At 61.9% G+C, this 93,308-nt stretch carries 98 protein-coding genes and 1 pseudogene; 45 read left to right on the forward strand and 54 right to left on the reverse strand.

Going from position 1 to position 93,308, the window contains the following annotated elements:
* The 10 genes and pseudogenes from IB241_RS24240 to IB241_RS24285 form a co-directional block, all read left to right on the forward strand.
* A partial coding sequence (locus tag IB241_RS24240; protein WP_192300709.1) for an RHS repeat-associated core domain-containing protein occupies window positions 1-1,867 on the forward strand: 1,867 nt, incomplete at its 5' end.
* Complete coding sequence (locus IB241_RS24245) at window positions 1,864-2,298, forward strand: hypothetical protein (RefSeq protein ID WP_192300710.1); 435 nt, start codon at window positions 1,864-1,866, stop codon at window positions 2,296-2,298. The genes IB241_RS24240 and IB241_RS24245, both read left to right, overlap by 4 nt.
* A gap of 435 nt (window positions 2,299-2,733) precedes the next feature.
* A pseudogene (locus IB241_RS28030) lies at window positions 2,734-3,042 on the forward strand (RHS repeat-associated core domain-containing protein); the annotation flags it as partial.
* Between the two features lie 65 nt (window positions 3,043-3,107).
* Window positions 3,108-3,452 (forward strand): hypothetical protein, encoded by a 345-nt coding sequence (locus tag IB241_RS28035; RefSeq protein ID WP_192300799.1) that lies wholly within the window; start codon window positions 3,108-3,110, stop codon window positions 3,450-3,452.
* Between the two features lies 1 nt (window position 3,453).
* Window positions 3,454-3,867: a hypothetical protein gene (locus IB241_RS24260; RefSeq protein ID WP_192300711.1), complete on the forward strand. Its 414-nt coding sequence runs from the start codon at window positions 3,454-3,456 to the stop codon at window positions 3,865-3,867.
* Between the two features lie 274 nt (window positions 3,868-4,141).
* On the forward strand, window positions 4,142-4,330 hold the full coding sequence (locus IB241_RS24265; protein WP_192300712.1) for a hypothetical protein: 189 nt from the start codon (window positions 4,142-4,144) through the stop codon (window positions 4,328-4,330).
* Window positions 4,331-4,659: 329 nt separating this feature from the next.
* Entirely contained in the window at window positions 4,660-4,974 is a 315-nt protein-coding gene (locus IB241_RS24270) for a hypothetical protein (protein ID WP_192300713.1), read from the forward strand.
* Between the two features lie 242 nt (window positions 4,975-5,216).
* Window positions 5,217-5,639: a hypothetical protein gene (locus IB241_RS24275; protein WP_192300714.1), complete on the forward strand. Its 423-nt coding sequence runs from the start codon at window positions 5,217-5,219 to the stop codon at window positions 5,637-5,639.
* 110 nt (window positions 5,640-5,749) lie between these two features.
* The gene (locus IB241_RS24280; protein WP_192300715.1) at window positions 5,750-6,136 is read left to right on the forward strand and encodes a hypothetical protein; all 387 of its coding nucleotides are present in this window, start codon (window positions 5,750-5,752) and stop codon (window positions 6,134-6,136) included.
* A gap of 7 nt (window positions 6,137-6,143) precedes the next feature.
* On the forward strand, window positions 6,144-6,560 hold the full coding sequence (locus IB241_RS24285) for a hypothetical protein (protein WP_192300716.1): 417 nt from the start codon (window positions 6,144-6,146) through the stop codon (window positions 6,558-6,560).
* Window positions 6,561-7,292: 732 nt separating this feature from the next.
* Here the strand turns inward: IB241_RS24285 and IB241_RS24290 are convergent.
* A complete protein-coding gene (locus IB241_RS24290; protein ID WP_192300717.1) occupies window positions 7,293-7,880 on the reverse strand; it encodes an NUDIX domain-containing protein in 588 nt (195 codons plus the stop codon).
* 172 nt (window positions 7,881-8,052) lie between these two features.
* Here IB241_RS24290 and IB241_RS24295 point away from each other — a divergent pair, with 172 nt between their 5' ends.
* A complete protein-coding gene (locus IB241_RS24295; RefSeq protein WP_192300718.1) occupies window positions 8,053-8,979 on the forward strand; it encodes an alpha/beta hydrolase in 927 nt (308 codons plus the stop codon).
* Between the two features lie 177 nt (window positions 8,980-9,156).
* Here IB241_RS24295 and IB241_RS24300 read toward each other — a convergent pair whose 3' ends face one another.
* Complete coding sequence (locus IB241_RS24300) at window positions 9,157-10,332, reverse strand: alpha-hydroxy acid oxidase (RefSeq protein WP_192300719.1); 1,176 nt, start codon at window positions 10,330-10,332, stop codon at window positions 9,157-9,159.
* Between the two features lie 121 nt (window positions 10,333-10,453).
* Between IB241_RS24300 and IB241_RS24305 the strand changes: the two genes are divergently transcribed.
* Window positions 10,454-11,239, forward strand: coding sequence for a DeoR/GlpR family DNA-binding transcription regulator (locus IB241_RS24305; RefSeq protein ID WP_192300720.1), 786 nt, complete (start codon window positions 10,454-10,456; stop codon window positions 11,237-11,239).
* Window positions 11,240-11,290: 51 nt separating this feature from the next.
* Here the strand turns inward: IB241_RS24305 and IB241_RS24310 are convergent, their stop codons facing one another.
* Window positions 11,291-11,497 carry a PLDc N-terminal domain-containing protein gene (locus tag IB241_RS24310; protein WP_192300721.1) on the reverse strand — a complete coding sequence of 69 codons (207 nt, stop codon included), beginning with the start codon at window positions 11,495-11,497 and terminating at the stop codon, window positions 11,291-11,293.
* 266 nt (window positions 11,498-11,763) lie between these two features.
* On the opposite strand from IB241_RS24310, the gene IB241_RS24315 reads away from it, so the two are divergent.
* Window positions 11,764-12,240 (forward strand): hemerythrin domain-containing protein, encoded by a 477-nt coding sequence (locus IB241_RS24315; RefSeq protein WP_192300800.1) that lies wholly within the window; start codon window positions 11,764-11,766, stop codon window positions 12,238-12,240.
* A 14-nt stretch (window positions 12,241-12,254) separates the two neighbouring features.
* Here the strand turns inward: IB241_RS24315 and IB241_RS24320 are convergent, their stop codons facing one another.
* The gene (locus IB241_RS24320; RefSeq protein ID WP_192300801.1) at window positions 12,255-12,464 is read right to left on the reverse strand and encodes a DUF3079 domain-containing protein; all 210 of its coding nucleotides are present in this window, start codon (window positions 12,462-12,464) and stop codon (window positions 12,255-12,257) included.
* A 179-nt stretch (window positions 12,465-12,643) separates the two neighbouring features.
* Here IB241_RS24320 and IB241_RS24325 point away from each other — a divergent pair, with 179 nt between their 5' ends.
* Genes IB241_RS24325 through IB241_RS24340 form a run of 4 tightly spaced genes read left to right on the forward strand, consistent with a single transcriptional unit; the run spans window position 12,644 to window position 15,689 of the window.
* The gene (locus IB241_RS24325; protein ID WP_192300722.1) at window positions 12,644-13,174 is read left to right on the forward strand and encodes an iron transporter; all 531 of its coding nucleotides are present in this window, start codon (window positions 12,644-12,646) and stop codon (window positions 13,172-13,174) included.
* On the forward strand, window positions 13,174-13,497 hold the full coding sequence (locus tag IB241_RS24330) for a cupredoxin domain-containing protein (RefSeq protein WP_192300723.1): 324 nt from the start codon (window positions 13,174-13,176) through the stop codon (window positions 13,495-13,497). Before IB241_RS24325 ends, IB241_RS24330 begins: the two co-directional genes overlap by 1 nt.
* Before the next feature lie 9 nt (window positions 13,498-13,506).
* Window positions 13,507-14,346 carry an FTR1 family iron permease gene (locus IB241_RS24335; RefSeq protein WP_192300724.1) on the forward strand — a complete coding sequence of 280 codons (840 nt, stop codon included), beginning with the start codon at window positions 13,507-13,509 and terminating at the stop codon, window positions 14,344-14,346.
* Entirely contained in the window at window positions 14,343-15,689 is a 1,347-nt protein-coding gene (locus IB241_RS24340) for a 4Fe-4S binding protein (protein ID WP_192300725.1), read from the forward strand. The genes IB241_RS24335 and IB241_RS24340 overlap by 4 nt, the downstream gene beginning before the upstream one ends.
* Window positions 15,690-15,748: 59 nt before the next feature.
* Here IB241_RS24340 and IB241_RS24345 read toward each other — a convergent pair whose 3' ends face one another.
* The 12 genes from IB241_RS24345 to IB241_RS24400 all read right to left on the reverse strand — a co-directional run bounded on the left by IB241_RS24345 (window position 15,749) and on the right by IB241_RS24400 (window position 32,252).
* On the reverse strand, window positions 15,749-17,368 hold the full coding sequence (locus IB241_RS24345) for a methyl-accepting chemotaxis protein (RefSeq protein WP_192300726.1): 1,620 nt from the start codon (window positions 17,366-17,368) through the stop codon (window positions 15,749-15,751).
* 70 nt (window positions 17,369-17,438) lie between these two features.
* Window positions 17,439-18,134, reverse strand: a complete 696-nt coding sequence (locus tag IB241_RS24350) for an anaerobic ribonucleoside-triphosphate reductase activating protein (RefSeq protein WP_192300727.1) — start codon at window positions 18,132-18,134, stop codon at window positions 17,439-17,441.
* Window positions 18,131-18,286: an anaerobic ribonucleoside-triphosphate reductase gene (gene nrdD / locus IB241_RS27720; RefSeq protein WP_192300728.1), complete on the reverse strand. Its 156-nt coding sequence runs from the start codon at window positions 18,284-18,286 to the stop codon at window positions 18,131-18,133. The genes IB241_RS24350 and nrdD overlap by 4 nt, the downstream gene beginning before the upstream one ends.
* 28 nt (window positions 18,287-18,314) lie before the next feature.
* Window positions 18,315-20,309 (reverse strand): ribonucleoside triphosphate reductase, encoded by a 1,995-nt coding sequence (locus IB241_RS24360; protein ID WP_192300729.1) that lies wholly within the window; start codon window positions 20,307-20,309, stop codon window positions 18,315-18,317.
* A 600-nt stretch (window positions 20,310-20,909) separates the two neighbouring features.
* Complete coding sequence (gene moaA / locus IB241_RS24365; protein WP_192300730.1) at window positions 20,910-21,896, reverse strand: GTP 3',8-cyclase MoaA; 987 nt, start codon at window positions 21,894-21,896, stop codon at window positions 20,910-20,912.
* 1 nt (window position 21,897) lies between these two features.
* On the reverse strand, window positions 21,898-22,788 hold the full coding sequence (locus IB241_RS24370; RefSeq protein WP_192300731.1) for a peptidylprolyl isomerase: 891 nt from the start codon (window positions 22,786-22,788) through the stop codon (window positions 21,898-21,900).
* Between the two features lie 10 nt (window positions 22,789-22,798).
* A complete protein-coding gene (gene narI, locus IB241_RS24375) occupies window positions 22,799-23,479 on the reverse strand; it encodes a respiratory nitrate reductase subunit gamma (protein WP_192300732.1) in 681 nt (226 codons plus the stop codon).
* Window positions 23,472-24,227 (reverse strand): nitrate reductase molybdenum cofactor assembly chaperone, encoded by a 756-nt coding sequence (gene narJ / locus IB241_RS24380; protein ID WP_192300733.1) that lies wholly within the window; start codon window positions 24,225-24,227, stop codon window positions 23,472-23,474. Before narJ ends, narI begins: the two co-directional genes overlap by 8 nt.
* Before the next feature lie 3 nt (window positions 24,228-24,230).
* Window positions 24,231-25,769 carry a nitrate reductase subunit beta gene (narH, locus tag IB241_RS24385; RefSeq protein WP_192300734.1) on the reverse strand — a complete coding sequence of 513 codons (1,539 nt, stop codon included), beginning with the start codon at window positions 25,767-25,769 and terminating at the stop codon, window positions 24,231-24,233.
* A gap of 1 nt (window position 25,770) precedes the next feature.
* Complete coding sequence (locus IB241_RS24390; protein WP_192300735.1) at window positions 25,771-29,544, reverse strand: nitrate reductase subunit alpha; 3,774 nt, start codon at window positions 29,542-29,544, stop codon at window positions 25,771-25,773.
* 57 nt (window positions 29,545-29,601) lie between these two features.
* The gene (locus IB241_RS24395) at window positions 29,602-30,999 is read right to left on the reverse strand and encodes a NarK family nitrate/nitrite MFS transporter (protein WP_192300736.1); all 1,398 of its coding nucleotides are present in this window, start codon (window positions 30,997-30,999) and stop codon (window positions 29,602-29,604) included.
* A gap of 2 nt (window positions 31,000-31,001) precedes the next feature.
* The gene (locus IB241_RS24400) at window positions 31,002-32,252 is read right to left on the reverse strand and encodes an MFS transporter (RefSeq protein WP_192300737.1); all 1,251 of its coding nucleotides are present in this window, start codon (window positions 32,250-32,252) and stop codon (window positions 31,002-31,004) included.
* Window positions 32,253-32,562: 310 nt separating this feature from the next.
* Here IB241_RS24400 and IB241_RS24405 point away from each other — a divergent pair, with 310 nt between their 5' ends.
* The 3 genes from IB241_RS24405 to IB241_RS24415 all read left to right on the forward strand — a co-directional run bounded on the left by IB241_RS24405 (window position 32,563) and on the right by IB241_RS24415 (window position 36,859).
* Window positions 32,563-34,365: a HAMP domain-containing protein gene (locus tag IB241_RS24405; RefSeq protein WP_192300738.1), complete on the forward strand. Its 1,803-nt coding sequence runs from the start codon at window positions 32,563-32,565 to the stop codon at window positions 34,363-34,365.
* Window positions 34,362-35,009 carry a two-component system response regulator NarL gene (gene narL, locus IB241_RS24410; protein WP_192300739.1) on the forward strand — a complete coding sequence of 216 codons (648 nt, stop codon included), beginning with the start codon at window positions 34,362-34,364 and terminating at the stop codon, window positions 35,007-35,009. The genes IB241_RS24405 and narL overlap by 4 nt, the downstream gene beginning before the upstream one ends.
* A gap of 1,169 nt (window positions 35,010-36,178) precedes the next feature.
* On the forward strand, window positions 36,179-36,859 hold the full coding sequence (locus IB241_RS24415; protein WP_192300740.1) for a Crp/Fnr family transcriptional regulator: 681 nt from the start codon (window positions 36,179-36,181) through the stop codon (window positions 36,857-36,859).
* Window position 36,860: 1 nt separating this feature from the next.
* On the opposite strand, the gene IB241_RS24420 is transcribed toward IB241_RS24415, so the two are convergent.
* The 14 genes from IB241_RS24420 to IB241_RS24485 form a co-directional block, all read right to left on the reverse strand.
* Window positions 36,861-37,376 (reverse strand): nitrous oxide reductase accessory protein NosL, encoded by a 516-nt coding sequence (locus IB241_RS24420; RefSeq protein ID WP_192300741.1) that lies wholly within the window; start codon window positions 37,374-37,376, stop codon window positions 36,861-36,863.
* A 30-nt stretch (window positions 37,377-37,406) separates the two neighbouring features.
* A complete protein-coding gene (locus tag IB241_RS24425; protein ID WP_192300742.1) occupies window positions 37,407-38,237 on the reverse strand; it encodes an ABC transporter permease in 831 nt (276 codons plus the stop codon).
* Window positions 38,234-39,142, reverse strand: coding sequence for an ABC transporter ATP-binding protein (locus IB241_RS24430; RefSeq protein WP_192300802.1), 909 nt, complete (start codon window positions 39,140-39,142; stop codon window positions 38,234-38,236). The genes IB241_RS24425 and IB241_RS24430 overlap by 4 nt, the downstream gene beginning before the upstream one ends.
* Entirely contained in the window at window positions 39,142-40,407 is a 1,266-nt protein-coding gene (locus tag IB241_RS24435; RefSeq protein ID WP_226457829.1) for a nitrous oxide reductase family maturation protein NosD, read from the reverse strand. Before IB241_RS24435 ends, IB241_RS24430 begins: the two co-directional genes overlap by 1 nt.
* A 108-nt stretch (window positions 40,408-40,515) precedes the next feature.
* Window positions 40,516-42,417: a TAT-dependent nitrous-oxide reductase gene (nosZ, locus tag IB241_RS24440; RefSeq protein WP_192300743.1), complete on the reverse strand. Its 1,902-nt coding sequence runs from the start codon at window positions 42,415-42,417 to the stop codon at window positions 40,516-40,518.
* Window positions 42,418-42,428: 11 nt separating this feature from the next.
* A complete protein-coding gene (gene nosR, locus IB241_RS24445) occupies window positions 42,429-44,504 on the reverse strand; it encodes a transcriptional regulator NosR (RefSeq protein WP_225595706.1) in 2,076 nt (691 codons plus the stop codon).
* A 715-nt stretch (window positions 44,505-45,219) separates the two neighbouring features.
* Window positions 45,220-45,687, reverse strand: a complete 468-nt coding sequence (gene ubiT, locus IB241_RS24450; RefSeq protein WP_192300745.1) for a ubiquinone anaerobic biosynthesis accessory factor UbiT — start codon at window positions 45,685-45,687, stop codon at window positions 45,220-45,222.
* Window positions 45,681-46,571, reverse strand: coding sequence for a U32 family peptidase (locus IB241_RS24455; protein ID WP_192300746.1), 891 nt, complete (start codon window positions 46,569-46,571; stop codon window positions 45,681-45,683). Before IB241_RS24455 ends, ubiT begins: the two co-directional genes overlap by 7 nt.
* 10 nt (window positions 46,572-46,581) lie before the next feature.
* Complete coding sequence (gene ubiU, locus IB241_RS24460; RefSeq protein WP_192300747.1) at window positions 46,582-47,577, reverse strand: ubiquinone anaerobic biosynthesis protein UbiU; 996 nt, start codon at window positions 47,575-47,577, stop codon at window positions 46,582-46,584.
* Between the two features lie 9 nt (window positions 47,578-47,586).
* On the reverse strand, window positions 47,587-48,813 hold the full coding sequence (gene glp, locus IB241_RS24465) for a gephyrin-like molybdotransferase Glp (RefSeq protein ID WP_192300748.1): 1,227 nt from the start codon (window positions 48,811-48,813) through the stop codon (window positions 47,587-47,589).
* The gene (moaB, locus tag IB241_RS24470; protein WP_192300749.1) at window positions 48,810-49,364 is read right to left on the reverse strand and encodes a molybdenum cofactor biosynthesis protein B; all 555 of its coding nucleotides are present in this window, start codon (window positions 49,362-49,364) and stop codon (window positions 48,810-48,812) included. The genes glp and moaB overlap by 4 nt, the downstream gene beginning before the upstream one ends.
* 83 nt (window positions 49,365-49,447) lie before the next feature.
* On the reverse strand, window positions 49,448-50,095 hold the full coding sequence (gene pdxH / locus IB241_RS24475; RefSeq protein WP_192300750.1) for a pyridoxamine 5'-phosphate oxidase: 648 nt from the start codon (window positions 50,093-50,095) through the stop codon (window positions 49,448-49,450).
* Window positions 50,096-50,390: 295 nt separating this feature from the next.
* Complete coding sequence (locus IB241_RS24480; protein WP_192300751.1) at window positions 50,391-50,807, reverse strand: hypothetical protein; 417 nt, start codon at window positions 50,805-50,807, stop codon at window positions 50,391-50,393.
* 9 nt (window positions 50,808-50,816) lie between these two features.
* Window positions 50,817-51,992, reverse strand: a complete 1,176-nt coding sequence (locus IB241_RS24485) for an NnrS family protein (protein ID WP_192300752.1) — start codon at window positions 51,990-51,992, stop codon at window positions 50,817-50,819.
* A gap of 137 nt (window positions 51,993-52,129) precedes the next feature.
* Between IB241_RS24485 and IB241_RS24490 the strand changes: the two genes are divergently transcribed.
* Both IB241_RS24490 and IB241_RS24495 read left to right on the forward strand, forming a co-directional pair.
* The gene (locus tag IB241_RS24490; protein WP_192300753.1) at window positions 52,130-52,813 is read left to right on the forward strand and encodes a Crp/Fnr family transcriptional regulator; all 684 of its coding nucleotides are present in this window, start codon (window positions 52,130-52,132) and stop codon (window positions 52,811-52,813) included.
* The gene (locus tag IB241_RS24495) at window positions 52,810-53,001 is read left to right on the forward strand and encodes a protein DnrP (RefSeq protein WP_192300754.1); all 192 of its coding nucleotides are present in this window, start codon (window positions 52,810-52,812) and stop codon (window positions 52,999-53,001) included. Before IB241_RS24490 ends, IB241_RS24495 begins: the two co-directional genes overlap by 4 nt.
* Here IB241_RS24495 and IB241_RS24500 read toward each other — a convergent pair.
* The 8 genes from IB241_RS24500 to IB241_RS24535 form a co-directional block, all read right to left on the reverse strand.
* Window positions 52,995-54,836, reverse strand: a complete 1,842-nt coding sequence (locus IB241_RS24500) for a nitric oxide reductase activation protein NorD (RefSeq protein WP_192300755.1) — start codon at window positions 54,834-54,836, stop codon at window positions 52,995-52,997. The genes IB241_RS24495 and IB241_RS24500 overlap by 7 nt on opposite strands.
* Before the next feature lie 65 nt (window positions 54,837-54,901).
* On the reverse strand, window positions 54,902-56,323 hold the full coding sequence (locus IB241_RS24505) for a cbb3-type cytochrome c oxidase subunit I (RefSeq protein WP_192300756.1): 1,422 nt from the start codon (window positions 56,321-56,323) through the stop codon (window positions 54,902-54,904).
* Window positions 56,324-56,326: 3 nt separating this feature from the next.
* Entirely contained in the window at window positions 56,327-56,767 is a 441-nt protein-coding gene (locus tag IB241_RS24510) for a c-type cytochrome (protein ID WP_192300757.1), read from the reverse strand.
* A 110-nt stretch (window positions 56,768-56,877) separates the two neighbouring features.
* Window positions 56,878-57,234 carry a hypothetical protein gene (locus tag IB241_RS24515; RefSeq protein ID WP_192300758.1) on the reverse strand — a complete coding sequence of 119 codons (357 nt, stop codon included), beginning with the start codon at window positions 57,232-57,234 and terminating at the stop codon, window positions 56,878-56,880.
* An 808-nt stretch (window positions 57,235-58,042) separates the two neighbouring features.
* A complete protein-coding gene (locus tag IB241_RS24520) occupies window positions 58,043-58,402 on the reverse strand; it encodes a hypothetical protein (protein ID WP_192300759.1) in 360 nt (119 codons plus the stop codon).
* Window positions 58,403-58,723: 321 nt separating this feature from the next.
* A complete protein-coding gene (locus IB241_RS24525; protein WP_192300760.1) occupies window positions 58,724-58,957 on the reverse strand; it encodes a cytochrome C oxidase subunit IV family protein in 234 nt (77 codons plus the stop codon).
* 7 nt (window positions 58,958-58,964) lie between these two features.
* Window positions 58,965-59,483 (reverse strand): cytochrome c oxidase subunit 3, encoded by a 519-nt coding sequence (locus IB241_RS24530; protein WP_192300804.1) that lies wholly within the window; start codon window positions 59,481-59,483, stop codon window positions 58,965-58,967.
* Window positions 59,484-59,511: 28 nt separating this feature from the next.
* Window positions 59,512-60,288, reverse strand: a complete 777-nt coding sequence (locus IB241_RS24535; RefSeq protein ID WP_192300761.1) for a CbbQ/NirQ/NorQ/GpvN family protein — start codon at window positions 60,286-60,288, stop codon at window positions 59,512-59,514.
* Between the two features lie 325 nt (window positions 60,289-60,613).
* On the opposite strand from IB241_RS24535, the gene nirS reads away from it, so the two are divergent.
* The 11 genes from nirS to IB241_RS24590 are packed head-to-tail and all read left to right on the forward strand — an operon-like array spanning window position 60,614 to window position 69,387.
* The gene (nirS, locus tag IB241_RS24540; protein WP_225595709.1) at window positions 60,614-62,155 is read left to right on the forward strand and encodes a nitrite reductase; all 1,542 of its coding nucleotides are present in this window, start codon (window positions 60,614-60,616) and stop codon (window positions 62,153-62,155) included.
* Between the two features lie 24 nt (window positions 62,156-62,179).
* A complete protein-coding gene (locus IB241_RS24545) occupies window positions 62,180-62,494 on the forward strand; it encodes a c-type cytochrome (protein WP_192300763.1) in 315 nt (104 codons plus the stop codon).
* Between the two features lie 15 nt (window positions 62,495-62,509).
* On the forward strand, window positions 62,510-62,827 hold the full coding sequence (locus IB241_RS24550; protein WP_192300764.1) for a c-type cytochrome: 318 nt from the start codon (window positions 62,510-62,512) through the stop codon (window positions 62,825-62,827).
* Window positions 62,824-63,993: a cytochrome D1 domain-containing protein gene (locus IB241_RS24555; protein ID WP_192300765.1), complete on the forward strand. Its 1,170-nt coding sequence runs from the start codon at window positions 62,824-62,826 to the stop codon at window positions 63,991-63,993. The genes IB241_RS24550 and IB241_RS24555 overlap by 4 nt, the downstream gene beginning before the upstream one ends.
* A 1-nt stretch (window position 63,994) precedes the next feature.
* Complete coding sequence (locus IB241_RS24560) at window positions 63,995-64,453, forward strand: Lrp/AsnC family transcriptional regulator (protein ID WP_192300766.1); 459 nt, start codon at window positions 63,995-63,997, stop codon at window positions 64,451-64,453.
* A gap of 23 nt (window positions 64,454-64,476) precedes the next feature.
* On the forward strand, window positions 64,477-64,965 hold the full coding sequence (locus IB241_RS24565) for an AsnC family protein (protein ID WP_225595712.1): 489 nt from the start codon (window positions 64,477-64,479) through the stop codon (window positions 64,963-64,965).
* Complete coding sequence (locus IB241_RS24570; RefSeq protein ID WP_192300768.1) at window positions 64,958-65,401, forward strand: Lrp/AsnC family transcriptional regulator; 444 nt, start codon at window positions 64,958-64,960, stop codon at window positions 65,399-65,401. The genes IB241_RS24565 and IB241_RS24570 overlap by 8 nt, the downstream gene beginning before the upstream one ends.
* Window positions 65,376-65,876, forward strand: a complete 501-nt coding sequence (locus tag IB241_RS24575; protein ID WP_192300769.1) for a nitrite reductase — start codon at window positions 65,376-65,378, stop codon at window positions 65,874-65,876. The genes IB241_RS24570 and IB241_RS24575 overlap by 26 nt, the downstream gene beginning before the upstream one ends.
* 13 nt (window positions 65,877-65,889) lie before the next feature.
* Window positions 65,890-67,068 (forward strand): heme d1 biosynthesis radical SAM protein NirJ, encoded by a 1,179-nt coding sequence (gene nirJ, locus IB241_RS24580; RefSeq protein WP_192300770.1) that lies wholly within the window; start codon window positions 65,890-65,892, stop codon window positions 67,066-67,068.
* 43 nt (window positions 67,069-67,111) lie between these two features.
* On the forward strand, window positions 67,112-67,936 hold the full coding sequence (gene cobA, locus IB241_RS24585; protein ID WP_192300771.1) for a uroporphyrinogen-III C-methyltransferase: 825 nt from the start codon (window positions 67,112-67,114) through the stop codon (window positions 67,934-67,936).
* A complete protein-coding gene (locus IB241_RS24590; RefSeq protein ID WP_192300772.1) occupies window positions 67,933-69,387 on the forward strand; it encodes a cytochrome D1 domain-containing protein in 1,455 nt (484 codons plus the stop codon). Before cobA ends, IB241_RS24590 begins: the two co-directional genes overlap by 4 nt.
* Window positions 69,388-69,546: 159 nt before the next feature.
* Here the strand turns inward: IB241_RS24590 and IB241_RS24595 are convergent, their stop codons facing one another.
* From IB241_RS24595 to IB241_RS24615, 5 genes are all read right to left on the reverse strand, one after another.
* Window positions 69,547-70,371, reverse strand: a complete 825-nt coding sequence (locus tag IB241_RS24595; RefSeq protein ID WP_225595703.1) for a hypothetical protein — start codon at window positions 70,369-70,371, stop codon at window positions 69,547-69,549.
* Window positions 70,372-70,448: 77 nt separating this feature from the next.
* The gene (locus tag IB241_RS24600; protein WP_192300773.1) at window positions 70,449-70,892 is read right to left on the reverse strand and encodes a CopD family copper resistance protein; all 444 of its coding nucleotides are present in this window, start codon (window positions 70,890-70,892) and stop codon (window positions 70,449-70,451) included.
* Window positions 70,893-70,967: 75 nt separating this feature from the next.
* Window positions 70,968-72,284: an OprD family porin gene (locus tag IB241_RS24605; protein ID WP_192300774.1), complete on the reverse strand. Its 1,317-nt coding sequence runs from the start codon at window positions 72,282-72,284 to the stop codon at window positions 70,968-70,970.
* Window positions 72,285-72,446: 162 nt separating this feature from the next.
* Window positions 72,447-72,992 carry a putative natural product biosynthesis protein gene (locus tag IB241_RS24610; RefSeq protein WP_192300775.1) on the reverse strand — a complete coding sequence of 182 codons (546 nt, stop codon included), beginning with the start codon at window positions 72,990-72,992 and terminating at the stop codon, window positions 72,447-72,449.
* Between the two features lie 62 nt (window positions 72,993-73,054).
* On the reverse strand, window positions 73,055-73,435 hold the full coding sequence (locus IB241_RS24615; protein WP_192300776.1) for a DUF2946 domain-containing protein: 381 nt from the start codon (window positions 73,433-73,435) through the stop codon (window positions 73,055-73,057).
* A 180-nt stretch (window positions 73,436-73,615) separates the two neighbouring features.
* Here IB241_RS24615 and IB241_RS24620 point away from each other — a divergent pair, with 180 nt between their 5' ends.
* Together IB241_RS24620 and IB241_RS24625 are read left to right on the forward strand one after the other, a co-directional pair.
* On the forward strand, window positions 73,616-74,224 hold the full coding sequence (locus IB241_RS24620; protein ID WP_016976099.1) for an SCO family protein: 609 nt from the start codon (window positions 73,616-73,618) through the stop codon (window positions 74,222-74,224).
* Window positions 74,224-74,691: a copper chaperone PCu(A)C gene (locus tag IB241_RS24625; RefSeq protein ID WP_192300777.1), complete on the forward strand. Its 468-nt coding sequence runs from the start codon at window positions 74,224-74,226 to the stop codon at window positions 74,689-74,691. The genes IB241_RS24620 and IB241_RS24625 overlap by 1 nt, the downstream gene beginning before the upstream one ends.
* A gap of 3 nt (window positions 74,692-74,694) precedes the next feature.
* On the opposite strand, the gene IB241_RS24630 is transcribed toward IB241_RS24625, so the two are convergent.
* Window positions 74,695-75,024: a DHCW motif cupin fold protein gene (locus tag IB241_RS24630; protein WP_192300778.1), complete on the reverse strand. Its 330-nt coding sequence runs from the start codon at window positions 75,022-75,024 to the stop codon at window positions 74,695-74,697.
* A gap of 146 nt (window positions 75,025-75,170) precedes the next feature.
* Window positions 75,171-75,641, reverse strand: coding sequence for a GNAT family N-acetyltransferase (locus IB241_RS24635; RefSeq protein WP_192300779.1), 471 nt, complete (start codon window positions 75,639-75,641; stop codon window positions 75,171-75,173).
* A 119-nt stretch (window positions 75,642-75,760) separates the two neighbouring features.
* Between IB241_RS24635 and IB241_RS24640 the strand changes: the two genes are divergently transcribed.
* The 4 genes from IB241_RS24640 (at window position 75,761) to IB241_RS24655 (ending at window position 78,381) form a co-directional block, all read left to right on the forward strand.
* Window positions 75,761-76,141 (forward strand): hypothetical protein, encoded by a 381-nt coding sequence (locus IB241_RS24640; protein ID WP_192300780.1) that lies wholly within the window; start codon window positions 75,761-75,763, stop codon window positions 76,139-76,141.
* A gap of 84 nt (window positions 76,142-76,225) precedes the next feature.
* On the forward strand, window positions 76,226-76,717 hold the full coding sequence (locus IB241_RS24645) for a GNAT family N-acetyltransferase (protein WP_192300781.1): 492 nt from the start codon (window positions 76,226-76,228) through the stop codon (window positions 76,715-76,717).
* A gap of 63 nt (window positions 76,718-76,780) precedes the next feature.
* Complete coding sequence (locus IB241_RS24650) at window positions 76,781-77,959, forward strand: hypothetical protein (protein ID WP_192300782.1); 1,179 nt, start codon at window positions 76,781-76,783, stop codon at window positions 77,957-77,959.
* Window positions 77,956-78,381 carry a GNAT family N-acetyltransferase gene (locus IB241_RS24655; RefSeq protein ID WP_192300783.1) on the forward strand — a complete coding sequence of 142 codons (426 nt, stop codon included), beginning with the start codon at window positions 77,956-77,958 and terminating at the stop codon, window positions 78,379-78,381. Before IB241_RS24650 ends, IB241_RS24655 begins: the two co-directional genes overlap by 4 nt.
* A gap of 9 nt (window positions 78,382-78,390) precedes the next feature.
* Here IB241_RS24655 and IB241_RS24660 read toward each other — a convergent pair whose 3' ends face one another.
* Window positions 78,391-79,590, reverse strand: coding sequence for a TPM domain-containing protein (locus IB241_RS24660; RefSeq protein WP_192300784.1), 1,200 nt, complete (start codon window positions 79,588-79,590; stop codon window positions 78,391-78,393).
* Window positions 79,591-79,715: 125 nt separating this feature from the next.
* Between IB241_RS24660 and IB241_RS24665 the strand changes: the two genes are divergently transcribed.
* The gene (locus tag IB241_RS24665; protein WP_192300785.1) at window positions 79,716-80,531 is read left to right on the forward strand and encodes an alpha/beta fold hydrolase; all 816 of its coding nucleotides are present in this window, start codon (window positions 79,716-79,718) and stop codon (window positions 80,529-80,531) included.
* Entirely contained in the window at window positions 80,521-81,666 is a 1,146-nt protein-coding gene (locus IB241_RS24670) for a PAS domain-containing sensor histidine kinase (protein WP_192300786.1), read from the forward strand. Before IB241_RS24665 ends, IB241_RS24670 begins: the two co-directional genes overlap by 11 nt.
* Window positions 81,667-81,699: 33 nt before the next feature.
* Here IB241_RS24670 and dapF read toward each other — a convergent pair whose 3' ends face one another.
* Together dapF and IB241_RS24680 are read right to left on the reverse strand one after the other, a co-directional pair.
* Window positions 81,700-82,506, reverse strand: a complete 807-nt coding sequence (dapF, locus tag IB241_RS24675; protein ID WP_192300787.1) for a diaminopimelate epimerase — start codon at window positions 82,504-82,506, stop codon at window positions 81,700-81,702.
* 40 nt (window positions 82,507-82,546) lie between these two features.
* Entirely contained in the window at window positions 82,547-84,124 is a 1,578-nt protein-coding gene (locus IB241_RS24680; RefSeq protein WP_192300788.1) for a L,D-transpeptidase family protein, read from the reverse strand.
* A gap of 40 nt (window positions 84,125-84,164) precedes the next feature.
* Between IB241_RS24680 and IB241_RS24685 the strand changes: the two genes are divergently transcribed.
* A complete protein-coding gene (locus tag IB241_RS24685; protein ID WP_192300789.1) occupies window positions 84,165-84,878 on the forward strand; it encodes a murein L,D-transpeptidase catalytic domain family protein in 714 nt (237 codons plus the stop codon).
* 30 nt (window positions 84,879-84,908) lie between these two features.
* The gene (locus IB241_RS24690; protein ID WP_192300790.1) at window positions 84,909-85,655 is read left to right on the forward strand and encodes a creatininase family protein; all 747 of its coding nucleotides are present in this window, start codon (window positions 84,909-84,911) and stop codon (window positions 85,653-85,655) included.
* 138 nt (window positions 85,656-85,793) lie between these two features.
* Here IB241_RS24690 and IB241_RS24695 read toward each other — a convergent pair whose 3' ends face one another.
* Together IB241_RS24695 and IB241_RS24700 are read right to left on the reverse strand one after the other, a co-directional pair.
* Entirely contained in the window at window positions 85,794-86,135 is a 342-nt protein-coding gene (locus tag IB241_RS24695) for a hypothetical protein (RefSeq protein WP_192300791.1), read from the reverse strand.
* Window positions 86,136-86,169: 34 nt separating this feature from the next.
* Window positions 86,170-86,814 carry an ATPase gene (locus tag IB241_RS24700; protein ID WP_192300792.1) on the reverse strand — a complete coding sequence of 215 codons (645 nt, stop codon included), beginning with the start codon at window positions 86,812-86,814 and terminating at the stop codon, window positions 86,170-86,172.
* Window positions 86,815-86,946: 132 nt separating this feature from the next.
* Between IB241_RS24700 and IB241_RS24705 the strand changes: the two genes are divergently transcribed.
* A complete protein-coding gene (locus IB241_RS24705) occupies window positions 86,947-87,192 on the forward strand; it encodes a hypothetical protein (protein ID WP_192300793.1) in 246 nt (81 codons plus the stop codon).
* A gap of 4 nt (window positions 87,193-87,196) precedes the next feature.
* On the opposite strand, the gene yfcF is transcribed toward IB241_RS24705, so the two are convergent.
* Both yfcF and IB241_RS24715 read right to left on the reverse strand, forming a co-directional pair.
* Window positions 87,197-87,829, reverse strand: coding sequence for a glutathione transferase (yfcF, locus tag IB241_RS24710; protein ID WP_192300794.1), 633 nt, complete (start codon window positions 87,827-87,829; stop codon window positions 87,197-87,199).
* A 98-nt stretch (window positions 87,830-87,927) separates the two neighbouring features.
* The gene (locus IB241_RS24715) at window positions 87,928-88,464 is read right to left on the reverse strand and encodes a DUF924 family protein (protein WP_192300795.1); all 537 of its coding nucleotides are present in this window, start codon (window positions 88,462-88,464) and stop codon (window positions 87,928-87,930) included.
* Between the two features lie 147 nt (window positions 88,465-88,611).
* Between IB241_RS24715 and IB241_RS24720 the strand changes: the two genes are divergently transcribed.
* Complete coding sequence (locus tag IB241_RS24720; RefSeq protein ID WP_192300796.1) at window positions 88,612-89,766, forward strand: DUF1624 domain-containing protein; 1,155 nt, start codon at window positions 88,612-88,614, stop codon at window positions 89,764-89,766.
* A gap of 132 nt (window positions 89,767-89,898) precedes the next feature.
* Here the strand turns inward: IB241_RS24720 and metE are convergent, their stop codons facing one another.
* The gene (gene metE, locus IB241_RS24725) at window positions 89,899-92,187 is read right to left on the reverse strand and encodes a 5-methyltetrahydropteroyltriglutamate--homocysteine S-methyltransferase (protein ID WP_192300797.1); all 2,289 of its coding nucleotides are present in this window, start codon (window positions 92,185-92,187) and stop codon (window positions 89,899-89,901) included.
* A 97-nt stretch (window positions 92,188-92,284) separates the two neighbouring features.
* Window positions 92,285-92,893, reverse strand: a complete 609-nt coding sequence (locus IB241_RS24730; RefSeq protein ID WP_192300798.1) for a LysE family translocator — start codon at window positions 92,891-92,893, stop codon at window positions 92,285-92,287.
* Window positions 92,894-93,308 lie beyond the last annotated feature (415 nt).

Raw genomic sequence — 93,308 nt, forward strand, 5'->3', positions numbered from 1 at the left:
GTATGCCTACGACCTCAACGGCAACCTGCAAGAAAAGACCGAACACGGCGATGACGGTAGTCAGCTGATCACCCGTTACGAGCGCGACTTCGCCGGGCGCCTCGTACGAAAAACCCTGCCCGACGGCAGTGTTGTGGATTACGCCTACGACCCCCAAGGCAACCTGCTTAGCGTCGACGACGGGCACTGGGCGCTGGCCTACGAATACGACGCACAAAACCGACTCACTGCCGAACACCAAGGCTGGGGCACCTTGCGCTATGCCTACGATGCCTGCGGCCACTTGCACCACCTGCGCCTGCCGGACAACAACCGGGTGGTGTTCAACCGTGCCAAGGGGGGACACCTCGCCACCGTCGAGTTGAATGGTGAAACGCTGACCTCACACCTGTTCAAATCCGGCCAGGAACGTCAACGCCAGCAAGGCCAACTGCTAAGTCACTACCACTACGACGACCAGCAACGGCTACATGCCCACACCGTCACTCAACAGCAGAACCACCTCTACCGGCGGCAGTACGACTACGACAAATCCGGCAACCTGAACCGCGTTCTCGACACCCGCAAAGGCGAACACCACTACAGCTACGACCCTCTCAATCGCCTCACCCGCGCCGACCATTCCCAGGACCACCAGGAACGTTTCGTACACGACCCGGCCGGCAACCTGCTCATGCAAAACCGCACCGGCCCGGACGTGGTGGCGGGCAATCGGTTGATGATCCAGGGGGATCGGCACTACGACTATGACGCGTTTGGCAATTTGATCCGTGAGCGTCGCGGCAAGGGGCAGCAGCTTGTCACCGAGTATCGCTACGACTGTCAGCATCGATTAATCAGCGTCACCACCGCCAACGGGAAAAGCGCCAGCTACCGCTACGACCCGTTTGGCCGACGCATCAGCAAAACCGTTGAAGGCGTGACAACGGAGTTCTTCTGGCAAGGCGACAAACTGATCGCCGAACACCATGCGGAGCGGCATCGCAGCTACCTCTACGAACCGGACAGTTTTCGCCCGCTGGCCCTGCTGGAAGGTTTCGGTCCTACAAAAACCAAGCCTTACCACTACCAACTGGACCACCTTGGAACACCCCAAGAACTGACAAGCGCCGACGGCGAAATCGTCTGGTCTGCGCACTACCGTGCCTACGGGGAAATAGCCCGTCTCGATGTGGGAATAATCGATAATCCGCTGCGTTTCCAAGGCCAATATTTCGACGCGGAAAGCGGGCTGCACTACAACCGGCATCGCTACTACAATCCGGATATTGGGCGTTATCTGACGCCAGACCCGGTGAAGCTGGCGGGTGGGATCAATGGGTATCGGTATGTGCCCAATCCTACGGGGTGGGTGGATCCGTTAGGGTTGAGTAAGTGTCCGGGCGGCGATGGATGTAAACCCAAAGCTGAAGCAGTAGCCCCCACGGAAGCATCAACAGTAAACAAGGGGGAGCCTGGACAACCTACAAATAGCACCGAATATCTATATCGTGGAGACGACAAACAACCTGAACATGTTTTTCAATATGGGTTCAAGAGCAAGGGCGATAGCAATGACTTGTATTTACACGCCTTGGATAGCAACAACCCCCCAAGCAACTTCATAAGCACGTCTCCATCTAAAATGATCGGAATCGATTTTGCGACTAGATACGGAACTCAAAAGGGGTTTCTCTACGCACTGAAAAAAATTCCCGGAAGAGACGTAAATAAAGAGCTAGGAAAACTCGCGCCTTTTGACGCGGAAGCAGAGATTGCTATACAAAGCAAAATCGACACAAAGGACATCTTGGGTGCAACCCCCATTAAGCGTGACGGCAGCTACGTGGGCTATTCGATTCCGAACCCAAATAGGAGCACAAAATGAAAACACAAAAAGTCAAAGCCATAATAAACGGAATGGAAACATACGTAACCTTCAAATATGACTCTGGTCATGGGAAGCTGAAATTTTCTGAAGCAGATAACTTCTCCAAGATTTACGAAGCGGCAGATATATACATTTGCCTGGCAAAAGTCAGGGCCGACTTCCCTCACATACAATTCCTATGCAAAGGAGCAAAAATAAACGTTAAACCGTCGAGCATGGCCTCACAAATGAGTGGTGGAATGGTCGCATACGAATTAACCCTAGGAAAACGCACAACGCGAAAAGACTTAGTTAATATATTCGACTATGAGGTTGACAACCTCACGAATGATCCAAACGAGCAGGATAAATTCTATAAAAAATGGATAACTTCGATAGGTGCCGATAGAGTTGACCCTCCAGAACAGAGTGTCAACGAAAAAAACTAACTACAACCCTTCTCAGTTTACAAACTCGCTATTGAAGCGATGGCGAGAAGACCTGCCAAAAACCAGCCAAGAAGACCCATCAACCTGGTAACACCACCAAACCTGTAGTGAGCGAGCTTGCTCGCGCTGGGCCGCGCAGCGGCCCCCACCCCAGGCAACGCGTTTTTCAATCAGGTCCGAGTCGTGCTTGTTGGGGCTGCTGCGCACAGCGCGAGCAAGTTCGCTCACTCGAATAAGGTTTGAAAGCCATCCAGGAGATAAAGGCCCCTATGCGCCAAGACATCATGGAGAGCACTACCACACAGAACTCATTGAGCTTGACGAGGCGCCCCCTAGAAAAACAGGATTTGTTGAGATAAGGACAACCAGAGCACTCCTGTATCCAACAAATATTTGAACATTACAGCCGCTCCCAGTAGGCCTCTCCCACAGATCTACGGCGAAATCACCCGTCTCGATGTGGGAATAATCGACAACCCGCTGCATTTTCAAGGCTAATATTTCGACGCGGAAAGCGGGCTGCACTACAACCGGCATCGCTACTACAATCCGGATATTGGGCGTTATCTGACGCCGGACCCGGTGAAGCTGGCGGGTGGGATCAATGGGTATCGGTATGTGCCCAATCCTACGGGGTGGGTGGATCCGTTAGGGTTGAGTAAGTGTCCGGGCGGCGATGGATGTAAACCTTCATCTGTCGCTGAAGAACCCTCAGCACAAGCGACAATAAAAAAAGCTGAGCCCGACGACCTACACCGAGTGAAAATGAAAAATATCTCTATCACGGAGATAAAAGACGTCCCGATGATATATTCGAAAACGGATTTAAAAGCAAAGGTGAAAGTGAGGACCTGTTTTTACATGCAGTGGACAGTGACGACCCTCCAAGCAATTTTATTAGCACATCTCCGCAACGCTCAGTCGCTATAAATTTTGCAACCAGTTACGGAACCAAAAAAGGCTACTTGTACATTTTAAAAAGCATTGAAGGACACGATATAAACCTGGAGCTTGGATCTCAGGCACCTTACCCAAAGGAAACAGAATCTGCCATTCACAAAAAAATAAACACTGAAGATATAATAGGCGCAACCCCATTAAAGTCCGATGGAAGCTATATAGGCTATTCAATTCCAAATCCGAATAGGCGATAAAATGAAAACACAAAAAATATGGACATTAATCGACGACGAGAAAACAGAGGTCACCGTAAAGTATAATATTGAAAAACTTACAATGACATTTTCAGAAGCTGACAACTTCAAAAAAACCTACACAGGTAAGGACATTTACGACTGCCTAGCTAATATCAGAGCAGAGTTTCCGAATATAACTTTTCTATGCAAGGGCGCAAAAATAAATGTCAAACCATCCAGAATGGCATCTCAAATGAGCGCAGGGTTGGTCGCATATGAAATGACTTTAGGCAAACAAGCATTCAATGAAAATATTGTTCACTTATTTGACTACGAAGAAGAGAACCTTACGAATGATCCTCGAGAACAAGCTGAATTTTTTAAAAAATGGTTGGCTTCGTTAGGCGCACAAGACTATGAAAAATTTAACTAAATGATAAACACGCCCCCCTGACACTACATCTTTTGTAGTGAGCGAGCTTGCTCGCGCCGGGCCGCGCAGCGGCCCCACCCCAGGCAACGCGTTTACTCAACCCGGTCCGGACTGTCCTTGTTGGGGCTGCTTCGCAGCCCAGCGCGAGCAAGCTCGCTCACTACCATTACCCGTTAGCCGGTCCCGAGTGGGTGTTCCTCAATGAGATATTTAGAAACAGAAACTGATGCAGCCCCAAAACAGTAATACGACTAACTAAAAGTTTTGAGAAAAAATGAGCTATTTAGACGACGAGCTGATTGCAGACCTAAAAAGACTCAATATCAACTTCAGCATTCTCTCTGAAGCCGAACATGCTGCAATCGTCAGGCGAATCAATGAGCGTATCCTTTTTGCTGGAAGTCAAATTCCAAAAAGCCAGCCAAGAAGACCCATCAACCTGGTAACACCGCCAAACCTGTAGTGAGCGAGCTTGCTCGCGCTGGGCCGCGCAGCGGCCCCCACCCCAGGCAACGCGTTTTTCAATCAGGTCCGAGTCGTGCTTGTTGGGGCTGCTGCGCACAGCGCGAGCAAGTTCGCTCACTCGAATAAGGTTTGAAAGCCATCCAGGAGATAAAGGCCCCTATGCGCCAAGACATCATGGAGAGCACTACCACATAGTACTCAAACCGAATAATTTGAGTTGGAAGCAGGCTGAAAAACAAAAACTGTTATTGAAGGTAAAACCCGAAAATTATGACCCCGAACAAGGGACAGGCTTCTTGCCGGGCGAACGACACCCAGGAATCTGACATGACAAAATTCCCCGTCTCTGATGGAACAATTGAAAAAATAACCTGCAACCGAAATACCCTCTTGTTGGAGTTCACAGACTGGCAAGAAAAATCATGGCTGGTAACTTTTGAAGGTCTCATCGCATTTCAAGGTGTGAGCGCTGTTGGCGCAGAAATATGCGATATGTACGAAGAGAAAACTTCGTTTCTTTCCAAAGAGGCAGAACGGCTGGAGCTAGGTGAGACAGGAATCAGCTACTGCTTCACATCAAGCAACGGTGGAGAGGTGATATTTATAGTGGTTGCTGGCGGCTACAGTGCTGTGGAGATTTAAACCTTCCTAGTACCCAAAAACCTGTGGCGAGCGAGCTGGGTCGCGCAGCGGCCCCACCCCAGGCAACACGTTTATTCAACCCGGTCCGGACTGGCTGCTTCGCAGCCCAGCGCGAGCAAGCTCGCTCACTACCACTACCCGTTAGCCGGTCCCGAGTGGGTGTTCCTCAATGAGGTATTTAGAAACAGAAACTGATGCAGCCCCAAAACAGCAATACGACTAACTAAAAGGTTTGAGAAAAAATGAGCTATTTAGACGACGAGCTGATTGCAGACCTAAAAAGACTCAATATCAACTTCAGCATTCTCTCTGAAGCCGAACATGCTGCAATCGTCAGGCGAATCAATGAGCTTATCCTTTTTGCTGGAAGTCAAATTGCTTGGAGCGCCTTGGAGAACAGCATCAACTTCGGATCAGCCTCATCAAACCTGGCGATTTTTATACTTGCCAAAAAAATCAGTGCAATGGCTGACGGTGAATTTATATTTATCGGCGACTCGGCCTGTGACGATGCCTACTCTGTAAAGGTCGAACACCTAGAGCAGGCGCTGAGAATCTTTTCTGAATTACCACAACATACTTACATTTTGCAGAAGTCAGTGGCTTGGATTGCCTGCATCTCGTTTGAAGGCCACCTAGATTTCGCAAATATTTCCTGTGGTTAAAGAGAAGAGTATCGGGGCGGCTATGCAGCCCAGCGGGTGTAGAACCGTAGACATCCTTTACATCTGAAACCGGGTACATCGTTTACACATTTTAGGCTTGGACGCGGCTCATGCCTCGTCCAAGCCTCCCTAGGGTCGCCAAACACGGTAAAGAGATACCGAGTACATCAATGAAAAAACGGTCGATAGATGGAACGAACCCAGCCACTGGAAAAAAAGGGAAAATCAGTTCCAGCTCTCAGTTCAAGAGTTGGAAAATACAACTCCACACACTCAACAAAGCCATTAATAGAATGCAAGGTAGCAACCCTTCATATACAGGATATGACTCTTTCGGCAATCCGACGATAAGAATGGAAGCACCAGACGCAGGACACGGATATAAGCCAAACAAGAAAGACAAATACAACCCCAAATACATCGAACACATGGATCACGTCGAAGTAAGATTTGATAAAGATGATATAACTCGCCCATTCACTGCTTTCCCATATTGAGTCTAACATGTTGAAATCGCCATTCAGAGATACACCTTTTACGCCAAAGCTCTCTTACATCCTAGCTGCACTATCAATATATGACCTTGAAGAAACCAAAGGTGAAGCACTATGGAAACATGACCCAAACAACACTGAAGACAGGGAAAAAATAATAACCGACTTTATTCTCAAGGAGCTTATGTACCTGTCGTACAGACACCGCCATGTATTAATTTCGATGTTAAAAAGCGCCTTAACCACTCAAGACTTCGACTTCGCCAAAGAATTCGAAAGTGATCACGACAAGTACGAAATAATGGCCTGGGACGAAACCGAAATAGACGACCCCCGAGGCTTCTTCGCCGACATCTACCGAATCGCCAACGAAGTCTGGAAAGACGACCTCCAAAAAGCCAGCCAAGAAGACCCATCAACCTGGTAACACCGCCAAACCTGTAGTGAGCGAGCTTGCTCGCGCCGGGCCGCGCAGCGGCCCCCACCCAGGCAACGCGTTTATTCAATCCGGTCCGGACTGTCCTTGTTGGGGCTGCTTCGCAGCCCAGCGCGAGCAAGCTCGCTCACTACCATTACCCGTTAACCGGTCCCGAGTGGGTGTTCCTCAATGAGGTATTTAGAAACAGAAACTGATGCAGCCTTAGAAAACTTATCCATTGAGAAAAAAGCTCAACACCAGTGAGTTGAAGGTGCTGACTTCCGCCCTTTGCTAAGTTTTCTACTACTGACCGGATACCCAATAGTTCAATGAATAAGCCACCGACAGAACTCCAGCAATTTCTGGGGGCGCACTTCAACCAAGACTGGGCAGAGGAACACTCCTCGGCCGACGAAGTCGGTTAACGCATTCCTGCACGACTCACCTAGGGAAACAATCATTACCGTAAAAGGAGAATTTTAGAGCTGATAAACTCACATGCAAATGAATTAGACCTTCAAAAAAACCTGTTGCATGAGCAGTACTGCTACTACCACTATGCATCTCAGTGGAAGTCAGGGAGGTTATGGCTTGAGCACATAATCGAGATCTTCAACGAATATTTAAAACACAAAAATATTCGTCAAGAATAAAGTAGGAATTCCTTCCTCGAGAACAAACTAACTCCCACCGATTGAACTACTTAAACAAAACAATCCGTGGGAGCCAAAACTCACCGCTTCACCACCCCTCCTTCAACATCCGCAACTCCAAGCACTGCAACAACATAATCGTCTTCCCATCCACAATCTCCCCACTCTGCACCATCCCCAGCGCCTGCTCAAACCCCAACTCCAGCACCTCAATATCCTCGCCCTCCTCCTCCAATCCACCGCCTGCCCCCACTTGATCGGACGGTTGATACTCACCGAAAAAGAAGTGAATCCGCTCCGTCACAGACCCCGGGCTCATGAACGCCGCATAGATCTTCTCTACATGGCCGACTCGATACCCCGTCTCTTCCTCCGCCTCCAGGCGAATACGCTCTTCCGGGCTGGCGTTGTCCAGTAAACCGGCGGCGGCTTCGATCAGGTAGCCGTGGTAATCATTGACGAAGGTGGGCATGCGGAACTGGCGGGTCAGCAGCACCGTGCGTTGCTCGCGGTTGTACAGAAGGATGGTCGCGCCATTGCCGCGGTCGTAGACCTCGCGGTTCTGGGTTTGCCAGCTGCCGTCGCGGCGGCGCAGGTCGAAGGTGTATTTTTTAAGCAGGTACCAGTTTTTCGAAAGGGTCTCTTCGGCGGTGATGCGAACGGGGCTGTTGTCCATGGTCGGTCCTTTGCTCAGGGGGAGGTGAGCATGTCGCGGGGCCGAGGCCAGCGTCAAGCGCGTGATTGACGTAACACTTTGCAAGCAATCCCCGTGAACGACCGTCGAATTAATTCCTTCACCACCAGACCTTCTGTTAAAACCCCTGCTTCACCTTCGCCCTGGAACCTTCATGTCGTCACGTTTTCTGTCGCGCCCACGCCTGCGTCGCTTCTCCCTGTTGTGCATGGCGCTGTTGATCATCGGCCTGCCGGTGGGTTGCAGCGTGCTGCAACACAAAGAGCGCGAGCTGGTGTTTCGCATCGAACCGGGTACCGCCGGTTGGTACACCGGCTTGCCCAAGGCGGTGCAGGAATTCGAGCTCAAGCCCGCCAGCTTCAAGTCGGGACAGAACATCCACGCCTGGTGGTACCCGGCAGCCAAGAAGGACGCCCCCGCCATCCTTTACCTGCACGGCGTGCGCTGGAACCTCACCGGGCAGTTGTTTCGCATCGAGCAATTGCACGCGCTGGGCTATTCGGTGCTGGCCATCGACTATCGCGGTTTCGGCCAGAGCCACGGCGAGCTGCCGTCGGAAACCACGGTGTACGAAGATGCGCGCATCGCCTGGGAACGTTTCCAGACCCTGCAACCCGACCCGAGCAAACGCCTGATCTACGGGCACTCCCTCGGTGGCGCGGTGGCGATCGACCTGGCGGCGGAGTTGGGCAAGCAGCTGCCGTTGCCGGTACGGGGACTGGTGATCGAGTCCACGTTCACTTCGTTGGCAGATGTGGCCACGGCGGTGGCGAACACGTCGTTGCCGGTGCGCTGGTTGCTGTCGCAGAAATTCGATTCCATCGACAAGATTGCCGACATCCGCATGCCGCTGCTGGTGGTGCATGGCCTCGATGATCGCTACGTGCCGCCGCGTTTCAGCGAGCAGTTATTCAAGGCCGCCCAGGAACCCAAGCGCTTGATGCTGGTGCCCGGCGCCAGCCATAACAACAGCATGAGCCTGGCCGGTCGCAGTTACGGCCAGGCGTTGGACAAATTGATGCAAGCGAAGATGCCAGCCCAGATGGTGACACACTCCACAGGCCGCAACGGCGACTCATAAAACCGCTTTTCGGCACTGGGTTCGCGCTTGCGTGTCAAGCGCCAACCCTGGCCATACTGGCCCGCGCCGGCAGTTGATCAAATATTAACCTTTGGTTAAATCGCCATACCCGCCGGGGTCTTGCAAAGTTATCCACAGAGATACCCACGGTTTTCGTGGACAACTCTTTTTACTTTTTTACGATTTTTTTGCTGAGCAAAGGCTTTCGGGAAATGTACCCGGCAGCAAAATCTCGCGATTCACATCGCGTATATCGTTATAGCCACACAGCGCCATCGACACGTCCAGTTCACGGGCGATGATCTCAAGCGCCTTGGTCACGCCCGCCTCGCCCAACGCCCCCAAACCGTACAAATGCGGGCGACCGATCATGGTGCCTTTTGCGCCCAGCGCCATCGCCTTGAGCACGTCCTGGCCGGAACGGATACCACCATCGAGCCACACTTCGATGCGCTCACCCACCGCGTCGACAATCGCCGGCAATTGGCTGATGCTCGACGGCGCGCCATCCAGCTGGCGGCCACCGTGATTGCTCACCACCAGCGCGTCCGCACCGGCGTTGGCCGCCAGCCGCGCGTCTTCCACATCAAGGATGCCCTTGATGATCAACTTGCCGCCCCAGCACTTCTTGATCCACTCCACATCGTCCCAGCTCAGGCGCGGGTCGAATTGCTGGGCGGTCCACGACGACAACGAACTCATGTCCGCCACGCCTTTGACATGCCCGACGATATTGCCGAAGCCCCGGCGTTTTGTGCCGAGCATGCCCATCACCCAACGCGGCTTGGTGGCCATGTTGAGGATATTCGCCAGGGTCAGCTTGGGCGGCGCCGACAGGCCGTTGATCAAATCCTTGTGGCGCTGCCCGAGGATCTGCAGGTCGAGGGTCAACACCAGGGCGTCCACTCCGGCAGCCTTGGCGCGTTCGATCAATTGCTCGATAAAACTGCGGTCACGCATCACGTACAGCTGGAACCAGAACGGCTGGCCGACGTGTTCAGCGATGTCTTCCAGGGAGCAGATGCTCATGGTCGACAACGTATAGCGCAGGCCAAACGCAGCGGCCGCACGGGCCGTGAGGATCTCGCCATCGGCATGTTGCATGCCCGCCAGGCCGGTCGGCGCCAAGGCGACGGGCATTGCCATGTCCTGGCCGATCATGGTCGCGCGGATCGAACGTTCATCGATGTTGCGCGCCACCCGTTGGCGGAATTTGATGTGGGCAAAATCGCTTTCGTTGGCGCGATAAGTACTTTCAGTCCAGGAGCCGGAATCGGCGTAATCGTAGAACATCCTTGGGACCCGTTTTTGCGCCAGCTTGCGTAAATCTTCGATGGTGGTGATCAACGACATCTGAGTGACCTCTCCCTGAACTGAGCACAGAGAGTAACCGCCCATCGGCTATGCAACCAGCCATTGCGTTTGCAACGGCGGGCGACTAATCTCGCATAAACCCGCAAAAAAGCGCACAAACATGCACAACACCCATGAAGCCATCGACCTGCCTTCCCTGCGCAAACAGAAGATCCTGTTACTGCTGGAGCGCGACGGCAAGGTCACCGCGTCGGAATTGGTAGAGCACTTTGCCGTGTCCCAGGACACCATCCGCCGCGACCTCGGCGAACTCGCCGCCGCCGGTTTGCTGCAACGGGTGCACGGCGGCGCCCTGCCCCGGCCCAAGGACACCGGCAAGGACTTTTTCACCCGTGTCGGCGAGACCAATCAGGCCAAGCGCCGGCTCGCGCAACTGGCCGCAGAACAGGTGGAAGACGGCCAGATCGTGCTGTTCGACTCCGGTTCCACCACATTGCAGATTGCGCAGTCGCTGCCGCGCTCGATCCGCCTGACCGTCGTGACCCCGTCGCCGATGATCGCCATCGCGCTGGCGGACCATCCGCAGGTCAACGTGATCCTCGCGGGTGGCCAGCTCAACCCGGCGACCTTGTCCACCAGCGGCCAGGAAGCCGTGCGCCTGATTCAGAGCGTCAAGGCTGACGTGCTGTTTACCGGCGTCTGCGCCTTGCACCCGCAGGTCGGGATCAGCTCGCTGCATTTCGATGAAGTGGCGGTCAAACAGGCCCTGCTCGATAGCGCCTCCCATGTGGTGGCGGTGACCATGGCCGACAAGCTCGGTGCGGTGGAGCCCTTTGTGGTGGCGCCGTGCAGCCGTATTCACACACTGATCACCGAGTGGCATGTGCCGAGTGTGGAGGCGTATGAACAGTTGGGGTTGCAAGTGCTGCGAGTGGAAGTCGAATAGCACAACGAAAACAGGCGCCGCAATGGCGCCTGTTTTCTATACGGTCCTGGTTCAATTTTTACCCTGTTGTGGCATCTCGCGTTTCGGCCCGAACATCGCCCAGGCGATCAGCCCAAACAGCGGCACAAAAATCAGAATCACCAACCATAATCCTTTCGACTCCCAGCCCCCTGTGCTGCGCAAAACGATATTGATTGCCCACAATTCCAACAGCAGCAGAATCACTGCCAAACCGATCCAGATGTATTGAATTTCCATGCTTCACCTCCTAGGTCGTGTGCGTTAGGTCAAGCAACGGCCGCCAGGGTTCATAAAACTTTGCACAAAAAACCGGGGGTTGTGGAATGCAACGTGCCACGCGGCCAACCATGCAACCTGCACGATAGCCTGGCTTTCACAGAACCCGTATCCAATTGAATTACCTGACTATTTTAAAACCGCTCAGGTTGGTACGACTGATGCACTCCAGTACGGGACGAGGCGTGCATTTCGACACGCCCTGGTTCTCCTGTGAGGTATCACCCATGAATGCCATTGATCTGCTCAAAGCCGACCACGAACGCGTAAAGGCCCTGTTGACTCAATTGAGTGAGTCCACTGAACGCGGGGTAAAAAAACGCACTGAACTGTTGGCCAAGCTGGAGGCGGAAATCAGTTTGCATACCAAACTTGAGGAAGAAATCCTCTACCCCGCTTTCAGGAAAGCCGGTGGCAAGGAACAGGACATCATGTATCACGAGGCCAAGGAAGAGCACCGCACCGTCGACTCCCTGGTATTGCCCGACCTTAAACAGACCGAACCTTCAACCACAGAATTCTCCGGACGCGTCAAAGTGGTCAAGGAACTGTTGGAGCACCACATCGAGGAAGAAGAAACCGAGATGTTCCCGCAGGCGAAAAAGCTGCTGGGCAAGGCGCGCCTTGAAGAGTTGGGCGCCGAAATGGAAGCGATGAAAGCGGCGCACAAGAAATTGCAGTCCAGCAAGCCAATGGCGGCTTAACCACGCAAACCTGCTCAGGCAGCTGACGGCTCATCGGTGACTGGCGGCTCGGGCACAACGCCCCAGTCGCCATGTTCATACCAGTCATCACCCAGCATCTCCCCCGGGTGCATTGTACGATCGGCCCCGTTGCCGCAGGCCAGGTCGGTCGCGGCGCAGTAGCGGTCACAGCCCCAGCAGATACGCTCGGGGTGCTTGGGGTGCAGTGGGAAAGGCTTGGCCATGATCGGGTTCCCTGGCGGCTGGCTATGCCTGCAACGTACCTGGATGGCACTCACCTGGCCTTGACCGGCATCAAGCCCGGCAATCATGAAATATCCTCGAAACTTGACAAGAATCATTATTATTCACGCCAGACCTTCCTAGACTCGGGCTCCCTCTCCCCACCCGTCAGGAAGCCTCCATGCGTACCTCTTCTTTGCTGCCCATCGCCCTGCTGCTGAGCACCTCGGCGGCACTCGCCAAGGAATACCCGATCGGCGAACCGCAACACTGCCCGGGGCTGGAAATCGGCGCGGTGTACCTGCAACCGATCGAGATGGCACCCGCCGGCATGATGCGCGCCACCGCCGATTCCGATGTGCACCTGGAAGCAGATGTGCGCGCCACCGCGGACAATGCCCAAGGCTTTCAGGAAGGCAGTTTCGTCCCCTATTTGAACCTGTCGTTCACCCTGAAAAAACACGGCAGCGAAACGCCCATCAACGGCGATTTCCACGCCATGGTCGCCAACGACGGGCCGCACTACGGCGACAACGTCAAGCTGCAAGGCCCCGGTAAATACACCCTCACCTTCACCGTACTGCCGCCCTCCGGCCACCACTCCCTGGGCCTGCACACCGACAAGGAAACCGGGGTCGCCCCGTGGTTCGAACGCTGCGAAGTGCACTACGAATTCGTCTATGCCGGCATCGCCAAAAAAGGCGGCTATTGATGCGCCGTGCCCTGTGGCTGGGCGGCGTTCTGCTGAATGGCACGGCGTTGGCGGCGCCATTGCCGGTGTATGAACTGAGCCTGCAGGACGGTCACTTCAACCCGCCACAACTGGCCGTCAAGGCTGGCGAGCGCTTCAAGATCGTGCTCAAGAATATCGGCCAGGGCCCGGCGGAATTTGAAAGCACGCCCTTGCGGGTGGAGAAGGTGTTGTCGCCCGGCGTGACCACCTTCGTGGTGATCCACCCGCTCCAGCCCGGCGTGTATCCGTTCTTCGACGAGTTCAATCCCCATCTGCCTGAAGGCAGCATCCGCGCCGACTAGGAGCCGTTGATGAATCAATCGATGTTCATTGTGTGGCGCGAAAGCGTCGAGGCGCTGTTGGTGATCGGCATCCTGCAAGCCTGGATCAGCCGTCAGGCCGGTCATTCGCGCCTGGCGCGTTTCCTGTGGGCCGGGGTGCTGCTGGGGCTGCTCGGCTCCGCCGGTTTGGCCGGGTTGATGCTGTGGGCTGGCGAAACCATGAGCGGTGCCGAGGGCGAATGGCTGCAAGCGGCGCTCACACTGATCGCCAGCGGCTTGATGGTGCAGATGGTGTTCTGGATGCATCGCCACGCGCCCACCCTCAAACACCGCCTGGTGAGTGAAGCCGACCAGCGCCTGGCCAGTCACGGCGGCTGGGGGGTGCTGCTGTTGGCGCTGTTGGCGGTCAGCCGCGAAGGCAGTGAGACCGTGGTGTTTTTGTATGGTGCCGGTGCGCGCCTGCACGACGAGGCGCTGGGGTTGTTCGCCATAGGCGGCGTGCTCGGCCTGGTGCTGGCCGGGCTCACGGTGCTGCTGTTGCGCGGCAGCCGACGGTTCATCTCCTGGTCGGGATTTTTCGCCCTCAGCGAAGCGTTGCTGTTGCTGCTCGGCGGTGCCTTGCTGGTGGCAGCGGTGGACCGTATCAGCGGGCAACTGCTGGCCATGGACATGCCCGACTGGGTCTATGCGGCCTTTGGCGACAGCCGCTGGGACAGCAGCGCCTTGCTCAGTGACAGCCACGGCCTGGGCGCCTTGCTCGCCGACTTCGCCGGCTACCGCGCAGCGCCGAGCCTGATCAGCGTATTGGTGCTACTCGGCTACTGGCTGCTGGTGGGCGGCGGCCTGCGCCGGGCGCGGCGCGTAGCATGAGCCGCCTGCAACAGTTGGGCGATGGCATGCGCCGTCACGCACGGTTGATCCGTGCCGTGCAATGGGCCGTGGTGCTGGTGTACGCCGCCCTGCTGGTGGTGCCGGCGCTGCTGCCACTGCCGGACAGCCAGGCGCGTGTGCTGGGCAACCTGACGCTGCTCGCGCAGTTCGTGTTCTGGGGGATCTGGTGGCCGTTCGTGTTGCTGTCGATGGCGCTGTTCGGGCGCCTGTGGTGCGGCGTGCTGTGCCCGGAAGGTTCGCTGAGCGAATGGGCCAGCACCCACGGGCGCGGCCTCGGCATTCCGCGCTGGCTGCGCTGGGGCGGCTGGCCCACCGTGGGGTTTTGCCTGACCACCGTCTACGGCCAACTCATCAGCGTGTATGACTACGCCCAGGCCGCGCTGCTGATCCTCGGCGGCTCGACCCTGGCCGCCGTGGTGGTCGGCTTGCTGTTCGTGCGCGGCAAGCGCGTGTGGTGCCGCTACCTGTGCCCGGTCAGCGGCGTGTTCGCCCTGCTCGCGCGCCTGGCGCCGGTGCACTTCGCGGTGGATGAACAACGCTGGAAAGCCAACACCGCACCGCGCCTGCCACTGCCCAACTGTGCGCCGCTCCTGGACATTCGCCGCCTGCAAGGCGCCAGCGATTGCCACGCTTGCGGGCGTTGCAGCGGCCAACGCGGCGCCGTGCAACTGATCGCCCGCTCGTGCAACCAGGAAATCCTCCAGACCCCACGCCAACCGGCCAACCCCTGGGACGCACGCCTGCTGTTGTTCGGCGTGATCGGCCTGGCCATGGGCGCCTTCCAATGGACCGTCAGCCCCTGGTTCATCGCTCTCAAGCAATACCTCGCCGAATGGTTGATCAGCCGCGACTGGCTATGGCTGCTGCAAGACAACGCACCCTGGTGGCTGCTCACCCACTACCCGCAACTCAACGACAGCTTCAGTTGGCTGGATGGTCTGTGCATCCTGCTGTACCTGGCGGGCAGTTCACTGCTATTCGGTGGCGGCGGCTGGCTGCTGTTGCGCCTGGCCGCGTATTTGGCGGGCGATCGCGCACTGTTTCGGCCCCTGGCCCTGACCCTCACGCCCTTGGGTGGTGCGGGATTGTTTTTGGGATTGTCGGCGACCACGGTGAAATTGCTGCGCTACGAAGGATGGCTGCTGGCGTGGGTGCAACCATTGCGGGCGGGGATATTGCTGGCGGCGATAGGCTGGTGCCTGTGGTTGGCGTGGCAACAACTCAAGGGCCTGCCTCGCGGGCGGGCGTGGCTGTGTGTGCTGATGAGTACCGGGTTGATCGGTTATGGCTGGTGGCTGCAGTTCTGGGGCTGGGCCAGTTGAGTTAGGCAAACCCAATGCGGGGAGGAGGCACGCCCCCTCCCACCTTTTCCAAACCCACTCTAGACCTTGAAGCGCGCCACCGTCTGGTGCAGCGCACTCGCCATCCCCGCCAGGTCATGGCCTGCCGTCTCGGTGTGCAACGCCCCTTGCAGCACCTGCTGCGACAAGCTGCGAATACCCACCAGATTGCGATCCACCTCCCGCGCCACCAACGCCTGTTCCTCGGTGGCACTGGCGATCATCAGGTTGCGCTCGTTGATCTGCGAGATCGACCGGGTGATTTCCTCCAGCGCCTCGCCCGAGCGTTGTGCCACGCCAAGCGTCGCCTGTACCCGTTCGCTGCTGCTGTGCATCGCCGCCACCGCATGTTCAGTGTCTTCGCGGATGTTACCGATCATCTGCTCGATCTCCTGGGTCGAGGCCTGAGTGCGATGGGCCAGCGCGCGTACTTCATCGGCCACCACCGCAAAGCCACGTCCGGCATCGCCGGCGCGGGCGGCTTCGATGGCGGCGTTGAGGGCCAGCAGGTTGGTCTGGTCGGCAATGCTGCGGATCACTTCGAGCACGCCGCTGATGTCTTGCACACGCCCGGCCAGTTGCTGGATGCGCTCGGAGGTTTCCACCACGCCGGTGGCCAGGGTGTTGATCGACGCCACGGTCTCCTGGACCTGCGCCCGCCCACGCTGGGCAGTCTGCTCCGACAGGCGCGAAGCCTCGCTGGTGCTCACCGCATTGCGCGCCACGTCGTCCACCGCTGCCGTCATCTCGTTGACCGCCGTGGCCGCCTGTTCGATCTCCTGGCCCTGGGACTGCAAGCTGCTGCTGGTCTGGCTGCTCACCGCGCTCAACTCTTCGGAGGAACTGGCCACACCGTCCACCGACGCTGCAATGTGCCGCACCATCTGGTTAAGGTTCTGCTGCATCTGGTGCAGGTTGCGCATCACACTGCCCTCGGCACTATTGCCCACCGGCACGACGATGGTCAGGTCGCCCTGGGCAATATGGCTCAACACCCGCGCCGCCTCATCCGGCTCGCCGCCCAATGGGCGAATAACGCTGCGGGTGACGATCACGGCCGCCGCGACCACCAGCGCCAGGCACAGCAGGAACAGGCCGAGCATGTTGCGCCGCGCCTCGTCATACAGGGTCTGCGCCGCCTGCTCGCGCTCGGCGAACAACCGCCCCTGCATCGCCATCAGCGCGTCCAGGCTCTTGAATACCTGCGCTTCGGCCGGCATCACCTGTTGCTTGAGCTGGGCCAGGCCCTGCTCGCGAGCGCCCTGCTTGATCAGCGCCTGCACCTGGGTGAAGGCGGCCACGTAAGTCTCGCGATGGGTTTTCAAGGTGGCGTAGGCAGCCTTGCCTTCGGCGCTGTCGAGCAGCGGTTCAAGGGTGGCAAACGCCTGGGTGATGCGCTGGCGCGTGGCGCCAATGGCCTCCTGGGCCTGCGGGTTGTCCTGGTCGATCAGCAAGTCGCGGGTGTTGCGCCCGTTATCGCGCACACCCGTGGCGATCACCATGATCGGTGCGATCCGCGGCCAGTCCTGCTGCACGATCTGCTCGGACTGCTGTTTGAGGGTTGCCAGGTCGTGCAAGGCGTAAAACACCAAGCCCACCAGGGCCAGCGGCGCAATCGCGAAGCCGATGACAATGCGTTGTGCCGTGGTTAACTGCGTCATTCTGAACATTCCTTGATGAACACCTGCCCACCATGGGCAGCATCTGTAAAAAGCCGGTTGAGGGTGCTGGTCACCCTCGCAATACAAAAGCGGGAAACAACTCGCGGATACGCCCCCACAACTCCGGTAACCGCACCTGCAGCGGCGAACTCGGCAGCTGCGTATCGAGCATGCTGGCGGTCCGTACCATCTGCACGGCAAAGCGCTGCACACCTGCGGCTTGCAAGCGCTGGGCCAGCAGCAGCAGGCGTGCGGGATCGATCAAGTGCCAATGCACGGTGGTGCGGCACTCGTAATCCACGCCACTGGCGAGCAAGGTGTCGAGGCTGCGCCAATTGGCGGCGCCGCTGCCCTTGACCTGGGTCACCGACTGGCAGTCCTCGGCCAGCGCCTTGACGTCAAACCCGACCCAATCGGCATGCCGCAACGCATTGGCAAAGCCTGCCGGCTTGATCCCCGCGCTGTGCAAACCAATGCGAAAACCCAGCGCGCGCACTTCATCCATGGCCGCCGGCAAGCCTTCCTGCAAGGTCGGTTCGCCGCCGCTGAATACCACCGCGTCGAGCAGGTCCTGGCGGCGCTGCAGAAACAGCAACACCCGGCGCCAATCAATCTCCGTGCTGGCGCGCGGCGGGATCAGGTCCGGGTTGTGGCAGTAACGACAACGCCAGGCGCAGCCCTGGCAGAACAGCACGCAGGCGAGCATGCCGGGGTAGTCGAGGGTGGTCAGGGGCACCAGGCCCCCGACCCGTAGCGCTCGACTCATTGGCGCCCGGCCGCAGCGGCCGTTTCGGTAAAGTGCACACGCTCCTGGTGCTCGGATTGCTTGCCGGGGTTGAACGCCGAGACTGGCCGGTGATAACCCATCACCCGGGTCCAGACTTCGCAGCGCTGACGTTGTGGCTGGGTTGCTTGCATAGTGACTCTCCTTGGGGTTGAAAAAAGCTTATCGGGCCGCGGCCAGGACCTCGTCGCACTTGGGGCAGAACTCATGTTCGCCCGCCAGGTAGCCGTGCACCGGGCAGATCGAAAACGTCGGCGTGACCGTCAGGTACGGCAGGCGGAAACGCCCCAGCGCCTTGCGCACCAACTGCTTGCAGGCCTGGGTCGAGGAAATCTGCTCGGCCATGTACAGGTGCAACACGGTGCCGCCGGTGTATTTGCATTGCAGTTCGTCTTGCAGCTCCAGGGCTTCGAACGGGTCCTGGGTGAAGCCCACCGGCAATTGCGAGGAGTTGGTGTAGTACGGCGCGACCGCGCTGCCCGCTTGCAGGATCTGCGGATAGCGCTTGCGGTCTTCCTTGGCGAAACGGTAGGTGGTGCCTTCCGCCGGGGTCGCTTCGAGGTTGTAGAGGTGGCCGGTTTCTTCCTGGAACCGCAGCAAGGTGGCGCGCACGTGGTCAAGCAGCTTGAGCGCGAATTCGCGGCCCTGGGCGGTGTGCATGCCCTGCTCGTCGTCGCTGAAATTGCGCAGCATCTCGTGCATGCCGTTGAGGCCGATGGTCGAGAAGTGATTGCGCAGCGTGCCCAGGTAACGCTTGGTGTACGGGTAGAGCCCGGCGTCCATATGGTGCTGGATCACCTTGCGCTTGACCTCCAGACTTTCCATCGCCAGTTCCATCAGGTTGTCCAGGCGTTGCAACAAGCCCGAGGTATTGCCCTTGAACAGATAGCCCAGGCGCGCGCAGTTGATCGTCACCACGCCGAGGCTGCCGGTCTGCTCCGCCGAACCGAACAGGCCGCCGCCGCGCTTGAGCAATTCGCGCACATCCAGTTGCAGGCGGCAGCACATCGAGCGCACCTGATTGGGTTGCATGTCGGAGTTGAGGAAGTTCTGGAAATACGGCAAGCCATAGCGCGCCGTCATCTCGAACAGGCGGTCGGCGTTGGGGCTGTCCCAGGGGAAATCGTGGGTGATGTTGTAGGTCGGAATCGGGAAGGTGAACACCCGGCCCTTGGCGTCCCCGGCCTGCATCACTTCGATGTAGGCACGGTTGATCAACTCCATTTCGGCTTGCAGGTCGCCATAGGCGAACGGCATTTCCTCACCGCCGATCACCGGAACTTGCTCGCGCAGGTCTTCAGGGCACACCCAGTCGAAGGTCAGGTTGGTAAATGGCGTCTGGGTGCCCCAGCGCGACGGCACGTTGAGGTTGTAGATGAACTCTTGCAACGCCTGGCGTACTTCGGGGTAGCTCAACTGATCCTTGCGCACATAGGGCGCCAGGTAAGTATCGAACGAGCTGAACGCCTGGGCCCCGGCCCACTCGTTTTGCAGGGTGCCGAGGAAGTTGACCATCTGCCCCAGGGCGCTGCTCAAGTGCTTCGGCGGCCCCGCCTCGACCCGGCCCGGCACGCCGTTGAGGCCTTCATGCAACAACGAGCGCAGCGACCAGCCAGCGCAATAACCGGCGAGCATGTCCAAGTCATGGATATGCAGGTCGGCCTCGCGATGCGCACGGCCGATCGCCTCACTGTAGACCTCATCCAGCCAGTAATTGGCGGTGACCTTGCCCGCCACATTCAGCACCAGCCCACCGAGGGAATAGCCCTGGTTGGCATTCGCCTGCACGCGCCAGTCTTCACGGTCGAGGTATTCGTTCATCGACGTGGCGACTTCCACCAGAGTCTTGCGATCGCGGCGCAAGCGGCCGTGCTGCTCGCGGTAGACGATGTAGGCGCGCATCGACAGGAAGTAACCGGCGTCCATCAATACACGTTCGACGCTGTCCTGGATTTGTTCCACGTCCAGCCGTTCGATCCCCCGCAGCCGAGCCAGCACCGCGCCCAGCAACACGTCGACTTCGGCGGCCTGGTACTCAGCGGTGGCGTTGCCGGCGGCGATCAGGGCTTGGCGGATTTTTTCGGCGTCGAAGGGGGCCAGGGTGCCGTCGCGCTTGTAGAGATGGGTGCTGGCCAGCGGGGTGAGAGCGGTTTGCATTGGGAGGCTCCAGACACTACATATAGATGGTTTTGATTCTTTTGACACAATATGCAGTGATGTTACGGAGGTTGGTTTGGGCGACCATTGATCGGGGTCAAGTTTTTTCAGATCGTGCCCATAACCATTGCTTCGGTAACGGCGGCCATTGGTTCCGCCCTTACGGCGGGTCACTTTTGGAAAAGCCCCAAAGTAACCAAAAGGCCTTCGCCCCAACACTCGGCGCCTCGCTTAGGCTCGGTATGCCCGTAATCCAACATGGAGTTGGGGGGCCGCCTAAGATCAAAAGCCAGAGCCAGAGCCAGAGCAAACCGCAGTTCCATCTGAATACATGGAGATCCAAATGTGGGAGCGGGCTTGCTCGCGAATGCGGTGTGTCAGTCCACTCATTCATCGGCTGATCCACTGCATTCGCGAGCAAGCCCGCTCCCACAGTTTTGAACCCGTTCACCCCGCCCACGCCGGTCGGCTTTAAGGCCGCCGCGCTCTGGCTTTTGATCTTACTTGCCCCGTCAAACACGCTGGCCGGAAAGTGACCCGCTGTAAGAGCGGAACCATCGGTGGCCGTTACCGAAAAAACGGCTATGTACACAAGGCCAATCACCCCCCACTCATATTCATAAACCGCACCACCTGCACCTCCCCCGCCCCGGTGAAATCATGGCGCAACGGCTTACCCCGCAACGCCTTGTGCAACGCCTCGATCAGCGGTTGATCGTCCAGTGGATAGCGCCTGAGCAACCCACGCAGATCCAACGCATCCTCCTGCCCCAGGCACAACAACAAACGCCCCTCCACCGTCATGCGTACCCGGTTGCAGCTGCCGCAAAAGTTGTGCGAGTTCGGCGAGATAAACCCGATGCGCGTGCCCGGATGCCGTGCCAGACGCACATAGCGCGCCGGGCCGCCGCTGCTCTCGGCGCTGTCGAGCAGCTCATATTCCCGGGCGATCACGGCGCGCACCTCGTCACTGGGGCAAAACGTCTCGCCCCGCGAACGGCCCACATCGCCCAGGGGCATTTCCTCGATAAAGCTGATGTCGATGCCCTGCTCGATCGCATAACGCACCAACGCCGGCACCTCGTCGAAGTTGCGCCCCTTCATTACCACGCAGTTGAGCTTGACCCGCTCGAACCCCGCCACGCTGGCCGCCTCGATGCCGCCCAGCACCTGGTGCAAATCACCGTTGCGCGTGATCGCGCGAAACCGCTCGGGATCAAGGCTGTCGAGGCTGATATTCATGCGCTTGACCCCCGCCGCCGCCAACGGCCGCGCCAACCGCACCAGCTGCGAGCCGTTGCTGGTCATCACCAGCTCGCGCAAACCGGGCAGCGCAGCGATGTTGCGACACAGCTCGACAATGCCCGGCCGGATCAGCGGCTCACCGCCGGTGAGGCGGATCTTGCGCACGCCCTGCCCCACAAACAGCGCGGCCAGGCGTTGCAGTTCTTCCAGGCTCAGCACCTGCTGGCGTGGCAGAAAGGTCATGGTTTTCGCCATGCAGTACACACAGCGAAAATCACAACGGTCGGTCACCGACAGGCGCAGGTAGTCAATCGAACGGCCGAGCCCATCCACCAGGCTCATATCACTGCACCAACGGCGAGTCGGCGCCCTGCAAGGCGAGGCCACGGATGTCCGCCGCACCAATCAGGGTTTGCAGGTACTGCACCAGCGCCTTCTGCCACACGCCCTGCTGCAACTGGGTGCGGATCGCGCCGGCCACCGCTTCATAGGGCAACGGCTGGCCTTCGACGCGCTGGTCGATGCTGATCACGTGCCAGCCGTAGCGGCTTTCCAGGGGTTTGTCGGCCAGCCCCGGGGCCAGCGTGAACAGTTGCCGCTCCAGTTCCGGCACGGTCTGGCCCTTGCTAATCTGGCCCAACGAACCACCCTGAGCCTTGGACGGGCACGCCGAGTACTTGAGGGCCAACTCGGCAAAACTGCCAGGCTCCTGGGTCAGGCTCAGCAGCAGGATTTCGGCCTGTACATGGGCCATCTGCCGCGCTTCGGCATCGTCCGGCGCGCATTCGAGCAGGATGTGCCGCACCGCCAGCAACGGCGCGCTGTGGAAGCGCCCGCGATTGCTTTCGAAGTAATGCAGGCAGGTCGCCTCATCACACTGCGGCACGCTGATTTCACGCTCCAGCAGCAAACGCGTAGCCGCTTCCTCTTCGTTCTCGCCGGGGCCGATGTCCATGGCCAGGCCGAGTTCGGCAATGCGCTGCTGCAACAGCTCGCGGATCACCAACGCCCGGGCGGCCAGGTACACCGCCGATTCACGGCTCTCGGCCGGGTGGTATTGCAACTCCAGGGCCATCGCCTCGGGCGCGATGGGCACACCGTTGACGCTGATGATCGGCCATTCCTGTTCACTGCTGGCGATCAATTCAGGTGCCGCTGGCACCACCTCCACTTGAGGTTCCGGCGCTGGCGCCGACGACCCACAACCCCCGCCACATCCGCATCCTGTTGTCATGACCGTCTCCTCACGCCTTCTGCCGTACGATTTGATAACGCCGTCCCAGGTACCAAATCGGTGCGCTGACCACGTGCACCAAGCGGGTAAACGGGAACAGCACGAACAAGGTCAGGCCCAGTGCCACGTGGGCCTTGTAGATCAGCGATACCGGCGCAATCGACGCCGCCGCTTCCACCGGCCGCAGCAGCACCACGTTCTGCGCCCAGTCGGCGAGCATCACCATCACCGAGCCGTCCATATGGCCAGTGGAGGCGACGATGGTCAGCAAGCCCAGCAGCAACTGCGCGAGCAGCACCAGCAGGATCAGGATGTCCGACGCACTCGACGTCGCCCGCACCCGTGGATCACCCAGGCGCCGCTTGACCAGCATCAACAGGCCCACCAGGCACAACAGGCCGAAAAACCCACCGGAGACCATCGCCAGCAGTTGCTTGTGCTCGGTACTGATCACGTGGTGATACACCGACGCTGGGGTGAGCAAACCGACAAAATGCCCGGCCAGCACAAACAGCACGCCGACATGGAACAAGTTGCTCGCCACACGCATGCCACGGTTGCTCAGCATCTGGCTGGAACCGGCCTTCCAGGTGTACTGCGACAGGTCGAACCGCGCCCAACTGCCCAACAGGCAGATCGCCAGGGCGACATAGGGATAGATCCCGAATACCAGCAAATTCCACTTAGACATTACCCACCTCCCCGGCCGGCACGGCGGCCGGCCCTTGCTGCTGAAAATCCACCCAGTGCAACGGCACCGCACTTTCCTCGCGGGCCTTGCCCGGTGCGCTCGGCATCGCACTGCAACGGTCCTGCTGTTCGGCCTGCATAAAGTCCACCGCCTCCTCTTCCCACACCTTATCGAGGGCCTCGAGGGAGTCGTCACGCGGCTCGGCGGCGACCTGGGCACGCACCTCGGCCACGGCCTGGTGCGGCTCGGCGCCGGCGATCTGCAACAACGCGCGAAAGCAACTGGCATAGGCGCTTTCGCGCTCCTCCAGACGTGCGCCGAGCAAGGCCAACAGATGCGCCACATCCGCCAGGCCCTCGCGGGCCTCGATGTCTTCGCGGGTCGACAAGAACTCCAGGTACAGCGGGATGTAGTCCGGCAGCTCCTTGACGCCGATGGCAAACCCGGCGGCCTCGTACTGGGCCATCATGTCGACCATGGCTTGGCCACGGTCGCGGGACTCGCCATGCACGTGCTCGAACAACAGCAGCGACAACGAACGCCCACGGCCAAACAGCGCGCCGTAGTGTTCCTGGCCATCCATCAGGTCGTTGGCGCAGATCAGTTCCAGCAGCTCGAACAGCGCACCGCGTTGCTTGGGGCTGATTTCCCGCGACTCGATGATCGCCTGCTCCAATTCATCGCGGCCGCTCACCAGGCGCTCGGTGGGATAGTCCAGCAGCAGCGAAATCACTTTAAGAATGCGCATGGCTCAGTCCTCCCAGATCTGGACGGTTTTCAACACGTCGCGGCGGTTGGCCTTCTTGGCGCCGAACATATTGGTGTCGGAACTGCCGCTGCAGCCGCTGCCAAAGCTGAAACCACAACCGGAACGCTCGGCGAACGCGTCGCTCATGGCGTCTTCGCGGTGCGCACTCGGCACCACAAACCGGTCCTCGTAGTTGGCGATGGCCAGGTAGCGATACATCTCCTCCACCTGAGGCACCGTCAGGCCGACGTCTTCGAGCACTTGCAGATCCTGCACGCCGTCGACTTGCTGGGAACGCTTGAACGCACGCATCGCCAGCAAGCGTTTCAGCGCGCGCTTGACCGGTTTTTCATCGCCCGCCGTGAGCATGTTGGCCAGGTAGCGCAGGGGGATGCGCAGGCTGTCGACATCCGGGATCACCCCGTTCATGCCCACGGTGCCAGCGGCCGCTGCGTTCTGGATGGGCGAAAGTGGCGGCACGTACCAGACCATCGGCAAGGTGCGGTATTCGGGGTGCAGCGGCAGCGCGAGTTTCCAGTCCACGGCCATTTTGTACACCGGCGAGCGCTGCGCCGAGTCGATCACCGACTGTGGCACGCCATCGGCCAGGGCCTGGCGGATCACCGCCGGGTCGTTGGGGTCGAGGAAAATTTCCAGCTGTTTCTCGTACAGATCCTGCTCGCTGGCGGTGCTCGCCACTTCGCTGATGCGGTCGGCGTCATACAGCAACACGCCGAGGTAGCGAATGCGACCGACGCAGGTTTCGGCGCACACCGTCGGCATGCCGGCCTCGATGCGCGGGTAGCAGAAGATGCACTTCTCGGACTTGCCGCTCTTCCAGTTGAAGTAGATTTTCTTGTACGGACAGCCGCTGATGCACATGCGCCAGCCACGGCATTTTTCCTGGTCGATCAGCACGATGCCGTCTTCTTCGCGCTTGTAGATCGCGCCGCTGGGGCACGACGCCGCGCACGCCGGGTTGAGGCAGTGCTCGCACAGGCGCGGCAGGTACATCATGAAGGTGTTTTCGTACTCACCGTAGATGTCGGCCTGGATCTGGTCGAAGTTCTTGTCCTTGCGACGCTTGGCGAATTCGGTGCCGAGGATCTCCTCCCAGTTCGGGCCCCACTCGATTTTCTGCATGCGCTTGCCCGACACCACCGAACGTGGGCGTGCAGTGGGTTGGTGTTCGCCCAGCGGTGCAGTGTGCAGGTGCTGGTAGTCAAAATCGAACGGCTCGTAGTAGTCGTCCAGGCCCGGCAGGTCAGGGTTGGCGAAGATGTTCGCGAGCACGCGGAACTTGCCGCCGATGCGCGGGTTGATCGTGCCATTGGCGTTGCGCTGCCAGCCGCCCTTCCACTTGTCCTGGTTTTCCCACTCCTTGGGGTAGCCGATGCCGGGCTTGGATTCGACGTTGTTGAACCACGCGTATTCCATGCCTTCGCGGCTGGTCCAGACGTTTTTGCAGGTGATCGAGCAGGTGTGGCAGCCGATGCATTTGTCCAGGTTGAGGACCATGCCGATTTGTGAGCGGATTTTCATCTCAGTTCTCCTCGATGTCAGTCGGCAATGGGCGTGGCAGGTCATCGCCATGGGAGCCATCGAGCCAGTCGACCTTGGCCATCTTGCGCACCACGACAAACTCGTCGCGGTTGCAACCGACCGTGCCGTAATAGTTGAAACCGTAGGCCTGCTGGGCATAGCCGCCGATCATGTGGGTCGGCTTGAGCACCACGCGGGTCACCGAGTTGTGGTGGCCGCCACGGGTCTTGGTGGTTTCCGAGCCCGGCACGTTCACGATGCGTTCCTGGGCGTGGTACATCATCACCATGCCCTCCTTGACGCGCTGGCTGACCACCGCGCGGGCGGTCAGTGCGCCATTGACGTTGAAGCATTCGATCCAGTCGTTGTCCTCGATGCCGGCGCGTTTCGCGTCGATCTCCGAGAGCCACACAATCGGCCCGCCACGGCTCAGGGTGAGCATCAGCAGGTTGTCGCTGTAGGTGCTATGGATGCCCCACTTCTGGTGCGGGGTGATCCAGTTCAGCACGATCTCCGGCTCGCCATTGCTGCGCTTGCCCTTCACCCCTTCGATGGTGCGGGTGTTGACCGGCGGCCGGTAGCTCATCAGTTGTTCGCCGAAGGCCTGCATCCACGGGTGGTCCTGGTAGAACTGCTGGCGGCCGGTGATGGTGCGCCATGGGATGTTTTCATGGACGTTGGTGTAACCGGCGTTGTAGCTCACGTGATCGTCTTCCAGGCCCGACCAGGTGGGGCTGGAAATGATCTTGCGCGGCTGCGCCTGGATGTCGCGGAAGCGGATCGCCTCGTGGGCCTTGGGCAATGCCAGGTGGCTGTGGTCGATGCCGGTGAATTCCGACAGCGCTGCCCACGCCTTGACTGCCACGTGACCATTGGTTTCCGGGGCCAGGGACAGGATGACCTCGGCCGCATCAATGGCCGTGTCGATCTTCGGCCGCCCCTGGCTGATGCCCGCCTCGCCTTCGTGATGATTCAGCTCACCAAGGAACTCGACCTCGTCATCGGTATTCCAGTTGATGCCCTTGCCGCCGTTGCCGAGTTTTTCCAGCAGCGGGCCGAGGGAGGTGAATTTCTTGTAGATGTTCGGGTAGTCACGCTCCACCACCGCCATGTTCGGCGCGTTCTTGCCGGGCTCGGGCGCCACACCGGCGCTTTTCCAGTCGGTGCCACCGAATGGCTGGGCCAGTTCGCCAACGCTGTCATGCATCAGCGGCACGGTGACCAGGTCCTGCTCGACACCCAGGTGCCCGACCGCCATGGCCGAGAACGTCTTGGCGATGCCCTTGTAGATTTCCCAGTCGGAGCGCGACTCCCACGCCGGGTCGATCGCCGCCGACAAGGGGTGGATAAACGGGTGCATGTCCGAGGTGTTCATGTCGTCTTTTTCGTACCAGGTGGCGGTCGGCAGGACGATGTCGGAATACACGCAGGTGGACGACATGCGGAAGTCCAGGGTGGTCACCAGATCCAGCTTGCCAATGGCGCCGTCGTCGACCCATTCGGCTTCGGTGGGCTTGCTCTCGCCGCCAAAACCGATGTCTTCGTTCATCACGCCGTTCTTGGTGCCCAGCAGGTACTTGAGCATGTACTCGTGGCCCTTGCCCGACGAACCGAGCAGGTTGGAACGCCAGATGAACATGTTGCGCGGGAAGTTCACCGGGCTGTCCGGTTGTTCGCAGGCGAAGCGCAAGGTGCCGTCCTGCCAGGCCTTGACCACGTAGTCCTTGGGCGCCATGCCCGCCGCCGCCGCATCACGGCAGATGTGCAGTGGGTTGGTATTGAGTTGCGGCGCGCTGGGCAGCCAGCCGGCGCGTTCGGCGCGGATGTTGTAATCCAGGGCGTGGGTGGGGAACTGCGCCTTGTCTGCCAGGGGCGAGAGCACGTCGTGCATGTTCATTTTTTCGTGGCGCCACTGCGAGCTGTGGCCGTAGAAGAAACTGGTGCCGTTCATCTGGCGTGGCGGACGGTTCCAGTCCAGGCCAAAGGCAAGGGGCAGCCAGCCGCATTGCGGGCGCAGTTTTTCCTGGCCGACGTAGTGCGCCCAGCCGCCACCGCTCTGACCGACGCACCCGCAGAGCATGAGCATGTTGATCAGGCCACGGTAGTTCATGTCCATGTGGTACCAGTGGTTCATCGCCGCGCCGACGATGATCATCGAGCGTCCACGGGTCTTGTCGGCGTTGTCGGCGAACTCGCGGGCGATCTGGATCGCCTTCTCGCGGCTGACGCCGGTGATCGCTTCCTGCCAGGCCGGGGTGCCGGGCACGCTGGCGTCGTCGTAGTCCCTGGCCACGTTGCTGCCGCCCAGGCCACGGTCGATGGCCAGGTTGGCGGCGGACAGGTCGAACACACTGGCAACCTTGGCCACGCTGCCATCGGCCAGCACCACGCTGTGCACCGGCACGCGGCGGAACTGCACGGCCTCACCGGCCACGTGCTGGAAGTGCTCATGGGCTTCACCGGCAAAATACGGGAAGGCCACTTCGGCGACGTCGCCACCGATCAGGCTGAGTTTCAGGTCAATCGCGCGGCCTTCACCGCCCTCTTTGGCGAGGATGTTCCACTTACCCTTCTCGCCCCAGCGGTAGCCGATAGAGCCTTGTGGCGATACCAGCGCGCCGCTGTCGTCGAGGGCGATGGTTTTCCATTCCGGGTTGTTGTCCTGGCCGAGGTTGTCGATCAGGTCCGAGGCGCGCAGGAAGCGGTCCGGCTGGAAACCTGCGCCGGGGGCGAAGCCGCTCATGGGTTTGAGCATCACCAGCACCGGCAAGTCGGTGTAGCGCTTGGCGTAGTCGGTGAAATAGGCGCTCGGGTGGTCCAGGTGAAATTCCTTGAAGATCACATGGTTGAAGGCCTGGGCCAACGCGGCGTCGGTGCCCTGCTTGGGGTTGAGCCACAGGTCGGTGAGCTTGGCCACTTCCGAATAGTCGGGGGTGATGGCCACGGTCTTGGTGCCCTTGTAACGCACCTCGGTGAAGAAATGCGCGTCGGGGGTACGGGTCTGCGGGACGTTGGAACCCCAGGCGATGATGTAGTTGGAGTTGTACCAGTCGGCCGACTCCGGCACGTCGGTCTGCTCGCCCCACACCATCGGCGAGGCGGGCGGCAGGTCGCAGTACCAGTCGTAGAAACTCAGGCACACGCCGCCCAGCAGCGACAGGTAACGGGAGCCCGCCGCGTAGCTGACCATGGACATGGCCGGGATCGGCGAGAACCCGACGATGCGGTCCGGCCCATATTGCTTGATGGTGTAGACGTTGGAGGCGGCGATGATCTCGTTCACCTCCTCCCAGTTGGAGCGGATAAACCCGCCCATGCCGCGCTTGCTCTTGTACGACTCGGCCTTGGCCTTGTCCTCGACAATGCTTGCCCAGGCTTCCACTGGCGCCATGGTCAGGCGCGCTTCACGCCACAGCTTGAGCAGCGGCTTGCGGATCTTCGGGTACTTGAGGCGGTTGGCGCTGTAGATGTACCAGCTGTAGCTCGCGCCGCGCGGGCAACCACGGGGCTCGTGGTTGGGCAGGTCGTTGCGGGTACGCGGGTAGTCGGTCTGCTGGGTTTCCCAGGTGATCAGGCCGTTCTTCACGTAGATCTTCCACGAGCAGGAACCGGTGCAGTTCACCCCGTGGGTGGAACGCACGATCTTGTCGTACTGCCAGCGCGAACGGTAGACGTTTTCCCAGTCGCGGGACTCTTTGCGGGTCTCGCCGTGGCCGTTGGAGAACTCGTCTTGCTTGCGGTTGAAGAACCGCAATTGATCCAGTAAGTGACTCATGATGCTTTCCTCATCAGGCGTGCCGTGGGGTGCGTTGCCCCGCGAATTCGTGGTCGATCAGCAGGGTGTGGCGCAGCCTTTGCGGGCGTACCACCACCAGGTCACGACGATGCAGCTCAGGTAGAAACCGACAAACATGTAGAAGGCCATCGCCGGGCTGCCGGTGGCGGCCATGGACGAGCCGAAGGATTTGGGGATGAAGAACGCGCCGAACGCGCCCATGGCCGAGCTGAACCCCAGCACCGCAGCAGACTCCTTGCCGGCATCCTTCAGGGCCTGTTCACGCACCGCAGCGGGTTTGCCGGCGCTGGCCTTCTCGTGAACGGTGCGGAAGATCACCGGGATCATGCGGAAGGTGGAGCCGTTGCCGATGCCGGTGGTGATGAACAGCAGCATGAACATGCCGAGGAAGCCGTAGAAGCTGCCCGCCTCACCGTTCTGCGGCAGGAAGTGCAGCACGCCGAACACCATCACGATCATCAGCACGAAGTTCCACAGGGTCACCCGCGCCCCGCCCAACTTGTCTGCCAGCCAGCCGCCCAATGGGCGTACCAGCGCGCCCACCAGCGGGCCGAGAAAGGCGAACTTGAGGGCGACCACGTCCGGGAAGGAGGTCTTGATCAGCAGCGGGAATGCCGCCGAGAAGCCGATGAACGAACCAAAGGTCGCCAGGTACAACCAGCACATCAGCCAGTTGTGCTTGCGCTTGAAGATCACCGCCTGGTCACTGAACGAGGCACGGGCGCTGGACAGGTCATTCATGCCGAACCACGCCGCCACGGTGACGGTGAGGATAAACGGCACCCAGATGAAACCGGCATTCTGCAACCATAGTTGGCTGCCATCGGCCAGGGTCTGCGGCTGGCCGCCGAGTGCCCCGAATGCGGCGAAGGTGATCACCAGCGGCACGCAGAACTGCATCACCGACACCCCCAGGTTACCCAGGCCAGCATTCAAGCCGAGGGCGGTGCCCTGCTGGGCCTTGGGGTAGAAAAAACTGATGTTGGACATGCTGGAGGCGAAGTTGCCGCCGCCAAAACCACAGAGCAAGGCGATCAGCACAAACACGCTGTAGGGCGTGCCCGGGTCTTGCACCGCAAAGCCCATCCACAGCGACGGCAGCAGCAAGGACGCGGTGCTCAGGGCGGTCCAGCGGCGCCCACCGAAGATCGGCACCATGAACGAATAGAACACGCGCAAGGTGGCACCGGACAGGCCCGGCAATGCCGCCAACCAGAACAACTGGTCGGTGGTGAAACTGAACCCGATGGCGTTGAGGCGCACGATCACCGTGCTCCACACCATCCACACCGCAAACGCCAGCAACAGCGCGGGGATCGAGATCCACAGGTTGCGGGTCGCGGTTTTCTTGCCGCTGGCGCCCCAGAACGCCGGGTCTTCGGGGCGCCAGTCGTGGATCACCGGGCCCGATTCGGGCTTTTGCGCGATGGACATGATCATTCTCCTTGGAGCGCTTGTTTGCCGAGCAACGGCTGTTGGCGAATTTCGCTGAGGTACATCCAGGTCAGGGATACCCAGACCACGCCGTACATCAACATGAAGCAGGACGAGCGCACGCCGGTGAGGTCCACCAGGGCGCCAAACATGATCGGCAGCACAAACCCGCCCAGGCCACCGGCCAGGCCGACGATGCCGGACACCGCGCCCATGTTTTGCGGGTAGTCATTGGCGATGTACTTGAAGACCGAGGCCTTGCCGAATGCGAAGGCGATGCCCATCACAAACAGCAGCACGGTGAACAAGGTGGGGCTGAGGCCGATATGGAAATCCAGGGGGCCATTGACGGTCATCACTTGCAGTTGGGTCTGCGGGTAGCTGAGCAGGAACAGGCAGATCCAGCTCACCCACAGCACCCACCAGGTCACGCTTTGCGCGCCCCAGCGATCAGACATCCAGCCGCCCACTGCGCGCAGCACACCGCCGGGCAGGGAGAAACACGCGGCCAGCAGCGCCGCGCTTTGCAGGCTGAAGCCGTATTCCTGCACGTAGTACTTGGTCACCCACAGCGCCAGCGCGACGTAACCACCGAACACAATCGAGTAGTACTGGCAGTAGCGCCACACGGCCGGGTCTTTCAGGCACAGCAACTGCTGGCGCAGGGTCGCGCCACCGGCGCTGCGGTGGGTCTTGTTTTCGCTGGTGAGGAACCAGAACAACAGTGCGGTGATAAACAGGATTGCACTGAACACCCTGGGCACCAGGTGCCAGGTGCCGAGGGCGATCAGCGCCGGGGCGAGAAACTTGGTCACCGCCGCTCCCGCGTTGCCGGCACCGAACACGCCCATGGCAAAGCCCTGGTTGTCTTTATCGAACCACTTGGCGACGTACGCAATGCCCACCGAAAACGAGCCGCCGGCCAGGCCGACAAACAGGCCAAGCACCAGGAACTGCCAGTAGGCGGTGGCGTAGGTGATCAGGTACAGCGGCAGCACGCAGGCGAGCATCAGCAGGAAGAACACGATGCGACCGCCGAAGCGGTCGGTGAGCAGCCCCAGCGGCAAGCGCACCAGGGAACCGGTCAACACCGGCGTGGCGGCCAGCAGGCCGAACTGGGTTTCGTTGAGTTGCAGCAGCTCCTTGATGGGCACGCCGAGCACGGCGAACATCATCCACACCATAAAGCAGACGGTGAAGGCCAGGGTGCTCATGCCCAGCACCAGGCCTTGTCTTATACGGGGTTGAGTCACGGTATGCGCTCCAGAAAGTGATTCCATGAGCGCAGGTTAGGGGCGACACCCCCGCAGAACTTGACCCAGATCAACGTGGGCCGGGTGGGTATGGGGCTATGCTGACCCCGTCTACCTCCAAGGAGGTAGTCAGCAAAACAAGAGAAAGCCTTTATTTATCAATGGATTGCTCTCTTGTGCCGGCTTTTATCCGTGGGAGGGTTCGCCGGCAATTCTTTAGAGGTAGTGCGCCAGGGAAGGCCACATTCGACCCCCTTTCCCGTTCCAGGTGCGCCCATGTCCCGTTCCCGCCCCCTCCAGATCCGCCGTCATGCTTGACTGGCTGCGCAGCTCCCTGCCCGCCCGGGCCGGGCTGGCGGTGATCCTGATTGCGATCCTGGCCCTTGCCAGTTCCCTCAGCGCCGGGCTGATCGCCTGGTTCAGCCAGGGCGATGCGGCGGCGGTCAACACCGCCGGCTCAGTGCGCATGGAGACCTACCACCTCAGCTGGAAACTCGCCGCTGGGGCGCGGCCGGACGAAATCGCCGAGGTCAGCCAGAGCCTGCAACGGCGCCTCGAAAGCCAATCGCTCAAGGCGGTGCTCGAAGACGGCCCCAACAGCGCACTGCAGCAGAGTTACCAGCAGATCCAGCAACGCTGGAACGAGGAACTGCGCCCGGCGGTGATGGGCGGTGATGCGGCGCTGTTCCAGGCGCGTGCGCCGGCGTTTGTCGAGCAACTGAACCACTTCGTCGCGCTGTTGCAGCAACAGAGCGAGCACAAGCAAGGCTGGCAACAGGCGATCCAGGGGCTGGCGCTGTTCAGCACCTTGATCATCCTGCTGCTGGGCTTGTACGAATTGCAGTACGGCGTGGTCACGCCCTTGCAAGAGCTGGTGCACGCGACCCGGCGCTTTCGCGATGGCGACTACAAGACCCGGGTCAACCACCGCTCCGAAGACGAACTCGGCCAACTGGCCCTGAGCTTCAACGCCATGGCCGAAACCATCGAAGCCTCCCACCGCACCCTGGAAAGCCAGGTGCAGCGCAAGACCCTCAACCTGCAACAAGCCAACGCCGCCCTCGAACTGCTGTACCAGAGCAGCCGCAGCCTGGCCACGCGGCTGGCCAACGCCGAGGGCCTGGACGAACTGATCCGGCGCTTCCAGAAACGCCTGCCGGGCCTGCGCCTGTCGCTGTGCCTGCAAGGCCACTTCCTCGCCCCGGCGCAGCAGATGCTCGCCCTGCACGGCGAACAGAGCCGCAACATCTGCGCGATCGGCGATTGCGCCACCTGCGAACGCCACCACGTCGCGCCGCCGCAGGTGTTCAGCATCAGCAACCAGGGCGCCGAACTCGGCGAACTCAAGGCACACTTCCTCGACGGCCATGCGCCCCAGGATTGGGAGAAACAACTGATCCAGGCCCTGGCCAACCTGATCGGCACCTCGTTGTCCCTCAAGCGCCAGCGCGAGCAGGACCACCGCCTGTTGCTACTGGATGAGCGCACCATCATCGCCCGCGAACTGCACGACTCCCTGGCCCAGGCGCTGTCCTACATGAAGCTGCAAGTCAGCCGCATGCAGACCCTGATCCGCCGTGGCGAATCGGTCGAGACCCTGGCCAACGTCACCGCCGAACTGCGCGACGGGCTCAACAACGCCTATCGCCAGTTGCGCGAATTGCTCACCACGTTCCGCCTGCAAATCCACGACGCCGGGCTGGTACAAGAGCTGCAAGACACCGCCGAGGAGTTCTCCCGACGCGGCGAGTTCCAGGTGCACCTGCATGTGGACGCGCTGGCCTTCCAGCTTTCAGCCAGCGAACAGATCCACATGTTGCAGATCACCCGCGAAGCCCTGTCCAACTGCCTGCGGCACGCCCATGCGCAGAACGCCTGGCTGCAACTGCGCCAGGTCGGCGAGACCGTCAGCCTGAGCATCGAAGACGATGGCCGGGGTTTCTGCGGCGCCGTCGACACCCGTGAACACCACGGCCTGACCATCATGGACGAACGCGCCCGCAGCCTGCACGGCCACCTCGACATCCAGCCCCGCGAGCCCCAGGGCACACGGGTGCAACTGCGTTTCCAGCCGGAATTTCTCGGCCACTCTCTACAAGGCACCGCCCCATGAACACGTCCACTCGCCACCGTATCCTGCTGGTCGACGACCACCCGATGATGCGCCACGGCATGCGCCAGATCCTCGAACTGGAAGACGACCTGCACGTCGTCGGTGAAGCCGGCAACGGCCAGGAAGCCCTCGACCAGATCGACGCCCTGCAACCGGACCTGGTGCTGCTGGACAACAACATGCCGCACATGAACGGCCTGGAAACCCTGCGCCGCCTGCGCGCCATGGACTACGCGGGCAAGGTGCTGCTGTTTACCGTGTCCGACGCCGAAGACGACATCCGCGATGCCCTGCGCCTGGATGCCAATGGCTATCTGCTCAAAGACATGGAACCGGAGCTGGTGGTGGAATTCATCCGCGACGCCCTGCATGGCGCCCTGGTGATCAGCCCCGGCTTGACCCGCGTACTGGCCCAGGCACTGCGCTCGCCGCAGCCGCACGCGGCGGTGGAATTGACTGATCGCGAGCGGCAGGTGCTGAGGACGATTGCCAGTGGCTACAGCAACAAAGTGATCGGACATAAGTTGGGGATTACCGAGGGGACGGTGAAGGTGCATGTGAAGAATCTGCTGCACAAGCTGGGGTTGAGGTCACGGGTGGAGGCGGCGGTTTGGGCGATGGAGCATTTGCGCCAGGTGGGGTGAACCCAGGCACTGCCAATCCCCTGTGGGAGCTGTCGAGCTTTAGCGAGGCTGCGAAGGCGGTGGCACTGCTGGTGGAGATGTTGGCTGAACCACCGCTTTCGCGGGCAAGCCCGCTCCCACATTTGAGCTGTGTTGCTGGGATGTCAGTGTTCGGCTGGAGATCCCTCTCACACCGCCAGTCCCCTGTGGGAGCTGTCGAGCTTTAGCGAGGCTGCGAAGGCGGTGGCACTGCTGGTGGAGATGTTGGCTGAACCGCCGCTTTCGCGGGCAAGCCCGCTCCCACATTTGATTGGGGTTGCTGGTCTGTCAGTGTTTGGCTGGAGATCGCCCAGGCACTGCCAATCCCCTGTGGGAGCTGTCGAGCTTTAGCGAGGCTGCGAAGGCGGTGGCACTGCTGGTGGAGATGTTGGCTGAACCGCCGCTTTCGCGGGCAAGCCCGCTCCCACAGGTGATCGGTGTTGGCGGGCTGTCAGTGCTCGGCTGGAGATAGCCCAGACGCTGCCAATCCCCTGTGGGAGCTGTCGAGCCCTAGCGAGGCTGCGAAGGCGGCGGCACTGTTGGTAGAGGTGTTGGCTGAACCACCGCTTTCGCGGGCAAGCCCGCTCCCACATTTGAGCTGTGTTGCTGGGATGTCAGTGTTCGGCTGGAGATCCCTCTCACACCGCCAATCCCCTGTGGGAGCTGTCGAGCTTTAGCGAGGCTGCGAAGGCGGTGGCACTGCTGGTGGAGATGTTGGCTGAGCCACCGCTTTCGCGGGCAAGCCCGCTCCCACAGGTGATCGGTGTGGGCGGGCTGTCAGTGCTCGGCTGGAGATCGCCCAGGCACTGCCAATCCCCTGTGGGAGCTGTCGAGCCCTAGCGAGGCTGCGAAGGCGGTGGCACTGCTGGTGGAGATGTTGGCTGAACCACCGCTTTCGCGGGCAAGCCCGCTCCCACAGGTGATTGGTGTTGCTGGGTTGTCAGTGCTTGGCTGGAGATCCCTCTCACACCGCCAATCCCCGTGGGAGCTGTCGAGCTTTAGCGAGGCTGCGAAGGCGGCGGCACTGTTGGTAGAGGTGATGGGTGACCGCAGCAACGGATATGGACTCAAGCTCCAGAGGTACTCCTTCAGAGGCATAGCCGCATTCCCCCAAGGCGCCCTACCCTGACCACCCGCGGAGGCCCCAACCCATGCTCACCCACCCCCAAATCGTACTGACCCTGCGCCGACACCACCTGTTCAGCCGGCTGCCGGAAAAAACCTTCCAGGACGTCTGCACCCTGGCCAACCTCAAGCGCCTGCCCGGCCACGCGCCGCTCGTGCATCAGGGCGACCCCGCCGAGCGTTTCTTCCTGCTGGTCAGCGGCCAGATCAAGCTGCACCGCGTCACGGGCGAAGGCCAGGAGCACCTGGTGGAAGTCATCCAACCCGGCCAGACCTTTGCCGAGGCGCTGCTGTTCACCCAAGCCAAGGCCTACCCGGTCAGCGCCACGGCGCTTAAAGACAGCGTGTTGGTCAGTATCGAAGGCCAGCACTACCGCCGAGCCCTGGAGGACCAGCCGCAGATCTGCCTGGCGATCCTCGGCAGCATGAGCATCCACCTGCACCAGCGCTTGCAAGACATCGACACCCTGACCCTGGCCAACGCCAGTCGCCGAGTGATCAATTTCCTGTTCCAGGAGCGCAATGCCGTCAGCGGCGAGGTGGTGCTGCAAGTGCCCAAGCGCCTGGTGGCGTCGAAGCTGGGGATCCAGCCGGAGACCTTTTCAAGAATCCTGCACCGGCTGGTCGAAAGTGGCTTGATCGAGGTGCAGCGGCGCACCATCCGGATCCTGTGCGAAGAACAGCTGATGGGCTACCAGGCAGGCTGACTCAGTGCCCGCTGTGGGCCATGCCTGCCGGTTGCTGCAACAGCGCCAGGTCAATTTCGGCAAACCGCAGCACGCGCCCACCCGTATCCGCCGCGACCTTTTGCGCCTTGGCCTCATCGGCGAACGACGCCAGCACCACCCCCATCGCGCCCTTGAGCCCGGTGCCGATCACATAAAACGCCGTGCGCGCATCGATCAGCTGCGTGTCGTCCGGTGCATCCCAATGGCTGCGCCCCATGTCATGCACATACAGCTTGGCCGTGTCGTGATGGTTTTCCGGCTGCAACCACCAGCCGAGCATTTCGGCGGTGGAGCAGAACTTCTTCACCCCGTCGCGCTCCACCACCTGGCCCTTGGGCCCGGGGAATTCGCTGATGACCATGCCGCACACATGACACTCATCATTGGGATGAAACGCTACCGGCGCATCGGTGAAGCTCGACTCTGGCGCCTTGTCGCACGCCGCCAGCAAAAGGCCGGCCAACAGCGCCACCATTACCCGTGTTTTTACACCCATAAACGTGACTCCAGCAGTCATAAGAATTCTTCAGGCCACGCGCCGTTTGAACAAGCCATAGGCCAGCGCCAGGGGTATGCCGACCCACGCCAGCAGGCATGCCCATAACACTGGCGCCGGCACATCGAGGTCGCTGCCCAGGGCCATGACCCCGACCGCTGCAGTCCCCGTGTCGAAGCCCGCGAGGTTGATCAGCCGATATACATCGGTGGGGTTGAACAGCAGCAACCACGGCAAGCCCTGAGGGTTGAATTGACCTTTGCTCAGCACCAGCAAGGCGAGCAAACCGAGGTCGAACACCAGCACAAAGAAGAACCACACGCCCAGCGCCAGGCCGGCGGCGGTGGATTTTTCTGCGCAGAGGCTGCTCAGCGCGTAGGCCAGGCCGAGAAAACCCCAGCCCAGCAATGTCGAGGTCAGCATGAAGCGGCCGAACGCCCAGAGCAGCAGGCCCAGTTCAACGTCATCCACCAACAGCGCAATGGCGAACATCGCGCAACCAAAGCCGATCACGGTGGCCAGGGCCAGGATCAGCCCATGCCCGACAAACTTGCCCAACAGGATCTGCCCGCGTCCCAGCGGGTAAGTGAGCAGCAGCAACAAGGTGCCGCTTTCGTCTTCGCCGACAATGGCGTCGTAGGCCAGCAACAACGCGATCAGCGGCATCAGGAAAGTCGCCAGGCTGGCCAGGCTGGCGATGGTCGCCGGGATCGACGTGAAGCCCAATTGCCCGGCGGCGGCCGCGCCAAGCCAGGCGATACCGATGGCCAATACTGCGAACAACAGGCTGATCGCCAACAACCAGCGGTTGCGCAGGCCGTCGCCAAACTCTTTGCGGGCCAGGTTCCAGACTGCGTTCATAAGGCGACCTCCCCGCTGTTGAGGTAGTGGCGATAGATGTCCTCCAGGGACGGCGGCAAAAGCTCCACGTCGCTGGGGCTGTCCAGCACCAGCAACTGGCGCAGCAGGTCCATCTTGTCGTTCGCGTGCGCCGCCACTTGCAGGCCGCCTGGGCCCCAGGTCTGGGTGACATGCCCGGCGGCGCTCCAGCGCTGTTGCAACATGTCCGGGCGTTGCAGACCACGGCTGCGGATCAGCGTCGGCAACCCGGCCTCGGCACGCAGTTGCGCGAGACTGCCCAGTGCGAGCAGACGGCCTTGGGTGAGGATCGCGGCGCGGTTGATATGCGCCTCCACGCCCGGCAACACGTGGGAACACAGGATGATGCTGGTACCGCCCTCGCGCAGGCGGTCGAGCAAACCGTACAGGTCCTGGGTGGCGACCGGATCAAGGCCGACGGTGGGTTCGTCGAGCAGCAACAGGCGGGGTTCACCCAGCAGCGCCTGGGCCAGCCCAAGGCGCTGGCGCATGCCTTTGGAATAGGTCTTGACCCGCCGCTCGGCCGCTGCGCCCAGACCGACGTCGTGCAGCAGGCGGTCGACCTGATGCAGCGGCGCGCCCTTGAGCCGCGCGAAATGACGCAAGGTTTCGAGGCCGCTCAACTGCGCATAGAAGGTCACGTTTTCCGGCAGATAGCCGAGCATGCGCCGCACCCGGGGATCGCTCGGCGCACGGCCGAAGACCCGCACCTGCCCCGCGCCGGGCTGCAATAAGCCCAGCACCAGTTTCATCGCCGTGGTCTTGCCCGCACCGTTATGCCCGAACAGGCCCAGCACTTCGCCGGGAGCCAGGCTCAGGTTCAAATCGTGCAGCACCGTCGTGCGCCCATAACGCTGGGTGACGCCTTCGATCTCGACGACGTTCATCATGCAGGTTCCTTGTGGTTGGGGGCTTGCATCAAGGGGTGGCTGTCCATCACCCCGGGCGACTTCATCACCGGAAACGCACGTTGCACCCAACGCAGCAGCTCGATGCCAGGACTGTTCATCAACAGGCGCACCTGGGGGTACAACCACAGCAGGCGGTCGACGTTGTCGTTGGGCTCGTAGACCACATCGCCGAGGCCATCGCCGTTGCGGTCCCAGCCCAGGTAGTCGCTCCAGAAATTGCCACGGCCGTCGGCCGACCACTCCTGCAAGCGTGTGGCCACGTATTTGACCTGGCGGCGGTTGCCGATAAAGGCGTTGCCGGCGATGCGGTTGTCTTCCGAGCCAGCCGTGAGGTGAATGCCCACGGCGCTGCGCTCGAAGCGGTTGTGTTCGATGCGGTTGAACAGCGAGTTGTAGATAAACAGCGCCTTGCCTTCGCCGCCGGTGATCATGCTGTCGCCGGTGGAACCGTCGCGCACGTCGCTGACGAGGTTGTCCTGTAAGGTGGAATAGGTGATGTAGTTCATCAGGATCCCGTAGTTCTGGTCCTGCTCGGAGCGGTTGCCGATCACCGTGAGCTTGCGGCTTTGCATCAGCGCATAGCCGGTGCGGGTGCGGCGGGTGGTATTGCCAAGTACCTGGTTGTCGTTGGCGAACATGTAGTGGATGCCATAACGCAGGTCTTCGAGGGTGTTGCCTTGCAGCAGGTTGCCGTTGGAGGTGTCGATGTAAATACCGTCGCGGGCCTCGCGCACCTGGTTGCCAATGACCCGAGCACCGTGCACCGCGTACAAGTGGATGCCGTTGCCTCGGTCCTGGGAACGCAGCAGCGGGTCGCCCTGGATGCGGTTGTCGATCAGGCTCACGTCGGCGGTGCCGTCGACCCAGATGCCAAAGCCTGGACCTTGCAGGTAGTTGCCGCGCAGTTGTGTGCGCTGGGCCTGGGGCTGGATGAAGACCGCGGCGTTCATCGCGGTGAGGTCGCGGCCCCAGTCGAGGAAAGTGCAGCCCTGCACGCTGACGTCTGGGGCGCTGATGATCAGGCCGTTGCCCTGTCCTTCGGCCTGGAAGATGGCGTCGGGGGCGCAGGTGAGTTGCATCGGCTGGTCGATGCTGAACGAGCCACGGTATTCGCCGGCGGGCAGGCGCCAGTGCTGTTCGCCGTCGGGTTGCAGCGGCAAATCGGTGAGTGGCCGCACAGCGGCGGCCGCCTGGGCCGAAAACAATCCCAGCGCCAGCAAGACGAGAAGTGATCGAGCCACGGCGATACCCCATGAATGAAAGACGACCCGGTGCAAGGCTTGTGTGGGAGCAAGCCCGCTCCCACACAAACCACGCGCCTGGATTGGCCCAGTGGTGGTGCTCTGCGTTCAGGCAGGCTCGACTTTCATGCGCCCCACCATCTCCATATGCAGTGCATGGCAGAACCAGCTGCAGTAGTACCAATGCAGCCCCGGCTTGTCGGCGATAAAGGTGATCGACGAAGTCTGCTGCGGGCTGATCTCCATGCTCACGCCGTGGTTGACCATCACAAAACCGTGGGTCACGTCCTCGATCATGTCGATATTGGTGATGGTCACCGTGACTTCATTGCCCTGCTTGACCGTGAACTCCGAGAGCCCATAGGCCGGGGCCATGGAGGTCATGTACACGCGCACCTTGTTGCCGTCGCGGATCACCTTGCTGTCGGTTTCCAGGTTGATGCCGTCCTTTTTGGCCAGTGCCACGGTCTCGGCGAAAAACGGGTCGTTGCGTTCCCAGATTTTTTTCGGGTTGATCTGGTCACGCCGCGCCATCACGCAGTCGTGGGGTTCGGCAAAGGCCGGGCCGTCGTGGACCAGTTTCATCTCCTCGCCGGAGATGTCGATCAACTGGTCGTTCTCCGGGTGCAGTGGGCCGGTGGGCAGGAAGCGGTCCTTGGAGAACTTGCTCAGCACCATCAGCCACTGGCCATCGGCGTCGCGGGTTTCGGTGAGCGAGGCGTGGTTGTGACCGGGCTGGTAGTGCACGTCGAGTTTCTGCTTGATGTAGTCGACCTTCTCGCCACCGTAGGCGCGGATCGCCTTGGCGATGTCCCACTTGACCACCTGGCTGTCGATAAACAACGTGGTGTAGGCGTTGCCGCGCCCGTCGTAGGTGGTGTGCAACGGGCCCAGGCCCAGTTCCGGCTCACCCACCACCACGCCGCGCGGGTCGCTGATCTTGCCGTTGAACAGGTCGTCGAGCTTGTCGATGGCGATGATGGTGCAGGTGGGCGACAGCTTGCCGTTGGCGATGAAGTACTTGCCGTCCGGCGAGGTGTTGCAGCCATGGGGGTTTTTCGGCACCGGGATATAGCGGGTGAATTCGCTGTCCTTACCGTCCAGCGATTTGCGCCCATCCACCACCGGCACCTTGGCGCCGTCGACGCTGATGAACTTGCCGGCCTTGATCGCCGCCTCGATGCGCGGGATGTTGAACACCACCACCCAGTCGCGCTCGTTGCGCATCATGCCGGCCAGGTCAGTGGCCTTTTCCGAGTTGTAGCAGGTAGCAGCGGCGTATTTGCCGGTGTAGTCCATGTCGGCGTTGTCGAGGTTGCCGTCGACGATGACCTGGAAGGCCATCTCCATTTTCTCGGCGTCGATGGCGTTGAACATGGTGAAGCTGTTGCGATCCTGCAGGTCGAAATTCTTGCCGTCATTGGGGTGCGGAATGATGAACTCGGCGTTGCAGAACACGTACTTGGTGTACGGCACCTTTTGCAGGCGCAGGCCGTGGATGGCCTGGGCGTTGGGCACGGTGAGGATCTTGTCGCACTTCATGATGTCCAGGCGGATGCGCGCGACCCGGGTGTTGGCCTTGTCGTTGATAAACAGGTATTTGCCGTCGTACTTGCCGTCGGTGGTGGACAGGTGCGGGTGATGGCAATCGCCGTTCGGGTACTTGGCGCCCTCCCCCAGGATGCGCTTGCTTTCGTTGGTCAGCCCCCAGCCGGTGGCTGCGTCGATATTGAACACCGGGATACGCATCAGCTCGCGCATCGACGGGATGCCGAGCACGCGCACTTCGCCCTGGTGGCCGCCGCTCCAGAAGCCGTAATAGTCGTCGAGCTGGCCCGGTTCCACATGGATTTTCGCCTTGGCGTCCTTGGCCGCCGCCGCAAAGGATTCACGGGTAAACACCGTGCCGCCAAGGGCCGAAGCCCCGGCCAAGACTGCGCCGGTCACCGCACCGCTGCCGAGGAAACCGCGCCGGGTCAGGCCGTCGTGCTTTTCGTCTGTGTCGTTCATGGGTTGCTCCTTCAAGCGTTGGGATTTATCTGCACCACGGGAATCTGCTGCGCCGCCTTGTTGCGTTTCTTGCGCTTGTTGATCAGCGGCGGGCACTTGTGGTCGTTGTGCCAGGTCATCTGGCAATCGAGGCAGTAGTGGCATTCGTTGGGGTTGATATGGCCGTCGGGATGGATCGCCTGGATCTCGCATTCCTTGGCGCACAGCTGGCACGGGTTGCCGCATTCGGCGCGACGCTTGAGCCAGTCGAACAGGCGGAACTTGCTCGGGATCGCCAGCGCCGCTCCCAGTGGGCAGACGTAGCGGCAGTAGACTTTGCGGGTGAACAGATTGATCACCAGCAGCGCCACGGCGTAGAGCACGAACCACCACTGGCGGTCGAAATGCAGGGTGATGGCGGTCTTGAACGGTTCGACTTCGGCGAAGCGCTCGGCGGTGGCCATGGACTCCAGGGAAATGCCGAACAGCACCAGCAGGATCAGGTACTTGATCGCCCACAACCGCTCATGCACGGCGAACGGCAATTCGAACTGGCGGATCTTGAGCAAACGCGCGGCTTCATTGAGCAATTCCTGCAACGCGCCGAACGGGCACAGCCAGCCGCAGAACACGCCACGTCCCCACAGCAGAATGCTTGCAGCGGTGAACACCCAGAGCATGAAGATCAGCGGGTCGGTGAGGAACAGCTCCCAGCGAAACCCTTCGAACAGCGCATGCACAAAGGTCAGCACATTCACTACCGACAACTGCCCCAACGCATACCAACCGATAAAAACCACGGTAAACACCAGGTAGCCCCGGCGCAGCCAATGCAACAGGCGTGGGCGGCGGGCCAGGCTGTCTTGCAGGAACAGAATCGCCGTGAGCAGCACCAGCGCGGCGCCGAGTACCAGCACCTGGGTTTGCTTCTGATACCAGATGCTCAGCCACAGCGGGCGGTTGGCTTCGTCGATCGCCGCCTGTTCCTCGGCGCTGGGCGCCGGGCGTTCCAGGTACTGTTCGGGCATCTGGTAAGGCAATTCGAAACTGCTGAAGGTGCCGCTGACCGGGCCGGTCTGGCGGCGTACCAAGAGTTCCAGGGTCCACGGCGAACCGGGGTCGAAGGCCGCTTGCGGGCGCACGATAAACACCGACATCTCGTCAAACGCCGGCATGCCATCGGCGTAGGCGTCATCGATGCGCTGGTGGTCGAGGTCGCGAAAGCTGATGACATTGCCGAATTGGCGCAACTGCACCCGGTCGAAAATCCCGCCGCGCACATAGCCCGAGCCCTTGAACGAAAACAGCCCGCGCCCGAGCACGGCAATCGCCTGCTCACCGGGCTTGAGGCGCTGCATCAGGTCTGTGTAGTGCGCCTCGCCCAGCAGGTTGCGGCCGATGCTCGGCGGGTTGATGTCGGCCACGTAGAGATCGATGAAGGTGTCGTCGGCGGCACCGCTGGCTTCGGCAGCGGTGTCCTTGAAGGCCGCATCGACCTGGCCACGGGTCAGGTGCAGGCGGCGGATCGCACCGTTGCCGGTCAACTGCGCCCAGCTCGCCGGGGTGAACTCATCAGTGCGGATCAGCGCGGCTTTCTGCTTGGCGGCGGCCTTGCCGTCGATCAGCTTGAGGGCCACCGCGACTTCATGGGCAGCGCGCATCACCACCTCATTGACCACCATGGCCGTCACCGTCGCACCGGCAATCGCGTCCACGGTGACCGCCTTGGGGTCACTGGAGCGGCCAACCACCACCCGTTGGCGCACGTCCACACCCGCATAGTGGCCGGTGAACTCATGCAGCTTGGCCTCGGGGATGCCGATCAGCAGGATCGGTTCGTGGTGCTCCAACACATAGGCATCGCGGATGATCCCGGCGGTGTCGAGGATCACCTGGGTGTTGATCGGTTTGCCCGAGTAGGCCGGGATATTCAGCACATCCAGGGTCTGGAACACATAGCCGACGGGCTGGCCGCCCTGGCTGATGGTACGCACCTTGAACGGACCTTCGGCGGCCGAGACTGCGTCGTGTTGGGGGAAGGTGTGATCGATGCGTTGCTGCGCGGGCTCGGCTTGGGCGTTGGGCAAAAACATCAGCAACACCGCCATGATCAGCCAGTGAAGCGTCAGGTGCGTGGAACGGATCATGGGGTCCCTTACGGCGGCGTGCTGAAGATGGGACCGATGGTAGAGGCGAGGATGGCCAGTGGCCCTTGACCAGAATCAAGCCGGTTTTTTCCGAGGTGTGGCGTATCACCGCAACCCGAAACCAATGGAAGAAACCGAAACTCCCTGTGTCGAGCTTTAGCGAGGCTGCGAAGGCGGTGGCACTGTTGATGGAGATGTTGGCTGATCCACCGCTTTCGCGAGCAAGCCCGCTCCCACAGGGGATTGGTGTTGATGGATAGTGAGTGTTCGGCTGAAGATCGCCCAGGCACTGCTAGTCCCCTGTGGGAGCTGTCGAGCCCTAGCGAGGCTGCGAAGGCGGCGGCACTGCTGGTGGAGATGTTGGCTGAACCACCGCTTTCGCGGGCAAGCCCGCTCCCACATTTGAGCTGTGTTGCTGGGTTGTCAGTGTTTGGCTGGAGATCGCCCAGGCACTGCCAATCCCCTGTGGGAGCTGTCGAGCCCTAGCGAGGCTGCGAAGGCGGTGGCACTGCTGGTGGAGGTGTTGGCTGAACCGCCGCTTTCGCGGGCAAGCCCGCTCCCACAGGTGATTGGTGTTGATGGGCAATAGGCGCTCGACTGGAGATCCCCGAGGGAGCAAGCTCCCTCGCCACAGGTCCGGTGTTCCAAGCAACGTTATGTAGGAACCCAAGACACGTCAGGCTGCCAGGCCGCGTCCCGCACGTTCCAAATTGCGCCATAGCCACGGCGGCAACACATCCGGGTCCAGGCTATCGATCAGGTTCTTCAACCCCAACCCCAACTCCGTATCCCCCTCAATCACCAACCGCCGGCGAAAAAACAGCGTATCCGGATCTTCCTGCCGACTGGCCAACAACAAAAACTCACGCCAGTTGCCGCTGATGGTCACCTGGGCCTGGGCCTTGTCAGCAATGCGCAACCCATCCCGCGCCAGGGTCAAGTACCAGCACAACCCCAGGTCGGGGATGCGCAGGCACATCCAGCGCCCGCGCAGCAGGTCGAAGCCCCCGTCGCGCAAGGGCTCGGCCAGGCAGCGGTTGAGGCCTTGCTGCAACGCCAGGCGCTGGACCCGGAACGGCACACGGCGCAGCAGTGGCAACAGACGGTCGGCGCCCTTGAGCAGCCATTGTTTGCGATTCAACACAGCCCCACCTCCTCGACCCGCAACATGCCGGCCTGGCCATGCCAGTAGCCGTTGCAACCGTCGACAAACAACGGCGGCGTGGCGCCCTGGCGCACCTGGTCGTAGGCACGCACCACATCGGCCATGCCTTCGGCCCTGGGGCTCAGACGCAGCAGGTCGGCACCGCAGGCGACCAGCCCCGGGTAGTCGGCGAGCAGGTTGGTGACGTCGGCGGACATCGTCTGAATGCCGTTCAAGGTAAACAACGCCTGGCCTTCCTGGCTGGTCAAGGCCATGCCGTCCGGGTAGTTGATGCAGCAGAACTGGCAGTCGTCCTTGGGCCGGTTTTCCGCACGGGCAGTGAAGCAGCGCGCCGAGTAGGCCAGGGGCAGATGACCGTAGGCGAAGATCTCGACCTGGGGCAACGGCCGCCCCAGTTCACGTACTTGCTCCAGCACATCGGCGATCAAACCGCGGGAGCATTCCACCGGCGGCACCCAGCGTTGCATGCCGGCATCGAGCAATTGCACCAGGGCGTGGCCGTTGTAGAGGTTGAGCGCCGGGCCGCCGACGAAGGGCAGCTTGCGCTCCATCAGCAACTGCACCGCGCCCATGTCGTTGGCTTCCACCAGCAACTGACCGTTGTCGCACAGGCGACGCAGGCTGGACAGTTCCGAGGCGGCTTCAATCAAGGTGAGGCTCGACAATACGATCTGCGCCGAACTGCACGCCTGCAATTCACGCCCCAGGCCCAGCCATTGATCGAGGTTCAGGGCGCGCCGTTTGGAGCACACGGTCTCGCCCAGGTAAATCACGTCCAGAGGCAAGTCGGCCATGTCCGCATAGAAGCGCCCGAGGTGCTCCTTGTCCCAATAAAACAGCACCGGTCCGAGGCTGAGTTTCATCTGTGGTTCCTCACTGCCATGCACGATGGTAAGCACCCAGGGTGGTCTGGCTGCCTTCGGAAAGCCCGGCCAACACCTGCCGCCATTGGTCCTTGACCACAAAGTGGGCCGGGCTGGCGCGGTGGGCGTCGAGGGCGGCGCGCCAGACGCGGGTGACTTGCTCGACATACGCCGGGCTGCGTTGGCGGCCTTCGATCTTCACTGCTTCCACGCCGATGGCCGTGAGCTCTGGCAGCAGGTCGAGGGTGTCGAGGCTGGTGGGTTCTTCCAGCGCATGGAAACGCTTGCCGTCCACCAGGAAACGGCCTTTGCACAGGGTCGGATAGCCGGCTGGTTCGTCCGGGGTGTAGCGGTCGATCAGCACCTCGCTGAGGCGCGCGCTGAGGCCGTCGGCGTCATCGCTCCAGCGCACGGCCTTGGCCGGTGAGCACACACCGCACAGGTTGGGCGATTCGCCGGTGATGTAGGACGACAAGTGGCAGCGCCCTTCAGCCATGATGCACAGGCTGCCAAAGCCGAACACTTCGATGGGCACCGTGGCGCTGGCCGCCACCTGTTTGACCTGGGCCAGGGACAGTACACGCGGCAGCACCGCACGGCGGATACCGTAGCGTTCGACGTAGAACTTCAGCGCCGCCGCATGGGTGGCCGAGCCCTGCACCGACAAGTGCAAGGCCAGGTGCGGATGACGCTGGGCGGCGTAGCCGAGCACACCGGGGTCGGCGGCGATCAGCGCGTCGATGCCGTGATCGGCGGCGCGGTCCACCGCCCGTTGCCAGCGCGGCCAGATCTTGGGTTGCGGGTAGGTGTTGACCGCCACGTAGAGCTTGCGCTGGTGCTGGCGGATATGGGCGACGGCGGCGTCGAACTGTTTGTCGTCCATGTTCAGCCCGGCGAAATGCCGGGCATTGGTGTCATCGCGAAACCCCACGTACACCGCATCGGCGCCTTGGCGCACAGCGGCTTTCAGCGCAGGCAAGTTGCCTGCCGGGCAGACCAGTTGCATGGTGGCTCCTTATTGAAAATCGGCAAAGGACAGGAACGGCACCGCCGCGCCCTTGGGCACTTGCTGTCCGCGTTCGACAATCACCAGGCCGTCGGCCCAACACGCGGGCGCGAGCATCGCCGAGCTTTGCTGCGGGTGCAGGATGGCGCGCAATTGCCCATCGATGCCGGGGCTCAAGCGCGCACGCAGGTATTGGCGGCGCTTGTTCGGCTTGGCCCAGTCAAACCCGGCCACCACGTTGATCGGCACCGGCAACACCCGCTCGGCACCCTGGGCGCGCAGCAGGAACGGGCGCACCACCACCAACGCGGTGATCAGCGCGGCGGTCGGGTTGCCCGGCAGGCCGATCCACGGTTTGCCCGCGACCTGGCCGAACGCCAAGGGCTTGCCGGGCTGGATCGCCAGGCGCCAGAACTCGACCTTGCCGAGCGCCTGGATCGCCTGCTTGAGGTGGTCCTCCTCGCCCACCGACACACCGCCGGTGGTCAGCAGCAGGTCGCATTCGGAAGACGCCAGCACCAGCGCATCGCGGCTGGCCGCCAGGGCGTCGGCCATCACACCGTAGTCGTGCACGTCCACGCCCCAACCGCGCAGCAACGCCGCGAGGAGGTGGCGGTTGCTGTTGTAGATCTGCCCGGGTGCGAGCGACTCACCCGGCTCGCGCAATTCATCACCGCTGCTGAGCAGGCACACCCGCAGCGGCCGATAGACCTTGACCCGCGGGATGCCCGCCGCCGCCAGCAGGCCGATCTCCTGGGCACGCAGGCGCTTGCCGGCGCTCAACACCCGTTGCCCGCGTTGCAGCTCTTCGCCGCGCTTGCGCACGTGTTCGCCCAAGCGCACGGGTGGGCACCAGATGCGCTGGCCATACACCCGGCAACGTTCCTGCGGCACCACGCTGTCGGCGCCCACCGGCAACGGCGCACCCGTAAAGATGCGCACCGCCTGCCCGGCCTGCAACGGCACGTCGCTGCTGTGCCCGGCGGCGATGCGCCCGGCCACTTCGAGGTAACCACCCTGCTCCGGCACGTCAAACGCGCGCAGGGCGTAGCCGTCCATGGCGCTGTTGTCCCAGCTTGGCAGGTCGAGGGGTGAAAACACTTCGTCGGCGACGACCCGCCCAAGGGCCTGGGCCAAGGCAATCACTTCAGTGGAAGGCGGCGGCGGCGCCTGTGCCAACAACTGTTCGATGGCCTCCTCTACCGGCAGCAGGTCGCCGCTGTCACACACGTTCATGAGCGTGCCTCACAGGCCGCGAGCGCCTGGTCGAGTTGTGGCTTGAGGTGCGGCGCGAAATTGCACGGGCCGGTGCGGCTGTCCAGTTGACCGACAAGAATCTGGTCCCAGGCGGTGCGGCACGCGCCCGGCGAACCGGGCATGCAGCACACCAGCACACCGTTGCTGAAACCGGCCAGGGCACGCGATTGCAGGGTCGACATGCCGATTTCGGCAAGGGACACCTGGCGAAACAGCTCGCCAAAACCGTCGACCTGTTTGTCCAGCAACGGCAGCACGGCCTGGGGCGTGTTATCTCGAGCGGTGAAGCCGGTGCCGCCGGTCATCAGCACCACTTGCACCTGGGGGTCCGCGATCCACTGCGAGACGCGCGCGCGGATCTGGTAGATGTCATCCATCACGATGCCGCGGTCGATCAGCATGTGGCCAGCGGTTTGCAGGCGGTCCACCAGGGTGTCGCCGGAGGTGTCGGTGTCGTAGGTGCGGGTGTCGCTGATGGTGAGCACCGCGATATTCAGGGAAACAAAACTGCGTTGGTTCAGATGGGCCATGATCCAGGCTCCAGGCGTTGAAAAGATGGTTGCAGCCTGCGCCGCAATGGGCGCAGGGCCTATTCCTCGGAGGAGGTATGCCGTTAGGGGGCCAGGCGCGTGCGTTGCCAGTGGCCGTCGTGCAGGCGGAAGTCGAGGCGGTCATGCAAACGATCCGCACGCCCCTGCCAGAACTCGATGCGCTGCGGTTGCAGGCAATAGCCGCCCCATTGCTCCGGCCGTGGCGGTTGGCGCCCGGCGAAACGCTCGGTGACTTCACGCAGGCGGCCTTCCAGCTCGCTGCGATGGGCCAATGGCTGGCTCTGCGGCGAGGCCCAGGAGCCCAGTTGGTTGGCGGCCGGGCGGGCGTCGAAATAGTCGTCGGACAGTTCGGTGTCGGCCTTCATCACCGGGCCTTCGATGCGCACCTGGCGCTCCAGGCCGGGCCAGAAAAACGTCATGGCGGCGTGGGGGTTGCTCGCCAGTTCCTGGCCCTTGGCGCTCTGGTAATGACCGAAAAAGAAAAACCCTTCGGCGCTGAAGCCCTTGAGCAACAAGATGCGGCAATGGGCGTGGCCGCTGCTGTCGACCGTGGCCAGGGCCATGCTGTTGGCCTCGGCGGGCGGCACTTCCGTCTTGCGCGCCTGGGCCAGCCACTGGCCGAACAGCTCCAGCGGGTCGTCCTGCTCGCAGTCATCACGCAGGCCATAAAGGGTGTAGTTGCGGCGCAATTGCGCAAGGGACAGGGGCATGACGCGGTCCTCCGGAAAGTTCGCCACAGTGTGGGAACTGACGCCGAATGATCCCTTGACCGCGATCAACAATTGGCCGTGGCATGACGCCGCATGGCAACTGTGTACAACATCACATTCCTGCACCCTGGCCTTGAACACTCTGTAGTGAGCGGGCTTGCCCCGCGCCGGGTGGCGAAGCCCCCCAACAAGGACGCCGCGGTGTTTCAGACAAACCGAGGTGCCTGGGTTTGGGGCGGCTGCGCCACCCAGCGCGGGGCAAGCCCGCTCACTACAAAGGCGGTTGATGCAGGGGTTACCACAGGGATTTGGCCAGGATCACGATCAGCACCATGTGCCCCAGGATGCTGCGCCGGATCCACAGTGCGCGCTTGGCACTCAGGCGCTTATGGGTCAGCCAGTACGCGAGCAGCAGGTAGTGCCCGATGATGCTCAGCGCCAGGCTGACTTTCAGGCTGAACAACAGCGTAAAACGAGCGGTCCATGGCACGTTCCAGTAGTGCCACGCCAGGCCCAGGCCAGCGCCGTACAGCACCACCACGACCCCGTGCAGCACCCGCCGCGATCGCCGGGCGATCGCCTGGTCCGAGGTGAATTGCGCCGACCAGGCCAACTCTTCCCGGGCGCTGTGCCAGATCACCAGTTCAAAAAACAGCGTGCCGATAAACGCGATGGCCGCCAGCAGATGTACGATCAGCAACAGTGAATACATGGCAGCCTCCTACCCTGGATGCCCGTCGACCCGCGCCTGCCAGAGCATCGGGCCATAACGCCACAAGTACAGCCCCAACCCGACGCACCAGCACGCCCCCGCCAGCCACAGCGCCGCCACCGGCCACACCAGCACCAGCAGCACCCGGCACACACACGCCAGGTTCAGCAGCGCAAACGCCAGGCTCATCCCACCTGGCGGTTGCAGCGAGCGGCCAGTGTGGCCGAGGCTGACCCGCGCGATCATCGCCAGGATCAAGCCCCCCATGGCCCCCACTGTCAGCGCATGCACCGCCAGGCTGGGGTTCAACGGCGCGCCGAAATGCCACAGCGCCATGCCCAGGCAGGCCAGCGCCAGCCAGGCGTACGCCAGGTGCAGCGACCACAAAAGTGGCACCTGCCACAAGCCGCGCGCGTGCCAACGCACCAGGCGCAGCAGATGGCCCACGCCAAGTGCGGCAAACAGCACGCCCAGCCAAAGGCGCGGCGACAGGGCCAGCCCGCTGGCATAGAACAGCGCCACCAGGATCGAGCCGCCCAGCAGCAGATGATCCAGCCACGGCCACGGCTTGACCGCCTCGACCCGGCCCAGGCCGCGCTGGGTGAAAAACGGGATCACGCGGCCGCCGATCAAGCCCATCATCGCCGCCACCAGCCATAGCCCGGTGAGCACCGCCTGGCGTTGCAGGCCGAGGTCATACAGCGACAACCCATCCGCCACGGCCAGCAGCACCAGCACCAGCACAATCGGGTAGTTGCGCCGCTGGCGTACCTGCCACAGCGTCCAGCCCATCACCCCGGCCACCGCCAGCGGAAAGCTCAGTTCCAGCAGCGCCAGCAGCGGCCATGGAATATCCAGCAACCAGCCCAGGCGCGCCGCCAGCCACAAACCCGCCAGCGCCGCCAGGGGCGCACCGCTGAGGCCCGGGCGGCCGGTCCAGGTCTGCACCGCCGTCAGCAGGAACCCGGCGATGATCGCCACGCCAAAGCCAAACAGCAGTTCATGCCGATGCCAGACAAGCCAGCCGCCGGCCGGTTGCCAGTTGCCGGTCATGCCCCCCAGGGCCAGCAGCCACAGGGGAACCGCCAACGCCGCCAACAGGCACGCGCCGAGGAAGAACGGCCGGAAGGCCAGGCGAAACAACGGGGTAATCGACAGTGCCTTGCGCCGATCCAGAACTTGCATGCTGCGGCTCCTCAACTCATTTTCTGTGCCGATGGTGCGCCTGCGCGCGCGTCTTGCCCTTGTCGCAGATCAAGCTGTGCCAAGGGTAGTCGGATTAACCTTGAGCCCCCCTTCCCCCTTTGTGTCCCGAGGTATTGATGGTGCTCCATCGTGTCCATCACCAGATCCTGCGCAGTCACCACCTGTTCGAGCCCATGGACGAGGCCCAACTGACTGAGTTGATGAGCAACAGCCAACTGCTCAATGTCGACAAGGGCGAGCCGCTGTTCCGCCAGGGCGAACCGGCCGATGCGTTTTACTTTGTGATTGCCGGCGCGGTGAAAATCTACCGCCTGACCCCGGACGGCCAGGAGAAGGTGTTCGAGGTGATCGGCGAACGCCAGACGTTCGCCGAAGCGATGATGCTGATGGACACGCCCAACTATGTGGCGTGCGCCGAAGCGGTGTGCCCGAGCCAGGTGTATCGGCTGTCCAACGCCACCTACATGCGCCTGTTGCACAGCAACAGCCGCCTGACCTTCGCCCTGCTCGGCACGTTGTGCGTGCGCCTGCACCAGCGGGTCAACGAGATCGAGACACTGTCGCTGAAGAACGCCACCCACCGCGTGGTGCGCTACCTGCTCACACAACTGGTGCGCCAGCAGAACACCGAAACACGCTTCGAACTGCCCATGGCCAAGCAGTTGATTGCCGGGCACCTGTCGATTCAGCCGGAGACGTTCTCGCGGATTATCCGGCGCTTGATCGACGAAAAGATCATCACCCAGGACGGTCGTCATATCGCCATTCTCGACCGCCCGCGCCTGGAGCAATTCGAGTGAAGACCTGCCTGTACTGCCAGCGGCGCAACCCCGAAGCACGCGTCACCTGCGCACACTGCGCCATGCCGCTGCCGGCGTCAGAGGCCAGCAAACAGGCCCTGCGGCTGAGCCGCTTTCAGTGGTTCTGCGTGGGCCTGGCGCTGTTTTGCATCGCAATGTTCTTCTGGCTCCCCCGGGATATTTACTGACCCTCGGTCAACTGCCGGTACAGCTGCGGTAGCCGCTGCGGCAACTGCTGTGGCTGGCGGATCAGGGTGAAGCCGTTCGCGCCGAACATGTACGGCAGGTAGTCACCGGCCTGCTTGTCGATGGTGATGCAGAACGGGATCAAGCCCTGGCGCCGCGCTTCGAGCACCGCCTGGCGGGTGTCTTCCACGCCATAGCGGCCCTCGTACAGATCCAGGTCGTTGGGCTTGCCATCGGTGAGCAGCAACAACAGTTTGCGCCGCTGTGGGCAGCCCCCCAGCAGCCGGGTGGCCTGGCGGATCGCGGCGCCCATGCGCGTGTAGTAACCCGGCTTGAGCGCCTGGATCGCGCCGCGGATGTGGTCGTCATAGGGTTGCTGGAAGGACTTGAGCACCTGCATGCGCACCTGCTGACGACGCAGGGACGAAAACCCGTACAGCGCAAAGCGGTCCCCCGCGCCGGCCAGGCTTTCGCCGAACAGCAGCAGGCTGTCGCGGATCACGTCGATGACCTTTTGGCTATCGTTCAGGTGCGCATCGGTGGACATCGACAGGTCGGCCAGCAGCAGGCAGGCGAGGTCACGGTGGCTGTGACGTTGCTCCATGAACAAGCCGCGCTCGGCGCAGGCGCCGTGCTGGCGTTGCACATGAAAATCCAGCCAGGCGTGCAGGTCGAGTTCGCTGCCCTGGGGTTGCTGGCGCTGCCATTGGCGGTCGGTGCGCAGGTGCTGGAACTGGCGGCGCAAGCGCCGGGCCTCGGCATGCAGGCGCACGGGCAAGGGTTGCGGTGGCGCGTCGCGTAGCTGCATCAGTTGCAGGTTGACGAAGGCGTCTTGCAGGCGCTGCTGGCGGTAGTCCCACTCCGGCAGCTTGATCCCTGCGCCGAGGGGGATGTCATCGACGTCGGCGGGCGGCAGGTCGAGGTGCAGTTTCAGCCCGCCACTTTTGCGCACACGCTGGCGTGACAGGCTCAGTTGGTCGAGGTCTTCGGCCACGCGGGCGGCGTCGGGGTCGTCGCTGTCGTCGCTCCAGCGGTCGAGGTCGACGTGTTCGGTCCAACTGAACAGGTTTTCCAGGCGTACCACCAGCAGGCCGCCGTCGCGGCTCTGATCATCCAGACGCGTGGCGCGCTTGGGCGCGCCGTGTTGTTCACTGGGCGCTGCTGACAGATCGTCGCCGGTGTCGTCGAGGTCGGCGCTTTGCGGCGTGTCGAGGTGCAGCGGCGGGTACAACCACAACGGCAACGGCCACGGCGCGCGCTCGCTGCGTGGCAGATGGCGCACACTGCCGGGCTCGCGCAGGGCCTTGCGCAGGGCTTTTTCCAGCGCCGCTTCGTCGGGGCGCAGGCTGGCGGGGTCGGGGCGCAGGGCGATGTGTGCATCCACCAGGCGCCGGTAGCTGGGGCCCATGGCGGGATAGCGTTGCAGCAGCAGCCAGGTCCAGCGCTGGTTGTCCCGCGCCCAGTGGGTCATCGGGCCGGACTGTGCGGCAAGCAGGGCCAACCAGCGGTAAAGCTCCAGGTTGAGGCTGGCGTGGGGGAACACCGCCAGGCGGGACGGCAGGCGCAAACGGTTGCCGTCGCAGGACGCCAGCGGTGCCTGTTTGCAAGTGCCGGCAATACGCATCAACAGGTTACGGCGCAGCAGCAGGTCGCGGTCGCCGGCGGCTTCCAGGGCGATGCCACCGGCGCCGCCGAGGGCGCGAAACAGCAGCGCCAGGCTGCGTTGGCGGTCGCTCAAGTGGACCTGCGCCGCGGGGAAATCCACGCTGGCGCGACGGGTGATAAAGCGGTGCCAGGCGCTGCCGACCCACTCTTCCAGTTCCAGGGTAAAAGCCATGGGCATTGCTCCAAACGTAAAACGGCCCGCTGAATCAGCCGGGCCGCCCTCTTGGGGATTAACGATCAATGCACAATCGGCACCGGTTCACCGGCCACCGCGCGGCGTTGCCGGAAGCTGTACAGGTAGCAGAGCAGTCCGAGCAGGAACACCACGCCGCTGGCCAACCGCGCCCAAAACAACCCGTGCAGATGTTCGGTGGTGGCCATGAACGGCAGCGCCACACCGTCCACCGGCCAGCGTTGCAGCCACACCTGTACGGCGCCGGCGGCGGTGAGGAACAGGGTGATCATCACCATCGACAGCACCATCAGCCAGAAGCCCCAGACCTCGATGGTCTGCGAGCGGGCATCCGGCGCTTCGCCGAGGCCACGCAGGCGCGGCATGGCGTAGCTGATCAGGGTCATCACGATCATGGCGTAGGCGCCGAAGAACGCCAGGTGACCGTGGGCCGCGGTGAGTTGGGTGCCGTGGGTGTAGAAGTTGACCGGGGCCAAGGTGTGCAGGAACCCCCAGACCCCGGCGCCGAAGAACGCTGTCACCGTGGTGCCCTTGGCCCACAACGTTGCGGCACGGTTGGGGTGCTGGCGCCGGCGGCGTTTGACCATGGTGAAGGCGAACATCACCATCGCCAGGAACGGCAGCGGTTCCAGTGCCGAGAAGATCGAACCGACCCACAGCCACACCTGCGGCGCGCCGATCCAGAAGAAGTGGTGCCCGGTGCCGATGATCCCGGTGATCAAGGCCATGGCGATGATCACGTACAGCCATTTTTCCACCACCTCACGGTCGACGCCGGTGACCTTGATCAGCACGAACGCGAGCATCGAGCCCATGATCAATTCCCACACACCTTCGACCCACAGGTGCACCACCCACCACCAGTAGAACTTGTCCCGCGCCAGGTTGCCGGGGTTGTAGAAGGAGAAGAGGAAGAACACCGCCAGGCCGATCAGCCCGGTCATCATCACCATACTGACCGTGGTCTTGCGGCCCTTGAGCAGGGTCATGCCGATGTTGTAGAGAAAGCCCAGGCATACCACGACGATGCCCATCTTGGTGATGGTCGGTTGCTCCAGGAACTCACGGCCCATGGTTGGCAGCAGTTCGTTGTGGGTCAGCTTGGCCAGCGCCGCGTAGGGCACCAACAGGTAGCCAAGGATGGTCAACACCCCGGCCACGGCAAACACCCAGAACAACAGGATCGCCAGTTTCGGACTGTGCAGCTCGCGGTCCGCTTCCTCGGGCACCAGGTAATACGCGGCGCCCATGAAGCCGAACAGCAGCCATACGATCAACAGGTTGGTGTGGACCATCCGTGCCACGTTGAACGGGATCAGCGGGAACAGGAAGTCGCCCACCACGTATTGCAGGCCCATGATCAGACCGAACAGCACCTGGCCGACAAACAGTATCAGGGCAAACACAAAGTAGGGTTTGGCCACGGCCTGGGATTGGAATTTCAGATAGGGATTGACGCTGCGCATGGCTCAGCCCTCCTTGTTCGGTGGCCAGTTATTGGTGTCGATCTTCGAGCTCCATTTGAGGAACTCGGCCAGATCACCCACCTCCTGGTCACTGAGATTGAATTGCGGCATGGCCCGGCGCCCGGGCACACCCAGGGGTTGCATCTTCATCCAGGCGTGCAGGAACGGCTTGAACCCTTCTTCACCGCCCCGGCGCTGGAACACATTGCCCAACTCCGGCGCGAAGTACGCGCCCTCGCCCAACAGGGTGTGGCAGCCGACGCAGTTGTTGCGCTCCCACACACCCTTGCCGCGCACCACCGCTTCGGTGAGCTGGTCGACGTTGCTGCGAGTGGGAAAGGTCTGTTCGGTGTGGTAGGTCAGGGCCAGGAAAATCAGGAAGAAGAACACGCTTCCTCCGAAGTAGATATTCCTGGCCATGCCCTTGGTGAAGGTCTCTGACATGGTCGTCTTCCTCATGGCTTGGCGGGGGCCATGATAGGAAGGCGGGGTGTGAAAAGTGATTGATGGCGATCAAGAAGTGCGGATTGTGGAGGGGCCTGGCCCTCCCACATTTAAGTCAACATCAATCCTGCTGCTGTCATGGTCAGCGCAGCGAGGTGAGTGATGGCACACGGGATGATGATCCAGCGTTTTAATTGCCCCGGCACACTTGCAACTTCATCAAGATCCACGAGCCTTCGCCAGTAGAACACTTTAGGCATCACCAACACATACGCCATCAGATTCAACCGCAAAGGCTTCCCATCGAGAGGCAAGCTGCGAAACAAGTGCTTGCAGGAAACTATGAATACGCTGTGAGGCAAGTAACCTTCTGCTGCTTCAAGCTTGGTGAACATACTGTAATAGAGCAGAGGAAGGCTAAGTATCATGACCACTCCTGCGCCCATGCCTATGAACTCAAGATTCATCGTTCACTCCGGGAGCTTTCATAGAGATAAGTGCCCACGTGCTCTCCAAGCTTATTGCCCTGCGTACCTCCTAATAGCCCACCGGCCGTACCTCCGACAATTGCACAAGCCAGAGCTCCAGTACCCGCTGTAGGTATACCGAACACCGCAGCACAAGCGATCACCGCTGTCGATGCGCCCAGGTAGCCCATACGAGCCGCCCCAGCCACCCCAAACACCAGCTTTCCACCCTCGACATAAGCTTGGCTGCTTCAGTGGTGCACGACGCCGTGCGACTATCGCCGATGATCACCCGTTGCCCAGGCAGCACCACGGTATTGCGCAGACGTTGGTTGAGAGTCTCGAATTTTGCCTGGCTATGCGGATCAAGCGCCAAACTGAGTTTGAGCAATGGGTAGGGTTGCGGTCGTTCATTGATAAATGCGTAGGGTCCTTGCATCGCATGCACCTCCAAGACTGTGGCGCACGACTATAGGAAAGCACCGCAGAAGGAGTAAGGCAGCGTCCGGGGCGTAACTCATGTTTCGGAAATGAACTACAAATGACCAGGCAATTACCTACCAAAACCTGCCACTGGTCACTGTAGTGAGCGGGCTTGCCCCGCGCCGGGTGGCGAAGCCGCCCCAAACGGTCCGCGGTGGTGTTTCAGGAGGACCGAGGTGCCTGGATCTGGGGCGGCTGCGCCACCCAGCGCGGGGCAAGCCCGCTCACTACAGTGGCCTGTTTGTCAGAGCGTTTTGTGCTGACCCCATCCTACATTTTGATTGCTATACACCCGCCGGCATCAGGTATTTATGAGTGTTGTGCCTTATAAATAAAGAGCTAACCCAGTGGCGGTCATGACCGCTCCAGAAAGGTTGAGCACCAGGCAGGGCGCGATGATCCAGATTTTTAATCTGCGTGGGATTCTTGCCACCTCATCAAGATCCACAAGCCTTCGCCAGTAAAAGACTTTCGGCACGATCAACACATAGGCCAGCAGCATTAATCGCATGGCCTTCCCCTCAAAAGGTTGAGCGCGAAATAGATACTTGTTTGAGACGATGAAAACGCTATGGGGCAAATAGTTTTCCGCTGTTTCCAGCTTGGTAAGCATGCTGTAAGCGATCCCTGGAAAACTAAGTATCATGATCAGCGCAGCAACTATGCCGACTAGTTCCCAGTCCATTTAATTCCCCGCGCTTTCGTAAAGGCAAACACCCACATTTTCCCCAAAGCGGTTTCCGTACCCACTCTGTGGCGCACGACTATAGGAAGGCACCGCAGAAGGAGTAAGGCAGCGTCCGGGGCGTAACTCGTGTTTCGGAAATGAACTACAAATGACCAGGCAATTGCCTACCAAAACCTGCCACTGGTCACTGTAGTGAGCGGGCTTGCCCCGCGCTGGGTGGCGAAGCCGCCCCAAATCCCGGCGCCTCGGTATTCCTGAAACACCGCGGCGGACTGTTTGGGGCGGCTTCGCCACCCAGCGCGGGGCAAAAAGGCGCGGTCAGAAGATTGCGCCGACAAGCAGCGCCAGCACCACGGTCCATCCCAACAGCATCAGCCGCCACCCCCAGGGTGCATGCCGCAATTCCATGAACCCGTCCGCAATCAGCCACGCCTTCGAGACCGCCAACAGCAGCACCGCCCACCACACGCCTGCAGCGCCCGCCAGCACCGTCCCGGCACTCAGCGACACCAACACCGCCCAACACACCAGCAACCCCTGCGACGTGCTCATCGATCCTTCATCCCATCACATACACCACCGGAAACAACACCACCCACACCAGGTCGACCATGTGCCAATACAACACGCCCGACTCCACCCCGCTTATCGCCACCCTTCCCCGCCAGCATCCCACCGCCAGCCACCCGAGGATTACCATGCCCAGCAGCACATGCAGGAAATGAAACCCCGTCAATACCCAGTACAAAGTGAAGAACCGGCTGTATTCCAAGCCCAGCCCAACCCCCGCCAGGTGGGCGTATTCCTCCAGCTTGATGCCCACGTAAATCAACGCTGCCAACAACGCCGCGCAAAACCACCCGGCACCGCGCCGCGATGGCTGCCCACGCACTTGTTGCAACCCCAGCGCGGCGCACAATCCAGCGGTCAGCAGGCTCACGGTCATCGCCAGCCCGGTGGAGCTGTCCAGCTGGCTGCGGCCCAGGGCAAACACTTCGGGTTCAAGGCGCTGCGTCACGGCAAACGTCAGGATCAAAATCGCAAACACCGTCAACTCGGCGAGGATGAAAAACCACATCGCCAAGTCGCCCGGCAGGCGCCGTGATTCAAGCAAAGTGCACGTCCACCACGTCCATCAGCGCCGCGACGGTATGCGGGTCGTCGCTCAAGGCCTGGGCCAGGCAGGCCAGGCAGGCTTCACGCGGTGGCATGCCGGCGGCGATCAGGCGGGCGGTGAAGATCAGCAGGCGCGTGGAGGCGACTTCCTCCAGGTCGTGTTGATCGAGACGCCGCAACGCCTGGCCCAGGCGCACCACTTCGGCGGCCAGCGCACTGTCCACCTGGGCCTCCTGGGCGACGATACGCGCTTCATCGGCTGGCGCCGGATAGTCGAAGCGCATCGCCACGAAACGCTGGCGGGTGCTGGGTTTCATACCCTTGAGCAGGTTCTGGTAGCCGGGGTTGTACGACACCACCAGCATGAACGACGGCGGCGCCTTGACCACTTCGCCGGTGCGTTCCAGATACAGCTCGCGGCGGTCGTCGGCCACCGGGTGCAGAACCACAGTGGTGTCCTGGCGCGCCTCGACCACTTCATCGAGGTAGCAGATGCCACCTTCGCGCACCGCACGGGTCAGCGGGCCGTCCTGCCACCAGGTGCCTTGGGCGCCGATCAGGTGGCGGCCGACCAGGTCGGCGGCGCTTAGATCGTCGTGGCAGGCCACGGTGTACAGCGGCAACTGCAAGCGGTGCGCCATGTGCTGCACAAAGCGGGTTTTGCCGCAGCCGGTCGGGCCTTTGATCAGCACCGGCATGCGGTGGCGCCAGGCATGCTCGAACAGCAGGCATTCATTGTCGACGGGTTGGTAGAAAGGTTCGCTCATGACACAGGTCCACAGCTGATTTGCGGCCACGCTAAGGGCGCCTGCGACAACCTGGCAAGCGCTACCCAAAGCAAACTTGATCGCCGTCAAGCGAGCATTCCAACACCTCGCCATAGTCTGGCCAGGCACTAAGAACCTGCGCCCGCACCCCGTTGCGCGGCACCGCAAAGGTCTCGCCTGAGGAGTAAATGGAATGCTGACTCGCAACAGAACCACCTTCACCTTGAGCCTCGCCAGCCTGAGCTGCGCACTGGCCCTCGCCCTGCCCTTGAACGCCCATGGCGCGGTCACGCCTGCCGTGGTGAAAACCGCCGGCGCGCCGGACATGAGCCAGGCCGACTTCGACACCTCCAAGCAGATTTACTTCGAACGCTGCGCCGGTTGCCACGGTGTGCTGCGCAAGGGCGCCACCGGCAAACCGCTGACCCCGGACATCACCCAGTCCCGTGGCCAGGCCTACCTCGAAGCGTTGATCACCTACGGCTCCCCCGCCGGCATGCCGAACTGGGGCACCTCCAATGCGCTGACCAAGGCGCAGATCAGCAGCATGGCCAGCTTTATCCAGCACACCGCGCCCACCCCGCCGGAATGGGGCATGGCCGAGACGCTCAAGACCTGGAAAGTCCTGGTCAAACCTGAAGACCGGCCCAAGCACCAGCTGAATAAACTCAACCTGGAAAACCTGTTCTCCGTAACCCTGCGCGACGACGGCAAGATCGCCCTGATCGACGGCGACACCAAGCAGATCGTCAAGCTGATCGACACCGGCTATGCCGTGCACATCTCGCGCATCTCCGCCTCGGGCCGCTACCTGCTGGTGATCGGCCGCGACGCCAAGATCGACATGATCGACCTGTGGCCCGCCGAGCCGACCAAGGTCGCCGAGATCAAAGTGGGCATCGAAGCGCGTTCGGTGGAGACCTCCAAGTTCAAGGGCTTCGAGGACAAGTACACCATCGCCGGTTCCTACTGGCCGCCGCAGTTCACCATCATGGACGGCGAAACCCTGGAGCCCAAGCAGATCGTCTCGACCCGTGGCATGACCGTCGACAAGCAGGAGTACCACCCCGAACCGCGGGTGGCGGCAATCATTGCGTCCCACGAATGGCCGGAGTTCATCGTCAACGTCAAGGAAACCGGCAAGGTCATGCTGGTCAATTACCAGGACATCAAGAACCTCACCATCACCACCATCGACGCCGCGCCGTTCCTGCATGACGGCGGTTGGGACAGTACCCACCGCTACTTCCTCACGGCAGCCAACAACTCGAACAAGGTCGCGGTGATCGACTCCAAGCAGCGCACCCTCACCGCTCTGGTCGACGTCGGCAAGACCCCACACCCCGGGCGTGGCGCCAACTTCGTGCACCCGCAATACGGCCCGGTGTGGGCCACCAGTCACTTGGGCGATGGCGGGATTTCGGTGATCGGCACCGACCCGGTCAAGCACGCGCAATACGCCTGGAAACAAGTGGCATCGCTCAGCGGCCAGGGTGGTGGTTCGCTGTTTATCAAGACCCACCCCAACTCCCACCACCTGTATGTCGACACCACCCTCAACCCCGACGCCAAGCTGAGCCAGTCGGTCGCCGTGTTCGACATCAACAACCTCGACAAAGGCTACAGCGTGCTGCCGATTGCCGAGTACTCGGGGATCAAGCAAGGCGCGTTGCGCGTGGTGCAACCGGAATACAACAAGGCCGGTGACGAGGTGTGGTTCTCGGTGTGGAACGGCCAGACCGAGGAATCGGCGCTGGTGGTGATCGACGACAAGACCTTGAAGCTCAAACACGTGATCAAGGACAAGCGCCTGATCACACCCACCGGCAAGTTCAACGTGTTCAACACCCAACACGACATTTATTGAGCCTGATCAACAAGGGAATCTGCCATGAAAAATATGCTCCTCGCACTGCTCGCCAGCACCGCGTTTATCGGCCTGCAACCGGCCCTCGCCCAGGACGGCCCGGCGCTGTTCAAGAGCAAACCGTGCGCGGCGTGCCACAGCATCGACAGCAAAGTCGTCGGGCCGGCGCTCAAGGATGTGGCCGCCAAGAACGCGGCGGTAAAAGACGCGGCCACCACCCTTGCCAGCCACATCAAGAACGGCACCCAGGGCAACTGGGGACCGATCCCGATGCCGCCGAACCAGGTGACGGATGACGAAGCGAAGACGTTGGCCACCTGGATCCTGACCTTGAAATAACCCGAGGAGCGCGCCATGCAAGTTTCGATGATCGGTGCGGCCATGGCGCTGCTGCTACTCATTCCCCTGCCCGTCGGCGCTGCCGTGGATGCACGCCGCCTGGAACACCTGCTGACCCAGGACTGCGGCGCGTGCCACGGCCTGTACCTCACTGGCGGCCTCGGCCCGCCGCTGACGCCCCAGGCCTTGGCCGGTAAAAGCCGCGACAGCCTGATCGCCACCGTGGCCTACGGCCGCCCTACCCGCGCCATGCCCGGTTGGGCGCCGCTGCTCAACGCCAGTGAAATCGCCTGGCTGGTCGACCGTCTCTTGAGAGGAAGCCTCGCGCCATGATCCGTCCGTTGAGCTTGTCCCTGTGCCTGTTGCTTGGCGCCTGCACCCAGCCCGCCGTGCGCGGCAGCGGCGACCTGGGCCTGGTGATCGAACGCGCCAGCGCCAGTGTGCAAATCATTGAAACCAGCGGCATCACCGCCCTGGCGCGCATCGACGGCCTGGGCGACCTGTCCCACGCCTCGGTGGTGTTCTCCCGCGACCAGCGCTATGCCTACATCTTTGGCCGCGACGGCGGGCTGACCAAGGTTGACCTGCTGGGCCAGCGCATCGACAAACGCATCCTCCAGGGCGGCAACAGCATCGGCGGTGCGATCAGCCAGGATGGGCGCCTGATTGCCGTGTCCAACTACCAACCCGGCGGGGTCAAGGTGTTCGACGCCGCGACCCTGGCCCTGGTCGCCGACATCCCCGCCACCCCGTTGCCCGACGGCAAGCGCTCACGGGTCGTGGGCCTGGTGGATGCGCCCGGCCAGCGCTTCGTGTTCAGCCTGTTCGACACGGGCGAGATCTGGAGCGCGGATTTCAGCCACGGCACCGCGCCCACCATCCGCCGCTTCAAAGACATCGGTGAGCAACCCTACGACGCGCTGATCACCGCCGACGGCCGCTACTACATGGCCGGGCTGTTCGGCGAGGACGGCATGGCCCAACTCGACCTGTGGCACCCGGAACAAGGCGTCAAGCGCGTGCTCGCCGACTACGGCCGTGGCCAGGCCAAATTGCCGGTGTACAAGATGCCCCACCTCGAAGGCTGGGCCGTGGCCGACAACCAGGCCTTCGTGCCTGCCGTGGGTCGCCACCAGGTGCTGGTGATGGACGCACGCAACTGGCAGCAGACCGCCGCCATCGCCGTGGCCGGCCAGCCGATCTTCGTGACGGCGCGGCCGGACGGGCGCCAGCTGTGGGTCAACTTCGCCTACCCGGACAACGACCGCGTGCAGGTACTCGACAGCCAAACCCACCAGATCGTTGCCGACCTGCGCCCCGGTCCCGGTGTGCTGCACATGGAGTTCACCGGGCGTGGCGAGCAACTGTGGTTGTCGGTGCGTGACGGTGAGCAGGTGCAGGTCTGGGACCCATATCGCCTGACCTTGCTCAAGACCTTGCCGGCCTTGAGCCCCAGCGGAATTTTCTTCAGCAGCCGTGCGCAAAAAATGGGGTATTGAGATGGACCTTGACCTGCTCAGCCAGCAATTGATCGAACGCTACCAGCACGGCATGCCGCTGTGCGCCGAACCCTACCGGGAAATGGCCCAGGTGCTGGGCTGTCGCGAAGCCGAGGTGATGGCCTGCCTGCAACGCCTGGAACTGGCCGGCGCGCTGTCGCGCATCGGCCCGGTGTTCGAACACACCCGCGCCGGCGCCAGCACGCTGGCCGCCCTGGCGGTGCCGCTTGAGCGGCTGGAACAGGTGGCCCATCGGGTCAGCCAGTACCCGGAGGTCAATCACAACTACGCACGCGAGCACCATTACAACCTGTGGTTCGTGCTCACCGGGCCGCACCGCCAGCACTTGGAACAGATCCTCGACGAGCTGGAGAAAGACACCGGCCTGCGCCCCCTGGATTTGCCGATGCTCACGGCCTACCGCATCGACCTCGGGTTCTCCCTGGGAGCGCACCCGTGATCACGCCCCTGAACCACGAACAAATGCTCGACCTGCGCCAATGCCTGGAACGGGGTTTGCCAGTGGTGCCACGGCCCTACGATGCCCTCGCCGAACGCATCGGCGCCCATCACGATCAGGTGCTGCAACAGATGCAGCAATGGCAGGAGCAAGGCCTGTTCCGCCGTGTTGGCCTGGTGCTCAACCACCGTGCCCTGGGCTTTGTCGCCAATGCCATGCTGGTACTCGATGTCCCGGACGCGCTGGTGGATGAAATCGGTGCCCGCCTGGGCCGCGCACCGCGTATCAACCTGTGCTACCAACGCCCGCGCCGCCTGCCGCTGTGGCGCTACAACCTGTTCTGCATGGTGCACGGCCGCGAGCGCGAAGAGGTCGCGGCGCATATCCAGGCGGTGCTGGAGCAGCAACAACTGAGTGACCTGCCCCACCACCTGCTGTTCAGCACCCGCGCCTACAAACAATGCGGCGGGCGTTTTGCGCCGCCACCGTCGCAGGTGTGGGCCCATGGATGACTTCGACCGCCGCCTGATCAACCGCCTGCAACGGGGCCTGCCGCTGGTGCGCCAGCCATGGCAACACGTCGCCGAGGAGCTGCAGAGCCGGCCCTGCGAGGTGCTCGACCGCCTGCATGATCTGCTCGAGGATGGCGTGCTCACGCGCTTCGGCCCGATGTTCGACATCGAGCAGTTCGGCGGCGCCTTCACCCTCGCCGCCCTGGCGGTACCCGAGGCGCGCTTCGAGACGGTGGCCGCGCAACTCAACGCGCTGGTGCAAGTGGCCCACAACTACCGCCGCGAACACCACTGGAACATGTGGTTCGTGTTGGCCTGCGCCAGCGCGACGGAGCTGGCCGCGACCCTGTCCCGCATCGAAGCCCTGACGGGGCTGACGGTGCTCAACCTGCCGAAGGAGCACACCTACCATGTCGGTCTGTATTTCCCGGTCTGACAACGCCCTGGCCCTGCGCCTGGTCACTCTGACCCAAAGCGGCCTGCCGCTGGTGGAAGACCCCTGGGCATGGCTCGCCGAGCAATTGGGCATCGGCGTCGAATCGACCCTGGATCTGCTCAAGCGCCTGCAAGCCGAAGGCGCGATCCGCCGCATCGCCGCCGTGCCCAACCATTACCGCCTCGGCTATCGGCACAACGGCATGACCGTGTGGGACGTCGTCGACACGCAGATGCCACGCCTGGGCGAACTGCTCGGCGCGCAACCCTTCGTCAGCCATTGCTACCGTCGCCCGCGCCGCCCGGATTGGCCGTACAACCTGTTCGCCATGGTGCATGGGCGCAGCCGCGAAGAAATCGACAGCTACCGCGATCACCTGCGCTACCTGCTGGGCGATGCCTGCCGTGCCGACGAGATGCTGGTAAGCAGCCGCATCCTGAAAAAAACCGGCCTGCGCCTGAGCCCCTCGCACTGACAAGGAATGCCCCATGCTGCGAATCAGTCAGTACCTGCGCACCTTGGCCGGCCAATGCCCGCCGCCCCGCGCTTCTACCCCAGGCAGCGACCGCCCGCCGGTGGTGATCTGGAACCTGTTGCGGCGCTGCAACCTCACCTGCAAACACTGCTACGCCACCAGCGCCGACAGCGTATTTCGCGATGAGCTGGACACTGCCACTGCACTGCGGGTGATCGACGACCTGCACGCCGCGGGGGTGCGCGTGTTGATCCTGTCCGGCGGCGAGCCCCTGCTGCGCGAGGATCTGTTCCAGCTCAGCGCCTATGCGCGGGACAAAGGTTTTTTCGTTGCACTGTCCACCAACGGCACGCTGATCGACGAGCAGAACATCCAGCAGATCGCCGATGCCCGCTACGACTATGTGGGCATCAGCATCGACGGCCTCGAAGCGACCCACGACGCATTCCGCCAGCTGCAAGGCAGTTTCCAGCGTTCGCTGCACGCCATTCGCCTGTGCCGCGAGGCCGGGATTCGCGTGGGCCTGCGCACCACGCTGACCCAGGCCAACCACGCGCAACTCCCGCAGTTGCTGGAGCTGATGCGTGAATACGATGTGCAGAAATTCTATCTGTCGCACCTCAACTACAGCGGGCGCGGCAAGCGCAGCCGCCAGCTGGACGCACACCGCCAGATGAGCCGCGACGCCATGACGCTGATTTTCCAGCAGGCCTGGCACGACATCGAACACGGCGTGGCCAGCGACTTTGTCAGCGGCAACAACGACGCCGACGCCATCCTGTTGCTGCAATGGGTGCACCGCCACCTGCCCGAGCATTACCCGCAACTGGAACACCTGTTGCACAGCTGGGGCGGCAATGCGTCGGGCAGCGGCATCGCGAATATCGACAACACCGGCGAAGTGCACCCGGACACCTACTGGTGGCAGCACTCGGTGGGCAATGTGCGCAACCGCACCTTTCGCCACCTCTGGCTGGAGCAGCCCGACCCGTTGCTGTTGCGCCTGCGCGAGCACCCGCGCCAGATCGGCGGGCGCTGCACCGACTGCCGCTGGCTGCCAATCTGCAACGGCAATACGCGCACCCGCGCCTGGGCCGATGGCGACCTGTGGGGCCCGGACCCCGGGTGCTATCTCAGCGATGCCGAGATCGCCCGGCAGTCACCCAGCCTGATCCCGTGCGCCACCCGGTGACACAACCGGGGGCGCCTGCCTGATGATGAACAGAGGACGTCCCATGCACCTTCCGACTGCCATACCCGCGAGCCTGCACAGCCCCTTCCACCCCGGCGAAGTCGCGCTGGTGGGCGCCGGCCCCGGCGACCCGCGCCTGTTGACCCTGCGCGCCTGGAGCCTGTTGATGCAGGCCGACGCAGTGGTGTTCGACCGCCTGATCAGCGCCGAGCTGCTGAGCCTGATCCCCCTGACTTGCGCCCGCCATTACGTGGGCAAGGCCAGCGGTTACCACAGCCTGCCCCAGGATCAACTCAACGCCCTGCTCGCCGAGTTGGCCGAACAGGGTCAGCGCGTGGTCCGCCTCAAGGGCGGCGACCCGTTTATCTTCGGGCGCGGCGCCGAGGAGCTGGAATACCTGCTCGCGCGCGACATCCCGTGCCAGGTGGTGCCAGGCATCACCGCCGCGTCCGGGTGCAGCGCCTACGCGGGCATCCCATTGACCCACCGCGACCTGGTCAACTCCTGCCGCTTCGTCACCGGGCACTTGCAGCGCGACGGCGCCTTGAAACTGCCGTGGGCCAGCCTGGCCGAGCCGAGCCAGACCCTGGTGTTCTACATGGGCCTGTCGAACCTGGCGCTGATCGCCGAACACCTGGTGGCCGCCGGTCTACCGGGCGATACCCCGGCCGCGTTGATCAGCAACGGCGCGCGGGCCGACCAGCACGTGGCCCGTGGCACCTTGCGCCAGTTGCCGACCCTGGCCGCCGACTGCGAACCCGGCGTGCCGACCCTGACGGTGATCGGTGCGGTGGTGAACCTGTTTGCCGACGCCGCCCTGCACTACCCCGCGAGCCTGTCGGCGCCCCGCGTCCCGGTGGCGTCGTGAAGCGCCTGTGGTTGCTGCCATTGCTATGGGCCGGCGGCGCCCACGGTACGCCAGCCGAGGACTACCACCAGTATTGCGAGAGCTGCCATGGCCTCAATCGCATTGGCGCCAGCGGCCCGGCGTTACTCCCCGAAAGCCTCGGGCGGATCAAGCCGGACGAGGTGCGCAAGGTCATCACGCAAGGCCGCCCCGCCAGCCAGATGGCCGCCTTCGGGGCCCAATTGAGCGCAGCGCAGATCGACGGGCTGGCGGACTTCCTGCAACAACCACCCGCCACACCGGCAACCTGGAGCGTGCAAGACATCCGCGACAGCCACCGCCTGCTGGCCGACCTGACGCAGTTGCCAACCACCCCACAACACCACGCCGACCCGCTCAACCTGTTTGTGGTGGTGGAGTCCGGCGACCATCACATCGACATCCTCGACGGCGATCGCTTCACTGTGCTGGACCGTTTTGCCAGCCACTTTGCCGTGCACGGCGGGCCCAAGTTCTCGCCGGACGGACGCTTCGTGTACTTCGCCTCGCGGGACGGCTGGATCAGCCTATATGACCTGCACAACCTCAAGCTGATCGCCGAGATCCGCGCCGGACTCAACACGCGCAACCTGGCAGTGAGCAAGGACGGGCGCTGGGTGCTGGTGGGCAACTACCTGCCGGGCAACCTGGTGGTGCTCGATGCGCGTGACCTGTCGCTGGTCAAGCTGCTGCCGACCGGGTCGCGGGTCAGCGCCGTGTACACCGCGCCGCCGCGTGACAGTTTTGTGGTGGCGCTCAAGGATGTGAACGAGGTTTGGGAGCTGTCCTATGCCGCCCCACAACCCAGCTTCGAACCCCGGCGCATCGCGGCCCGCGACGTACTGGATGACTTCACGTTCACCCCCGATTACCGTCAGTTGCTCGCCACGTCACGCAAGGCCGGTGGCGGCCAGGTGATCGACCTGGATTCGGGAGACGTGGTCACCGATATTCCACTGGCCGGCATGCCTCACCTGGGCTCGGGCACCTATTGGCGGCGCAATGGCCAGTGGGTGTTCGCCACACCGAATATCAGCCAGGGACAAATCAGCGTGCTCGACCCCGCCACCTGGAAGCCGATCAAGCAGATCCCCACCCTCGGCCCGGGCTTCTTCATGCGCAGCCATGTCAACTCGCGCTATGTATGGAGCGATGTGTTTTTCGGGCCGGACAACGATGCCATCCACTTGATCGACAAACAGACCCTGGAGATCGCCCATACCCTGCGCCCGGTGCCGGGCAAGACCGCCGCCCATGTGGAATTCACCCGCGACGGGCGTTACGTGCTGCTGAGCATCTGGGCCACCGACGGCGCGCTGATCGTGTACGACAGCCAGACGCTTGAGGAGATCAAGCGCCTGCCGATGAACAAGCCGTCGGGCAAGTACAACGTGGGTAACAAGATCGAGTTTGCCGAAGGCACGTCGCACTAAAGCACCGAATTACCCTGTAGTGAGCGGGCTTGCCCCGCGCTGGGGGGCGAAGCCGCCCCAAATCCCGGCGCCTCGGTATTCCTGAAACACCGCGGCGGACTGTTTGGGGCGGCTTCGCCACCCAGCGCGGGCAAGCCCGCTCACTACGGGCCCGGTCTTTCACCAGAGGAGTGTGTCGCCCAGGCTGATATGGTCGCAGTCACCATGCACGGTGAACCCTTCGCCGGTTCGGCGCAGTTTGCCGCGCTCCTGGGCCTGGGTGAAATCGTCGTCGCCCCGGGCAAACTGCCCCTGGCCGATGTAGTGGTAACCCGCCGCCGCCAGGCGTTCGAAGCTCAGTTGACGCATCGCACCGCTATGGGCCTGGGTGGGTTGCGCGCGATAGCGCCGAGGGGGATCGGCGTAGTCGAACACTTGCAGGCGGTCCGGTTCCAGGGCGATCAGGCTGGCCAGCTTGGCGTCGAAACTGGCCAGGGTCTGCCAGGCGGCGCCGTAGCCCAGGTCGACACTCACCGAGCGGAAATCAAAGGTGCGTGCCGCATCGATCAACGACTGGATCGGTGCCGGGTTGCGGTAGCACGCCTGGGCGGGCTCGGCCGCGGCACGGGCATCCGGCACGCTGATGCAGACGTGGTTGAAACCCAGCTCACGCAGCAACCCCACGCTCGCCCAATCGGTGTGCCGGGGGTCGAGGTCGATGGCGTAGTCGCCACGGTCTTGCTCGAAGAAATTGAAGCGCGCATGCAGGACGTGCATCAGGGCCTGTACCTCGGCAATCGCCGCCGCGCCGCGCCACTGGAAATGCTCCACGGGTTGCCGATGGTCAAGGTGACGGCCGACCCATTCGATCTCCCGGATCAGTCGGTGCCGGCAGTCGTCATTCGCCGGGCCGGGCGGCCAGTGCAAGGTCAACGCCAGCGGGCGCTGCCACTGGCGGCTGGTGCGTAGCGCACGCACCACATCGAGGGAAATCACGCTGCACATGAGGGGCTCCGGGTCCGTGGGCGGTGAGCCATTGTCCGGTGCGACAACACGACACCCGTTGATATGCATCAAGGGCTTTACCACGAGAGGTAAAACATGCCCTTGGCCAACAGCACAATCGCGACCATATGCCCGAACAGGCTCAGGTGAATAAAGCGCAGATACCGCGCACTGACACGCCCACGGCGCATGCGCAGCATCGTCAGCAAAAAGTGCAGCAGCACGCTGGTGGCGAGTATCAGTTTGAGGCTGAGCAAGGTGCCGAATGACGTCGCCAGTGGCGCGGCCAGCAGCGGCCGATAACGCAGCCAGACCATGCCGATACCGGCGCCGAACAGCACCAGCAACACCCACGGCATCAGCCTGCGGGCACGCTGGCCGACGCCTTGTTCGACCTGCACCATCACCCGCGCCGGCAAGTGCCGATGCAGGTGGGCCAGGATCAGCACTTCGAAAAACACCGTGCCGATAAAGATCAGCGCGGCGAACAGATGGGCCAGGAGAAACAACAGGTAGAGCATGGAGGCCTCGCAGGTCGCGCCGGGCCTCCAGTGTCGCGTGCTGGAGACGGGCGCACCTTGATGCCGGTCAAGCCGTTACATCAGCGGGATGCTGTAGCTGACGATCAGGCGCGTCTCGTCCTTGTCCGCCGTGTCGTTGCCGCGCAGCACCGCGCCGCGCCAGGTAAACCCCAGCCCCTTGAGGGTGCCGGTGGGGATCACGTAGTCAACGCGCAGGTCGCGCTCCCACTCACTGTTGTCGCGACTTTTGGTACGGATATGGCTGCCGTGGATATACGTCACGCTGGAGCGCAGGCCCGGCAAGCCAAGGCTGGCGAAGTCATAGGCATAGCTGCCGACCGTGGCTTGTTCCCCGGCATTCACAAATTTCAGCGACTGCGAATTGGTGATCAGGTAGAGCGAGCGGCCCTGCCCCTGGTTGATGTGGGGGAAGTCACTTTCGCCGGTGGTCTTCTGGTAGCCGAGGCTGAGCGAGTGCCCGCTCAAGGCATAGGTAAACAGCGCGCTCCACAGGCGGTTGTCGACCTTGCCGGTGTTGACGCCGGGCCCGTAGTAACCGGCGCTGACATAGCCCTCGTCACGCCCGGCCGCGCTGGCGTTCTTGCCGTCGGCGGTGCTGTAGAAGTAACGCAGGTCACTTTTGAATTGCCCCACCGGCAACTGCCAGTTGTGCACCAGGCCGAGGAAGTGCTGCTGGTAGAAGTTCTCCAGGTTGGCGTAGTAGTACTGCAATTGCAGTTGCTTGCTGACGGTGTAATCCACGCCGCCGTAGTAGAACTGGTTGCTGCTCTTGCCCTTGATCGGGTCGTTGGCGCCGGCAATCGACAGGCCCTGGCCGTTGCTGGAGTTACGGTCGACCACTTGCTCAAGCTTGCCGGCGATCAGGCTGACGTCCTTGAAGTCCTTGGAGTCCAATTGGTAACCCCGGAAGGTCTGGGGCAGCAGGCGGCCGTCTTCGGTGGTCAGTACCGGCAACTTGGGTTGCAGGTTGCCGACTTTCAGTTGGGTCTGGGCGATGCGCAACTTGCCGGTGACGCCGGTCTTGCTGAAGTCATGGGCGGCCTTGCCATCGTCCAGCGGGAAGACGCTGCCGGGGGTGTTGTCCTCACCGGCCTTGCCCGCGCGGCCGGAGGCATCCAGGCGCAGGCCGAGCATCTGCTGCAGATCCAGGCCGAAGCCGACGGTGCCCTCGGTGAAGCCGGACCTGTAGTTGAACATGAACGCCTGGCCCCACTCCTTGTCCGAGGCGCCCCGGGCGTTGCGGGTGTCCTGGTTGTAGTAGAAGTTGCGCAGATCGAGGCTGGCTTTGCTGTCGTCGATAAAACCCGACGCAGCAACTTGCTGCGCGGCGCCCAGGGAAACGGCGAGGGCCAGGCAAGTCTTGTGATTCATGAAGGCTCCGTAAAGTAAATGAGGCGATCCCGTCGCAGCCCAGCCCTGTTCTGTGTGCCGCGGGTGGTGCTGCATATAACGGGAGCGCGCACGGTATAGGCTCAGCCGCGTGGGAAAAAGCCATGAAAACCGTCATTCACTTTTACCAGTTGCGTAACAATCTCAAGGCACTGGCAGCCAGCGACTGAACTCGCCGCGGGCGTTCAAGGGGCACCAGGCGAAGTCCCATTCGGTGCCGGGCAACGCCTGGTGTTCGGCGCTGGCTGAGGGCGCATCCTTCCAATCGAACACCGTCGCGCCTTGCCAGGTCACGACCACACCCTGGGCCCCGCTGGTATCGGTATTGATCCAGCAGGCCGCCGCTGCGGCCATGAACGCCTCGATGGGTTCATCGTCGATTTGCGTGCGGTACGGCGAGGCCAGCAACCAGCGGCACACGTTCAGGTGGTAGGTCCAGTCCAGCGGGGGCCGGTGGCGGTAGGCCCAGGTCATGAAGCTGCGAAACAGGTTCAGGCCCTCGGGCGGGTCCAGTTTGAGCAGCGCCGGGCAGATGTCGAACAAGGTGTGCCAATGGGGCAGCAGGCGTGCATCGAGGTGCACGAAGCAACGGGAATTGCTCGGGTAGTCGGGCAGCGCCGGCTCCATGCGCAGGCGCCGGGACGCCTTGCTGACCAGGCGGCTGGCGCCGGCAGGCAATAGGTGATTCATGAAACGCACTCACAGTCGTGACGATAGAACGCTGCCTGATCACAGGCAGCCCAGGGCACACGTCAGAATGCGGGGGATGCGCGGGGGTTGGCCGAGGGCCAGGAGTCGCGTGGCGGCGCCTTGTTGCGCCGCTCATGGGCCGGGCGCGGGGTTTGCCCAAGGCCGAGCAGCCAGGCCAGACCGATCAGGAATACCAGCGCGACGGTCAACGCGTTGCAGACCGGGCAGGCAAAGTAGTTCGAGATGTTGCTGGAAGCCGTGCTTCCCAACCCTTTGTCGGAAATCGGCTGGCTGCCTTCGACCGAACAGAACTGCCCGCCGATGCCGTTGAGCTCCAGGCCCATCATCTGCCCATGGCCCAAACCGCACACGAACAGGTTCATCAGCACGCAGAAGTACAGGGTCCAGGCGATCAGCGAACGGTCGGAGGGGCGCAATTTCATGGCGGCGACTCTACCACCACAGGCGCACCGAGATGAAGCACGGTGCGCCCCTGTGGCAGAACGTCGCACATTACGCGGGCTGGCCGGGGTTGGTAGACTTGGCGCCCTCCTCCTTACTCCTTTTCAAAGCCTGATGTGTAGATCCAGAGCAATGCAGGCGATTCACAGGATGCGCAGTTGATGAGTACGTTATTCACCCGCCGCAAAGTGCTGACCGGCATGGGCCTGTTGGGCCTGGGCAGCCTGCTGGGCGGCTGTGACTACAGCCCCAAGCTGAACTTCAAGTACGGCAAGGACCTCAGTGACAAGATCATGGGCCGTACCTTCAAGCTCAAGAACACCGACGGCGAGACCGTCACCCTGAGTTCGTTCCGTGGCCTGATGCCGGTGGTGTTCTTCGGCTTCACCCAGTGCCCGGCCGTGTGCCCGACCACCCTGGCCCGCGCCGCCCAGGCCAAGAAGCTGATGGGCCGCGACGGTGAGATCATGCAAGTGGTGTTCATCACCCTCGACCCCGAACGCGACACCCCAGAGATCCTCGACAAGTACGTCAAGGCCTTCGACCCCAGCTTCGAAGCGCTCTACGGCACCCCGGAAGAAATCGCCGTGGCCGCCAAGGAATTCGGGATCTTTTATGAAAAGATCCCCGCCGGCGACACCTACACCCTGTCCCACACCGCCACCAGTTTTGTCTTCGACACCCGTGGCAACCTGCGCCTGGGCCTGCAGGCATCCCTTACCGCTAAAGAGTGCGCAGAAGACCTGCTCACCGTCATGGAGGTCTGCTAATGACTGCCGTTCAACACCTCAAGCGCCTGACATTGGGCCTCACCCTGCTGACCCTCGCGGCACACGCCAGTGCCCAGGTGCAAGTCACCGACGCCTGGGTGCGTGCCACCGTGCCGGGCCAGCCGTCGAGCGGCGCGTTCATGACCGTCACCGCCGACAGCGACAGCAAGCTGCTCAGCGTTGCCTCGCCGGTGGCCAAAGACGTGCAGATCCATGAGATGAGCATGAAGGACGACGTGATGCACATGGGCCCGGTGGACTCGCTGGCGCTGCCCGCCGGCAAGGCTGTCACCCTCGACCCCAATGGCTACCACGTGATGCTGATGGGCCTCACCGGCCAGATCAAGGAAGGCGACCACGTGCCGCTGACCCTGACCGTGGAGAACGCCAAGGGCGAAAAGCAGACCCTGGAGGTGCACGCCCCGGCGCGTGGCCTGGATGGGATGGACCACAGCAAGATGCACTAAGCGCTAGTCCACGATAAACAGCTTCGCGCCGCTGGCGGTGAAAGAGCGGTGCGCCTCCATGTCGTTGCCAACCTGGTAACTCATCCCGGCCGTCAGTGTGAATTGACGGCCGTCTTCCAACTCCGTGTGCAACTCGCCTTCCAGGCACAACAGTACATGGCCACGCCTGCACCAATGATCCGCCAGATAGCCGGGGGTGTAGTCCACCCTGCGCACGCGGGTCGTGCCGAAGTGGCAGGTGCGCCATACGGCGCTGCCGGATTCGCCTGGGTAGGTGACGGGGTCGAGGGTTGACCAGTCGGTGGTGCCAAAGGGTACGGCGGTGAGGTTCATGGGGAGGCTCGGTCGTCAGTTAACGTGGCGCAAGGCTAACGAGTGCAAGGCTCGGTCGATAGACACAGATCCTGGGCTTTAGGGGCATACAGAACCGCCTTCGCAGCCTCGCTAAAGCTCGACAGCTTGCTCCCCCAGCCGTTCGCTCAACACACCAGTCGCTTGGTCATCGGTATACACGCCAACACCAACCCCGACGGCGAATGGTAAACCGCCTGCTCATCCCCCACGTATCCGCGCGCCCGATAGAAACCCGCGGCATTCAACGTCGCATCCAGCACCAGCGTGTCAATCGCCAGTTGCCGAGCCAGGTTTTCCAGGTGATCGAGCATGGCCTTGGCATACCCACGCCCGGTGAATTCAGGCAGGACAAATAGCGCTCCCACTTCGTTGTTTTCCAGGTCAAGCATCCCGGTGACGACCGGTTCGCCCTGCACCCATCCCAGGTAAAACGCTTTGTCCATCAGCGCGTTGTAGCCGTCTGCGGCGCTGCCACGGGTCCAGGACATCATCTGCTCGCGCGTATACGCACCGATGCACTGGCTACGAATGGCCAACAGGCGAATGTCGAACGCCGCTTGGGCGTCTTCCGGGGTTGCGGGTTTTATTTGCAGCATTTCAGCCTCCATGGCTTAACAGTTGGACACACCCGCGCCTCTTGCGGATGGAACCCGGTGCTTGGCGTTCACCACAACGAGAAGCATCCCATTAGGACGTCAAATCGAGGGCTTTTACTATGCAAGGTGTTCAATCTTCTTATGCACCGCAGACGCTTCAGGGCGCGCCGGAAGCGTTAAATCGGCCCATCGGCGCCAACCTTCACAACACAGGTATCCAATTCACGGTGAAACTTGAGGACTACCGTCAAACGATGGACATTTTCAAGGATCTCGCCAGGTCAAAAAACATCGGGGTCAAGCAAGAATCTGACGTGTACGACTACAACGACTTCGGCGATGGCAATGCACTGCACAACACGATCAAGTTCAGCTTTAAACCCAACAACAATGATGGCACCTTCAGCCCAGCGTTGCAGATGAGGATCAGCGATTTTCAGCGGGAATTCCAGGAACAACTGAGTAAGGCCGGCGTCAGGAACTACGCGCCAGTGGAGTAAGCAACCCCTTCAAGGGCGCCGCAATGGAGCTGGGGGCGATAATTATCTAGAATGTCGCCTTCCGCTTTGTCCCCAGGAACCGCCATGCCCGCCCTCACCCTGCGCAATGCCCTGCCCGCCGACGCCGCCCGCTGCTTTGAAATCGAAATCGGCGCCTACGAAGGCGATGAAGCCGCGACCCTGGAAAAAATCGCCACGCGCATTGCGCTGTACCCACAAGGTTTTCTGATTTTGGAGGCCGCTGGCGAAGTAGTGGGTTTCATCAACTGCGGCTGCGCCGATGAAGTGGTGATGTCTGACGAGGCGTTCAAGGAACTGGTGGGGCATTCGGCCGAGGCGCCAAATGTGGTGATCATGTCGGTGGTGGTTGACCCGGCACACCAGGGCAAAGGGTACTCCACGACGTTGATGAACGCGTTTGTGCAACGCATGCGCGACATGGGCAAAAAGACCATTCACTTGATGTGCAAGGACCGCCATGTAGCGTTGTACACGCGCATGGGCTATCGCTATGTGCAGCCGTCCGCGTCGGACCATGGCGGGATGGCGTGGCATGAGATGGTCATGGAGCTCTAATTCAGCGCCAATCCCGGACACAGCAGCCGGTAACGCGATTCGATCCACGGAAGGAACCACCTCGTGCCCAACGCAACACCCTTGACCTTTCAACACGCGTTAAAAAAGAACCTCAAGCGGATACTGAATTTCTGGGCGCCCCTGAGCGTTATCTTCGCGGGACTGGGTACGCTGCTGGGGTTTTACACCCTGTCGACCTACGCATCGGCAATCGGCCGCCCGGACCTGCTGGCCGCAGCGCTGGAGGCCAAGTCAGCGCTGATCCCCTGGCTCGCCAGCGTAATGGGTATGCTGGGCGCGTACTTGCTGACACTGTTGGCGAGCACTGTCCTGTTCGGACTCACGGTGTCGTTTTTCAATGACTCCCCGTCCCTGCAGCACAAGTTGGTGGGTATTCTCTGCGTACCTGTGCTGTCAGGCATCGTTGCCATGCTCTGGTATAGCTTCGAAGGACCTGAACGGAACGCCCTATGGGAAGTGCTCTACGTTGCGCTTTGGCTTGTGCTCAGCCTGATTGCAATGCTGGCAACCACCACCTTCCGATTTGCCGTCGATGTCTGTGCAACCATGGCGAGCCCCGGCCACCCCAGGAGCTGGCGGCTGCGCGGCTTCTTTGTACTGATGGTGTCATTGCTGCTGTTCAGCACCGTGCTCTCTGCCGTATTTCCCGCCAGCCTGATTCTGAAAGCCTATACCGGGGAAGACACCCCCGAAGCGGTGAACCGCTTGATGTATATCTCGATGTTCGCCGCATGCGTCACGTTGATGCCTGTGGTGGTGTTCTACGTCAGCAAGGCCGACCTATTCAAGCGCCTGGCCCTGAGTCTGTTGGCCGTCGCTGTGGCGGGGGGGATGATTATTGCAATTTCGCCGGGAAGCCCGGCAGCGATCGTTTACGCTGCAGCCGGGGTGATGAACGTGCGTGCCCCCGTAGAAGCGCGCTTCTGGCTGACGAAAACCTACGCCAGGGAAGATTTCGAGAGCGCCGTCTGGGGCGACGTGCAGATATTGCGTGGCAAGCCTGTAGTGTCCGCGTTCCCGTTGTTTTCCTTCGGCGATGTGTTGTTGCTGTGCCCGACCAGCCGGGTCAAAACGACACTCAAGGATTGGCCGCAACAATCGGCCTACTGTGTGCTGACCCAAAGCAGCAACGCCATCCGGATGCCAAAGAACTCGGACACCATAAGCCCTCCCAAGCCGACCATAGACAACAAAACCAAAAAACCAGGCCCCTCGACATGACCCAACCCCTGATCGAAATTGGCGACCAGATTGATCTCCAGGCACAACAGATCATCGGAGATGGCCTTGCCGCCTTCAACAAACACGCCACTGGCTATCACGACCGACGGCCGCTGACGGTGCTGATCAAAGACCCACACACCGGGCAAACCCTCGGTGGCATCACTGGTCGCAGCGCGTTTGGCATGGCTTTTCTCGACCTGTTCCACCTGCCCGAGACCCTGCGCGGTTCGGGCCTGGGCAGCCGATTGTTGCAGGCCTTTGAAGATGAAGCGCGGCGCCGCGGTTGTCGCAGTGCCGTGCTGTACACCATCAGCTTCCAGGCGCCGGGGTTTTATGAGAAGCGCGGCTGGATGCGCTTTGGTGAAATCCCGTGCGAGCCCCAGGGCAGCAGCCGGGTGTTTCTGAGCAAGGCGTTGTAGCTGGGCGCTTCACCAACTCCCCGAAGCGCCCCCACCACCGCTCGAACCACCGCCACCCGACGAACTGCTGCTGGAGCTGGAGCTCGAACGACTGGAGCCCGAGCTTGAGCCACCGCTGGAGCCCGAGCCGCCGCCGGTCTTGCCAAAGATAAACAGCGCGGCAAACGAAGCAATCGGGAAAGCAAACAGCCAGTCGTTGCGCCCCAACTCCATCAGCAACCCCGCGGCCACGTACACCGCCACGGCCGCCAGCAACCGTGCGACGAAGCCTGCCCGGCTGCGCTTCCAGGCGTCTTTCATGATGACGAACAGGATCAGGTACAAGCCCAGCACCAGCAGACCCAGCAGGGGGAATGCCAGCCAGTGCAGGAAGTTCACATCGGTGTATTGATTCGCCGCGAGCAGGATCGTGATGTAGCCCAACAGGCCCAGCACGCAATAAAACACCGTGCGTGCCTGCCACAACGCGCCGAACGTGGCGCCGCCAATCAGCAAGGTCAGCGGCAGTATCAGCAGGTACACCGCCCACTCCCGGCCGCCAGCCAGCACCGCAAGCAGCAGCGTGATCGTCACTGCGGCCCCCAATGCCTTGCGCCAGCGCAGCTTGCCGGCTGCCAGCAGTACACCGCCACCGCCACCGAGCACAAATGCCAGCAACACCGCGATCGCTCCTGGCCCTACCGCGAGCCCCGCCACCGCCGGCAAGTCACCGCCATCCACCAACAGCACCAGATCGTCTACGCCTTGGGCGACACCTCCCGCGAAATCGCCCTGGCGAAACGCCGGGGTGATGTGTTCTTCGATGATGCGATGGCTCAGCAAGTCGGTGACGACGCCTTCAAGGCCGTAGCCCACTTCGATGCGCACCTTGCGATCATCCTTGGCCACCAGCAGCAGGATGCCGTCATTGATGTCCTTGCGCCCCAGCTTCCAGGCGCGGAACAGTTGGTTGGCGTAGTCCTCGATGCTCGCATCGCCGGTGGTGGGCACCAGCAACACCGCCACCTGCGCGCCTTTGCGTTGCTCCAGGGCAGCGAGCTGCGCCTTCAGACGGGCGGTGGTGCCAGCATCCAGGGTGTTGGTGAGGTCGATGACCCGCTGATCGAGGGCAATCCCAATCGGCGAAGTGTCAGCCTGGGCGGTGACAAACACACTGGCCAGCACCAGCACCCACAGACCCAAGACCGCTTGCCGCACGCACCGCATCATGTTTGTTACCTGAAGTTTCTTCCTGAAGGCCGCGACTTTACCTTATCGCGGCTATAACACGTGACCCCACTCGATTGACTATCTAAACTCCGCCCACACAGCAAAACGCCATAACCGAGAAGCCCATGAACCTTCGCCTCCGCAACAACGTCAGTGTGATGGGCAACGGCCGCTCGACCCTGGTGTTCTCCCACGGTTTTGGCTGCAACCAGGCCATGTGGCACTACTTGGCGCCGCCATTTACCGAACACTTTCGCGTGGTGATGTATGACCTGGTCGGCGCCGGCCTGTCGGACCTCAGCGCGTTCGACAAGCACAAGTACAGCGCGCTGGACGGTTATGCCCGCGACTTGAACGAGCTGATCGACGCCTTTGCCGTCGGCCCGGTGATTCTGGTGAGCCACTCGGTCAGCGCGATGATTGCCACCCTCGCCGACCGCCAGGCCCCCGGACGCATCGCCGCCCACGTGATGATTGGCCCGTCGCCGCGCTACATCGATGCCGATGGCTATGTCGGTGGTTTCAAGCGCAGCGACATCGATGACCTGCTCGACACCCTCGACAGCAACTACCTCGGCTGGTCCAGCGCCATGGCCCCAGTGATCATGGGCGCGCCTGAACAGCCCGCGTTGAGCGAGGCCTTGCGCGACAGTTTCTGCCGCACCGAACCGGAGATCGCCAAGCAATTTGCGCGGGTGACGTTTATGTCCGACAACCGCAAGGACATCGCCGGCCTGGCTACCCCGGTGTTGATTCTGCAATCGAGCGACGACCTGATCGCCCCCGTGGCCGTCGGCGAATACCTGCACGGCGTGTTGCTCAACAGCACCTATTGCCTGGTGGACAACGTCGGCCATTGCCCACACATGAGCGCGCCGCAGGCGTGTGCGGCAGCGATGGAGAGTTTCCTCGCACCCTGGACCGTCGCCCATGCCGACTAAGCTGTTCGACAACGCCGCCTGTGCCCTGGCCGCAACGGCGGAGGACGGCACGCTCCTGCACATCAACGCACGGTTCAGCGAATGGCTCGGGTTCAGCGCCGTGGAGTTGTGCGGGCGGCGTTTCCAGGACCTGCTGACCATGGGCGGGCGGATCTTCCACCAGACCCACCTGGCGCCGATGCTGCGCCTGCGCGGCAGTGTCACCGAAGTGAAGCTGGACATGCTGCACCGCGACGGGCACAAGGTCACCGTGCTGCTCAATGGCACCCGGCGTGAACAAGCCGACGGCGCGGTGTACGACCTGGCGCTGTTCGGCACCACCGACCGTGACAAGTACGAGCGCGAACTGCTCAACGCACGCAAGCTGGCCGAAGCACTGTTGCAGGAAAAAACCACGACGGAACTTGCCCTCAAGCAAGCCCAGGCCGAACTCGGCGAGGCATACGCCATCGCCCAGCGGCGCGCGCTGTTTGCCGAGCAGATGGTGGCGATCGTCAGCCATGACCTGAAAAACCCGCTCACGGCGATCCGCATGGCTTCGGATTTCCTCAGCCGTGGCGAACGCAGCGCCAAGGAGCGCCAGTTGCTGGGGCACATCGGCCAGTCCTCCGAACGCGCCCAGCGCATGATCGCCGACCTGCTGGACTTCACCCAGGCCCGGGTCGGCCACGGCATCAGCATCAAGGCCGCGCCGCTGGACCTGCACGCAGTGACCCGCCAGGCGGTGGATGAGCTGCGCGTCGCGTTCCCCAACGCCATCCTGGCGCACAATGCGCTAGGCAGTGGCGAAGCCAGCCTCGACGCCGACCGCGTGCAACAGATCATCGGTAACCTGGTGGCCAACAGCGTGGCCTACGGCGACCTGCAACGACCGATCAGCATCACCTCGCGGCTGGGGGCTGGGCAGTGTGAAGTGGCGGTACACAACCACGGCACCGTGATCCCCGCAACCCTGCTGGCCGGGCTGTTCGAGCCGATGACCCGCGGCACCGACCAGGGCAGCGACGTACGCAGCGTGGGCCTCGGGCTGTATATCGTGCGGGAATTGGCCAAAGTCCATGGGGGGGATGTGGCGGTCAGTTCTACGCAGGGCGATGGTACGACGTTCAATGTGTGTTTCGTGGGGGGAGGATGATGGGCCAGTCAGTCGAGACAACGGCCGCTGACTTCAGCCAACACTGAAAACAGTCCCCTGCATCACCGGCTCCACACTCCCCGTCAACACCACACCGCCCTCGCCCGCCCACTGTACGGTCACTGTGCCGCCGTCGCACTGCACCTGCACCGTGGCATCCAGCAAGCCACGACGGATGCCATTGACCACCGCCCCGCAACAGCACGAACCGGAGCCCAATGGCACACCGCCGCCGCGTTCCCAGATGCGCAGGCGGATGTGCCCACGGTCGAGCACTTGCACAAAATGCACATTGGTCTTGGCCGGAAACAGCGGGTGAGTTTCCAACGCAGCACCTGCGGCGGCCACATCGACGGCGGCAAGATCCGCCACAAAAAACGTGCAATGCGGGTTGCCCATGCTGCATGCCGCCGGCTCGCCCTCAAGGGGCAACCTCAACGTATCCAGGGCTTCGGCCAAGGGCACGGCGGCCCACTCCAGCGACGGCTCGCCCATGTTCACCGAGACTTGCCGCCCGGCCTGCCGCACACATGTCAGCAAACCGCGGTCGGTGCGCAACACGATGGAATCGCTGCCCGCCTCCAGCATCAAGCGATCTGCCACGCCACGGGTCGCGCTGCCGCAGGCCTGCAGCGGCGTGCCGTTGGGGTTCCAGAACTTGATCCGCGCCGCTGCATCATCGCAGTCGAGCACCACGGCGAGCTGGTTGAAACCGATACCGGTATGGCGGTTGCCCAGGCGGCGTGCGACTTGCGCGGTGATCGGGTCGTCCCGCCCACGGCGGTCAACGATGATGAAGTCATCGCCGTGGGCGTGCATTTTTACGAACTGCAAGGGCATGGGCGGTCCTTATTCGAGCCGAGAGATGAGTTGCAGGGGGTCAGAGCGTGGTGCCCATGGCCTTCATCAGCAACAGATCCCGCGCATAAATATCCGGCGCGTAGACCAAGCCACCCTGGCGGTCGACTTCCACCGTCCAGTACCCCAACAGCACCGGCACCGGCGTGGCCAGGCGGAATTCGTGGGTCACCCCAGTGGCCAGCAGTTCATCGGTGCGCGCACGTTCGGCCGGGCTCACCAGCAGGTCACGCAGCATCAGCGGCTGTTCGACGCGCACACACCCCGAGCTGAACGCCCGTGGGCCCTTGCTGAACAGCGGTTGGCTCGGCGTGTCGTGCAGGTACACCGAATACGGGTTGGGAAAGCGCATCACGATCTTGCCCAGCGGGTTGCGCGGGCCGGCTTCCTGGCGCAGCAGGATGTTGCCGGGGCGCGCCCAGTCGATCTGTTCGGGTGCCAGCGGACGACCTTCGGGGTCGAGCACTTGCAGGTTTTGCTGGCGCAGGTACTCGGGGTTGAGACGGATGGCCGGGAGTTTGTCCTCGCGCATGATGGTCGGCGGGATGGTCCACGTGGGGTTGAGAGTCAGCCGGGTGATGCGCGACTTGAGCAACGGCGTCTGGCGCTCGGCGCGGCCGACTTGCAGGCGGGTTTGCCACACCGGGATACCACTTTGGTACACGCTCAGTTGCGCGGCGGCGACGTTGACCAGCACGCCCTCGGGTTCCAGGTCCTGGGCCAGCCAGCGGAAGCGTTCGAGGTTGATGCGCAGCTGTTCGCGGCGAATTGCCGGGCTGATGTTCAGCTCGGCCACGGTGCCGGCCCCGATCACACCGTCAGCCTGCAGGGAGTGGCTGAGCTGGAAGGCCTTGACTGCCTTGACCAGTTCGTCGCGGTACAGCTTGCCGGCGGGCGCGGTGACCAGGTAGCCGCCACTGACCAGGCGCCGCGCCAATTCCGGCACGCGGGGGTCGTCCATGCCGGGACGCAATAAAGGACCGCTGGCGACCGCGTCCCAGTGCGGCAATGGTTGCTGACGCACAGTGGAATAGGCGTTGCGCAGGCTGCGGTACAAATCGGCGCTGGGCCGCGCCTGATCGAAGGCTTGGGCCATGTCGCGCAGGCCGGTGGCGGCAAAGGCCAGCACTTCGGTGTTCGGGTCGCGGGTTGGCGGCTGGGCATGCCATAGCGGTTCGTAGCGCGATTGTTGCAGGCGGCCGTAGTGCAAATCCTGCAAGGCTTGCAGGTAGTGGCGGCTGCCATCGATGTCGCTGCACAGCACATTGGCCGTGGCATCCGGCGTGGGTTGGCTATAGTGGGTGGGGTCCAGGCCGTCGTCGGCGAGCAGCAACAGCTGGGTGTGCAGCGCTTGGCGTTGTTCGGCGGACCACAACGGTACGTCGCCTTGCTGCTGGTAGAACGCTTGCAGGCGCGCCAGCGCGGCGGCGTCAATCTGCGGCGCGAGGCTGGGGCAAACACCGGGCAGTGCCGCCAGGGCTTGTTGAATCGGGCTGGGTGAAACAATTGGCACAGGTTCGGCGGCCAGCTCATCGGCTGTCGCGACCAGTGGTGCAACGAGCAAGCAAATGCTCAAGTAACATGCGTGTTTTTTGAACAATTGGCTTAACTCCAATCCACAGTGGGGGGATGTACTGTAGATGCTAACTTTTTTGTGCCGCCTGGGTTTGATCACCATGAGCCTGGCCGCGTTGGGCAATTATGCACTCGCCGCCAATGGCAACCCTCCTTCCTTGTATAGCAGCCTGGCGCGCTCGGCTCCAGAACTCAATCCCACTGTACTGAAAAGCGCCCTGAGCGCGATGCAATGTGCGGTCAACAATGGCGAGGAACGCTCCGAGCGCCTGGCCGTGATCGACTACTCCCAGCCCTCGACCGCACGTCGGCTATGGATCTTCGACCTGCGCAAAAAGACCCTGGTGCTGCGCGACCTGGTGGCCCATGGCGCCAAGTCCGGGGAAAACTTCGCCACCCAGTTCTCCAATCGCGAGGGCAGCCATCAATCCAGCCTGGGCCTGTTCCGCACTCAGGAAAGTTATCTGGGCACCCACGGCTACTCGTTGCGCATGGATGGCCTGGAACCGGGCTTCAATGACCAGGCCCGCGACCGTGCGTTGGTGATCCATGCGGCCGATTACGTCAGCCCCCTGTGGAGCAAGCGCGAAGGCCGTATCGGCCGCAGCCAGGGCTGCCCCGCCGTGCGCCCGCAGGTGGCACGCCAGGTGGTAGACAAACTCAAGGATGGGCAGTTCATGTTTTCCTGGTATCCGGACCAGCACTGGCTGAAGTCGTCGACCTACCTCAATTGCAAACCCCAACAGGTGGCGAGTAGTCGTACAATCCGTGGCGGATAGCCTGTCCCCATCGATAAAAGAGAGCATCGCATGCTGCTACATACGTCCACCTGGATCGAAGTCGGGCAGTTCCTGGAACGCAGCCGCACGGTGGTGATCCCCATCGGCTCCAACGAACAGCACGGCCCCACCGGCCTGCTGGGCACCGATTGGATGTGCCCGGAAATCATCGCCCATGAGGCGCAGAAAAATGCCGACATCCTGATCGGCCCGACTTTCAATATCGGCATGGCCCAGCATCACCTGGGTTTTCCCGGCACCATCTCGCTGCGCCCTTCCACCTTTATTGCTGCGATTGGCGATTGGGTGCGCTCGCTGGCCGGGCATGGTTTCGACAAGATCCTGTTCCTGAACGGCCACGGCGGCAACATCGCCACGATTGAGGCGGCGTTTTCCGAGCTGTACGCCGAAGCGAGCTTCGCCCGCCGCCCGGCCGGGTTTGCGCTGAAGCTGGTCAACTGGTGGGACCTGGAAGGCGTCAACGACCTGGCCCACAAGCAGTTTCCGGTCGGCCATGGCAGCCATGCCACGCCATCGGAGATTGCAGTGACGCAGTGGGCGTACCCGCAGTCGATCAAGGTCGCCGAGTACTCGCCGCAGATCGCCAACACCGGGCCGATCCGCGAAGCGCTGGACTTCCGCGCACGTTTCCCCGACGGACGCATGGGCTCGGACCCGGCGCTGGCGACAGTGGAGAAAGGTGGGGAGTTGGTGGCGTTGGCGGCGCTAGGTTTGGTCAAGACGGTCAACGCGTTCAGCAACGAAGCCAAGCCCTAGGCCACACAGGTCAAAAATGTGGAAGCGGGCTTGTGTGGAAGCGGGCTTGCTCGCGAAGACGGTGTGTCAGTCCAAATATTTGTTGACTGATACACCGCTATCGCGGGCAAGCCCGCTCCCACAGGGTTTGTGTGTGGGTTACTTGCACTCCTGCGCTACCAACTCCAACCGCGACGGCGTCAGCGTCGATGCCAACGGCTTGCGCTCATACAAGAACACCTTGGTTCCGTCCTGGGTCTTGTAGGCCTCCAGCACATCATCCGCCGCAATCTTGCTGGTCAACACCACCTTGGCGTGACGCGAGTTCTGCGTGACGGTCGAGGTGATGCCGTGTTTTTCAAGCTTTGGCAGCACACACTGGGCATAGCCTTCAGGGGTCTTGGCGGTGAGCAGGGTCAATGTCGGCGCATTCGGGGCAGACACACAACCGGCCAGCCACAGTGAAGCAAAGGCCAGGGCCGGGGCGAAAAAATAACGCATATAAATTCCTGAAAAAATAACAAAAAAGTTCACATCAACCGGCTTGGACCAACGCCTTGAGCGATGCATCAAACCGTTGCAAGGCCGCTTGCTGGACATCCCGCTGCCGTTCGATCTGCGCGGCAATTTCCGGCGCCGCCTTGTCATGCACCCACACCGACGGTACTTGCCGACGCACAGCACCTTCGGCCTTGGCGATGTATTGCAGGTTCGCGTTGTAGAACCGTGCGGTAAAACGTGCCTCGACCTGATCGTTCCGAGGGGTCAGCAGTTGATTGTGGGTATCGAGCATCACCACCACATCGGGGTGTGCCTGCACCAGGGCATCCAGGTTGTCGTAGACGGTGACCGACAAAAAGGTGCCTTGCAGCGAGTTTATCAACCAGTCGATAGCCAGTTCCGGGTCGGAACTGTTGACGAACGCCTGGCGGATACGCTCGTCGAGGGCATCCCTGGCGCCGTTCAAGGCCATGTCATGGTAGCGTTCAAGGTAACTGAGGTTGTCGCGGGTATTGTCGCTTAACAACACCCCTACCGACTGCGCATGTTGCAGGGAGTCTACGCTAGCGTCGATAGGTAGCAAATGGCTACTATCTAAATCATCGGCGATGGCCGCGTTGTTCATGGCCACCGAGCCCAGCATCACCAGCATCAAACCCAGCTGAATTATCGTCCTCATCGCGCGTTTCCTTGAACAGCGTTTCGATGGGGGCAATTTTGCGCTTTTCCTGAAAAAACAGAACTTGCGATCCGTGATGGTGACTATTATCTGAACCAATAGTGCCTAGATAAAAATAGATAAGGACCCCCCATGAAGCCCCACCAGAAAACGTTCGACCGTATCCGCGATGCCGTACTGCCAGAGTTTCGCGAGAGGATCGCCGACTACCTGGTCGACTATGAGACGGTACTGCAGGACGAAACGGCCGACGCCGAGCAACGTTGCGCCAGCGCCCAGCAATTGCGCGGCTACCTGCGTGGTTTGAACACCACACGGGTACTGGGCATGGCCGACTGGGAAGACCTGGACCGCCGCGTGGCCCAGGAATGGCTTTAAACCGCTAGAGCGCAGGCCGCTGCAGGTTGACCCAGGCTTGTACCGACGGCCGCTGCCATTGGCGTTGCGCATAGGCGACCAACTCGGCGGGCACGCTGTCGCCATTGAGAATCAGGCGATTGAGCATCACGGCCAGGTCCACATCGGCAATCGACCACGTGCCAAACAGAAAGTCCGGGTTACCCGCCAACAGCGCCTGTGCCGCACTGATCAACTTCTGCGCGGCAGCCTGGGCCGCAGGCGACAAGGGCGGCATCTTTTGCCCGTAGAACACCACCAGCGTCGAACGTTCCTGGCGGATGGGCAGCAAATCGCTGCGCAACCACGCCTGGACCTGCCGCGCCCTCGCCCGCTGCTTGGGGTCGGCGGGGTACACCACCGTCGCGGGGTACGCCTCGTCCAGGTACTCGGTGATTGCCGAGGATTCCGACAGGGCAAAGTCACCGTCCACCAGGGTTGGCACGCGTTGGGTCAGGGACAATTGGGTGAAATCCGCAGCCTGCTGTTGCGCCGAGTCCAAGTCCAGGGTCTGCGTATCAAACGCCAAGCCCTTCTCGCGCAGCGCGACAAATACCGACATCGCGTAGGGGCTGGTGAACTGGGCATCAACGTACAGGCGCAACGAGGGTGAGTTCATGACAGGGCTCCTTGGGTGAAAGCCCACGTTACGAGATGGCTGGCAAGAAAGACAATGGCAGCTTTTTATAGGGGCATTCCTGGCGGGAATGCTGGGACCTATCCGGCGAACCCGCCCTTGTCCAAAAAGGCCTGCTCGTGCTCAGTGCTGACGCGGGCCAACACCCTGTTGCGATGAGGAAACCGCCCGAAGCGCTGGATAATCTCGGCGTGCTCCTTGGCCCAGTGGTAGGTGTTGGCATCCAGCGTCTGGTTGAGGGCCAGGGAACGCTGCTGGTCCTCCGGGTCTTCAGAATGTTCGAACGGTAGGTAGCAGAACGCACGCAAGGCAGGCTCGATCAACTGGTCCAACCCGGCCTCGACCATGCGCCCGGCATACAAGCGCGCCAACGGGTCGGTGGCGAACATATGGGCAGTGCCGCGAAAGGCATTGCGCGGGTATTGGTCGAGCAGGATCAGCAGGGCCAGGGCGCCCTCTGCCGAGTCCAGCCAGCTTTCCAGCTCACGGCGTGCGGCTTGCAGGTGGGCGCTGTGGAAGGTGTCGCGCAAGCTGGCGTCGAAGGCCTCGTCCTTGGCGAACCAGCGCTTGGGGCCGGCGTGTTGCCAGAAGTCGATGACGGTTTTCGGGGTGGTCATGGTGAAGGCCTGCGAAAGCGGTTTGGCAGACCTTAGCAGAATCCAAGGCACGACGAAGCCCGCTCCCACAGGTTAGAAACCGACAGCGGGCAGATTAATGTTATAGAATAACACCCGCTTTCCACCCCTACCCTGCGACCCTTGCCCATGACCGACGCTGTCCCCCTGCGCCAACGCCTGCTTTCCATCGACGCCCTGCGCGGCCTGGTGATCCTGTTCATGCTGCTGGACCACGTGCGCGAAACCTTCCTGCTGCACCGTCAAGTCAGCGACCCGATGAGCATCGACAGCACCGAACCCAGCCTGTTTATCAGTCGCACCCTCGCCCACCTGTGTGCGCCGGTGTTTGTCTTGCTCACCGGCTTGTCAGCCTGGCTGTACGGCCAGAAATACCAGGGCCGCCGCGATGTGTCGGCGTTTCTGTTCAAGCGCGGGCTGTTTCTGGTGGTGCTGGAATTCACCCTGGTCAACTTCGCCTGGACCTTCCAGATGCCGCCAGCAGTGATCTACCTGCAAGTCATCTGGGCAATTGGCGTGAGCATGCTCGCCCTCGCCGCCTTGGTGTGGCTGCCGCGGCCGCTGTTGATCGCCGTGGCGATCGGGATTATCGCCGGGCACAACCTGCTGGACGGCCTGCACTTCGGGCCGGGCTCAATGCTGCAGAACGGTTGGGCGATCCTGCATGAGCGCAGTTGGATCGAGGTAGGCGACAACCTGCGCCTGCGCATCACCTACCCGGTGCTGCCGTGGATCGGCGTGATTGCCTTGGGCTACGGCCTCGGCCCGTGGTTCGCCAACGGCTCACCGCCACTGCTGCGTCAGCGCTATTTGGCGCTGGCGGGCGTGGCTGGGCTGGTCGGCTTTGTGCTGTTGCGTGCGCTCAATGGTTACGGGGAGAAACCTTGGCAGCACTATGAAAGCAGCGTGCAGACGCTGATGAGCTTTTTCAACGTAACCAAGTATCCGCCTTCGCTGTTGTTCCTGGCGCTGACCTTGGGCATCGGTCTGCTGCTGTTGCTGGCGTTTGAACGGGCCGGGCACGCACGTTGGATTGGCCTACTGGCCACGTTTGGCGCGGCGCCGATGTTCTTTTATCTGCTGCATTTGTATGTGCTGAAAGTGCTCTACGTCTGTTGTATCGCGCTGTTTGGCCTTAACCAGGGCAACTACTTTGGGTTCGATGGCATGGGCGCGGTGTGGCTGGTGGCGTTGCTGTTGCCGATTGCGCTGTATCCGCCAGTGCGTTGGTTCGCAGCACTGAAAGCGCGGCGCCGCGACCTGGCCTGGCTCAAATACCTCTGACTCTACACAGGCCAAAAATGTGGGAGCGGGCTTGCTCGCGAATGCAGTGTGTCAGGCAACGGATTCATTGGCTGATCCACCGCATTCGCGAGCAAGCCCGCTCCCACATTTTGACCGTGTACGACTCAGGAATCAGGCCAATTCGGCGCGCAGTTGACGGGCTGCCGTGACCATGTGAATCAACGCCGCCTCAGTCTCCGGCCAGCCACGGGTTTTCAAGCCGCAATCCGGGTTCACCCACAAACGCTCGGCCGGAATCCGCTTGGCCGCCTTGCGCAACAAATTGGCCATCTCCGACGCATCCGGCACCCGCGGCGAGTGGATGTCGTACACGCCCGGACCGATTTCGTTCGGGTAAGCGAAGGCTTCAAACGCCTCCAGCAACTCCATGTCCGAGCGCGACGTTTCGATGGTAATCACATCGGCATCCATCGCCGCAATGCTCTCGATCACATCGTTGAACTCGCTGTAGCACATGTGGGTGTGGATCTGGGTTTCGTCGCGCACACCCGAGGCGCACAGGCGGAATACTTCGGTGGCCCAGTCCAGGTAGTGCTGCCACTGCGCCTGGCGCAACGGCAAACCTTCACGGAACGCCGCTTCGTCGATCTGCACGATCTTGATGCCGGCCGCCTCCAGGTCCACCACTTCGTCACGAATCGCCAGGGCCAATTGCCGTGCCTGCACTTCGCGGCTCACGTCTTCGCGGGGGAATGACCACATCAGCATGGTCACCGGGCCGGTCAGCATGCCCTTCATCACTTTGTGGGTGAGACCTTGGGCGTAGCGGATCCACTCCACGGTCATGGCTTTCGGGCGGCTCAGATCACCAAAAATCACCGCCGGTTTCACGCAACGTGAACCGTAGCTCTGCACCCAACCGAAACGGGTGAACACATAGCCGTCGAGTTGCTCGGCGAAGTACTCGACCATGTCATTACGTTCGGCTTCACCATGCACCAGCACGTCCAGGCCGAGGTTTTCCTGCACTTCCACGGCGTGCTTGATCTCGCTGTGCATGGCTTCGACGTATTCGGCTTCGCTCAACTTGCCGGCCTTGTACGACTGGCGCGCCAGGCGGATCGACGCGGTCTGCGGGAACGAACCGATGGTAGTGGTCGGGAACAGCGGCAGGTTGAGGCCCGCGCGCTGCTGCTCGATACGCTGGGCAAACGGCGACTGGCGCTGGCTGTCCCTGGCAGTGATCGCCGCAACCCGCGCTTGCACCGCAGGCTTGTGGATACGCGGCGACGCGGCGCGGGCGGCTTGCACGGCACGGCTTTGTGCCAAGGCCGCGACAACATTCGCTGCCTCGGGTTGATTGACCGCCTGGGCCAGCACCGCCACTTCGGCGCATTTCTGTACGGCGAATGCCAGCCAGCTTTTCAGCTCCCCATCCAGCTGGTCTTCACGCCCCAGGTCCACCGGGCTGTGCAGCAGCGAGCAGGATGGCGCCACCCACAGGCGGTCACCCAACTTGTCATGGGCGTGCCGCAGCGTCGCCAGGGCTTTTTCCAGGTCGCAGCGCCACACGTTACGGCCGTTGACCACGCCCAGGGACAGCACTTTGTAAGCCGGCAGGCGGTCGAGAATGGTCGGGTACTGCTCCGGCGCCCGCACCAGGTCGATATGCAAACCATCCACCGGCAGGTTGGCGGCCAGGCCGAGGTTCTCTTCCAGCCCACCAAAATAGGTGGCCACCAGCTTTTTCAGCGGGTCGCGCTGGATCAGGTTATAGGCACGCTCAAACGCGTTTTTCCAGTCCTGCGGCAGGTCCAGCACCAGGATCGGTTCGTCGATCTGTACCCACTCAACCCCCAATTCGGCGAGGCGCTGGAAGATCTGGCCGTACAGCGGCAGCAGGCGATCGAGCAGGTCGAGCTTGGCGAAGTCGCCGCCCTTGGCCTTGCCCAGCCACAGGTAAGTCAGCGGGCCGATGATGACTGGCTTGACGTTGTGGCCCAGCTCGCGGGCTTCCTGCACCTCTTCGAACAGTTGATCCCAGCCCAGGTGGAATTGCTGGTCAGCGCTGAACTCAGGCACCAGGTAGTGGTAGTTGGTGTCGAACCACTTGGTCATCTCCTGGGCGTGGGCGCCGCCACAGCAGCTGTCGCTGACGCCACGGGCCATGCCGAACAGGGTATGCAAGGTGGCTTTGCCATCGACTGGGCGGAAGCGCTCGGGGATCACGCCAAACATCAGCGAGTGGGTCAGCACCTGGTCATACCAGGCGAAATCCCCGGCGGGCAGCAATTCGATACCGGCCTGTTTTTGCAGGTCCCAGTGGGTCTTGCGCAGGTCACGGCCCACGGCGCGCAAGCCAGCTTCATCGAGCTCACCCTTCCAGAACGCTTCCTGCGCTTTTTTCAGTTCACGATCGCGTCCAATGCGCGGAAATCCCAGGGAATGAGCGACTGCCATGACTAACAACTCCAATGTCGATATTTATGGCAGTCATTGTCGACAGTCAGCGATAGTGAGACAAACTCATATTATTCTAGATGATCACAAGATCTACTCATGTTGAGATCAGGTGTACATAGAACGCGTGGAACATGAAATACGCACACACCGCCAGTGCCACGCCCATGCAGCGATTGAACACGGTGAACGCCGACGAGCCATTGATCCGCCGTCCGAGCACTGCACCCAGCAGTGAATAAACCCATGGCGCGCCGAACGCACCAACCGCCAGCACCGCCGACACCAGCGCGATGGACACCCCGGTGATGTGCGCCGCCGGCAGCATCACACTGGTGATCGGCAACACCGCCATGATGCCCTTGGGGTTGAGCAACTGGATCACCAGGCCATTCCAGAACGTGAGGGTTTTGACGGGTGCGGTTGCCGTCGTTTCATCCACGACCGTGCGCGCAGTGAATACCTGATAGGCGAGATACAACGTGTACGCCCCGCCAATCAACGAGATGTACGGCAACGCGGCCTGGGAAATGATCGCCTCGCCGGTGTAGCCAAACAGCACAAACAACAGCAGCATCGCGCATCCCACACCGATGAAAAACCCGGTGGAACGGCGAAACTGCCCGGTGAGCCCGGCGTTGAGGCCCATGAAATTCACGGGGCCGGGGCTGTACATGACGCTGAAGGCGTAGAGGAAGATGTCCATGGAAAACCTGCAGTAGAAGAAGTCTGGCGAGTCTACTGAGGCGTGTTCGGGGAATTCTTGAACGTTTGTGGTGCGCCCTGCGAAGGCGGCGGATCAGGCAACACCTCTGCCTGCCGTGCCGCCGCTTTCGCAGCCTCGCCAAGGCTCGACAGCTCCCACAGGGAATAGGGTTTGCAGGCTGTGTCAGGTGTACACAGTTAAAAAATGTGGGAGCTGGCTTGCCTGCGAAGGCGGCGGATCAGGCAACATCTCTGCCTGCCGTGCCGCCGCATTCGCAGCCTCGCCAAGGCTCGACAGCTCCCACAGGGAATAGGGTTTGCAGGCTGTGTCAGGTGTACACAGTTAAAAAATGTGGGAGCTGGCTTGCCTGCGAAGGCGGCGGATCAGGCAACACCTCTGCCTGCCGTGCCGCCGC

Origin of the sequence: Pseudomonas sp. PDM05, assembly GCF_014851685.1 — a bacterium.
Taxonomy (GTDB): Bacteria; Pseudomonadota; Gammaproteobacteria; order Pseudomonadales; family Pseudomonadaceae; genus Aquipseudomonas.

What these genes read in the sequence shown, in the direction of transcription:
- IB241_RS24245 (WP_192300710.1), top strand. Translation starts at nt 1,864, where the DNA reads ATGAAAACACAAAAAGTCAAAGCCATAATAAACGGAATGGAAACATAC.
- IB241_RS24260 (WP_192300711.1), top strand. Translation starts at nt 3,454, where the DNA reads ATGAAAACACAAAAAATATGGACATTAATCGACGACGAGAAAACAGAG.
- IB241_RS24265 (WP_192300712.1), top strand. Translation starts at nt 4,142, where the DNA reads ATGAGCTATTTAGACGACGAGCTGATTGCAGACCTAAAAAGACTCAAT.
- IB241_RS24270 (WP_192300713.1), top strand. Translation starts at nt 4,660, where the DNA reads ATGACAAAATTCCCCGTCTCTGATGGAACAATTGAAAAAATAACCTGC.
- IB241_RS24275 (WP_192300714.1), top strand. Translation starts at nt 5,217, where the DNA reads ATGAGCTATTTAGACGACGAGCTGATTGCAGACCTAAAAAGACTCAAT.
- IB241_RS24280 (WP_192300715.1), top strand. Translation starts at nt 5,750, where the DNA reads ATGCCTCGTCCAAGCCTCCCTAGGGTCGCCAAACACGGTAAAGAGATA.
- IB241_RS24285 (WP_192300716.1), top strand. Translation starts at nt 6,144, where the DNA reads ATGTTGAAATCGCCATTCAGAGATACACCTTTTACGCCAAAGCTCTCT.
- IB241_RS24290 (WP_192300717.1), bottom strand. Translation starts at nt 7,880, where the DNA reads ATGGACAACAGCCCCGTTCGCATCACCGCCGAAGAGACCCTTTCGAAA.
- IB241_RS24295 (WP_192300718.1), top strand. Translation starts at nt 8,053, where the DNA reads ATGTCGTCACGTTTTCTGTCGCGCCCACGCCTGCGTCGCTTCTCCCTG.
- IB241_RS24300 (WP_192300719.1), bottom strand. Translation starts at nt 10,332, where the DNA reads ATGTCGTTGATCACCACCATCGAAGATTTACGCAAGCTGGCGCAAAAA.
- IB241_RS24305 (WP_192300720.1), top strand. Translation starts at nt 10,454, where the DNA reads ATGCACAACACCCATGAAGCCATCGACCTGCCTTCCCTGCGCAAACAG.
- IB241_RS24310 (WP_192300721.1), bottom strand. Translation starts at nt 11,497, where the DNA reads ATGGAAATTCAATACATCTGGATCGGTTTGGCAGTGATTCTGCTGCTG.
- IB241_RS24315 (WP_192300800.1), top strand. Translation starts at nt 11,764, where the DNA reads ATGAATGCCATTGATCTGCTCAAAGCCGACCACGAACGCGTAAAGGCC.
- IB241_RS24320 (WP_192300801.1), bottom strand. Translation starts at nt 12,464, where the DNA reads ATGGCCAAGCCTTTCCCACTGCACCCCAAGCACCCCGAGCGTATCTGC.
- IB241_RS24325 (WP_192300722.1), top strand. Translation starts at nt 12,644, where the DNA reads ATGCGTACCTCTTCTTTGCTGCCCATCGCCCTGCTGCTGAGCACCTCG.
- IB241_RS24330 (WP_192300723.1), top strand. Translation starts at nt 13,174, where the DNA reads ATGCGCCGTGCCCTGTGGCTGGGCGGCGTTCTGCTGAATGGCACGGCG.
- IB241_RS24335 (WP_192300724.1), top strand. Translation starts at nt 13,507, where the DNA reads ATGAATCAATCGATGTTCATTGTGTGGCGCGAAAGCGTCGAGGCGCTG.
- IB241_RS24340 (WP_192300725.1), top strand. Translation starts at nt 14,343, where the DNA reads ATGAGCCGCCTGCAACAGTTGGGCGATGGCATGCGCCGTCACGCACGG.
- IB241_RS24345 (WP_192300726.1), bottom strand. Translation starts at nt 17,368, where the DNA reads ATGACGCAGTTAACCACGGCACAACGCATTGTCATCGGCTTCGCGATT.
- IB241_RS24350 (WP_192300727.1), bottom strand. Translation starts at nt 18,134, where the DNA reads ATGAGTCGAGCGCTACGGGTCGGGGGCCTGGTGCCCCTGACCACCCTC.
- nrdD (WP_192300728.1), bottom strand. Translation starts at nt 18,286, where the DNA reads ATGCAAGCAACCCAGCCACAACGTCAGCGCTGCGAAGTCTGGACCCGG.
- IB241_RS24360 (WP_192300729.1), bottom strand. Translation starts at nt 20,309, where the DNA reads ATGCAAACCGCTCTCACCCCGCTGGCCAGCACCCATCTCTACAAGCGC.
- moaA (WP_192300730.1), bottom strand. Translation starts at nt 21,896, where the DNA reads ATGAGCCTGGTGGATGGGCTCGGCCGTTCGATTGACTACCTGCGCCTG.
- IB241_RS24370 (WP_192300731.1), bottom strand. Translation starts at nt 22,788, where the DNA reads ATGACAACAGGATGCGGATGTGGCGGGGGTTGTGGGTCGTCGGCGCCA.
- narI (WP_192300732.1), bottom strand. Translation starts at nt 23,479, where the DNA reads ATGTCTAAGTGGAATTTGCTGGTATTCGGGATCTATCCCTATGTCGCC.
- narJ (WP_192300733.1), bottom strand. Translation starts at nt 24,227, where the DNA reads ATGCGCATTCTTAAAGTGATTTCGCTGCTGCTGGACTATCCCACCGAG.
- narH (WP_192300734.1), bottom strand. Translation starts at nt 25,769, where the DNA reads ATGAAAATCCGCTCACAAATCGGCATGGTCCTCAACCTGGACAAATGC.
- IB241_RS24390 (WP_192300735.1), bottom strand. Translation starts at nt 29,544, where the DNA reads ATGAGTCACTTACTGGATCAATTGCGGTTCTTCAACCGCAAGCAAGAC.
- IB241_RS24395 (WP_192300736.1), bottom strand. Translation starts at nt 30,999, where the DNA reads ATGTCCATCGCGCAAAAGCCCGAATCGGGCCCGGTGATCCACGACTGG.
- IB241_RS24405 (WP_192300738.1), top strand. Translation starts at nt 32,563, where the DNA reads ATGCTTGACTGGCTGCGCAGCTCCCTGCCCGCCCGGGCCGGGCTGGCG.
- narL (WP_192300739.1), top strand. Translation starts at nt 34,362, where the DNA reads ATGAACACGTCCACTCGCCACCGTATCCTGCTGGTCGACGACCACCCG.
- IB241_RS24415 (WP_192300740.1), top strand. Translation starts at nt 36,179, where the DNA reads ATGCTCACCCACCCCCAAATCGTACTGACCCTGCGCCGACACCACCTG.
- IB241_RS24420 (WP_192300741.1), bottom strand. Translation starts at nt 37,376, where the DNA reads ATGGGTGTAAAAACACGGGTAATGGTGGCGCTGTTGGCCGGCCTTTTG.
- IB241_RS24425 (WP_192300742.1), bottom strand. Translation starts at nt 38,237, where the DNA reads ATGAACGCAGTCTGGAACCTGGCCCGCAAAGAGTTTGGCGACGGCCTG.
- IB241_RS24430 (WP_192300802.1), bottom strand. Translation starts at nt 39,142, where the DNA reads ATGAACGTCGTCGAGATCGAAGGCGTCACCCAGCGTTATGGGCGCACG.
- nosZ (WP_192300743.1), bottom strand. Translation starts at nt 42,417, where the DNA reads ATGAACGACACAGACGAAAAGCACGACGGCCTGACCCGGCGCGGTTTC.
- nosR (WP_225595706.1), bottom strand. Translation starts at nt 44,504, where the DNA reads ATGGCGGTGTTGCTGATGTTTTTGCCCAACGCCCAAGCCGAGCCCGCG.
- IB241_RS24455 (WP_192300746.1), bottom strand. Translation starts at nt 46,571, where the DNA reads ATGAAACTCAGCCTCGGACCGGTGCTGTTTTATTGGGACAAGGAGCAC.
- ubiU (WP_192300747.1), bottom strand. Translation starts at nt 47,577, where the DNA reads ATGCAACTGGTCTGCCCGGCAGGCAACTTGCCTGCGCTGAAAGCCGCT.
- glp (WP_192300748.1), bottom strand. Translation starts at nt 48,813, where the DNA reads ATGAACGTGTGTGACAGCGGCGACCTGCTGCCGGTAGAGGAGGCCATC.
- moaB (WP_192300749.1), bottom strand. Translation starts at nt 49,364, where the DNA reads ATGGCCCATCTGAACCAACGCAGTTTTGTTTCCCTGAATATCGCGGTG.
- pdxH (WP_192300750.1), bottom strand. Translation starts at nt 50,095, where the DNA reads ATGCCCCTGTCCCTTGCGCAATTGCGCCGCAACTACACCCTTTATGGC.
- IB241_RS24480 (WP_192300751.1), bottom strand. Translation starts at nt 50,807, where the DNA reads ATGTATTCACTGTTGCTGATCGTACATCTGCTGGCGGCCATCGCGTTT.
- IB241_RS24485 (WP_192300752.1), bottom strand. Translation starts at nt 51,992, where the DNA reads ATGCAAGTTCTGGATCGGCGCAAGGCACTGTCGATTACCCCGTTGTTT.
- IB241_RS24490 (WP_192300753.1), top strand. Translation starts at nt 52,130, where the DNA reads ATGGTGCTCCATCGTGTCCATCACCAGATCCTGCGCAGTCACCACCTG.
- IB241_RS24500 (WP_192300755.1), bottom strand. Translation starts at nt 54,836, where the DNA reads ATGGCTTTTACCCTGGAACTGGAAGAGTGGGTCGGCAGCGCCTGGCAC.
- IB241_RS24505 (WP_192300756.1), bottom strand. Translation starts at nt 56,323, where the DNA reads ATGCGCAGCGTCAATCCCTATCTGAAATTCCAATCCCAGGCCGTGGCC.
- IB241_RS24510 (WP_192300757.1), bottom strand. Translation starts at nt 56,767, where the DNA reads ATGTCAGAGACCTTCACCAAGGGCATGGCCAGGAATATCTACTTCGGA.
- IB241_RS24515 (WP_192300758.1), bottom strand. Translation starts at nt 57,234, where the DNA reads ATGAATCTTGAGTTCATAGGCATGGGCGCAGGAGTGGTCATGATACTT.
- IB241_RS24520 (WP_192300759.1), bottom strand. Translation starts at nt 58,402, where the DNA reads ATGGACTGGGAACTAGTCGGCATAGTTGCTGCGCTGATCATGATACTT.
- IB241_RS24525 (WP_192300760.1), bottom strand. Translation starts at nt 58,957, where the DNA reads ATGAGCACGTCGCAGGGGTTGCTGGTGTGTTGGGCGGTGTTGGTGTCG.
- IB241_RS24530 (WP_192300804.1), bottom strand. Translation starts at nt 59,483, where the DNA reads ATGTGGTTTTTCATCCTCGCCGAGTTGACGGTGTTTGCGATTTTGATC.
- IB241_RS24535 (WP_192300761.1), bottom strand. Translation starts at nt 60,288, where the DNA reads ATGAGCGAACCTTTCTACCAACCCGTCGACAATGAATGCCTGCTGTTC.
- nirS (WP_225595709.1), top strand. Translation starts at nt 60,614, where the DNA reads ATGAGCCAGGCCGACTTCGACACCTCCAAGCAGATTTACTTCGAACGC.
- IB241_RS24545 (WP_192300763.1), top strand. Translation starts at nt 62,180, where the DNA reads ATGAAAAATATGCTCCTCGCACTGCTCGCCAGCACCGCGTTTATCGGC.
- IB241_RS24550 (WP_192300764.1), top strand. Translation starts at nt 62,510, where the DNA reads ATGCAAGTTTCGATGATCGGTGCGGCCATGGCGCTGCTGCTACTCATT.
- IB241_RS24555 (WP_192300765.1), top strand. Translation starts at nt 62,824, where the DNA reads ATGATCCGTCCGTTGAGCTTGTCCCTGTGCCTGTTGCTTGGCGCCTGC.
- IB241_RS24560 (WP_192300766.1), top strand. Translation starts at nt 63,995, where the DNA reads ATGGACCTTGACCTGCTCAGCCAGCAATTGATCGAACGCTACCAGCAC.
- IB241_RS24565 (WP_225595712.1), top strand. Translation starts at nt 64,477, where the DNA reads ATGCTCGACCTGCGCCAATGCCTGGAACGGGGTTTGCCAGTGGTGCCA.
- IB241_RS24570 (WP_192300768.1), top strand. Translation starts at nt 64,958, where the DNA reads ATGGATGACTTCGACCGCCGCCTGATCAACCGCCTGCAACGGGGCCTG.
- IB241_RS24575 (WP_192300769.1), top strand. Translation starts at nt 65,376, where the DNA reads ATGTCGGTCTGTATTTCCCGGTCTGACAACGCCCTGGCCCTGCGCCTG.
- nirJ (WP_192300770.1), top strand. Translation starts at nt 65,890, where the DNA reads ATGCTGCGAATCAGTCAGTACCTGCGCACCTTGGCCGGCCAATGCCCG.
- cobA (WP_192300771.1), top strand. Translation starts at nt 67,112, where the DNA reads ATGCACCTTCCGACTGCCATACCCGCGAGCCTGCACAGCCCCTTCCAC.
- IB241_RS24595 (WP_225595703.1), bottom strand. Translation starts at nt 70,371, where the DNA reads ATGTGCAGCGTGATTTCCCTCGATGTGGTGCGTGCGCTACGCACCAGC.
- IB241_RS24600 (WP_192300773.1), bottom strand. Translation starts at nt 70,892, where the DNA reads ATGCTCTACCTGTTGTTTCTCCTGGCCCATCTGTTCGCCGCGCTGATC.
- IB241_RS24605 (WP_192300774.1), bottom strand. Translation starts at nt 72,284, where the DNA reads ATGAATCACAAGACTTGCCTGGCCCTCGCCGTTTCCCTGGGCGCCGCG.
- IB241_RS24610 (WP_192300775.1), bottom strand. Translation starts at nt 72,992, where the DNA reads ATGAATCACCTATTGCCTGCCGGCGCCAGCCGCCTGGTCAGCAAGGCG.
- IB241_RS24615 (WP_192300776.1), bottom strand. Translation starts at nt 73,435, where the DNA reads ATGAAATTGCGCCCCTCCGACCGTTCGCTGATCGCCTGGACCCTGTAC.
- IB241_RS24620 (WP_016976099.1), top strand. Translation starts at nt 73,616, where the DNA reads ATGAGTACGTTATTCACCCGCCGCAAAGTGCTGACCGGCATGGGCCTG.
- IB241_RS24625 (WP_192300777.1), top strand. Translation starts at nt 74,224, where the DNA reads ATGACTGCCGTTCAACACCTCAAGCGCCTGACATTGGGCCTCACCCTG.
- IB241_RS24630 (WP_192300778.1), bottom strand. Translation starts at nt 75,024, where the DNA reads ATGAACCTCACCGCCGTACCCTTTGGCACCACCGACTGGTCAACCCTC.
- IB241_RS24635 (WP_192300779.1), bottom strand. Translation starts at nt 75,641, where the DNA reads ATGCTGCAAATAAAACCCGCAACCCCGGAAGACGCCCAAGCGGCGTTC.
- IB241_RS24640 (WP_192300780.1), top strand. Translation starts at nt 75,761, where the DNA reads ATGCAAGGTGTTCAATCTTCTTATGCACCGCAGACGCTTCAGGGCGCG.
- IB241_RS24645 (WP_192300781.1), top strand. Translation starts at nt 76,226, where the DNA reads ATGCCCGCCCTCACCCTGCGCAATGCCCTGCCCGCCGACGCCGCCCGC.
- IB241_RS24655 (WP_192300783.1), top strand. Translation starts at nt 77,956, where the DNA reads ATGACCCAACCCCTGATCGAAATTGGCGACCAGATTGATCTCCAGGCA.
- IB241_RS24660 (WP_192300784.1), bottom strand. Translation starts at nt 79,590, where the DNA reads ATGATGCGGTGCGTGCGGCAAGCGGTCTTGGGTCTGTGGGTGCTGGTG.
- IB241_RS24665 (WP_192300785.1), top strand. Translation starts at nt 79,716, where the DNA reads ATGAACCTTCGCCTCCGCAACAACGTCAGTGTGATGGGCAACGGCCGC.
- IB241_RS24670 (WP_192300786.1), top strand. Translation starts at nt 80,521, where the DNA reads ATGCCGACTAAGCTGTTCGACAACGCCGCCTGTGCCCTGGCCGCAACG.
- dapF (WP_192300787.1), bottom strand. Translation starts at nt 82,506, where the DNA reads ATGCCCTTGCAGTTCGTAAAAATGCACGCCCACGGCGATGACTTCATC.
- IB241_RS24685 (WP_192300789.1), top strand. Translation starts at nt 84,165, where the DNA reads ATGCTAACTTTTTTGTGCCGCCTGGGTTTGATCACCATGAGCCTGGCC.
- IB241_RS24690 (WP_192300790.1), top strand. Translation starts at nt 84,909, where the DNA reads ATGCTGCTACATACGTCCACCTGGATCGAAGTCGGGCAGTTCCTGGAA.
- IB241_RS24695 (WP_192300791.1), bottom strand. Translation starts at nt 86,135, where the DNA reads ATGCGTTATTTTTTCGCCCCGGCCCTGGCCTTTGCTTCACTGTGGCTG.
- IB241_RS24700 (WP_192300792.1), bottom strand. Translation starts at nt 86,814, where the DNA reads ATGAGGACGATAATTCAGCTGGGTTTGATGCTGGTGATGCTGGGCTCG.
- IB241_RS24705 (WP_192300793.1), top strand. Translation starts at nt 86,947, where the DNA reads ATGAAGCCCCACCAGAAAACGTTCGACCGTATCCGCGATGCCGTACTG.
- yfcF (WP_192300794.1), bottom strand. Translation starts at nt 87,829, where the DNA reads ATGAACTCACCCTCGTTGCGCCTGTACGTTGATGCCCAGTTCACCAGC.
- IB241_RS24715 (WP_192300795.1), bottom strand. Translation starts at nt 88,464, where the DNA reads ATGACCACCCCGAAAACCGTCATCGACTTCTGGCAACACGCCGGCCCC.
- IB241_RS24720 (WP_192300796.1), top strand. Translation starts at nt 88,612, where the DNA reads ATGACCGACGCTGTCCCCCTGCGCCAACGCCTGCTTTCCATCGACGCC.
- metE (WP_192300797.1), bottom strand. Translation starts at nt 92,187, where the DNA reads ATGGCAGTCGCTCATTCCCTGGGATTTCCGCGCATTGGACGCGATCGT.
- IB241_RS24730 (WP_192300798.1), bottom strand. Translation starts at nt 92,893, where the DNA reads ATGGACATCTTCCTCTACGCCTTCAGCGTCATGTACAGCCCCGGCCCC.